This is a genomic window from Nocardia sp. NPDC088792 (genome assembly GCF_044750615.1).
Taxonomy (GTDB): Bacteria; Actinomycetota; Actinomycetes; order Mycobacteriales; family Mycobacteriaceae; genus Nocardia.
In genome coordinates this window covers 345,750-457,079 of sequence record NZ_JBIVKC010000008.1, presented here as the reverse complement: position 1 = coordinate 457,079, position 111,330 = coordinate 345,750, and the positions used below count along the sequence as shown (strand labels likewise).

Here is a 111,330-nt window from a genome sequence, read left to right as displayed (position 1 = left end):
ACGCACAGGATCGGCACCACGGGCATGACCCGCTCCGGCCACTGCGTACCGAATCCGGACCGCTTGGCGACCGGGGCCGGCTTCTCCGCCACCGGTTCCGGCAGATCCGTGAACACCTGCTCCAGGTCGCCGCGGGTCATCGCCGCCGCGACTACCCCACTGCGCTCATCGAATTCGGCCACACTCAGCCGGCCGGCGGCGAAGTGATCGGAGAGCCGCTTCATCGCGTCCTCGCGCTCCGCGGTGCCGATGCGGATCTCGGGTGGTTCAGCCATACAACGACCTTATCCGGAATGGCGAATGGGCCGCTCATCAGATGAGCGGCCCATTCAGCAGAGTTTCCCGAGAGTTCTTATCTCACTTGATCTCAGCGAGCGCTGTGCTCACTTGATTTCAGCGAGCACGGTGCCCTGGGTGATGGCCGCACCGGCCTCCACCGACAGGCCCGTGATGACGCCGGCCTTGTGCGCGGTGACCGGGTTCTCCATCTTCATGGCCTCCAGCACCACCACCAGGTCACCGGCCTCGACGGACTGGCCCTCTTCGACGGCGACCTTCACGACGGTGCCCTGCATGGGCGCGGTCACGGCATCACCGGACGCGGCGCCACCGGCACCGCCACCACGCTTGCGCGGCTTCGGCTTCTTGCGCACCACACCCGCGGCCGCGCCATTGGCGGAAGCGCCTGCGCCGACGGAGAACTGGCCCGGCAGCGAGACCTCGAGGCGGCGTCCGCCGACCTCGACGACCACCTTCTGGCGCGGCGCGTCGTCCTCGTCATCGATGGGCTGACCACCGGTGTAGGGCTCGATCGGGTTGTCCCACTCGTTCTCGATCCACTTGGTGTAGATGTCGAACTTGGTGCCGTCACCGATGAACGCCGGGTTCTCCACAATGTGGCGGTGGAACGGCAGCACCGTGGCCAGACCCTCGATCTGGTACTCGGCCAGCGCCCGCGCGGCCCGCTGCAGCGCCTGCTCCCGGTTCTCACCGGTCACGATCAGCTTGGCCAGCATCGAGTCGAACTGGCCACCGATGACACTGCCTTCGACCACACCGGAATCCACGCGCACACCGGGGCCCGCGGGCTCCTTGTACACGACGACCGGGCCGGGGGCGGGCAGGAAGCCACGGCCCGCGTCCTCACCGTTGATGCGGAACTCGAAGGAGTGCCCGCGAGGGGTCGGGTCCTCGGTGATGGAGAGCTCGTGGCCCTCGGCGATGCGGAACTGCTGACGCACCAGGTCGATTCCTGCGGTCTCCTCGGTGACCGGGTGCTCGACCTGCAGGCGCGTGTTGACCTCGAGGAACGAAACCGTCTCGCCCTGAACCAGATACTCGACCGTGCCGGCGCCGTAGTAACCGGCCTCGCGGCAGATCGCCTTGGCGGACTCGTGGATCTTGGCGCGCACCGCATCCGACAGGAACGGGGCGGGGGCCTCCTCGACCAGCTTCTGGAAACGCCGCTGCAGCGAGCAGTCGCGGGTACCGGCGACCACCACGTTGCCGTGCTTGTCGGCGATGACCTGTGCCTCGACGTGGCGGGCCTTGTCCAGGTACTGCTCCACGAAGCACTCACCACGACCGAAGGCCGCGATGGCCTCACGGGTAGCGGACTCGAACAGCTCCGGAATCTCCTCGATGGTGTGCGCGACCTTCATGCCGCGACCGCCACCACCGAAGGCGGCCTTGATGGCCACCGGCACGCCGTACTCCTCGGCGAACGCGACGACCTCGTCGGCGTTCTTGACCGGGTCCTTGGTGCCCGCGGCCATCGGCGCGTTCGCGCGCTGCGCGATGTGGCGGGCGGTGACCTTGTCACCCAGATCACGGATCGACTCCGGCGAGGGACCGATCCAGATCAGACCGGCATCGAGCACGGCCTGCGCGAAATCGGCGTTCTCCGACAGGAAGCCGTAACCGGGGTGGATCGCATCGGCGCCGGCCTTCGCGGCGGCATCGAGGATCTTGTCGAACACCAGGTACGACTCGGCCGAGGTCTGCCCACCGAGCGCGAACGCCTCATCGGCGAGCTTCACGAACGGCGCATCCGCATCCGGCTCCGCATACACGGCAACGCTGGCGATCCCGGCGTCCTTGGCAGCCCGGATCACGCGCACGGCGATCTCGCCTCGATTGGCTACGAGGACCTTCGTGATCTGCGCGTTGGCATGGTTGGGCACTGAGCCTCCTGTGCTCTGAAAACTTTCGTCTTGGGCGAGTGTAGGCAGTCTGCCAACAACCACCGAACCGGGATAGGGCTACCGAGCAGTAGGCGCGACACCAGCTTCGTCACCGACGACGATCGGGGCACCGACCGCATTAGCCCATTCGGTCCAGGAGCCGTCGTAGTTACGCACTCCGGGCACGCCCAGCAGATACGTGAGGACGTACCAGGTGAGCGCCGACCGCTCTCCGATACGCGAGTACACCAGGGGTGCATGCCCATCGGAGACTCCACCGTAGATCACGTCGAGTTCGGCGCGGGGGCGGAACCGTGAATCCGCGCCGACCGAGGCGGTCCACGGGATGTTCACCGCGGTCGGAATGTGCCCGGCGCGCAAGGCCTGTTCCTCGGGGCGGTCGAGCACGACGTGTTCGCCGGTGTACTCCTCGAGCACGCGCGCGTCGATCAGCGTTCCGCCGAGATGAGCGAGCACGTCCTCGCGGAAGGCACGGGCGGCCTTGTCGTCGCGATCGAGGACCGGGTATTCACCGAGGCCGGCATCGGGCACTTCGAAGGTGGTGTCGCGGGCTTCGGAGATCCAGGCGTCGCGGCCACCGTCCAGCAGGCGAACGTCGGTATGCCCGAAAAGGGTGAATACCCACAGGGTGGCGGCCGCGGTGCCATTGGCCTTGTCGCCGTAGATGACAACCGTATCGTCGCGTTCAATACCCTTGACACGCATGAGTCGAGAGAAAGCGGCACCATCGATGACATCCCGGGTCAGCGGGTCGATCAGCTCGGTTCGCCAATCGATCTTGATGGCACCCGGGACATGGCCGATGTCATATAGCAATATGTCCTCGTTGGACTCGATGATCTTGAGTCCCGACGCGCCGATGTTTGCCGACAGCCACTCTGTGGTTACTAGTCGGTGAGGATATGCGTAGGAGCCGAACGAGGGACGCGGATCCGGGGCGACGGGCACGTTGTTGGTCCTTCACACGTGGTGGGATGGGTGTAGGTAGATTTTGCGGTTCGAATCTCGACACCGATCGTAGGCATGTACTGGATACGAAACTCGGTTCAGATCACGAATCGGGTGATTGGGCGAATTAAGCGCAGCTTCATCCGATAAAGTCTCCCGAGAGGAGGGGTGAGCTATGTCCGATTCTTGGCCGCGACGACGACTGCTCGCGATCCTACGTGGCGCCAGCGAGCCTCTCGACGCGCAAGAACTGGCGCGCGTCACCGGCCAGCATGTGACTACGGTTCGTTTCCATTTGGATGTCCTCACCCGCGAATCCCTGGTCCGCCAATTCCAGCAGCCCCCGCGCGGCCGCGGCCGCCCGCGCATCGGCTACACCGCCGTACAGCGATCCGTCGGCTACCAGGAATTGGCCCAGGTATTGGCCGACCAGCTGGGCAGCGACCCCCGCCGCCGCTCCGATGCCGCCATCGCGGCCGGGCGCGCCTGGGGCGCGAAAATGGAATCGGTGGACCAGCCCGTCGAATCCCTCGACGACGCCAAGGATCTCACCGTCACGCTGATGTCCGAGCTCGGCTTCGCACCCGAACGCGACCACGCCACCGAGACCGACGAACAGGCCATGATCCGCATGACCGCCTGTCCGCTGCGCGAACTCGCCCGCACCCACTCCGAGGTGGTGTGCGGCGTGCATCTGGGACTCATGCGAGAGGTGCTGGACCGCAACGGCACCCGCGAGCACGTGAACGTGCGCCTGCACCCGTTCGTGGAGCCGGAACTGTGCGTGGCGCGGCTGGAGCTCATCGGCGGCGTCCGCCCGCCCGAAACGGCGTCCGGCAACAACGAGGAAGACGGCGCGGAGACCGGGGAACCCCGGCTGGCGCCGTCAACGAGCCGCGTCGCTCCGCAACTCCGCACCGCCGACCCACAACTCCGCAATGCCGACACCAACTTCGGCAAGCAGTCGACGAACCAGCGGTAGCCCGATCCCGATCACACTGGACGGATCACCGTCGATGCGATCCACGAACCAGCCGCCCATACCGTCCAGCGTGAACGAACCGGCCACCTGCAGCGGCTCGCCGGTCGCGATGTAGGCGTCGAGCTCCGCCGGGGCCGGCTCGGCGAAATGCACTGTGGTGGAACTGCAATCGGCGGCCTCGGCGGTGATCGCACCGTCCTGTACACGCAGCACGCAATGCCCGGTGAGCAGATCCGCACTGCGCCCGGCCATCTCGGCCCAGCGCGCCTTCGCCACCTCGGGCGTATGCGGCTTACCCTGCAGATTTCCGTCCACGAGCAGCATCGAATCGCAGCCGACCACAATGGAATCGGGGTACTCGGCGGCCAGTGCGGCAGCCACATCGTGCGCCTTCGCCCGCGCCAGTTCGGTGACCACGTGATCGGGTGTGGTGCCGGGCGGTAGCGCCGCGGCCACCGCGTCCTCGTCCACGTTCGAGACCCGGACGACGGGTTCGACACCCGCATTGCGGAGTACGCCCAATCGCGCCGGAGACGCGGAGGCCAGCACGAAGATCGTCACGGCGGGGAGTCTATCGACGTCCCCGGAGACCGCTGATACCGCCCGACTCCCGAGCGCACCCAGCCGGGCGCGCCGGTGCCATCGGATTCGCGAGAGCCGGGCCCTCGCCGCACCGGCGACTACGCGCGGACGGGGGCGAATCGCAGCGTGCCGCGGATACGTCGCCTCGCCGGGTCATCCACCCGGTGCGGGACTCGGTCCCCCCTGTGCGGCCCGGATCCTGCTGCTGCGGAGCAGGATTCGCGGGACGGCGGGCTCAGTCGCGCAGCTGCGACAGCGCCGGGAAGGCGTACGGGGAGAAGGGGGAGCTGCCCCGGTGCATCAGGGTGGGGCGGCCCCAGTTGTCGGCCGGGCCGTTGTCGGCGGTGCCGGCGGAACCGTTTGCCGAGGCGGCGGCGAACACGGCCACCAGGGCGGCCAGTTCGAGCTCCGTCGGGTTGCCCTTCAGGACCTGGATGACCGGCCCTGCGTTCGACGGTCCGGCGTCGGCTACGGCCGTTTCGACGGCTTCCGCCAACTCGGTGTCGACGGCTAGATCCAGTTCGGCGGCGCGCAGTACTTCTTCGTCGGCCATGGTCGTCACAGCGCCAGTCCTCCTGTCCAATCGCCGCGCCGGAGCGCGGCTGGGTTCGCGGTGGAAGGTTTTCCGGTCCGCAAACGGTATTCGTTGCGATCCCCGAAATCGAGGGTTTCGCTCTTACCATCTTTGCTCGGATGAGGCGTTCTTGCGCGGTATGAGTCACCGGTCCAGATAGTCAGTGTGCGCCCCATACCGCGCATATCGTCGAATCAGAGCGGAATGTTGCCGTGCTTCTTCGGCGGCAGGCTGACCATCTTGCGCTCCAGCAGGCGCAGCGCCGAGACGATCTGACCGCGGGTGTGCGACGGCGGAATGACCGCGTCCACGTAGCCGCGTTCGGCGGCCACGTAGGGGTTCACGAGCGTGTCCTCGTACTCGTTCTGCAGCTCGAGGCGCAGGGCGTCGACATCGGCGCCCTCGGCGGCGGCGTCCTTCAACTGCTTGCGGTAGACGAAGCCGACCGCACCGGATGCACCCATGACCGCGATCTGAGCGGTCGGCCACGCGAGGTTCACATCGGCGCCCATGTGCTTGGAGCCCATGACGTCGTAGGCGCCGCCGTAAGCCTTGCGAGTGATGATTGTGATCTTACCCACAGTGGCCTCACCGTAGGCGTAGAGCAACTTCGCGCCGCGGCGGATGATGCCGTTGTATTCCTGGCCGGTGCCCGGCAGGAAGCCCGGCACGTCGACCAGGGTGATGATCGGGACGTTGAAGGCGTCGCAGGTGCGCACGAAGCGCGCGGCCTTCTCCGAGGCGTCGATGTCCAGGCAGCCCGCGAACTGCGAGGGCTGGTTGGCCACGAAGCCGACGCTGCGGCCGTCGATGCGGGCGAAGCCCACGATGACGTTCATCGCGCGCTCGGCCTGGACCTCGAGGAACTCCTCGTCGTCCACCAGGCGCTTGATGACCTCGTGCATGTCGTACGGCTGGTTCGGCGAGTCCGGGACGATGTCGTCCAGTTCGAGGTCGGCCTCGGTGAGGTTCTCCTCGATGGCGCCCGCGGCGGCGGTGGCCGGGAAGCGGGGGGCCTCGGCGCGGTTGTTGCTGGGCAGGTAGCTCAGCAGGTCGCGGACGTAGTCGAGGGCGTCCTGCTCGCCCGAGGCGACGTAGTGGGCGACACCGGACTTCACCATGTGGGTGTGGGCGCCGCCCAGCTCCTCCATGGTGACTTCCTCACCGGTGACGGTCTTGATCACGTCGGGACCGGTGACGAACATCTGCGAGGTCTGGTCGACCATGACGACGAAGTCGGTCAGCGCCGGCGAGTAGACGTGGCCGCCGGCGGCCGGGCCCATGATGAGCGAGATCTGCGGGATCACGCCGGAGGCCTGGATATTGCGGTGGAAGATCTCGCCGTAAAGGCCCAGGGAGACAACGCCTTCCTGGATGCGCGCGCCGGCGCCCTCGTTGATGCCGACGAGCGGGCGGCCGGTCTTGAGCGCGAGATCCATGACCTTGACGATCTTCTCGCCGTAGACCTCGCCGAGCGAGCCGCCGAAGACGGTGACGTCCTGGGAGAAGATGCAGACATCGCGGCCGTCGATGGTGCCGTAGCCGGTCACCACGCCGTCGCCGAGCGGACGCTGGTTCTCCAGGCCGAAGTTCACACTGCGGTGCTTGGCGAGCGCGTCGAGTTCGACGAAGGAGCCCTCGTCCAGCAGGGCGAGGATGCGCTCGCGCGCGGTCATCTTGCCCTTGGCGTGCACCTTGTCGACAGCGGCCTCACCCATGGGGTGCTTGGCCTCTTCCAGCCGATTGCGCAGATCAGCCAGCTTGCCGGCGGTGGTGTGGATATCAGGGGCGCCCGCCGACCCCGGCGAAGGCTGCTGCTGGACACTCGTCATGACGGGGAGTGTAACCAGTACCAGAGCCCCTATGTAATCGAGTCCGGGCTACTCGCCAGTATCGTTATTGGCTACCCGCCAGTAGAAACCCGCAGGTAGAGCGTGCGATTCGGGTTTGCCGGCACCCGGCACCCGGGCCGTTTCAATAGTGGATCCGGACAGTCGATTCGATGCGGATTTGGATGTGATCCACAGTCGTTGATTCTCAACGCATTACGCCGGTGTGCCCGGTGGAGTAGCGGCCGGGCTGGGGCCAGATGGTGAGCCCGTGCGGTCCGCGGCCGACGGGGATGCGCGCCAGCAGTTTCCAGTCCACGATGTCGATGGCGTAGACCTCGGAGTTGTAGCGGCCCGAGACCCAGAACACCCGGCCGTCGGCGGAGAGATTGCCCATATCGGGGCTGCCGCCGCCGGGGATGGACCAGCTGTCGACGATCTTGTTCTCGGCGAAGTCCCAGACGGAGATGCTGCCGGCGTGCCGGTTGGTGATGAGCATCCGTTTCGAGTCACGTGTCACATAGAGGCCGTGCGTGCCGGCGCCGGTCGGGATGAAGCCGGTGTTGTCGAAGGTCCGGGCGTCGAAGCTGTACATGCCGCCGGCCATCATGTCGGCCACGTAGAAGGTCCGGCCATCCGGGCCGAGTTTCACGTCCTGCGGCATGCCGCTGCCGCCGCCGGGCAGGTCGATCATGCGGACCAGGGTGCGGCCGGCGATGTCGACGACGGCCATGCGGCCGCTGAATTCGCAGCTGACGAGGGCGGTGCGGCCGTCGGTGGTGAAGTCCATATGGTTGACGCCGGTGCAGTCGGGTACCTCGACGGAGTGCTGGAGTTGCCAGCTGTGCGGGTCGTAGAAGTCGAGGGACCGGTCGGCTTCGGCGACCACGAGCGCGTATTTGCCGTCGGGCGTGAAGTACATGTTGTACGGATCCCGCACCGGGATCGGGTCGCCCGGTTTCCCGGTGCGCGGATCGATGGGCAGCAGGGCGCCGCTGCCGATGGGCAGATCGTCGTTGACGTACAGCGTCTGCAGGTCGTAGCCGGGCACCACATGCTGCGGTTCCCGCCCGCCCGAGGGATAGGTGTCGATCACCTGGAAGGTGTCGGGATCGATGACGGTGACGGTGTCGGACTCACTGTTCGGCACGTACACCCGGGTCGGCTGGTCGGCCACCGCCGCGCTGAGTTTCCGGCCGCCCGCGTAGACGTCGCCCGGGGATAGTGGCGGCGGCATGCCCGGCAGCAGGTTTCCCATCCCCTGCTGAACATTTGCTGCCGGGCTGGACGGCACCGCGGATGTCTTATCCGCGGTGCCGGATCCGCCGCCGGAGCAACCGGCCAGCAGCACCACCGAAACGATCAGACCATGACGTGCACGAGGTGCGATCACGCGCAGCACCGTGCAACACCCGCAATACGGCTACCCGACATGCCGTCGAATATTAGGGGGCCGCTGCAGGTTTCGCTGAAAGTTAGCGGTGTGTCAGCCGACGTGTCAGCCCGGACCGCGTTTCAACCCAGGATCCGCTCCAGTGCGTCGATCGCCTCGTCCAGTTCCGCGACGGTGACGGTCAACGGCGGCCGGAATCGGATACTGCGGGCGCCGGTGCCGAGGATGAGCACGTGCTCCTCCTCCCGCAGCCGATTCACCACGGAGTCACGCAATTCGGACGATTCGAGCGTGATGGCGCACAGCAGTCCACGCCCGCGCGGATCGGTCACGACGGGGTGCGCCGCGGCCAGTTCGGTGAGCCGCCCGAGGAGATGCGGGCCGAGTTCGGCGGCCCGGTCGGCGAGTTCGCCGGCCTCGATCACCTCGAGAATGCGGCGCGCCCGCACCATATCGGTGAGGTTGCCGCCCCAGGTGGAGTTGATCCGGGAGCTGACGTGAAAGACGTTGTCCGGCACCTCATCCACGCGTCCGCCGGCCATGATCCCGCATACCTGGGTCTTCTTGCCGAAGGCCACCACATCGGGTTCCAGGCCGAGCTGCTGATAGGCCCACATGGAGCCGGTCATGCCGACACCGGTCTGCACCTCGTCGAGGATGAACAGGGCGTCGTGCTCGTGGCACAGTTCCTGCACGGCGCGCAGGAATTCCGGCCGTAGATGCCGATCCCCGCCTTCACCCTGGATGGGTTCGGCGATGAAACACGCTATGTCGTAAGGGTTTTCGTCGAACGCCTGCCGGGCCTGGTCGAGCGCACGGCGTTCGGCGGCCTCGATGTCCGGGTGATCCGGGCCGAGGTAGGGCGTATCGATGCGCGGCCAGCCGAATTTCGGGAAGCGCGCGGTCTTCACCGGGTCGGTGTTGGTGAGCGACATGGTGTATCCGGTGCGCCCGTGGAAGGCGCCGGTCAGATGCAGCACCTTGGTGCCGAGATCGGCCGGCCGCCCGTGCATTTCGTTGTGCCGGGACTTCCAGTCGAAGGCGACCTTGAGCGCGTTCTCGACGGCGAGGCCGCCGCCGTCGATGAAGAAGAGGTGCGGTAGTCGGGGATCGCCGAGGACACGCGCGAAGGTATCCACGAAGCGTGCCATCTCGACGGTGTAGATGTCGGAGTTGCTGGGTTTGTTGAGCGCGGCCGTGGTGAGGCTCGCGAGGAAGGGACGATCCTCGGTGAGAGCCGGATGGTTCATCCCCAGCGCCGAGGATGCGAAGAAACCGAACATGTCGAGATATTCGGTGCCGTCGCGTGCGTCGACCAGTCGCCGGCCCTGCGATTTACGCAGGTCGAGGACCAGTTCGAAGCCGTCGGCGAGAATGCTCTCGCTCAGGATCTCATGCACCCGGGCGGGGGTGACCAGCGTCGCATCGGCAACCGCCCCAAGCCGTTCCAGTTCGAGGGTCACACGCCCAGCGTAAACGAATATTTACGGTTTTGTCCGTAAACGACGAGATTAATTACAGCCCACAACTACTTGTCATAGAATGTCTGCAGAATGATGGTGCTGCGAGTCCGGACGTTGGCGGTCGCGCGGATCTCCTGCAGTAGCTGTTCCAGATGCCGCGGGGAGGCCACGCGCACCAGCAGCATGTAGCTCTCGTCACCGGCCACCGAATGGCAGGCCTCGATGCCGGGAATGTGCTGCAGCAACGCGGGCGCATCATCGGGCTGCGATGGATCGAGAGGAGTGATCGCGACAAATGCCGAAAGCATCTGTCCGAGCGCTTCGGGATCGACATTGGCCGTGTAACCACGGATCACGCCACGCGCCTCCAGCCGCCGCACTCGCGATTGCACCGCGGACACGGATAGATTCGCCTTCTCCGCGAGATTCGAGAGCGTGGCGCGTCCATCGGCAATCAGCTCACGGATCAGCAGACGATCGATGTCGTCGAGTTGTGGTTTCGCCGGTGTATCCGCCATCAGCGAAGGCTAACGCAGCGAACCGAACTCGTGGCCGGAACCCACACCGCTATCCCGTACGGAGGTGCCGATGACCCAGACAACCGCCGAGCGCAGCACACGTGAACTGCGCGAGCGCACCCAGACCCTGCTGCACAGGCTGGGCGCCGAGCTGCCCGCACCGGGCGAACTCCCCGCCCGGACCCCGATCACCGGTGGCGAGATCGCGAGCCTGACCGCGACCTCCACCGCGGCGGTGGACGCCGCCATCGGCCGGGCGGACAGCGCATTTCGCGCCTGGCGCACGGTGCCCGCCCCGCAACGGGCGGCCGTGGTGCGGCGACTGGCGGAGCTGCTGCGCAAATATCAGGACGAACTCGGCGAGCTGGTCACGCTGGAGGCGGGCAAGATCGGCCCCGAGGCGCGTGGCGAAGTGCAGGAGATGATCGATATCTGCGAGTTCGCCATCGGGCAGTCACGGCAGTTGTACGGCCGCACAATGCCTTCCGAACGCCCCGGGCACCGGCTCATGGAGACGTGGCATCCGCTGGGCGTGGTCGCGGTGATCTCGGCGTTCAACTTCCCGGTCGCGGTGTGGGCGTGGAATACCGCGCTGGCCCTCGTATGCGGGGACACGGTGGTGTGGAAGCCGTCGGAAACCACGCCGCTGACGGCGCTGGCCTGCCACTCGCTGCTGCGCCGGGCGGCCGTCGAGGTGGGCGCGGATCCCGAAGTGCACCAGCTGGTTCAGGGACCGGCGGCGGTCGGCGAACAACTGGTCGACGACGAGCGGGTGGCGCTGGTGAGCGCCACCGGATCGGTGCGTATGGGCCGGCTGGTCGCGCCGCGGGTGGCCGCGCGCTTCGGCCGCTGCCTGTTGGAACTCGGCGGCAACAATGCCGCCGTCGTCACCCCGACCGCGGACCTGGACCTGGCCGCGCGCGGCATCGTGTTCGCGGCGGCGGGCACGGCCGGGCAGCGCTGCACCACGCTGCGGCGGCTCATCGTGCACGCGGATGTGGCCGGGCCGCTGCTGGATCGCATCACCTCCGCGTATCGGCAACTGCGCGTGGGTAATCCGCTGGACGACGGCGTGCTGGTCGGGCCGCTGATCAATGCGCGCGCCTACGAGGGCATGCAGCAGGCGCTCGAACGGGCGCAGGCCGACGGCGGTGAACTGCTCTGCGGCGGTGAGCGTGTCGAAGGCTTCGGCGCGGACGCCTACTACGTCCGGCCGGCGGTGGTGCGGATGCCCGCGCAGACGGCCGTGGTGCGCGAGGAGACCTTCGCACCCATCCTCTACGTGCTCACCTACCACGATTTCGAGTCCGCGATCGAACTGCACAACGGTGTGCCGCAGGGGCTTTCGTCGGCGGTGTTCACGCAGAATCAGCGCGAGGCCGAACGCTTCCTGGCGGCCGACGGATCGGACTGCGGCATCGCGAACGTCAATATCGGCACCTCGGGTGCGGAGATCGGCGGTGCGTTCGGCGGCGAGAAGCAGACCGGCGGCGGGCGTGAGTCCGGGTCGGACTCGTGGAAGTCGTATATGCGGCGGGCCACCAACACCGTCAACTACTCCACCGAGCTGCCGCTGGCTCAGGGCATCCGATTCGAATAGCCCCGAGAACTCGGGTTCGGCCCGCCGGAAACCAAATCCCCGCCCACACCGATATGCAGGTGCGAAAGGAGACATCATGCGGGGCAGGGACCTTCGGGTAGTGGGTGTGATCGCGGCCGGACTGGTCGCGCTGGCCGGGTGCAGTTCGTCCTCGGTGTCGTCCGGGCCGACGGGTACGCCGGGTAGCACGGTGAATTCCGGCGGGCCGTCCGGCACCTCGGGGACGCCGAGCACCGGCGCGAACGACGGCGGTCAGCCGACGGCCACCACGGTGAACACCGGCGGTACGGGTGAATGCCGCACCGATCAGTTGAGCGCGAGCATCGATGATCGGGGCGGTGCGGCCATGGGCAGCATCTACTTCAAGATCATCTTCACCAATAACGGCTCGGCGCCCTGCACCATGCAGGGCTACCCGGGCGTCTCCTACACCGACGGACCCAACGGCGATCCCATCGGGAACCCGGCCCAGCGCGACGGGAGCGTCGCGGTGACGTCCGTCGTCCTGGCGCCGGGCGGACAGGCCTGGGCACAGGTGCGGTCGGCGAACGGGCAGAGCGGCTACTCGACCGCCGACTGCAAACCGGTACCGGTGCAAGGAGTCCGGATCTACCCGCCCGATAACAAGGCGTCCCTGTACGTCTCGCGGCCCGGCACCGAATGCAGCGGCACGACGATCAACATCCTCGACGTCCAGCCGGTACAGGCAGGCGCCCCGAACTAGCGTCGACGCCGCCCGCTGCCACCGGGAGCGGGCGGATCGCCCCGGCCGGGCTCAGTGCTCTTCGGAGCTGATGGCGCGCACCTGCTCCTCGTACTTCTTGCGGGTGGTCTCGTCGGTGGGGTGCAGGGCGCGGTCGCCGTCGAACATGCGGCGCACCAGGCGGACCGCGGGTTCGGGGGCGGCGGCCAGGGCGACGTCGATGGGGCCCAGGTAGTTCGGGACGGCGACCTCGGCGCGGCGGGTGCGGACGGTGCCGACGATGGCCTCGGCGACATCCTCCGGATCCACGGTGGGCATGCCGTGGCCGAGGGCCAGGCCCGAGGAGAGCCGGGTGCGCACGGCCGACGGCAGCACGCAGCTGACGCTCACGCCGTGCGGCTCGAACTCCAGTCGCGTTGCGGCGGAAAGCCCTACGGCCGCGAACTTGCTGGCGTTGTAGACGGCCAGACCCGCGATCGGGATCTTGCCGGCCAGTGAGGCGACATTCACGATATGGCCGTGCCCGCAGTCGATCATGGCGGGCGCGACGGCGCGCATACCGTGGATGAGACCCCACACATTGACGTCGATGGTGGTGTGCCCCACGGCATCCGGCTCGTCCAGGAAGGCGCCCGCGGGCATGACTCCGGCATTGTTGACCAGGATGTCGACACGGCCGAAGTCGGCGACCGCCTTGTCCCACTGGCCGCGGTCGCGCACATCGAGTTCGAAGGCCTTCGCGCCCAGGGCGGCCGCCGCGGCCTGGGCGGCGGCGATGTCCACATCGGCGATGGCGACCTCGGCGCCCTTGCGGGCGAACAGTTCCGCGGTGGACCGGCCGATGCCGCGGCCGGCGCCGGTGATCAGCACCCGGGCGCCGTTGAGATCGATGGCCGGATAGCGGCTTCCGAGAATGCTCATGCGAAGTCTCCTTGTTCCAGGGCCTTGCGAGTGCTCTGCAGGCTGTGTTCGAGGGTGGCGAGGCGGCGGCTGCCGTCCATGAAATTGGGGCCCATGACGGCGAGGTCCTCGGCGGTGGCGTCGAGGCGCAGCACCTTGGCGCCGCCGGCGCGCAACAGGGCGATCTCGGCATCGAGCTTCTCGCTCATGCGGTTTCGCAGCTGCCGTTCCAGGAAGTGACCCGCGCTGGTGGCGGGGATACGGCCGGTAGAAGCCATGGGCGCGAGCACCAGGACCTCATCGAGCTGGGCGGGAATGAGCAGGTCGGCCGAGGCGGTGGAGGCCGCGCCGCCGTCGATGAAGTCGCGGCCCGCGATGGTCACCGCGGGGAACCAGCCGGGGACGGCCCACGAGGCGCGCAGGGCCGCACCGATATTCGCGTCGGGTGCGGAGGGCGAGCCGAAGGCGACGCGTTCGCCGGTGGCGTCGTCCATGGCCACCAGCCAGGTGGCGGGGTGCGGGACCCAGGTGCGGCCGGGATTCAACCGTTCGGCGAGGCGTTGCAGCCAGGCCGGGTCGCCGCTGCCCTGCGGGAGCAGGCCGCTGCCCGCGGTGAGCAGGGCGTGACCGTTGCCGGGGCGGGCGAGCAGTTCGCGGACCGCGCGGCCGGGTGCGTTCAGCCTGGGCCGGGGCAGGGGCGGGAATCGTCCTGGCTCGCAGCGCATGTGGGCGGTGAGGATCGGGTTGCCGGAGGTGCCCCGTTGCATGGCGACCAGCTCGTCCACGCCGATGCCGCTGCCCAGCATGGTGATGGCTTCGGCGCCGGCGGAGGTGCCGATCATGACGTCCGCGGTGCGCGGATCCCAGTCGAGTACCTCCTGGGCCGCGGCCAGCGCGGCGACGATCCAGGCCATGCCGACGGTGCCGCCGCAACCTATCGCCAGGCCACGTCGATGTGGCCGGTTCCCGTTACTCATAGTCTCGAACACTAACAGCTTTCAGATACCGACGGTATCCCAAATCTGCGAGTACATAGAATTACCTCCATGCCACGAATGACCCGGACCGAAAGCCAGGCCCGTACCCGCGCGGATCTGCTCGCCACGGCTCGCGACATGTTCCTGGCCGACGGGTACGCCAAGACCAGCCTGGAACGGGTCGCCGAGGAAGCCGGGTATTCCAAAGGGGCCGTCTACTCCAACTTCCGGACCAAGTCGGCACTCTGCCTGGAAGTGCTGGCGCTCATTCACGAGACCAAGTTCACCGAGGTCACCGCGCTGCTCGACGGGGACGACACGCTGGAGGCCCGGCTCGAACGGTTCCAGGGCTGGGCCGAACGCACCCTCGGCGACGTGGGCTGGACCATGCTCGAATTCGAGTTCGCGATCGTGGCCCGCGACGATCCGGCGCTACAGGCCGAATTGGTCTCCAGCCTCGGGCTGATGCGCGGCACCGTCGCGGGGCAGTTGCAGATGCTGGCCGATTCCATGGAACTGAAGTTGCCGCTGCCCGCCGAGGACGCCGCCACCGCGGTCTTGAGTCTCGGCCTGGGACTGGGCATTCAGCGGGCCGTCGACCCCGCGCTGCCCGCACGGCTCATCACCGATGCGATCCGCGCCATGCTGCGCGGGGGATTCATGGCCTGAGCCGATTCACGAACGGAAGTGGACGGTCCATTCGCCGCGATAGTGCAGGCGGGTCACGCACACCGGGGGAACGTCTATGCGCCAGAACGACTTCGCCGGGGCATCCAGGGCGACCAGCAGGGCGGCGCGAATGACCGACGGGTGGGTGACGCCGATGGTGGGTTCGCCGTCGGCGGCGATATCGGCCAGCCACTCCCCCGTCCGCTCGATCACCTCGATGACGGATTCGCCGCCGTGACCGCGGTAGGTGGGGTCGGTGAGCCAGAGGTAGAGGTCCTCCTTCGGCACCGACAGCAGTTCGCCACCGCGCCAGGCTCCGGCATCGAGGTCACGTAATCGGTCGTCCTCGTCGCCCATGAGGCCGAGCAGGGCGGCGGTCTCGGTGGCGCGGCGTTCGGGGGCCGTGATCACGCGGGCGGCGTGCAGGCGGCCGCAGGCGGCGACGGCCCGGCGACCGGCCTCGGTCAGCGGTTCGTCCACCGGGAAACGTGCTTTGCGCATTGCCTCCGTCATGCCGTGACTGACCAGGTCGAGTCGGAGCACATTCTGCACGGACCGAAGCCTACGCGCGGCGTCCGCGCACGTACTTCGATTGCTCGTCCTTCGCTCGGGCGGCCGCCGATCGGTCGCTCGGGCACTGAACAGGGACGATCTCATCGCGGCCGGGGCGCCGGTGGCCCGGGAAAGTGTCGGTGGCCGGGTGCAGACTTGGGGGCATGGATCGGTTCTCCCCCGCTACCCGGCAGTGGTTCGACGGCGCCTTTCCCGCGCCCACCGCCGCCCAGCTGGGGGCGTGGGACGCCATCTCGCGGGGCGAGCACACGCTGGTGATCGCCCCGACCGGTTCGGGCAAGACGCTGTCGGCCTTCCTCTGGGCGATCGACCGGCTGGCCACCCGGGAGCCCACCGAGCGCCGCAAGACCTCGGTCCTCTACATCTCCCCGCTCAAGGCGCTGGCCGTGGACGTGGAGCGCAATCTGCGCGCCCCGCTGGTGGGCATCACACAGACCGCCAAGCGACTGGGGTTGCCGGCACCGGAGATCCGGGTGGGGGTGCGCTCCGGCGATACCGGCCCGGCCGAGCGCCGGAGCCTGCAGCGCACACCACCGGACATCCTCATCACCACCCCCGAATCCCTTTTCCTCATGCTCACCTCGGCGGCCCGCGAGACGCTCAGCGAGGTGGACACCGTCATCGTGGACGAGGTGCACGCCATCGCCGGCTCCAAACGCGGTGCGCACCTGGCCCTTTCGCTGGCCCGGCTGGATTTGCTGCGCGCCGAGGCCGAGAGGCAGCCGGCGCAGCGGATCGGGTTATCGGCTACGGTGCGGCCGCCGGCGGAGGTGGGGCGGTTCCTGGTGGGAAGTGCGCCCATCACGATCGTGGCGCCGCCCGCGCCGAAGACCTTCGATCTGTCGGTGCGGGTGCCGGTGGCGGATATGACCGAACCCGATGCGGGCCGCGAGGATTCGGATCAGCCGGGGTCGATCTGGCCGCATGTGGACGAGGCCATCGTGGATCTGGTGCTGGAGCATCGGTCCTCGATCGTGTTCGCGAATTCGCGGCGACTGGCGGAGCGGCTCACCGCACGCTTGAACGAGGCGTATGCGGCGCGGGTCGGGGAGCCGGTGGAGAGCGAGCATGCGCCGCCCGCGCAGCTCGGGGCCTCCACCGAGGTGATCCACGGTGCGGCACCGCTTTTGGCGCGCGCCCACCACGGGTCGGTGTCCAAGGAGCAGCGGGCCATCATCGAGGACGACCTCAAGAGCGGGCGGCTGCGGTGCGTGGTCGCCACCAGCAGTCTCGAGCTCGGCATCGATATGGGTGCGGTGGAGTTGGTGGTGCAGGTGGAGGCGCCGCCCTCGGTGGCGTCGGGGCTGCAGCGGGTGGGGCGTGCCGGGCATCAGGTCGGGGAGATCTCGCGCGGGGTGATCTTCCCCAAACACCGCACCGACGTGATCCATTGCGCGGTGGCGTCCATCCGCATGACGGGCGGCCAGATCGAGCAATTGCAGGTGCCCGCACACCCGCTGGACATTCTCGCCCAGCAGACGGTGGCGGCCTGCGCGCTGGAACCCATCGACGCCGACGCCTGGTTCGAGACCGTGCGCGCCACGGGAAGCTATGCGGCGCTGCCCCGTTCGGCCTACGAATCCGTGCTGGACCTGCTGGCCGGCCGCTACCCCTCCGACGAGTTCGCCGAACTGCGCCCCCGCATCGTCTGGGACCGCGACGCCGGCACCCTCACCGGCCGCCCCGGCGCCCAGCGCCTGGCCGTGACCTCCGGTGGCGCCATCCCCGACCGTGGCCTGTTCCCCGTCTTCATGGTCGGCGAGAAAGCCTCCCGCGTAGGCGAACTCGACGAGGAAATGGTCTACGAATCCCGGGTCGGCGACGTCTTCGCCCTCGGCGCGACCAGCTGGCGCATCGAAGAGATCACCTTCGACCGAGTCCTCGTCACCCCCGCCTTCGGCCTCCCGGGCCGCCTCCCCTTCTGGCACGGCGACTCCCTCGGCCGCCCCGCCGAATTGGGCGCGGCCCTGGGCGAATTCGTGCGCATCACGGGCCAGGCGATCGAGCAGAGCAACGGCAAGTCCACGAAGTCCGGCGGCGCACGCAAGAACGGCTCCACCCCGGTGCGACTGGACACGGCCCTCGACGACTTCGTGCGCGACGCGGCCGAAGTCCTGGAACGCGGCGGCCTCCCGCAAGGCCCGCCCACAACGGAGCCGGCCCCCCACGCCGATGCCGCCGCCGCGGCAGCAGGACTGGATCGGGTTGCCGCAGCGGCAGGGCTGGACGGGGTTGCCGCAGTAGCGGGGCTAGATCGGGTTGCCGCGGCAGCGGGGCTGGATCGGGTTGCCGCGGCGGCGGGGCTGGACGGGGTTGCTGCGGCGGCGGGGCTGGATGGGAACGCTACGGCGAATCTGGTTGCGCTGCTGGAGGAGCAGCGGGCGGCTACGGGGCAGTTGCCGACCGATCGGACGTTGCTGGTGGAGCGGTTCCGGGACGAGTTGGGGGACTGGCGGGTGGTGTTGCATTCGCCGTATGGGCTGGCGGTGCACGCGCCGTGGGCGCTGGCGGTGGCGGCGCGGCTGCGGGAGCGATTCGGGGTGGATGCGGCGCCGACACCGTCGGATGACGGGATCGTGGTGCGGTTACCGGATACGACCGATGAGCCGCCGGGGGCGGAGTTGTTCGTGTTCGAGGTGGATGAGATCGATGAGCTGGTGACCGAACAGGTCGGGGGGTCGGCGCTTTTCGCTTCGCGGTTCCGGGAGTGTGCGGCGCGGGCGCTGCTGCTGCCGCGGCGGGATCCGGGGCGGCGGGCGCCGCTGTGGCAGCAGCGGCAGCGGGCGGCGCAACTGCTGGATGTGGCGCGGAAGTTCCCGGAGTTTCCGATCCTGCTGGAGACGGTGCGGGAATGCTTGCAGGACGTTTATGACCTGCCGTCGCTGCGGGATCTGCTGGGGCGGGTGGCGCGGCGGCAATTGCGGCTGGTGGAGGTGGAGACGGCGGCGCCGTCGCCGTTCGCGAATTCGCTGCTGTTCGATTACATCGGGCAGTTCATGTACGAGGGTGACAGCCCGCTCGCCGAACGGCGGGCGGCGGCGCTGTCGCTGGATTCCAGCCTGCTCGCCGAGCTGCTCGGGCGCGTCGAACTGCGCGAACTGCTGGATGCGGCGGTGCTGGAGCAGACCGAGCGGGAACTGCAGCGGCTCACCCCGGAACGGCAAGCGCGAGATATGGAGGGGCTGGCGGATCTGCTGCGCCTGCTCGGACCCGTCACCGCCGCCGAGGCGAGCGAGCGGGCTACCGAGGATCCGCGCGAGTGGTTCGCCGAATTGGTGAAGAGCCATCGCGCCCTGGAGGTTTCGTTCGCGGGATCGCGGTGGTGGGTGGCCATCGAGGATGCCTCCCGGCTGCGCGATGCCCTCGGTGTGCCTCTTCCCATCGGCGTTCCGGCCGCGTTCATCGAGCCCGTGGCCGATCCCCTGGGCGACCTGGTGGGCCGGTATGCCCGCACGCACGGGCCGTTCACGCTGACGCAGGTCGCGCACCGCTTCGGTCTCGGGCCGGCGGTGGCCGCGACCGCCCTGCACCGCCTCGCCCTCGAAAAGCGGGTGGTGGAGGGCGAATTCACGCCGGGTTCGGCCGGTACGGAATGGTGCGACAACGAGGTGCTGCGCCGCTTGCGCCGCCGCTCCCTGGCAGCGGCCCGCAAGGAAGTCGAACCGGTCCCCACCGCCGCCCTGGCCCGTTTCCTCCCGGCCTGGCAGCACATCGGCACCGGCGAACTCCGCGGCGTCGACGGTGTGGCCGCCGTGGTGGAACAGCTTGCGGGCGTACCGATTCCGGCCTCCGCCTGGGAATCGCTCATCCTCCCCACCCGGGTCCGCGACTACTCCCCCGCCCTGCTCGACGAACTCATGGCCACCGGCGAGGTGCTCTGGTCGGGCCACGGCTCGATCACCGCCAAGGACGGCTGGATCGCCCTGCACCCCGCCGACCAGGCTCCCCTCACCCTCCCCCCACCCGACGACATCGACCTCACCGAAACCCACATCGGTCTGCTGATGGCCTTGGGCGCCACCGTCATCGGCAGCCCACCCACACCGGGGGAACAACCCGCCACCGCGGATATCAGCCGCCCGGTGGGCGGCGGAGCATTCTTCTTCCGGCAGCTGGCCGACGCGGCCGGGATCGAGGGTGAGTCCGCGGTGGTGTCCGCGCTGTGGGACCTGGTGTGGGCGGGGCAGGTCGGTGGGGATACGTTCGCGCCGGTGCGGGCCCTGCTGGGTGGGACCGCGCGGACCACGACGGCGCATCGCACGCCGCGGCGGTCCCCGCGCGGGCGGATGTATCTGCCGCGCACGGGGATTCCGGTCCGGACCAGTCCGCCGCAGGTGGCGGGGCGGTGGTCATTGCTACCGGAGCGGGTGGCGGACAATACCGTGCGTGCGCATGCCACGGCGGATGTGCTGCTGGAACGGTATGGGGTGCTGACCCGGGGCTCGGTGCAGAGTGAGGGGGTGCCGGGCGGGTTCGCGCTCATGTACCGGGTGCTGACCGAATTCGAGGATCGGGGTCGGTGCCGGCGCGGATACTTCGTGGATTCGCTCGGCGGGGCCCAGTTCTCGACCACGGATGTGGTGGACCGGCTACGCTCCTTCGACACCGACCGCCCCGATGACGCGGAGGTCGCGGGACCCGCGCTGGCACTGGCCGCCTGCGATCCGGCGAATCCCTATGGGGCGGCGCTACCTTGGCCCAAGGCGGCCGCCGAAGGAGCCGGGCATCGGCCCGGACGGAAGGCAGGGGCCCTGGTGGTACTGGTCGGCGGCGAACTCGCGCTCTACCTGGAGCGCGGCGGCAAGACGCTGCTGACCTTCACCGAGGATCCGGCGGTACGCACGGCGGCGGCCGCCGCACTGGCCGGGCTGGTGCGCGATCGGCGGGTGGACTCACTGGTGATCGACCGGGTGAACGGGGAATCGGTGCACGGCAATACCTTCGCGGGCTTCCTCACCGAAGCCGGATTCGCCGCGACCCCCAAGGGTTTCCGCCTCCGGAGCCACCCGTGAGCCCCCATGCCTGAGGGCGACAGCGTCTTCCTGACCGCCAAACGCCTGCGGAAAGCCCTGGCAGGCAAGATCCTCGACCGCAGTGACTTCCGTGTACCGAAATACGCGACCCTCGACCTGCGCGGCCAGGAAGTCGAGAGCGTCGGCACCTACGGCAAACACCTCTTCGTCCGCACCCCCTCGGTAAGCATCCACAGCCACCTCAAAATGGAAGGCGAATGGCGGGTCTACCAGCCCGGACAGCGCTGGACCAAGCCCGGATTCGCAGCTCGGCTGGTCCTGGCGAACACGGATGCCGAAGCCGTCGGGTTCTCCCTCGGCCTAGTCGAGGTATTGCGGCTGGAAGACGAGCACACCGCCGTCGAACACCTGGGCCCCGATCTGCTCGGACCGAATTGGGATGCGGCGGAGGCGGTCCGGCGCCTCCTGGAGCGCCCGGACCGCCCGATCGGCCTGGCCCTGCTGGATCAGCGAAACCTGGCCGGTATCGGCAATATCTACCGCAGCGAGATCTGCTACCTGCGTCGCGTCAATCCCGCCATGTCCGTCGAGGCCATCGAGGATCTGCCGGGCCTGGTCGACGAGGCGCATCGCGTACTGGTGAAGGCCGCCCACGAACCGCCCTGGCGGCACCTCGCCTACGGCCGGCAACACCGCCCCTGCAAGCGCTGCGGCACCAACCTGGTGGTCCACCTCCTGGGCGACGACGAGCCCACCCGCGCCGAACGCGGCATCTACTTCTGCCCGCGTTGTCAGCCGCCGGTCGACTGAGCCTGCCGCGCCCGAGCCGAGCCTTCGTCCGATAGCGAAACCCGTTCCCCCCGGCCGCGTGCGCTCCTATGGTGAGCTGCATGAGGATCGGAATCCTGGGGACCGGGGCGGTGGGGCGGACGCTGGCGGAGCGGCTGGTGGAGCTGGGACACGACGTGGTGATCGGGACGCGGGATGTGGCGGCGACCGAGGAGCGGGCGGATGAGCCGTTTCCGGTGGAGTTGCGGACCGCGCCGGAGGCGGCGGCGCACGGGGAGGTGGTCATCAATGCGACCGGTGGGCAGGTGAGTGTCGCCGCGTTGCAGGGGGCGGGGGCGGAGAACCTGGCGGGGAAGGTGATCGTCGATGTGTCCAATCCGCTGGACTTTTCGCAGGGGTTCCCGCCGCGGCTGACCGTCTGCAATGACGATTCGGTGGCCGAGCAGATTCAGCGGGCCTTTCCGGAGGCCAGGGTGGTGAAGACGCTCAATACGGTGACCGCCGATGTCATGGCGTACCCGGACAAGGTGGGGGACGGGGACCACACCATTTTCGTGTCCGGCAATGATCAGGACGCCAAATCGACCGTGGTGCAGCTGCTTCGCGAGTTCGGGTGGCGGGACGTCATCGACGTCGGCGACATCACGACGGCGCGGGGCACGGAAATGCTGCTGCCGCTGTGGGTCCGGCTGATGGGCACGCTCGGCACCACGCATTTCAACTACAAGCTGATTCGCTGAGCCGGGCCGGGTCCGAGGGCGGGAAACCCCCGGGCCCGGCGGCATTTCAGCGTTCGAGGACCGGGTCGAGCACCTTCGCGCGGGCTTCCGGCGCCTCCAGGCGGAGTTCGTCGGCGGTGGCGTCGTCGGGTGCGGTCTGGGATTCGATCTCCGCCTTGACGCGGGCCGTGTACAGCGTCACTTCACGAGTGATGTCGGCCTCGTCCCAGCCGAGGATCGGCGCCACCACGCGGGCCACCTGGTCGGCGCAGTCGACGCCGCGGTGCGCGTATTCGATGGAGATGCGGGTGCGGCGGGCCAGGATGTCGTCGAGGTGCAGGGCGCCTTCCGCGGCGGCCGCGTAGAGCGCCTCCACCTGCAGGTAGCCGGGTGCGGTCGTGATCGCCTGCAGCAGTTCGGGTTTGCCGTCGGCCAGGCCCAGGACCTCGTCGATGAGGGAACCGTAGCGGTTGAGCAGGTGCTGTACCCGGTATGGGTGGATGCCGTATTTCTCGGCGAGGTGCGGGGTCTGGTTCATGAGCGCGTGGTAGCCGTCGGCGCCGAGCAGCGGCACCTTCTCGGTGATGGTGGGCGGGACGCGACGCGGAATGTCCTGTGCCGCTTCGTTCACGGCGTCGTAGGCCATGACGCGGTAGGTGGTGTACTTGCCGCCGGCGATGGCGACCAGGCCGGGGGCGATGCGGGCGACGGCGTGTTCGCGGGACAGTTTCGAGGTCTGGTCGCTCTCGCCCGCCAGCAGCGGGCGGAGGCCGGCGTAGACGCCGGTGATGTCGGCGTGCGTGAGCGGGGTGACCAGCACCTTGTTGATGTGTTCGAGCAGGTAGTCGATATCGGATTTGGTGGCGGCCGGGTGCGCGAGGTCGAGATTCCAGTCCGTGTCGGTGGTGCCGATGATCCAGTGGTCGGTACTCCACGCGATGACGAACAGCACGCTCTTCTCGGTGCGCAGGATGATCGAGGTGTCGGAGGCAATGCGGTCGCGCGGGACCACGATATGGACACCCTTGGACGCTCGGACATGGAACCGCCCGCGTTGATTCGCGATCGACTGGATCTCGTCGGTCCAGACGCCGGTGGCATTGATGACGACACTGCCGCGGACCTCGGTGGTGCGGCCGTCCTCGCTGTCGTGCACCCGCACGCCGATCACCCGGTCCGCCTCCCGCAGGAAGCCGACGACCTGCGTGGAGGTGCGGATGACCGCGCCGTAGTGGGCGGCGGTGCGGGCCACCGTCATGGTGTGGCGGGCGTCGTCGACGACGGTGTCGTAGTAGGTGAGGCCGCCGGTCAGGACGCCGTCCTTGAGGCCGGGCGCCAGCCGCATTGCCGCCGACTTGGTCAGATGATGCTGTCCGGGAACGGATTTCGCGCCGCCCATGGTGTCGTACAGGAACAGGCCGGAGGCGACGTACGGGCGTTCCCAGCCGTAGTGCGAGAGCGGGTAGAGGAAGCGCAGCGGTTTCACCAGATGCGGGGCGAGCGTGGACAGTGCCAGTTCCCGCTCCTTGAGGGCCTCGCGGACCAGGCCGAACTCCATCATCTCCAGGTAGCGGAGGCCGCCGTGGAACATCTTCGATGAGCGGCTGGAGGTGCCGGCGGCCAGGTCACGGGCCTCGACGAGGGCGACCTCGAGACCGCGGGTGGCGGCGTCCAGGGCGATGCCCGCGCCGACCACGCCGCCGCCGATCACGATGACGTCGAAGTGATCCTTGCCGAGCCGGGCCCAGGCGGCTTCCCGCTGCTCGGGACCCAGAAACTGCGAATGCGGATTGGTCATTGCTCGACTCCTCAGCCTTCGCCGGGGTGCCGGCGCGGCGCTCGTCTCGTAAACGCTCCGTCTGGCTATCCGATAGCAACCGTAACCCACACTAATCGCCCATGGAACGACCCGCGTGCAGTAGCCTGCTGCAATGCGTCGCTTCGTGGCTGCCATCGATCAAGGTACGACATCCAGTCGGTGCATCGTCTTCGACCAGCAGGGACGAATAGCCGGGGTCGCGCAACGCGAGCACGAGCAGATCTTCCCACAGCCCGGCTGGGTCGAGCACGATGCCGAAACCATCTGGCGCAATACCGAATCCGTGATCGACGAGGCGCTGCGCAACTGCGGCATCGGGTCCGCGGACATCGTCGCGGTAGGCGTCACCAATCAGCGTGAGACCACCGTCGTATGGGAACGCGCCACCGGCAAGCCGATTCACCATGCCATCGTCTGGCAGGACACCCGCACTGCCGATCTCACCGTCGAACTGGCGGGCGACGAGGGGCCGAACCGGTATACGGCACGCACCGGACTGCCGCTGTCGACCTACTTCGCCGGGCCGAAGCTGCGCTGGATCCTGGATCGGGTGCCCGGTGCGCAGGCCCGCGCCGAGGCCGGTGAACTGTGCTTCGGCACCATCGACAGCTGGATCCTGTGGAACCTCACCGGGCAGCACCTCACCGATGTCACCAATGCCTCCCGCACCATGCTGATGGATCTGCGCACACTGCAATGGGATCCGGCGATCTGCGCGGAGTTCGGTGTGCCGGTGGCCATGCTGCCGGAGATCCGCAGTTCCTCGGAGGTGTACGGGGACATCACCTCCGGGCCGCTGCGGGGAGTGCCGGTCGCGGGCATCCTGGGCGATCAGCAGGCCGCCACCTTCGGGCAGGCGTGCCTGTCGCCGGGCGACACCAAGAACACTTACGGCACCGGCAATTTCATGCTCATGAACACCGGCACCACTCCCGTGTTCAGCGAGCACGGCCTGCTCACCACCGTCTGCTACCGGCTCGGCGACCAGCCCGCCGTGTACGCGCTGGAGGGCTCCATCGCGGTGACCGGTTCACTGGTGCAGTGGCTGCGTGACAACCTCGGCATGATCGCGAACGCCGACGAGATCGAACCGCTGGCCCGCACCGTCGACGACAATGGCGGCTGCTACATCGTCCCCGCCTTCTCCGGCCTGTTCGCGCCGCGCTGGCGCCCCGATGCCCGCGGCGTCTTCGCGGGCCTCACCCGCTTCGTCAACCGCGGTCACATCGCGCGAGCCGTGCTGGAGGCCACCGCATTCCAGACCCGCGAGGTCATCGACGCCATGCGCGCCGACTCCGCCGCCCAGCACCTGGATGTCGAGAAGGTGACGCTGAAGGTGGACGGCGGCATGGTCGTCAACGAACTGCTCATGCAGTTCCAGGCCGATATCCTCGATGCCCCGGTGGTCCGCCCGGTGGTCACCGAAACCACCGCTCTCGGTGCGGCTTACGCCGCCGGCCTGGCTGTGGGCTACTGGTCCGGCACCGACGACATCCGCGCGAACTGGGCGGAGGACAAGCGCTGGACCTCCACCATGTCCGCTCCCACCCGCGACGAACTCATGCGCGAATGGAACAAGGCGGTCGAGCGCACCTACGACTGGGTGTGAATAAACGGCCGGGTCGCGTCATTGCGACCCGGCCGTCCCCTCAACGCAGTCGTCCGGAAGTCAACGCAGGGGCGTGAAGTCGCGCGCCGCTATGTGGGCGGGGCGCGGTTCGGCTGCGGAGTACGGGGCGGTGAGGGAGTTCTCGACGCTGTTGAACACCAGGAAGATGTTCGAGCGCGGGAAGGGGGTGATGTTGTTGGACGAGCCGTGCATGATGTTCGAATCGAACAGCAGCGCCGAACCGGCGGGGCCGGTGAACTGGCTGATGCCGAAACGCTGTGCCAGCGTGCCGATGTCGGCCTGCGACGGGACGCCGATCTGCTGCTCGCGCAGGGACTCCCGGTAATGGTCGGGCGGGGTTTCGCCCGGGCAGGGGACGAACACGCGATGCGAGCCGGGCATCACCATCAGGCTGCCGTTGTGGGTGTAGTTGTCGGTCAAGGCGATCGACAGGCTCACCGCCCGCGGAGCGGGCATACCGTCCTCCGCATGCCAGGTCTCGAAGTCCGAATGCCAGTAGAAACCGGCGCCGGTGAAACCGGGCATGTAGTTGACGCGGCTCTGGTGGATGTAGACCTCCGAGCCGAGCAGCTGCCGGGCCAGGTCCACGATGCGCGGCTGCCGCACCAGCTCGGCGATCGCGCTACTGAGCTTGTGCACCTCGAAGATGGAGCGCACCCGGCGCGACGACTTCTCCACCACCAGCCGCTCGTCCAGCCACAGGTCCGGATCATCGGCGAGGCGCTGTGTCTCCGCGGCGAATTCGGCCATCTCGGCGGGGGTGAGCAGGCCGTCCAGCACGGTGTGACCGGCATGGTCGAAGGTCGCCAGCGCGGGCGTGTCCACGCGGCCCCACACCACCGGATCGACCCGCTCGATATGCCGCGCCGGCGCCGCGCTGCGGGTCGGGTAGTTGTCGATGAGGGTGTTGTCGGACAACGTCATTCACTTCACCTCGCTACTGTCCGGCGGCGGCCACCAGCGGGTAGACGCCGTTCTCGTCGTGTACTTCGCGGCCGGTGACCGGCGGATTGAAGACGCACATCATGCGCATGGTGGTGCGGGCCTCGACCTGATGCCGTTCGTGGCCGTCCAGCAGGTACATGGATCCGGGCGCCAGCTGATACGCCGTCTTGTTGTCCAGGTCTATGAGCGTGCCCTCGCCCTCGACCAGCCAGACCGCCTCGATGTGGTGGCGGTAGTGGAATTCGTGGACGGTGCCGGCCTCGATGGTGGTCTCGTGGAAGGAGAACCCGACGCCGTCACCACCCAGGACGATGCGTTTGCTGCGCCAGCCCGCGCCCGCGACATCGCGGGAGGTACCGGTGATTTCGGCGGTGGTGCGCACGATCATGGCAGTGTCACTTTCCCTCGCACACGACATCGACTGCCGCGGCGAGTATCTCGAGTCCGTGATCCAGTTCGTCGGCCGTGATGGTCAGCGGGGGCAGCAGTTTCACCACTTCGTCCTGCGGGCCGGAGGTCTCCACCAGCAGGCCGTGGTCGAAGGCGACGCGGGAGACCTTGCCGGCACTGGAGGCATCGTCGAAGACCAGGCCCTGCACCAGTCCGCGGCCACGGGTGGACAGGCCGGAGTGCACGGCGGACAGGCCGGAGAGGGCGCGCTGCACCTGCTCCCCCTTCACCAGGGTCGCGGTCTCCAGCCCGCTGTCGGACCAATAGTGCTGCAGCGCGGTGTTTGCCGTGACGAACGCCGGATTGTTGCCACGGAAGGTGCCGTTGTGCTCGCCGGGCGCCCACTGGTCGAGTTCGGGGCGCATGAGGACCAGCGCCATCGGCAGCCCGTAGCCGCCGATCGACTTCGACAGCGTGACGATATCGGGCGTGATGCCCGCGGATTCGAAGGAGAAGAACGGCCCGGTGCGGCCACAACCCATCTGCACATCGTCGACGATCAGCAGGATGCCGCGCGCCGCACACAGTTCCGACAGCCGGCGCAGCCATTCCGGCCGCGCCACATTGACGCCACCCTCACCTTGCACGGTCTCCACGATGACCGCGGCCGGCAGGTCGACACCGGAGGAGGTGTCGTCGAGTGCGCGCTCCATCCACTCCAGGCCGTCGGAGTCGTCGAGGTAGCCGTCGTAGGGCATGGCCGCCGAATGCGACAGCGGCACACCGGCGCCCGCGCGTTTGCCGGCATTGCCGGTCACCGCCAGCGCGCCCAGCGTCATGCCGTGGAAGGCATTGGTGAAGTTGAGGATGTCGGTGCGGCCGGTCACCTTGCGCGCCAGCTTGAGCGCGGCCTCCACGGCGTTCGCGCCTGTCGGGCCGGGGAACTGCACCTTGTAGTCGAGGCCGCGCGGCATCAGCACGGTGCGCTGCAGGGTTTCCAGCAGTTCACGCTTGGCCACCGTCGACATGTCCAGGCCGTGCGTGATGCCGTCACCGGAAAGGTATTCCAGCAGCGACCGTTTCAGCACCGGATTGTTGTGGCCGTAGTTGAGGGCGCCCGCGCCGGCGAAGAAGTCGAGGTAGTCGCGGCCGCTCTCATCGTGCAGCCAGGCGCCGCTCGCGGTGTCGAACACCGTCGGCCAGGAGCGGCAGTAGCCGCGCACATTCGATTCGACATGGTCGAAAATGGCCATATCCATGCTGGTCATCGCAGTTCCTCCGGGTCCATCGGGGTGATGCGGTACAGGCGTTCCGACTCGTGTGGGTCGGGGAAGGTGTGACTCTCGAACAGCGGGCGGTCGGTCATGACCGCGCCGCGGCGGCGGGCGAGCGCGGCGAACATGGCGATCGAGGCCGCATTGTCCGCGGAGATGGTGGTCTCCAGCGCCGAGATGCCCTGTCCGGCAAGGTTGTCCAGCAGGCGTTCCAGCATGCCCACGCCGAGGCCGAAGCCGCGGTAGGCGTGGTCGACCGCGACCTGCCAGACGAACAGCGTGCCCGGCTCCTGCGGTCGCCGGTATCCGATGACGAATCCGGCCACGGTGCGGCCGATTTCGGTGACCACGGACGTTGCGGCGAAGTCCCGGCACCACATCAGATAGGCATAGCTCGAATTCGCATCCAGCACACCGGAATCGCGCGCGATGTGCCAGATGTCGGCTCCGTCTTCGACCAGGGGCGGCCGGATGACGGGAGACGAATCGTTTGTCGAGGTCGACCACGTGCGTGGCCGGTCGGGGCGTATTTGCTCGATTGCTACGGGGAATTGGCTGAATTGTGTCTGCATGACCTATTCAGCCTGTCGGGACAATCTTGAGACCGACCGGTCGAGATCATTACCGTTGTGTTACGACCGGCAACCGAATCATGAAACGCGCACCACCACCCGGCCGGTCCCCGCACTCCACCCGCCCGCCGTGCGCCGACACCGTCTCGGCCACCAAGGCCAGCCCGATCCCGGTACCGCTCGCATTCCGCCGACCGGCCCGCACGGTCGCGAAACGCTCGAAAATGCGCTCCCGCTCCGCCACCGGCACCCCCGGCCCGGCATCGTCGATCATGATCAACGCCTCGCCCTCGGCCCGGCACACCGTCACCGCCACAATGCCGCCACCGTGCCGCACGGCATTGTCCAGCAGATTCGCCACCGCGCGTTCGAGTTCCAGCTTGCGACCGCTGACCACCGCCTCCTCGGTGACGGTCAGCAGTTCGAGGGCATGCTTGCGACCGGTCAGCGTATGCGTGAGCAGCTCACCCAGCGCCAGCGGCTCGGCGTCACCGGCGTGCACGCCCGCCTCCACCCGCGCCAGCGCCAGCATGTCGTCCAGGGTCCGCCGCAGATGCTCGAGCTCCTCGCCGACCAGCCCCAGCGCGCGGCGGGAACGCTCCGGCAATTCGTCTTCATGCCTTCGCAACACACCGACACTGGTGACCAGAGTGGTCAACGGGGTACGCAACTCGTGGCTCACATCACCGACCAGCCGCCGCTCCCGCTCGATCCTGCGATGCAGCGAATCGACCATGCTGTTGAAGGCGTCCACGGTCGGCGACAGGTCCCGATCCACCGGACGCGGCAACCGGGTGCCCAGCTCACCGGACGCGATCCGGGTCGCCGCGCCCGCCAGCCGGCCCAGCGGCTCCAGCACCCGGCGGCTGGCCCAGAACCCCAGTGCCGCACCGATACCGGTCGCGACGATCGCCCCGCAGATCAGCACGAAGACCAGCCCCGCGGTCGGACGGCCGTGCCGGTCACCCGCGTAGTCCACGCCCACCACGAACATGAACAGGGCCAGCACGAACGACACCAGGCCGGTGCTCAGCGCGAACGCGAAAACCACGCGGCCACGCAAGGTCTGGGGCGCCCGCGCGCGGAAACGCGCCGCGATCACCGTTGCGGGTCGAGCCGGTAACCGAGACCGCGCACGGTCACGACCAGATGCGGATCCGACGGGTCGCGCTCGATCTTGGTGCGCAGGCGGCGGATATGGACGTCCACAATGCGCTCGTCACCGAAAAACCCACGGTCCCAGACACGTTCGAGCAGACCCGCACGGCTCAGCACCCGGCCGGGCGATTCGGCCAGCTCGCAGAGCAACCGGTATTCGGTGAGGGTCAGATGGATCTCGTCGTCACCGCGGCGCACGGTGCCGCTGTCCGGGGACAGGACCAGGGAGGCGGCGCCGTCCGCATCGAGGACCACGGCGGTGATTTCGCGGTCCTCGGTCTCGTCGGCGGCGGCCTCGACGGCCAGCTGCATGCGGCGGCGGACCGCGCGCATGCGGGCGGTGATCTCCTTGACCTCGAAGGGCTTGGTGACGAAGTCGTCCGCCCCGGCCTCCAGCGCGGCCACCACATCGTGGGTGTCGTCACGCGCGCTGACCACGATGATGGGGACGTCGTGCTCCTTGCGGATCTCCCGGATACAGGTGAATCCGTCCATGTCACCGAGCATCAGGTCGATGATGACCACGTCCGGTGCGCCGTGCTCGCGCAGCTGCTCGAGCGCGACCTCCGCTTCCTCTGCCTCGGCGACGTCGTAGCCCTCGTCCTCCATGGCCAGCCGCAGGGCTGCCCGGACGCGGTCGTCGTCCTCCACGATCATCAGGTTCGCAGTCATAACCCAAACTGGTCTACCCGACTTCGCCGTTATAAAACCGTTATGTGACGGGGCTCACCCGCGCTGCGCGGCCACCGGCTACTGCGCGTGCGCCTTCGCCAGGCGATCCACGGCCTCTCCAAGAATTACCTGGTCAGAGGTGGTGAAGCAGAGCCGCATGGAGTGCGAATAGTCCGTCGACACGGCAAAGGCATTACCGGGCACGTAGGCGACACCCGCGTCCAGCGCCCGCGGCAGCATGGCCTGGGTATCGGTGCCGTCGGTGAAGTCGACCCACACGAACATGCCGCCGGCCGCATCCGTGCTCACCACACGATCACCGAACCGCTCACGCACCGCGCCGACCAGCGCCCGCGCCCGCTCGCCGTACACCGTGCGCACCGAATCGACCTGCGCGGCAAGCCAATCCGTATCCGAGAGCAGGTCCGCGGCGATCTGCTGGGTGAGCGCCGAACCACACAGGTCCGCACCCTGCTTCAGCAGTTCGACGGCTCGGCAGACCTCGGTCGGCGCGACCATCCAGCCCACGCGCAGGCTGGGGGCCAGGATCTTCGAGACGCTCGACAGGCGAATCACATTGCGCGAGTACGCCGCCACCGGCTCCGGCGACGGGCGATCGAACCAGAGCTCACCGTACGGATCGTCCTCGATCACCCAGAAGCCGTGCGTCTCGGCCAGTTCCGCGAGTTCACTGCGGCGCTCCGAGCTCAGCGTGACGCCGCCGGGATTGTGGAAGTTGCTGACGGTGTGGACGACCGCGGGCCGCTCCCCCGCCGCCAGCAGTTCGCGCAGCGCGTCGAGGCGCATGCCGTCGGCATCCAGGGGCACCGCCTCGATCCGCGCGCCCGCGGCCCGGAACACCTGCAGCGCACCGACATACGCGGGATCCTCACAGATGACCAGGGCGCCCGGGTCCAGCAACACCTCGGCCAGCAAGGACAGCGCCTGCTGCGAGCCGTGCGTCACGAACACCTCGTCGACCTCGACCGGGCGGCCGATGCGCGCCGATTCCCGCGCCGCCAGCACCTCGCGCAGCGGGCCCCAGCCCGGCGATTCGGTGTACTGCAGCCGGGACCGGTCCGCGAGCGCGGCCTGCGCGGCTACCGCGATCCGATCCCGCGGCATGAGTTCGGCGTCCGGCAGACCGCCGGCCAGGCCGATGATGTCGGCGCGCGAAGTCAGCTTGAGCAGATCGCGAATGGCCGAACTCTGCATGCCGTCGAGCCGCCGCGACAGCGGCGGGATGGTCGCGGACATGAAACACCTCCGAAGGAACGCCGGGGTATGCGAAATTCCACCCTGTCACATCCCGTTCAGAATATGAAATCAGAATCCCACATTCCGAGACGACAAGTCCACCGATCGGGAACTGGCCCGCGGCCGGGGCGAGGGTCAGCGCTCGTCGATGGAGAAGATGAGGTGCTTACCGTCGCGAGTCACCGTCGTGATGCGCTGCCGGTACACCGTGGTCGTACCGTCCGGGCGATGCTCGGTGAGATCCGCGTCGTAGGCCTCCGCACCCGTTTCGACGATCCGCAGGCAATAGCTGGTACCCGCCGGAATGACCGTGTCGATCGCCTGCTGAATGGTCTCCGCCGGCGACACCGTCGGCGAATCCGCCGCCACGAACGACCGCGCCTTCACACCGCTGCGATCACCGTAGAACGCGTGCTGGAAGCCGAGAATCGCATCCACCCCGCTACCGATCCCGCCCGGGCCGTTACCGATGGTCAGCGGACCGTCGTGCTTGGCCGGACAGCTCAGCTCGGCCGGGGTGGTCCCCGCCGAGGTACCGGTCACCGGCGGCTTGGCGGTGGCCACCGCGGTCGGCGGCAGCACGGGCTTGTCATTGTCACGAGTCAGCGCGAAACCCACGCCGCCGGCCACGGCCACCACGGCGACCACCGCACCCGCTATCGCCGCGATCTTCCCCTTCGACCTGCCGGGCTGCTGTTGCGGCGGAGGCGCTTTCGGCGTCAGCGCCTGCGCGATCGGATCATCGGCCCAGGACAGCGACTCCCGCGGATCACCGGATTCCGGCGGCGGCACGGGCGGAAAGCCCGACGGGGCCGACCGCCACCATGAGGCCGGCGCCTCCGCGGCGGACTCCTCCGGCTGCGAATTCCCCTGGGCGGCAATATGCTCCGTCACCCGATCACCGAACGGCGCGGCGGCCGCGGTGCCGAACTTCACCGTCTGCTCCGGATCCGCGACCGGCGGATACTGACCCGTCGCCGGGAACTGCCCGGTCGCCGGGAACGGTGAGTCCCCTTCGGCCGGACGCCACGCGAGCTCGGGGTTCGGCGCCGCGGGCGCCGGGGACCAAGCCACCTCGGGACCCGGCGCGGCGGGCGCCGGCGACCAGCCGACCTCGGGCGCTTGCCCGCCCGACGCCGGAGCCCAGGACAGGTCCGGATTGTGCGCCCCCGGAGCCGGCGTCCAGCCCGGCGCACCCGACTCCGGCGCGGGCCCGAAACCCTGCAGGGACGGCCCGAATTCGTTCATGGCGGGGCCGAAATCGTTCAGCGACGGACCGAACTCGGACTCCGGCTGCGCCGAGCCGGATGCGCCCGCCTCGGACCCGGAAACATGCTCCGGGCGATCCGCGGCGTCGTCCTTGCCGGAAACCATCACCCGTCCTTTCGCCACACACGTCGCCACACACGCGTGGGGCGGTCGTCGCTCACGACCGCCCCACGCGACTCTGCTTCCACCGGCACCCCGGGCCCGGTGTTCAGTTCTGGACCGAACCGCCCACCTGCGTGGTCAGGCCACCGACGTCGACGGTCTGTGCGGGGTACTCACCAGCCGGGAGCTTACCAATCTGGGCCGCGGCATCCAGGATGGTGGCGCCACCGGGCATCAGGCGGATCCAGTTCTCGGCATTCGCCTTGGCCGCGTTCGGCAGCGTGGTGTCGAGCACGAACTCCATCTTCTGGTCGTTGTCCGCACCGGTACCGGCGAAGGCCGTCACCTTGATGCGATTGACCGTGGTGAAGTCCAGCGAGACACCGGCTTCGTTCGAACCGCCCGGTGTGTTGTAGCCCACCGTGCCGACATAACCGTCCAGATTGCTGAAGTGGTGGGTGTTGGCCGCCCAGCCCGGCGCCAGCGCGCCACCGTCGATGTTCGCGCCCACCTCGGTGTGCGGGCCGTTCATCTGCACCACGGGCGCCGCCGGAGCGGTGTTCACCGCCGGGGCCTGCCACTTCGGGGTCTCCACGACCGCCGGGGCGACCACGGTGCTGTCCGGATCCTGGTGCGGCTTCTGGTTGTTCACCGCGGGCTCCGCCTGACCCGGCTGCTGCGGCTGCTGCTGGTTCGGCTGTTGCTGACCCGGCTGCTGGTTCGGCACCGTCTGGTTCGGCACCGTCTGCTGACCCGGCTGCTGCTGTACCTGCACCGGTACGGCCTGACCCGGCACCGGCAGCGGCGCCTCACGCGGCACGGTCACGCCCGGCTGCGACGGGTTCAGGGTCTTGGGCGGATTCGCCTGCTGCGGACCGACACCGGCCTGCTGCGGGGCGTTCGGATCCACCTTGGGCGCATTCGGATCCGTCGTCTTCGGCGCATTCGGGTTGGCCGGGTTCTCGGGCTGCGTCGCGCCCTGCGGCTGACCCGGATCCTGCTTGGGCGCATTGGGATCCGCCGACGGCCCGCCCGGGGTGGTCACACCCGGCTGCGAATTCACGGCCGGCTGCGACTTGTCCGGCTTCGGCGCCGGATTCACGCCCACGCTCGGATCCGGCGCCGGAACGGCGGGATCGGTGGTGGGGGGCTGATCCCCGGGCTGCTGCTGATCTGCCGGAACCACGCCGGGATCGGCGGGGGCGGCGTTCGCGGGCGCGGACAGCAGAGACACCACCGCTGCCGCACCGGCCAACGTCAGAGAGGTGCTCGCCTTGATCCGACTCGGCTTGCGGTGCTTCACGTTTCGCTTCTTCCTTCGTCCCTCGTCGGTGCGACCTGGACAAAGGCAGATTGGAGCCCCGAGACGGGGGTACGTAATCCCTTCCCCCGCTACGCCACTCGCGACCGCCCTGTCGATCGCTTCCGCGCGAAGTGAATCACAAGGGAGACAACAGAGCAACACGAACACGTCACAAAGCTCGCGAAAGCCCGCTCGGGACTAGTCCAGATCGTCGTGCCGCATGAGCTGACGAGCCGCCTCGGTCACCGAACCCGTCAGGGACGGATACACCGAGAACGTCTGCGCCAGATCGTTCACCGTGAGATTGTTCTGCACCGCCAGCGCGATCGGCAGGATCAACTCCGACGCGATCGGCGCCACCACCACGCCACCGATCACCACACCCGTCGCCGGGCGGCAGAAGATCTTCACGAAACCACGCCGCAGGCCCGACATCTTCGCCCGCGGATTGGTGTTCAACGGCAGCATCACCGTGCGCGCCGGCACCTCGCCATTGTCGATCGCCGTCTGCGAGACACCGACCGTCGCGATCTCCGGACGCGTGAACACCGCGGACGCAACGGTCTTCAGGCGAATCGGCTGCACACCCTCGCCCAGCGCGTGGTACATCGCGATCCGGCCCTGCATGGCCGCCACCGACGCCAGCGGCAACAGTCCCGTACAGTCACCGGCCGCGTACACGCCGGGCGCGCTCGTCCGCGAAACCCGGTCCACGCGCAGGTATCCGCCCTTGTCCAGCTCGATACCCAGCCGCGCCAGGCCCAGCCCCTCGGTGTTCGGCACCGAGCCGACCGTCATCAGCGCATGCGTGCCCGTCGCGGTGCGGCCGTCGGACAGCTTCACCACGATGCCGTCCGCGGTGCGCTCCACCGCATCCGCGCGCGCATGCTTCACCAGCTCCACACCGCGCTCGGCCAGCGCGTCCTCCAGCACCAGCGCGGCATCGGCGTCCTCGCCGGGCAGCACGCGGTCGCGGGAGGAGACCAGCTTCACCTTCACGCCCATCTCGGTATAGGCCGAGACGAATTCGGCGCCGGTCACACCGGAACCGACCACCACCAGGGTCTCCGGCAGCTCCTTGAGGTCATAGAGCTGACGCCAGTTGAGGATTCGCTCACCGTCCGGCTCCGCGCCCGGCAGCACGCGCGGGCTGGCGCCGGTCGCGAGCAGCACCACCTCGGCCTCGATGAGCCGCTCCTGACCGTCGGCGAGGGTGGCCTTCACCAAGTGGGTGGCCAGGCCCGGCGCCTGATCGATCAGCTCGCCCTTGCCCGAGAGCACGGTCACGCCCGCGGTCTGCAGCTTGGCCCGGATATCGGACGACTGCGCCTGCGCGAGCGCCTTCACACGCGAATTCACCTCGGCCAGCCGCACCTGCGCCTGCGACGGATGCACCGTGATGCCCAGATCCCGGGCCCGCCGCAGATCGGTGCGCACGCCGGTGGAGGCGATGAAAGTCTTCGACGGCACACAATCCCACAGCACACACGCGCCGCCGATGCCGTCACTGTCGATCAGCGTGACCGGCGCCCCGTGCTGTGCCGCTACCAGCGCCGCCTCGTAGCCGGCGGGGCCGCCTCCGATGATCGCAATGCGGGTCATTGTTCCTCCGCTTTCAAGTTCGGCCCCGGGATCTCCGGTTCCCGGCATACAACCCTATCCGCCCAGGTCCAAACACTCTCGACCGCATCAGCGGAGAGGTTGCCCACTGTGTCCCACGCCATTCGACACGGGTCCCGGGCCACTCGACACGGCCTGCCGCGCCATTCGCCACGCCCGGCGCCACAACAGGTCTGGCCATATCGACGCCGGACTATCCGGACGCACCGAGCCACCGAGCCGAGCCGGGCGATACCGCGGCAACTGCCACGAGGGCATCGAAAGTCCTGGACCAGGACCCATACCCCGCCTCATCGCCGGGGTCACGGCACCGGTTCGGCGATGCGACGGCAATCATTCATGCTCGGGCGAACCGCGTTGTGATCGGGATCGGGGATGGTGTTCGCCGATTGTTCGATAGGCTTCTATCGTGCCGATTTACGCCGCCTATGGGTCCAACATGGATCCCGAGCAGATGCTCAAGCGCTGTCCGCACTCCCCCGTGTACGGAACCGGTTGGCTGGAGGGGTGGCGCCTCACCTTCGCCGGGGACGACATCGGCTGGGAGGGACCGCTCGCAACGGTGGTCGAAGAGCCGGGCTCACGCGTGTTCGTGGTCCTCTACGACGTCCCCAGCGAGGACGAGCTCAGCCTCGACCGCTGGGAGGGCTCCGACTTCGGCATCCACAAGAAGATCCGCCTGCGCGTCACCACCAACCAGGGCGCCGCCGCCGAACCGGTGCTGGCCTGGCTCTACGTCCTCGACGCCTACGAGGGCGGCCTGCCCTCCGCCCGCTACCTCGGCGTCATCGCCGACGCCGCCGAGAAAGCGGGCGCGCCAAGCGATTACGCACACGCGCTACGCACCCGGAACTCGAAGAACGTGGGCCCCGGCACCTTCGGGCCGTAATCCCCGGAATGATCTCGGGCAGGGCGGGTGTTGTGCGCGGAGAACCGAACCCACTCCACGAGAGGATCGCGATGCCGACCACACCCCTGCCCGCCGAAGTAGCCGAGTTCCTGGCACAGCCCAATCCGGCCGTGTTCGCCTCCAACAAGCCCGACGGCCAGCCGGTCTCCGTGGCCACCTGGTACCTCTACGAGGACGGGCGAATCCTGGTGAACCTGGCCGACTTCCGCAAGCGACTGGACTGGCTGCGCGAGGACCCGCGGGTCACGCTCACCGTGCTGGGCTCCGACAGCTGGTACACCCACGTCAGCGTGCAGGGGCGCATCGTCTCGCTGGAGAACGATCCGGACTCCTCGGTCATCGACCGCATCGCGCAGCACTACCTCGGCACCCAGTACGGGGTGCGCGATCAGAAGCGGGTCAGCGCCTGGATCGAGATCGAATCCTGGCACGGCTGGGGCAAGTACGCGGACGCGAAGTAACCCCTCGGACAACGAAACAGCCGGGCCGCACCCCTCGGTGCGGCCCGGCTGTTCTTGTTCCCCCGGTCTCAGGCGTTCAGGACGATGTTCGTCAGGACGCGCACACCGGCGGCGAGGGCGCGCTCGTCGATGTCGAAAGTGGGCTGGTGCAGGTCGAGTTGTTCACCCTGCCCGGACCATACGCCCAGGCGGGCCATGGCGCCCGGCACCTCCTCGAGGTACCAGGAGAAGTCCTCACCGCCACCGGACTGCTGGGTGTCCGCGAGCGCGTCCGGGCCGATGCCGCGGATGGCCTCCTCGAACATGCGCACGGCCAGTTCGTCGTTCACCACCGGCGGCACGCCGCGCTTGTAGTTGAGCTGGTAGCGCACGCCCGTCGGAGCCAGCAGGCCCTCCACGATCTCGCGCACCATCGGCTCCAGCAGCGACCAGGTGGCGTGATCGCCGGTGCGGACGGTGCCGGTGAGCATGCCCGTCTGCGGAATCGCGTTGGGCGCCTTGCCCGCCGATACCGCACCCCACACCATGACCGTGCTGGTGCGCGGATCGATACGACGACTCAGCAGACCCGGCAGGCCGGTGATGACCGTGCCGATGGCGTACACCAGATCACTGGTCAAATGCGGGCGCGAGGTGTGCCCGCCGGGCGAATCCAGCACCAGTTCGACGGTGTCCGCGGCCGAGGTGATGGCGCCGACCCGGATACCGACCCGGCCCACCTCCAGGCGCGGATCGCAGTGCAGCGCGAACGCCCGCGACACATCCTCCATGGCGCCCGCGGCGACCATATCGATGGCGCCGCCGGGCATGACCTCCTCGGCGTGCTGGAACACCAGCCGCACACCGACCGGCAGCCTGTCCATCTCGGCCAGTGCGAGGGCCGTGCCGAGCAGGATGGTGGTGTGCGCGTCGTGCCCGCAGGCGTGCGAGACGCCGGGCACGGTGGAAGCGAACGGTAAGCCCGTGTACTCCTGCAGCGGCAGCGCGTCCATATCCGCGCGCAGGCCGATGCGCGGACCGTCCGACGGGCCGAGATCACAGATGATGCCGGTGCCGCTCGGTAGTTTGCGGGGTTCGAGACCGGCCTTGATGAGCCAGGACTCGACGAACTCGGTGGTACCGAACTCGGTGCGGGAGAGCTCCGGATTGGCATGAATATGCCGGCGCCATGAAATGAGGTCTTCCATGTGCTCCGCGAGCCATGCTTCGACCGCCTCGTGCCCGGTAGCCGGTTCCATCGCGACGCTCGCCGCCGGCTGCGTCGCCACGCAGCCCGCAGCCAGTGGTCCGTTATTGGTACGCGCCGCGGACCGGCCGGTTGTGCTCACCGAATGTCCTCCTGTCGCTGAAACTGCCGTTGAATGACTCGTTCCGACAACCTGTCCCTGTGTAATCGATCGCCTGCCAGTTGTATCGCGGTGCGGGCCAGAGCCGTTGCCCCGTCGATGACCGCCCGGTCGGCGGAGGCGTTCACGGCCGCCGCCGTGAATGCCGGCTGGTGCGTCACCGCACCCCCGGCGTCGATCCCGATGACGGGATGGATACCGGGTATCACCTTGGTGACATTGCCCATATCGGTGCTGCCCAGTGGCCGTTGCGCCTCGAGTTCCGGGGCCAGGGGCTCGCGTCCGAGTGCACGTATCTGCTCGCGGTAGATGCGCAGCAGTGCCGCATCGGGAACGAGCTCGGTGTACGTCGGCGCAAGCTTCCGGATTTCGTGTGTGCATCCGGTCGCCAGGGCACCTGCCTCGAAACATGCCGATGCGCGTTGCATCAGATCGTCGAGGGTCGCGGAGTCGACTGCCCGTAGGTAATACAGCAGTTCCGCGTGTCCGGGCACGATATTGGGGGCTACGCCGCCCGACCCGACTATACCGTGCAGTTGCTGTCCGGGCAGGAGATGTTGCCGGAGCAAACCTAAAGCAACTTGGGCGATGGTGACGGCATCTCCGGCATTTCGCCCGTATTGCGGCGCGGCGCTGGCATGCGATTCGCGGCCATGGAAAACAACGGACAAATCGGCGAGGGTCAGCGAATGCGCGCCGGCAATATCCTCCGGTCCCGGATGCACCATGAGCGCCATGGCCAGATCGTCGAAGGCGCCGCGCTCGAGCATGAGCACCTTGCCGCCGCCGGATTCCTCGGCGGGCGTGCCCAGCACTTTCACGGTGATATCGCAGGCATCGGCCACGGCGGCCAGGGCCAGGCCGGCGCCGACCGCGGAGGCGGCGATCATGTTGTGGCCGCAGGCGTGGCCGATTTCGGGCAGGGCGTCGTACTCGGCGAAAATACCGACCGTTAGGTCACCACTGCCGTACTCCGCCACGAAAGCGGTCGGCAGATCCGCGATCCCCATTTCGATCTTGAAACCGTTTTCCCGCAACGGCTCGACAGTCTTGGCGGCACTGCGGAATTCCTCGAACGCGAGTTCCGGCTCGGCGTGAATATCGTGCGACAACGCGATCAATTGCGTGCGACACGCGGCAATGGCGTGGTCGGCAGCGGCGAACAACGCCGCATCCCGGTCAAAGCCACTGCGTGGGGGAGACATAACGCCATCCTCGCACTCCCTACCCACAAAGACGCACCGGGTTACCGTGAAATCTGCGTTGCGGCGTGCCGATTACGCGATCCCCGCCGAAAAACCGAGAGCCGGGCCGCCCGTCACCGGAAAGGTTTCGGACGACCCGGCTCCCGGGACGTTGTGTGGGTCGGGTTCGATCGGCCCGCGACTCGGGCTCGGATCAGCCGGCTGTGAAGGCCAGGTTCTCCGGGGTGGTCTCCACGGCCAGGCCCGCGAGGGCGTGCTGGTGCAGGGCGCGCTTGATGACCGGGAGGTTCGGCTTGCGGTTGCCCTTCAGCATCTCGGCGCGCGCGATGGCCACGCTCAGCAACGACTCCGCATCCGCCTTGCCATCCACGATGCCCGCGGCGATGGCGTCATCGGCGCCGTAGCGGCGGCCGGTGGTCATGGCCTCCACCGCCACCTGATTGGTGAGGCGGTTGGTCACCAGGGCGTTCATTGCAACGGTGAACGGCATGCCCAGGTGCACCTCGGGCAGGCACCAGAAGCCGCGGTCGGCGCGCATGACGCGGAAATCGCAGGAGGTGGCGAGCATGGCGCCGGCGCCGAAAGCGTGCCCGTTCACCGCGGCCACGGTCGGCATCTGGAAGGCCAGCAGACGGCTGTACAGCGAGTGCACGCGGTCCAGGTACCAGCAGTTCTTGTCGAAATTGCCGAACAGCCAGTCGGTGTCGAGGCCGTTGGAGAAGAACTTGCCGTTGGCGGTGACCACCAGCGCGGCCGGGCCCTCGGACGCCTCGACCTCGTCGAGCAGCGCGTGGACCTCGGTGATCCAATCCGGGTGGAAACGGTTGTCGCTGTCGATGTTCTGACCCTCGGCGCCGAGGTACAGGACGAACACGTCCCCATCACGCTTCAAATACGGCATGTGTGCAGCGTAGCGGGGCCGCGACCCGTTCCCTACCCGCGGGTAGCCAATTCGTTGCACCGCCTGGAGTGCCCGAAACGGTGCGAAAACGGCAGGTCCGCGGCGTGGCCGCGCAGTAGTGATCGCGTGGTACTAAATTGGGCTACATGCCAGTCGATCAGGCCATCGTGACTGCCGCCGACGCGGCCGCCGCGGCCATTGCCGAACGAACGGGAGTGCAGCGCCACCGGGTCGCGGTGGTGCTCGGATCCGGCTGGCAGGAGGCCGCCGCCGAGATCGGGGAACCCGCCACCTCCATCCCCATGGCCGAAGTGCCGGGCTTCGAATCGCCCACGGCGCAAGGACATCAGGGCACCATCCACTCCGTGGTGGTCGGCTCGTCGCCGGTGCTGCTGCTCATGGGCCGCCAGCATCTGTACGAGGGCCACGAACCGGCGCAGGTCGTGCACAATGTGCGCACCGCCATCGCCGCCGGCGCGGACACCGTGCTGCTCACCAATGCCGCGGGCGGCATTCGCGAGGGCATGCGGGTGGGCGAGCCCGTCCTCATCAGCGACCACATCAACCTCACCGGGCGCACCCCGCTGGTCGGGGCCGACTTCGTGGACCTGGTGGACGCGTGGGATCCCGAATTGCGGGCCCTGGCAAAGGAAATCGACCCCACCCTCACCGAGGGCGTCTACGCGGGCCTCACCGGACCGCAGTACGAGACCCCCGCCGAGATCCGCATGCTCGCCACCATGGGCGCCGACCTGGTCGGCATGTCCACCGTGCTGGAGGCCATCGCCTGCCGTGGGGGCGGAGTGCGGGTGCTGGGCATCTCCCTGGTCACCAACCTGGCCGCCGGTGTCACCGGCGCGCACCTGTCACACGCCGAGGTACTGGCCGAAGGACATGCCGCCGCACCGCGATTGGGCAAACTGCTGCGCGGCGTGCTGGAACGGCTGTAGGCCGCCGCCGTGTTGCGCTTCGGCACCGCCGGGCTCCGCGGTCCCCTCCAGGACGGCCCGGACGGCATGAACGTGGACACCGTAAGCCGCGCCACCGCCGGGCTCGCCGCCTGGCTGCGCGACCGCTGCCTGGGCGGCGGGCTGGTGATCGTCGGGCGCGACGCACGGCACGGTTCCGCGGAATTCGCGGACGCCACCGCGGAAGTCCTTGCCGCCGCGGGGTTCTCCGTCCTCCCCCTCCCCCGCCCCCTCCCGACCCCCCTGGTCGCCTTCGCCGTCCGCGAACTCAATGCGGTGGCGGGCGTGCAGATCACGGCCTCCCACAACCCCGCCACCGACAATGGCTACAAGGTCTACCTCGACGGCGGCTCCCAGCTCATCCCGCCCGCGGACGCCGAAATCGAACGCGCCATCGACGCGGTCACCACCCCGATCCCCCGGACCGACCCGGCCTCTACGGCGCCCGACCCCTCCGTACTGTCGCTGCCCGAAGGCAAGACCGTCGACGAGATGGGCGAGGAGATCGTCCGCCGCTACCTGGCCCGCGTCGCCGCCCTCCCCCACCTGATCGGCGGCGAGAACGGCGATGACGGCGTGCGGCGTAGCGATATTCGGATTGCGCTGACGGCCATGCACGGGGTCGGCGGGGAACCGGCGACCGCCGCGCTGCGGGCCGCCGGGTTCACGGATGTGCTCGTGGTGACGGAGCAGTTCGCGCCGGATCCGGATTTTCCGACGGTGGCGTTTCCGAATCCGGAGGAGCCCGGGGCGTCGGATCTATTGCTGGCGTTGGCAGAGAAGGTGGGTGCCGACGTCGCCATCGCGCTGGATCCGGATGCGGATCGGTGTGCGGTGGGCGTGGCCGGGCCGGACGGGTGGCGGATGCTGCGCGGTGATGAGACCGGGGTGCTGCTGGGCGATTTCGTGCTGCGGACCGCGCCGGCGGATTCACTGGTCGCTACCACCATCGTGTCGTCGCGGCTGTTGAGCAAGCTGGCGGCGGCGCGGGGTGCGCGGTATGCGGAGACGCTGACCGGATTCAAATGGCTGGCTCGCGCGGGCGAGGGCCTGGTCTACGCGTACGAGGAAGCCATCGGGCACTGCGTGGATCCGGCCGCCGTGCGGGACAAGGACGGGATCTCCGCGGCGGTGGCCGCCGCGGATCTGGTGGCGCAGTTGAAGGCGGACGGTCGCACGCTGCTCGATGTGCTCGACGAGTACGCGGTCGAATTCGGTGTGCATGCCGGCGCGCAGGTGTCGCTGCGGCTGGCGGATGCGGACGAGGCCGCTGCCGTGGTGGCGCGGTTGCGGGAGACACCGCCCACCGAGATCGCGGGCGAGAAGGTCACCTGCACCGATATGGCGCAGCTGCGGGGCCGGATGCGTACCGATGCACTGGTTTTCGAGGGCGATTCGCTGCGCCTGGTAGTGCGGCCGTCCGGGACCGAACCGAAGCTCAAGTGCTACATCGAGGTCTTCGAACCGGTACCATCTGGAAGCGAACTGGGTGTGGCGAGAGCCACTGCCGGGCAACGGCTCTCGGATATCCGGGAATTCTGCGAGAAGCTCTGAGGGAGCGCCGCGCACGAAGGGGTCGATCCGCCATGCGTAAAACGCTGCTGCTCACCGGATTCGGATTCTCGTCCACCCTGACCCTGCTGACCGGCGCCGCACCCGCCGGCGCCGCCGGATCGGTCATGGACCACGACGGCACCTACCAGGTGAACGCCGACATCACCCCCGGTAACTACACCACGCACGCCGCCGACGGCCCCTGCACGTGGGCGCGGCTCAGTGCGACCGGCGCGGTGCTGTCCAGCGGGCAGGGTGGCAATCCCACACTGACGGTGCGGATTCCGGCCACCGATGCCCGGTTCACCACTTCCGGATGCGGGGTCTGGAGCATCGAGGGTGCGCAGCCCGTCCTGCCGGGCACAGGTTCCACCGGCAACTGAGACGGCCGGCGCCGTTCGGGCGGCACGCAACCAAGACGGCCGCTCGCCGTTCGGGCTGCGGGCCGCCGAGCAGTCCGCCCGCGACAGCCGATCGGAGTGCGTTCGGCGGCAACCGGCCGGAAGTCGTTCAGCGGGGGCCGAACTGGCGGTCGCCCGCATCGCCGAGGCCGGGGACGATGAAGGCGTCGGAGTTGAGGCCGCGGTCCACCGAGGCGGTGACCAGGGTGATCGGGTGGCCCGACTTCTCCAGGGCCGCAATGCCGTCCGGGGCGGCGACCACGCAGATGACGGTGATGTCGCGGGCGTTGCGGGTGGCCAGCAGGTCCAGGGTGTAGACCATGGAGCCGCCGGTGGCGAGCATGGGGTCGAGCACGATGACCGGGGTGTCGGAGAGGTCCTCGGGCAGCGATTCCATGTAGGGCGTGGGCTGGTGGGTGGTCTCGTCGCGGGCGAGGCCGACGAAGCCGATGCGGGCGTCCGGGACCAGATTCTCGGCGGTCTCCACCATGCCCAGGCCGGCGCGCAGCACCGGGACCAGCAGGGGCGGGGTGGCCAGGCGGGTGCCCTCGGCGGCGGCGACGGGGGTGGCGATGGGGAAGCGCTCGACGGGTGCGTCGCGCAGGGCCTCGTAGACGAGCAGGCCGGTGAGGTCGCGCAATGCCGCCCGGAATGTCGGGTTGGTGGTGCGGGCATCTCGCATGGTGGTCAGCAAAGCAGCAGCAAGCGGATGTTCCACGATGAGAGTGCGCATAGCAAAACGATAGGCCAGCCCCGCGATTCGATCTCCCCACCCGCCCGATTTGCCCGCTACCGCCCCCGACACACCCGCGACATGCCGTACCGCCGCCCCTCCGGAACCTTCCCCCGCCATCCCTCGTCCAACCCACACAAGACGCAATCAACCAGCATGAAGGGGGCTTTCATGCACCGCTTCACCCTCGACCCGACCGGCCTGGCCACCTACGCGACCACCGCAGCCCGCCACTCCGCCGCCCTCACCGCCGCGACCACCCAGGCGGCAGCCGCCGGCCCCCTCCTACTCGCCCCCGCCCTCGGCCTCATCGGCGCCGACTTCCTCACCACCTACGCGGCAGCCCACGCCACCCACCTCACCACCCTGGAATCCCTCGCGACCGTCCTCGCATCCCTAGGCCTGGCAACCACCACGGCAACCACCACCTGCACCTCCCACGACACCGCCTACGCCACGGCCCTCCAGGCCACCACCGAGGAGATCCCCGCATGACCCGCCATCGCTCCCACCGCGAACCCGCACTCCCCCACCGCAATACCCGCCGCTCACCGGCGCCTGCCCATCTGCGACACCCCGCAGGCGAAGACCGCATGAACGGATGCCGCTACGCGCCACACCACCGCCACACCGACTCACCCGACAGCATCCAATGACCGCGCACCACACGGTGTCCCGCCACGAGAGGGAACTCATGGTGGCGGCCACTCGCGAAATGCCGCAACCATTTCCCCCTCACCGCAAATGGGCGACGTTGTCGGGTGGGGTAGGTCGCGGTGAAGGCGGCGAGTGGGGGGAATCGTGAGCGGGGAGTTCGAGGGGGTGGGGCTGGCGGCGCCGATTGTGGAGTTGCTGGCCGGGTTCGGGGCGGGGTCGGGGGTGCGGGATGCGGCGGACGGGTTGCGGGCGGCCTCGGCGACGGTCGACGACGTGCATGCGGGCGGGCGCGGAAGTGTGGACGGGATGTATGAGGCGTGGCGGGGGCGGGGTGGGGATGCGGCCATGGGGAAGGCGTTGCAGGTACAGGACGGGGCGGCAATGGTTTCCGAGCGGGGGCGGGATATTGCCGCGGTGCTGGACCGGGTCGGGGACGAGGTGTCGGGTGGGCAGCGGGAGGTGCAGGAGATTCTGCGGTCGTTTCTCGAATCGGTGAAGGGGCTCGAGGCCGGTGGGGTGACGCCTGCGGCGGTGACCGCGATCGTCGGGTCGGCGATCGATCATGTCGGGCGAGCCGTGCGGGTGGTGGAGCGGGTGCGGGCCGAATTGGCGAGAGCGACAGCGGCGATGAGCGAACTGGTCGCGCCGCCGCCGATGCCGGAACCCGCGGCGCCCGCGGTCGTCCCGCCGGCGGGTGCCGCGGCGGTTTCGCCGGGAGCGTCCGGAGTGGTTCCCGCGGCGGTCGAATCCGGCGATCGCGTGCGGCAGGCCGCGACGGTGGCGTCGGACGGCGGGCGGGCGCTGGGGGCCGGAGTGCAGACAGCGGACAGGCTCGGCACCGCGCCGGCGTCCTATGACACGGTGCCGGCGTCGTATGGGGATTCGCATGGGCCGGATCATCGGCGGGATCCCCGGCCTGCGCGGCAGCAGTCGAAGGGGGTGCGGGTGACGCTGCCGGACGGCAGTACCGTGGAGGCGCCGAACCAGCAGGCCGCGGATGCGGTGCGGGCCGCGTTGAGTGCGGTCGGGACGCCGTATGTATGGGGCGGTACGACTCCGGGTGCGGGATTGGATTGCAGTGGGTTGACGCAGTGGGCTTATGCGCAGGCGGGGGTGCGGTTGCCGCGGCTGGCGCAGGAGCAGGGTTTCGGGCATGCGCAGGTGAGTCCAGGGGACTTGATGCCCGGTGATCTCGCGGTGTGGGACGGGCATGTGGCCATGGTGATCGGACATGGCGAAATCGTGGAAGCTGGTGATCCCGTCCAGGTCGGACCGATTCGAACGGAGAACATGGGTATGCGTTTCCTCGGCTTCTACCGGCCCACCGCATGACGGGCCCGGACATTCCGGCGGTGACCGTCGCCGCGAGCAGTAATCGCTCGGGGACGGTGACGGTGCGCGCCACCGATCAGGGCCTGCCGGTGGAGATCCGTTTCGAGCGCGGTGAATACCGTTACGGTGCACAGGCTCTCGCCGACGAGATCCTGCGCCTCACCCGGCGTTCGGCGATCGCCGCCAAGTCCCGCCGCCGCGAACTGCTCACCGAGGCCGGTATTCCGGACGAGGTTCTCGACCGTCTCGGTCTCCCCACCCGCCGCGCCGCCGTCGACGAACTGGACCGTATCGACGAGGCCGACACCGGCCGCACCACCTGGATGCGTGACGTATGAGCGGCGAGATGGATGCTCTGGTCGGCGGCGTGCACGCCCGCCTGGAAGCGCTGGAAGCAGCGCTGCACGGCCTTTCGCAGGTGCGCGCGAAGTTCACCACCGAGGACCGTTCGGTGACCGCGGAAGTGGATGCCGAGGGTGCGCTGACCGGGCTGTGGCTGGCCGAATCGGTGACCTCGCGACCGCCCGCGGAGGTGGCTCGCGCGATCCTCTGGGCGTGCGGGGAAGCGGCCGCCGCGGCGACCGCGCGACGGGCCGAGGTCGTTGCCCGATTGAACGAGTCGTTCGCTCCGGGAAATGTTGGGGGCGGCCCGGATAGTGCCTGAGGCGGGCACTAGATAGGCTTCCGGTCATGGCTTCTGGAGACATCGTCCCGATCGCGCTCGGCCTGACCAAAGGCGATCTCGTCACCCTGTGGGCACCGCGCTGGCGAGACGGTGACGATGAGTGGCAGGCATTCCTCGGTCACGAGGAGGACCTTTACGGATTCGACTCCGTGGCGGAGCTGGCCGCGTTCATCCGCACCGACTCCGACAACGATCTGGTCGACCATCCGGCCTGGAAGATCATTGCCGGGCTGTCGGCGGCCGAACTGGAGCCCGAGGAGCAGTTCGTCTTCGATCTCGTCGGCGTGCCGGAGCTGGCGGCCGACGATCCGGATCCCGAGGTGGTGGGCGAGCTCGAGGAGACCCTCGAGATGGTCCGCAATATCGGCGACGTCTGTGAACTCGACACCGTCACCAAGTTCTTCGGCTCGCATCCGGTGCTGGGTGCGCTGCCCGGCGGCATGAGCGCCTTCGCGGGCCGCGAGGGCGAGGAGCTGTGGGATCAGATCGGCGCGGCCATCGCCAAGGATTGGGAGGCCGTGCTCGACGCCATCGACTCGGTGGTGACCATCCCGGACGTGGACGCCGACGCGGTGGCCGTGGCCGAGGCGGAACTGCTTGCGGCGGAAGAGAACATCGTCGACGCGGAGGATGCCGCGGATACCGACGACGAGATCGAGACCGTCGACCTGAACGCGGAAGACGAAGAAGAGGAAGAAGAAGAGGAGCTCTCGTTCTGGCACGAGGTCGGCATCGACCCGGTCAAGATCATCACCTCCGAGGGCGAGCTGTACACGCTGCGCTGTTACGTGGACGATGAGCCGATCTTCCTCGGCAGCGAAGGCGTCATCACCGTCTTCGGCTCCGAGCGCGCGCTGGCCCGCTACCTGGCCGATGATCACGAGCACGATCTGGCCCGGGTGAGCACCTACGGTGAGGTGCAGACCGCGGCCGTGGACGGTTCGCTCGAGGTCGAGGTGGACGAGGAGAACGTCTACGTGCTGCCCGGCATCGCCGAGGATCTGACCGCCGGGCCGAAGTCGGTGGACACCGATCAGCTCGATCTGGCGGTCGAATTGTTCACCGACGCAGCGGATTACGCGGATGACGATACGGTCGAGAGCGCCCTCGCGGTCTCCACGCCGCTCGGCTGGTATGTCTCCTACCTGCTGAACCCGGACCCGAATCGGATGTCCCCGAACCCGCCGTTCACCGCGGAGGCGGAGCAGTGGCGGGCGCTCGAGGTGGCTTTCGAGGCGCGCCTGCAGAAGGGCTGAGCAGGGTTTCAGGGGTTCCCACCCCTGAAACCCCGATCGGGTCTGCCTCAGCCGATCAGTACCGCATAGCCCGGCTTGATGACTTCGTCGATGAGCCGCAAGCGATCCGGGAACGGGATGAAGGCGGACTTCATGGCGTTGATGGTGAAGCGTTCGAGGTCGCTCCAGCCGTAGCCGAAGGTCTGCACCAGTTTGAACATTTCCTCGCTCATGCTGGTGTCGCTCATCAGGCGATTGTCGGTGTTGACGGTGACCCGGAAACGCAGGCGGGCCAGCAGGTCGAAGGGGTGCTTGTCGAGTGACGGCACCGCACCGGTCTGCACATTGGAGCTCGGGCAGAGTTCCAGCGGGATCCGTTGGTCCCGAACGTAATTCGCGACCACGCCGAGTTGCGGTCCGGCGGCGGAGTCGGTGATGTCGTCGGTGATGCGCACGCCGTGCCCGAGCCGATCGCAGCCGCAGAAGGCGAGCGCCTCGTGGATGGACGGCAGCCCGAAGGCCTCGCCCGCGTGAATCGTGAAGTGCGCGTGGTTCGCCCGCATGTATTCGAAGGCGTCCAGGTGGCGGGTGGGCGGGAAGCCGGCCTCCGCGCCGGCGATGTCGAAGCCGCCGACGCCGCGGTCGCGCCAGCGGACGGTGAGTTCGGCGATCTCGCGGGAGCGGGCGGCGTGCCGCATGGCGGTGAGCAGGCAGACGACCCGGATGGGGTTGCCCGCGGCGGCCGCGTGCTGTTCGCCTTCGCGGAAGCCGGCGAGGGTGTGTTCCACCACCTCGTCGAGGCTGAGCCCGGCTTCCAGGTGCTGTTCGGGCGCGAATCGCACTTCGGCGTAGACGACGCCGTCGGTGGCGAGGTCCTCGGCGCATTCGCGGGCCACCCGCCGCAGGCCTTCGGGCGTCTGCATGACGGCGACGGTGTGCGCGAAGGTTTCCAGATAGCGTTCGAGGGAGCCGCTGTCGGCCGCGTCACGGAACCAGTTGCCCAGGGATTCGGCGTCACTTGCGGGTAGCTGGTCGTAGCCGGACGCGTGGGCGAGTTCGAGCACCGTCGCGGGTCGCAGGCCGCCGTCCAGGTGGTCGTGCAGGACCGCCTTGGGGGCCTGGCGGATCGAGGCGAGAGTGAGGGGCGTCGGTCCAGTCATGTAGCAACGTTAGCCGCATTCCCGTTCGGCGGCATGGCTGTTGACGTGTGTCTGCTCACTGTTGGGTGATTCGTTGCCCTCGCGTAGCTGGCCGCTGCGCAACCGTCACCGGCCATCCACGGGCAGGCAGCCACGTGCGCGGCGGCCGGCCACCGCGCGGGCAACCGGGGCCACCGCCACGGAGAGCCGCATCAGAGCCGATCCCGGACGGGACGCGGGAGGGAGAGCCGGCCGATCCACGGCGGACCCGGGTGCGGCGAGCCGTCGATCGCTACCCGCAGTCGACGCCGGTGTGGTTGGGGTCGAGCAGCGGGTTGTAGCCGGGCTGGCCGGCGTAGATCGGGCCCTTGCCCTGCGAGAGGATCTCGGTGCAGTTGGTGTAGTACGGCGGTGAGTCGGGCTGGCTCGGGCCGTTGCCGCCGCCCGCCCAGCCCTCACCGGTGCCGGTCGTCGCGGGGGCGTTGTTGCCGCCCGCATTGCCCTCGCCGGTGCCGGTGCTCGGCGCCGCCGAGGCCGTGCCGGGTGCGGACCACACGCTGAGGGGCATGGCGATGCTGAGCGGCATGGCGACGAAGAGCGCTGCCGCGCCCAGCCCCGCCGCGCACGATCGGATGGTTGCTCGCTGTTTCACGATTCCCAGGCTAGGCCGAATTGCCCGATTCGGAGACACGCGCAGGTCAATCACATCGACCTCACCGGACCGTTCCCCGCTGAGCAGGTGAAACGTCCCGCGCAGGCGAGGCACGATCGGCTGCCGGACCGGCGTGTGTCAGGCCGTGATCCGGCCGAGGATCAGGGGTTCCGGGTCGAAATCCGTTGGGCTGCCGATCGTGTACGCGCCGGCGAGGGCTTCGAGGGCCGCCGGGAAGGTCTCCGGGGTGTCGGTGTGCAGGGTGAAGAGCGGTTGACCCTGCTTGACGGAATCGCCCGGCTTGGCATGCATTTCGAGGCCCGCTCCCGCCTGCACGGGCGCTCCCTGCCGGGTGCGCCCGGCGCCGAGCCGCCACGCGGCCAGGCCGGCGCCCATGGCGTCGAGGCGAGTGAGCGTGCCGGAGTCGGTGGCGCGCACCGTCTCCGTGTGCCGCGCCTGCGGCAGCGGCGCGTCCGGATCGCCGCCCTGGGCGCGGATCATGGTTCGCCAGTGATCCATGGCACGCCCGTCGGCGAGGGCGTCGGCGGGATCGATGTCCTCGATTCCGGCCTGTGTCAGCATTTCCCGCGCCAGCGCGAGGGTGAGGTCCACGACATCGGCGGGTCCGCCGCCGGCGAGCACGTCGAGGGATTCGCGGACTTCGAGGGCATTGCCCGCGGTGAGGCCGAGCGGACTGTCCATGGCGGTGAGCAGCGCCACGGTGCGCACGCCGGAGTCGTTGCCGAGTTCGACCATGGCGGTGGCCAGTTCGCGGGCGTCCTCGAGCTTCTTCATGAAGGCGCCTTTGCCGACCTTCACGTCGAGGACGAGCGCGCCGGTGCCCTCGGCGATCTTCTTGCTCATGATGGAGCTGGCGATCAGGGGGATGGATTCGACGGTCCCGGTCACGTCACGCAGTGCGTAGAGGCGTTTGTCGGCGGGTGCGAGGTCGGCGCCGGCGGCGCACACCACGGCGCCGATGGCCGGATCGGCGAGGATCTCTCGCATGCGGCCGGCCGGAATGTCGGCCTGCCAGCCGGGTATCGACTCGAGCTTGTCGAGAGTGCCTCCGGTGTGGCCCAATCCGCGTCCGGAGAGCTGGGGTACCGCGGCGCCGCAGGCGGCGACGAGGGGTGCGAGCGGCAGGGTGATCTTGTCGCCGACGCCGCCGGTGGAGTGTTTGTCGACGGTGGGGCGGGGCAGGCCGGTGAAGTCCATGCGCTTGCCGGATTCGATCATGGCGTGCGTCCAGCGGGTGGTCTCGCGCCGGGTCATGCCGCGCCACACGATGGCCATGGCCAGTGCGGACATCTGTTCGTCGGCGACTTCGCCGCGGGTGAAGGCGTCCACCACCCAATCGATTTGCGCGTCGGTGAGCTCGCCGCCGTCGCGTTTGGCCGTGATTACGGATACCGCCGAATGGACCGTCACGGTTTCCACCCTGGCATGCCGGGGGTGGTCTCGTCATCCGGCGCGTCGAGTTACCGTCTGGCTATTGTTGTCCCGCAACGAGATCGTCGGGTCCGAAGGCGTCGGGCAGTAGCTCGCCCAGGGGCACAGGGCCCTTCGGGTGATCGATCAGCAAGGTCGCGCCGCCGTGTTCGTAGAGCACCTGACGGCAGCGTCCGCAGGGCATGAGGGTGACGCCGCGCGAGTCGCAGCAGGAAAGCGCGACGAGTCGCCCGCCGCCGCTCGCAATCAAGTTACCGACGAGTACACACTCGGCGCAGAGGCCCAAACCGTATGAGATATTTTCCACATTGCAGCCGCTCACAATTCGCCCGTCGGCGGTGCGGGCGGCGGCCCCGACGGGGAATCGGGAGTACGGCGCATAGGCATTCCGCATGATTTCGATTGCCTTGTCGCGCAAGACATTCCATTCAATTTCCGGCATATCGGACCATCCTCCTATGGACGTGACGGTACCCGTGTGATAGCCGTTCCGCACGGCTCCGAAAATCAGGAGAGGCAAACCTAACTCACAACAATTCGGACCAACGAGCGGCACGCCGAATTAGTTCCCCCAACACCCGGGGATTAGAGTTCAGCTCAGATCGGTTCAGGTTCCCGAAAGCGGGCCTGCAGCACTGCCACGGATCGTCGATTACGCGCGTGAGCAGGTGTTATCGACAGTCCAATGGCTCCGCGGCCGGATCTGACCGGGTCCATCAACGACGTTGGAGGCACCGCACTCTATGACCACGCTAGAAGCTCCGGCCAAGCCGAAGCGGACCCTGTACCGAGGCGACCCCGGCATGTGGTCCTGGGCTCTGCACCGAATCACCGGCGTGACGATCTTCTTCTTCCTGTTCGTCCACGTCCTCGACACCGCGCTGGTGCGGGTCAGCCCCGACACCTACGACCGCGCGATCGAGACCTACAAGAACCCGCTCGTCGCCCTCATGGAGATGGGACTCGTCGTCTGCGTGCTCTTCCACGCGTTCAACGGCATCCGCATCATCCTCGTCGACTTCTGGTCGAAGGGCCCGCGCTACCAGCGGCAGATGCTCTGGATCGTGCTCACGATCTGGGTCCTCGTCGCGGGCGCCGGCATCGGTCGCCAGTTCTTCTACCTGCTGACGAAGTGAGAGCCGACATGACCGCACCCGTTCTCGGCAAGTCCTACGACCGCCCCGCCTCCCTCGACGCCCCGCGCGCACCGCGCCGGCTCGGCGGCAACAACTTCGAGAAGTACGCGTGGCTGTTCATGCGCTTCTCCGGTCTGCTGCTGGTCGTCCTGGTCATCGGCCATATGACGATCATGCTGATGATCGACGGCGGTGTGCACCGCCTCAACTTCGCCTTCGTCGCCGGCCGCTGGGCCTCCCCGTTCTGGCAGATCTGGGACCTCAGCATGCTGTGGCTGGCCCAGCTACACGGCGGCAACGGCCTGCGGACCGTCATCGACGACTACGCGCGCAAGGACCAGACCCGCTTCTGGCTGAAGACGCTGCTGGCCGTCTCGATGATTCTGATCATGGTCACCGGCACGTACGTCATCTTCACCTTCGACCCCAACATCAGTTAGGAACAGGCCACCTCGCATGAGTGAGCGCAGCGAACGAATCAACGTCGCGGGTGAATCTCGTCGTATTCAGGAGCACCGCTACGACGTCGTCATCGTCGGCGCCGGTGGCGCGGGCATGCGCGCGGCGATCGAGGCCGGTCCCCGGGTCCGCACCGCGGTGCTGACCAAGCTCTACCCGACCCGCTCCCACACGGGTGCGGCGCAGGGCGGCATGTGCGCCGCCCTCGCGAACGTGGAAGAGGACAACTGGGAGTGGCACACCTTCGACACCGTCAAGGGTGGTGACTACCTGGTCGACCAGGACGCCGCGGAGATCATGGCCAAGGAAGCCATCGACGCCGTGCTCGACCTGGAGAAGATGGGCCTGCCGTTCAACCGCACGCCGGAAGGCAAGATCGACCAGCGGCGCTTCGGCGGGCACACCCGCGACCACGGCAAGGCGCCCGTGCGCCGCGCCTGCTACGCCGCCGACCGCACCGGTCACATGATCCTGCAGACGCTGTACCAGAACTGCGTCAAGCACGACGTGGAGTTCTACAACGAGTTCTACGTGCTGGACCTGATTCTCACCGATACCGAGCGCGGACCCGTCGCCACCGGCGTCGTCGCGTACGAGCTCGCCACCGGTGAACTGCACGTGTTCCACGCGAAGTCGATCATCTTCGCGACCGGCGGTTCGGGCCGCATGTACAAGACCACCTCCAATGCCCACACCCTCACCGGTGACGGCATGGCGATCGTGTTCCGCAAGGGACTTCCGCTGGAGGACATGGAGTTCCACCAGTTCCACCCGACAGGCCTTGCGGGCCTGGGCATTCTGATCTCGGAAGCCGTGCGTGGCGAGGGCGGCATCCTGCGTAATGCCTCCGGTGAGCGCTTCATGGAGCGCTACGCCCCCACCATCAAGGACCTGGCGCCGCGTGACATCGTCGCGCGTTCCATGGTGCTCGAGGTGCGTGAGGGCCGCGGCGCCGGCCCGAACAAGGACTACGTGCTCATCGACGTGACCCACCTCGGTGCGGACGTGCTCGAGGAGAAGCTGCCCGACATCACCGAGTTCTCCCGCACCTACCTGGGTGTGGACCCGGTCGTGGAGCCGGTGCCGGTCATGCCGACCTGCCACTACGTGATGGGCGGCATCCCGACCCGCATCCGCGGCGAGGTGCTGCGCAACAACACCGAGATCGTCCCGGGCCTGTACGCCGCCGGCGAATGCGCCTGCGTCTCCGTGCACGGCGCGAACCGGCTCGGCACCAACTCGCTGCTGGACATCAACGTGTTCGGCCGGCGCGCGGGCATCGCCGCCGCCGAGTACGCGGCCCGCGCCGAATTCGTGGAGCTGCCGGAGAACCCGACACAGATGGTGCAGGACTGGCTGACGCTGATCCTGTCCGAGCACGGCAACGAGCGCGTCGCGGACATCCGCGCCGAGCTGCAGGCGAACATGGACGACAAGGCCGGTGTGTACCGCACCGAGGAGTCGCTGAAGTCCATGCTCGAAGAGGTGCAGCTGCTCAAGGAGCGGTACTCGCGGATCACCGTGCACGACAAGGGCAAGCGCTACAACAGCGACCTGCTGGAGGCCATCGAACTGGGCTTCCTGCTGGAGCTGGCCGAGGTCACGGTCGCGGGTGCGTTGAACCGCAAGGAGTCTCGCGGCGGCCACGCGCGCGAGGACTACCCGGACCGCGACGACGTCAACTTCATGCGCCACACCATGGCGTACAAGACGAGCCCGGAGCTGGTCTCCGATATCCGGCTCGACTACAAGCCGGTCGTGCAGACCCGTTACGAGCCGATGGAGCGTAAGTACTGATGACTGCTGTCGCCGAGACTCCGCAGAAGCCCGCCCCGGTGCCGGACGGCTCGACCATCATCACGGTCAAGATCGCCCGGTTCAATCCGGAGGACGGCCAGGGCCAGCACTGGGATTCGTTCAAGGTGCCGGTGCTGCCGACCGACCGGTTCCTGAACGTGCTGATCTACATCAAGTCCTACCTGGACGGCACGCTCACCTTCCGGCGTTCCTGCGCGCACGGCGTGTGTGGTTCGGACGCCATGCGCATCAACGGCGTGAACCGGCTGGCCTGCAAGATCCTCATGAAGGACATGCTGCCCAAGGGCGACAAGGAACTGACGGTCACCGTCGAGCCGATCCGCGGCCTGCCCGTGGAGAAGGATCTCGTGGTGAACATGGATCCGTTCTTCGACGCGTTCAAGGCGGTCAAGCCGTACCTGATCACGCACGGCAACGAGCCGACCCGCGAGCGCATCCAGTCGCAGCACGACCGGGCGCGCTTCGATGACACCACCAAGTGCATCCTGTGCGCCTGCTGCACCACCTCCTGCCCCGTGTACTGGAGTGACGGCAGCTACTTCGGGCCGGCCGCGATCGTGAACGCGCACCGCTTCATCTTCGACAGCCGGGACGAAGCCGCGCGTGAGCGTCTGGACATCCTCAACGATGTCGAGGGTGTGTGGCGCTGCCGCACCACCTTCAACTGCACCGACGCGTGCCCGCGTGGCATCGAGGTCACCAAGGCCATCCAGGAAGTGAAGCGCGCCCTGCTCTTCGTCCGATAACGCGCTACCTGAACACGAACGCCGCCCGCATCTTTCGATGCGGGCGGCGTTTCGTCTGTGGCGAGGAACTCGGTGCCGGAACGGGAACCGAGCCCGGCTCCCCCGGCGTTCCCTCTTCGGAAGGCTCCGAGCCCGGCTCCCTATGGTTCCGGGCGCAGTAGAAGGAAAGTCCCGTGATCTGTTTCTTCGATCCGTCCCACGGCCCCGCCGCCGTCAATGCGATGTGGCAGCCGCAGTGGGGCGTACCTCGCCAGGTCGAGGTCTGCCAGTTCTGCGCGCAGCGCATCCAGACCACCCAGCCGCCCTTCTATCAGCCGATGCAGCAGGGTTACCCGCAGCCCGGTTATGCCCCGCAGCCCGGCTACCCGGCCCCCGGCTATCCGGCCCAGCCCGGTTACGCACCGCAGCCCGGCTACCCGCCCCAGCCGGGTTACGCTCCCCCGCCGCCCCGCCAGGGTCACAGCACCGGCGCCGTGATCGGCGCGGGCGCTGCGGGTCTGGTGGGCGGCATGCTGATCGGTGACATGCTCGCCGACGATGACAATCGTGACGAAGAGCGCGCCTACGAACGCGGTTACGAGAACGCCGAATACCGCGACGAGCAGAATTTCGACGGCGGCTACAACGACGGCGGCTACGACAACAACAACGACGACGGGTTCTTCTGACCCTGACTCGGCTCATCCGCAGCGGATTCCGTTGCGGTGGTGAGGGATTCGGCGAAGGCCCGGATGCGCGCGGTGGTCCGGTCACGGTGCCAGACCAGGGCCAGCGCCGAATCCCGCAGGCCGGTGACGGGGATGTAGGTGACGGCCGGGTGCTGGTGGTAGGTGCCGGTGGGGCGGCACAGCAGCATGGTGCCGCGGTCGGCGGCCACCAGGGCCAGGCCCTCCGCGAGGGTGCCCACGGTCGGGGGCGGCGGGGTGCCGGGGTCGGATGGAAGGCCGGCGCGGGATTGGGCCCGGGTCCAGTAATCCGGTGCGGGACCGCCCACTTCGATCAGGGGGCAGTCGGTGAGATCCTGCGCGGTGAGGGATGCGCGGCCCACGAGCGGATGCTTGCCGGAAACCGCCAGCATGGGCGGCTGACGCGAGAACACCGGGCCGACAATCAGATCCGGCTCGTGCACCGGTAGCAGGACCACCGCGGCGTCGACCTCGCGGCGATACAGCGCGCCGAACGGATCGGACAGCGGCACCTCCACCAGGTCCGTGACACAGTCCGGGAAACGGCGTTGGAAGGTGTCGAGGGCCGTCAGCAGGTAGTCGTTGGTCACGCCCTGAAAGCCCAGGCGCAGTCCGCCTTTCAGCTCGCGCGCCGCGTGGCGCGCATCGTCGAGGACGGTGTGCAGGGCGGTGTAGGCCGGCCGCAGACCGGTAAGGAATTGTTCGCCGAGCGGGGTGAGGCGGACGCTGCGGCTGGTGCGTTCCACCAGGCGGGCGCCGATGCGTTGTTCCAGCGCGCGCAGCAACTGACTGATCCGGCTCTGGGTGAGGTAGAGGCGTGCGGCGGCGCGCCCGAAGTGCAGTTCCTCGGCGAGCGCCAGAAAGGCCTCCAGCTCCCGTATCTCGACTCCGGTCATTTCCGCTCCCACCCCGATCTATGAGTACAGCTAATCGAACGATGAGCGTTCGGTCGTTGTTCCCGCAGCTCACCGCCGGTTTGCTGAAAACATGACAGCGACCGGCGAGATCGGCAATCCGGGTCCACAGCAGAATTCGACTCCACCACAGCGGGATTCGGCGACGGGCCCGCAGAGTTCGACCGTGCGCGGCTGGCTGGGTGTCGCCGCCGCGACGGGCGGCACCTTCGTGGTGGTGACCGCGGAGATGCTGCCGGTGGGTCTCCTCACGCCGATGAGCCGCGCCCTGCACGTCTCCGAGGGCGCGATCGGCCTGTCGCTCACGGTGACCGGCCTGATGGCGGCGATATCCGCGCCCTTGCTGACGGCTTGGCTGGCCCGTTTCGACCGCCGTTGGATCCTGACCACCCTGATGGCGCTGCTCTCCGCCGCGAATCTGCTTGCCGCCGTGACGCCTTCCTTCGCCGGTCTGCTCGCGGCCCGCGTGCTGATCGGCCTGACCATGGGCGGCGTCTGGTCGCTCGCCCCGGGTGTCGCGATGCGCGTCGCCCCGCCCGCCCGGACCGCCACGGCAATGTCATTGGTGTTCAGCGGCGTAGCGGCCGCCTCGGTGCTGGGCGTCCCCGCCGGCACCTATCTCGCGGTGGCCCTCGGCTGGCGCGCGGCCTTCACCGCCACCGCGGCCTGCGCCCTCCTCATCACCCTCGCCTTCGCCACCCTGCTCCCCCGTCTCCCCGCCGAACGCGTCACTCCCTTGCGCGGCATCCTCACCCTGGCCACCACCTCCGCGGTCCGCACCCCCTTACTGGTGATCGCTTTCCTGGTCACGGCCCATTTCGCCGCCTACACCTACATCCGCCCCGTCCTGGAATCCACCTCTCACGCCACCCCCACCACCATCGGCACCCTCCTCCTCATCTACGGAATCGCCGGCATAACAGGCAATTTCCTCTCCGGCGCCACCTCCGCCCACTCCCCCCGCCACACCCTCATAGTCATCACAACAGTCCTGGCCGCCACCGTCCTCTCCATCCCCACCCTCGCCACCACCCCCCTCCTGGCCGCAATCCTCCTGATCCTCTGGGGCCTCGCCTACGGCGGCGTCTCGGTAGCCACCCAAACCTGGCTCTTCGACGCCGCCCCCACCCACCGAGAATCCGTAGCCTCCCTCTTCACCGCAGTCTTCAACGCCGCCATAGCCTCCGGCGCCCTCCTCGGCGGCCTGGCCACCGACCACCTCACCCCCACCGCCCCGATGTGGCTGGCCCCCACCCTCACCCTCACAGCCCTCCTCACCGCAGCCCTGGCCCGCCCGGCCGCGCGGTGACAGAGTGGTAGTCGAAATGCCACCAAAACGCTGAGGACATTTCAGTCCCATTATTGGTGTTATTTCAGTAGCATTTGCGAAATGGCCCCCGACCTGCGTGACCTCGTCGAGAAACTGCGATCGTCCGGTGGTGACTACACGAATGTCGAGGTGAAGTCCGCCGCTGGAGGACTACCCAGCTCATTGACGAGCACGCTCTCCGCTCTGGCGAACCACCCCGGCGGCGGCATCATCATCTTGGGGCTCGACGAACGGAACGACTTCCGTCCGGTTGCTCTGACCGATCCACAGATCCTGAAGCAGAGCCTGGCGAAGAAGGCGCGGGCATTCACGCCACCCGTACAACTCACCATCGAAGACAGCACGGTCGATGGCGAGCCGGTAGTGGTCGCCACCGTCCACGAGTGCACACCATCCGCCAAGCCGTGTCGCGTAAATGCCACGGGCGCAGCCTATTTGCGCGGATACGACGGCGACTTCCAGATGTCGGAGCTCGAGGAGCAGGCATTTCTCGCATCACGTCAGCCGCCACATTTCGACCGCTTACCGGTCGTGGGAGCAACGAGGGACGACCTGGACAATGACCTGGTCGACGACTTCGCCCGCACCGTGCGACTGCGAGACCGGCGGGGGCTCGGCCGATTCGACGGAGATGAGCTGCTGCGTCGCGCGGGAGTGACCACTCCAGATGGGATTCCTACGGTTGCCGGGCTGCTCACGCTCGGCACGTACCCACAGCAGTGGTTCCCGCGCTTGGTCATTCAAGCTGCCGCCGAGCCGTCACCAGCCGACACGCCGGGCGCTCGCGCGCGCAACCAGGTAACCATCACAGGCCCGATCCCTCGCATGCTCGATGCGGCGTTGGAATGGGCCGAGCAGACATTCGACACCGCCATCGTGACCCGACCGGACGGCACCGTGGTGGACGTGCAGTCCTATCCACTCGTCGCGTTCCGCGAGTTGATTGCCAATGCCCTGCTGCACCGGGATCTCGACTGCTGGTCGCGGGGTATGGCCGTCGAGGTGCGGCTGCGCAAGGATCGACTGGTCGTTACCAATCCCGGTGGTCTGTACGGCATTACGGTCGATCGGCTGGGTCGGGAAGCGGTGACATCAGCGCGGAATATGTGGCTGGTCACCATATCCCAGTACCTTCGTTCGCCGGAGTCCGGTGGGCGAGTGATCGAAGCCCTCGCCACCGGGATCCCCACGATCACACAGGCGTTGATCGATTCCGGGTTGCCACCTGCCCAATATTCGGACGCCGGGATCCGGTTCACCGCCGTCCTGAAATCAGGCTCGGTTTCTTCTCGCGGTGGCGTTCACCGTGGTATCGAACAACAGACGCGGTCGACACCGCCCGAGCTATCCCGGCCCACACACCAGCGGCAGCCGACAGCCACACAGGAAAAGATCCTCCAGATCCTGAGCACGGGACCACATGGCGTTGGGGATCTTCAGCCGCTTCTCTCATTGTCGGCGTCCGGGATTCGCAAGGCGCTCGCCGAACTGCGGGATGCGGGGATGGTCGAGCAGATCGGTGGGCGTGGCCAGCGGACCGTGTACCGGCTCGCGAGTTAGGCGGTGGTTCGGTTCTGGAATTGGGCGAGGGATTGCCAGGACCAGGTGAGGGTGCCGGTGGTGAGGTCGGCGAGAACTGTTTCGAGCCAGTTCAATTCGGCGGTGACGACGGCCAATTGGTATTCGTCCTCGAGCATGGTGACTCGGGGGAGGTTGATCTGGTGGGCGCCGGCCAGGCCCTCCTCGAGTTCGGTGCGGTTGGCGCGGAGGGCGATTGCGCGGCGTTCCAGTTCGGCGCGGGCGGCGTCGGGGCCGAGGAGCATGAGGAATGAGAGGGCCGCGGGGAATTCGGGGAATTCGTTGCGGGGGGTGCTGATCATCTCGTTGATCCAGGTGAGGCAGGCGGTGCGGCCGGCGTCGGTGATCTCGTAGACGGTGCGTTCGGGGTATTGCTGGTCGCGGCCGGTTTCGCGGACGGTGACGAGGCCGGCTTCCTGGAGGCGGGTGATCGTCTTGTAGAGCTGGGCGCGCTGACCCACATTGACGACCTTGTCCTTGCCCCATTCCTTGATGCGGCGCTGGATGGCGTAGGGGTGCATCGGTTCCAGGTGCAGGATGCCGAGCACCGCCATGGCGAGTGGTGAGCGTTTGAAGGCGGTGGCCTGCGTCGATGCTGTCATGTCCGCAATCCTACTAGGTGTCCTGAAACTAGTTACACAGAACTAGTTGTGTGGAAACTAGTTCGTGTGCCACTATTGAGGAGCAGGCGAACTCGACCACACCGCCCCGAGAGGACCAGAACAATGACCACCACCACCGACACCGTTCGCATCCACGCCGACCACGGCACCACCAAGCGCCTCGGCGACTGGACCCACGAGAAGAACTTCGACGTCAAGGCCCGTTACGGCTCGGTCGTCATCGACCTGCGCTCGCCGTGGATCGAGGGCGCCGACGAGATCGTGGTGCACGCCGATCTCGACCACGCCATGGTCAAGCTGCTGGTCCCGGAGGACGCGGTCATCGATCAGACCGGGCTGCGGTGGACCGGCCGCGGCAAGGTCAAGGACATGTCCCGGCCGCAGGACGCCGCCGGCCGGGTCATCCGGCTCACGGGCGCCAGCGCCAAGAGCGAATTCCGCATCCACCGTGGCGGTATCGCCATCCTGTCGGCGCTGTTCTCCCGGGAATTCCTGGACGACGCCCGGGCCGCGCACCGAGCGGGCCGTACCCCGACGCTGCTGGATCCGGAGAACGCTCCGCGTTGAATCAAGGTCGAAAAGCCCGTCCAACTGGTCAATCTGATCAGCTGGACGGGCTTTTGTTGTCCAATTGTCCGTCTGGTGATTGCATCGAGGTATGTTCACCGAGGCTCAGTTGTATTCTCCAGTGACCAAGGGCGCCGACGGTGATGTGACCGTGCACCTGAGTGCCGAGCATCCCGGGGTGCACGATCCGGAATACCGCACGCGCCGCAACGCAATCGCCGCTCTCGCCTTGGATTTCCGGCCGGGCGGGCCGGTTCCGCAGATCGCCTATACCGCCGAGGAACAAGAGGTATGGCGGATCGTCTCGGTGGAACTGGCGCGCAAACGCGACAAGTACGCCTCCCGGGAAGTGATCGAGGCGGCCGACAGGCTGGACCTGCCTTCCGATCACATTCCGCAATTGGACGAGGTCACCTCGAAGCTGGTGCCGCTCACCGGATTCCAGTACGTCCCCGCGGCCGGCCTGGTGCCGCTCCGGGAATTCTTCGGCTCGTTCAAGGACCGAACCTTCCACTCCACCCAGTACATTCGCCATCATTCCGCGCCGCTGTACACGCCGGAACCGGATGCCGTGCACGAAATCCTCGGGCACGCCAATCAATTGGCGAGTCCGCGTTTCGCCGCCGTCTACGAGACGGTGGGGGCGGCGGTGGCCCGGATCGAGACCGAGCGGGCGCTGAAATTCCTGGCCGATGTGTTCTGGTTCTCGATGGAATTCGGTGTGCTGCGCGAGCAGGGCGAAGTGCGTTGTTACGGAGCGGGATTACTGTCCTCGTTCGGTGAGATCGAGGAGTTCCGCCAGGCCGAACTGCGCCCGCTCGACATTCACGATATGGGCACCATCGCCTACGACATCACGCATTACCAGCCGATCCTGTACTGCGCCGATTCGGTCGCGCAGATCGAGGATGTGGTGGGCGGCTTCTTCGACACCGTGACCGACGATACGGTCGCGAGCCTGCTTGCCGCGCAACACGCTTAGAGCTGCAGGCCGCCTTCCAGGAATTCCACGACTCGCATGATCTGCTCCGGGGAGAACGGGTAGCGGTCGACGAACGCGGACATCGCCCCGGTGAGCGCGCCGGCGAAACAGCGCACCTCGAAGTCGTCGGGTGACCGCCCGGTGCGCTGCGCGGCGAGCTGGGCGATCAGGTCGATGCCGCGTTCCATCTCCCGGGCCACCGCCCCGCGCAGTTCCGGCGCCGAGTAGATCAGTTCCACGCGCTGCTTCTCGAACGCCATCTCCTCGGGTGTGAGGAGGTCGAAGGACTCGAAGGTGGCCTGCCGGAAGGCCGCCAGCACGGACAGTTCCGGTGGCTGCCGTTCCAGCGCGGCGATCATGACGGGGTCGAGGTCGTCGGCGAGGGCGACCTGTTCCTTGGAGGGGAAGTAGCGGAAGAAGGTACTGGGCGAGACGTCGGCCGCCGCCGCGATCTGTTCCACCGTGGTCTCGCCGTACCCCTGTTCCCGGAACAGGCGGAACGCCTCGGTGCGGATCGTCTTGCGGGTGCGTTCCTTCTTGCGTTCACGCAGGCTCCCGGCCGGGGTGGGTTTCACCCCGGCCGGGAGCGTGGCGGACTCGGGTTCAGCCGACATGAACCGATTGTCCCGCATCGGGAACGGGGGTATCCGCGGGCCGGTCCGGGGTGTCGCTCGCGTGGCCGCCGCGGGTCATGGTCGCGGCCAGGACCGCCGCGGCGGCGGCGATGGCGGCGCACACCCACAGCATGAGGCTCATACCGTCGGTGAATGCGGACTGCACGTGGCCGAGCAGAGCCGGATCGCCGAGCTTGCGGGCCACGGCGACACCGGCGTTCACGCCGTCGGAGAGGGGCTCGTGATTCGCCGCGCCGAGGCTGGATCGGTACTGGGTGGCGAGCACGGTGCCGAGGATGGCGACGCCGATGGTGCCGGAGGCCTGCCGGAGTGCTTGCAGCAGCGCCGATCCCGAGCCGGCGCGTTCGGCGGCGAGGTCACCCATGGCCAGTCCCATGGCGGAGGGCATGACGAATCCCATGCCGAAGCCGAGCAGCACCAGGGCGGCGGCGGCCAGGCCGTAGGAGGTGTGGGCACCGATCAGCGCGCCCAGCACGAGTCCGGCTGCCAGCAAGGCGAATCCGGTGGTCAGCACGGTCCGGATGCCGGCTTTCGCCAGCAGTTTGTCGACCAGGCGAGTGCCGGCGGCGAGCCCGCCGATCATCGGGAGCAGCCGTAGCCCGCTACCGAGCGCATCGGTGCCGAGCACCGCCTGGAAGTACTGCGGCATGGTGAACAGCAGTCCGAACATCGCGAAGTTGACGATGATGGAATAGATGGTGCCCCAGCGGAATCCGGACGAGGCGAACAGTTTCAGGTCCACCAGCGGCTGGGTGTTGCGGCGCTGCCAGAGCACGAATGCCACGGCGGCGACGAGGCCGATCGCGATGGTCGCCCAGGCGGTGACGTCGCCCCAGTTCTTCTGGCCGATGCGGATGAAACCGTAAGTGATGCCGAGCATTCCGAGAATGGACAGGGCCACGCCGGGTAGGTCGATGCGGAAGGCGTGCTCGCTGCGGGATTCCGGTACCAGCGCGCCGACGGCGAGGGCGCCGACGATGACCAGTGGCACGTTGATCAGGAACACCGAGCCCCACCAGTAGTGCTGCAGCAGCCAGCCGCCCAGGATCGGGCCGAGGGGCATGCCGATGGCGGTGGAGGTGATCCAGATGGTGATGGCGCGCTGCCGTTCGGCGGGTTCGGGGAAGAGTGCGGGCAGCACCGCCATGGACAGCGGGATCATGACCGCGGCGGCGATGCCGAGCACCACACGCGCGGCGATCAGTTCCCCGGACGACCCGGCGAAGGCGCAGATCGCGGAGGCGACGCCGAACAGCAGCAGCGCGCCGAGCAGGAACTTCTTGCGTCCGTAGCGGTCGCCGAGGGCGCCGGCGGGCAGCATGACGGCGGCCAGCGCGAGGGTGTAGGCGCTGCTGAACCACTGCAGGTCGGAGGTGCCGGCGTGCAGGTCGACGGCGAGGGTGGGCAGGGCCACGGTGAGCACGGTGACGTCGAGGCCGATGGTGAGCATCGCCACCGCCAGGGCGCCGAGCGCCAGCCAGCGGCGCACTCCTGGAGCTTGCATGACAGATCCAATCATTTGGGATTGACTCGATAATGAGAGAGTCTCCCATTTTGGAGATCATGTCAACACTTGATGCGGCACCGGTAAGGATTCGCTGCTACCGTCGTGCGGTCCGTTTTCGAGATATAAGACCCCGCAACGGGTCTGGACGCATGAGGCATGAAATGACTACTGAAGCAGCAGAATCCGTCGATGCTCCGCTGCACCTGCAGGGCCGGGACGCCGTCATCGCCGCCGCCGCGGCCGAGGACTGGCGTGAAGGCGCCCCGGACTACCACCTCTCCAAAGTGGTAATGCCGGTGGAGCGCACCACGAATCACGCACCGGACTCGCTCGAGTTCATCGTCGAAGAGCTCGTGAAGGTCTTCGAGATGGAGGTCTCGCACAAGAAGGATCCGGCCAAGTGGGTCTCGCTCGTCGCCGAGCACTACCGCGGCCGGGTGAACGGCGGCCAGTGGCAGGACGCCGAGGAGTTCGCGCGCATCGGCTCCTACAACATCCTGATCGGTGAGAACCCGTTCTATGACGTGCAGGGCGAGACCTTCGAGTCCTCGCACAAGATCTTCCACACGGCGTTCCCGGGCGGCTTCTTCTGGGAGGTGCTCGAGGTGCTGTCCGGCCCGCCGACCGTCACCTTCAAGTGGCGGCACTGGGGCCGCTACACCGGTGAGTACAAGGGCCACCAGCCCACCGGCGAACTCATCGAGATGACCGGCATCACCATTGCCAAGGTCTCCGAGGACCTCCGCATCCTCGAGCTCGAGCACTTCTACGACAACAACAAGCTGCTCGGCCCGCTGGCGCACGGCTGCCCGGTGGCCCACACCGCGGAATAGCCCCGCCACCAGCCACTCTCGTGTCTCTCCCCCGGCCATCCAGCCCCCTTGCGGCCGGGGGATCCGGCACACCGATAGGGTGCAAATCGATGAGTATCCGCAGGTATTCGCACCGCGCAGGCCTTCTCGCCGCCACCGCCGTGGCGGCGGGGCTCACCGTGTGCACCGGGACCGCGTTCGCGCCGCTCCCGGCGGCGTCGGCGCAACCGTCCACCACGACAACGCCGTTCACCACCCCGGACACCGACAACTGCCCGGAGCGGGACAGTCCCCCGCCACCCATCGATGCCTCCGAGGTGCCGACGCCCGGTGAGACCGCACCGGCCGCCCTGCCGATTCCGGATCCGCCGATCGGCGGGAAGCAGATGCGCGGATGCGGATTGGTGCTGCCGCCGGGCGCTCCGCCGCTGCCGGCGGAGATTTCGGCCACGGCCTGGCAGCTGACGGATCTGGATACCGGAAAGGTGCTGGCCGCCAAGGATCCGCACGGGCGGTATCGTCCGGCGTCCTGCATCAAGATCCTGCTGGCCGCCACCGCCCTGCCGCAGCTGAACCCGGACACGGTGGTCACCGGCACCCAGGACGACGCGAACGCGGACGGCACCCGGGTAGGTATCGGGCCCGGCGGACGGTATTCGAACGATCAGCTGTTCCACGCGCTGCTCATGGCCTCGGGCAACGATGCGGCGCACGCCATCGCGACGCAACTGGGTGGTGACGAGGCCACCATCGGCAAGATGAACGACCTGGCCAAGAGCCTGCAGGCCCTCGACACCCGGGCCGCAACGCCGTCCGGACTGGATGGGCCCGGCATGAGCACCTCGGCCTACGACCTGTCGGTGTTCTTCCACAAGGCGCTGGCCATCCCGGAATTCGCCAAGATCGTTCACACCGAGCAGTTCGATTTCCCCGGCTACCCGGCGGACCCGAAGAACCCGGACGACAAGGATCACCCGGGCTTCGCGATCGCCAACGACAATCGCCTGCTCTACGACTACGACGGCGCCCTGGGCGGCAAGACCGGCTACACCGACGACGCCCGGCAGACCTTCGTGGCGGGCGCGGAACGCAATGGTCATCGGCTGTCGATCACGCTGTTGAAGGCCGATGTGCTGCCCATCCGCCCGCCGGAACAGGCGGCGCGCCTGCTGGACTGGGGTTTCGCACTGCCCGCCGGGGCGAGTGTCGGCACCCTGCCGGATGCGGCGCCGTCCGCGGACTCCGCGGATTCCTCGGTGGCACTGGCGAGTCCGCCGGTAGCCGCCCCCGGTGACGATGCCACGCACTCCGAGTCGGGTCACGATTCGCTGCGGCTCGTCCTCATTGCCGGTGGCGTGATCCTGGTGCTGGTCCTGCTGCTGGGCGCGCGACAGCTCAATCGCCGCCGCTGATATCCGCTAGGCGCGGCGGCGCAGCGAGTTCAGTAGTGCGACGGTCGCCGCGCCCGCACCGAACAGGGCCATACCCGCGCCGGCGGTGAGTCCCGGGCCTTGCATCCGGGGCTCGATCACGGCCGGGCCGGGCGGCGGAATGTCCTCGGGCACTTCGTTTTCCTTGGCGGTGGCCGCCCACGCCGTCGAGAACAGAATGATCCGCGCGGTGAAGTAGCTGAACACCATGAGGCCGAGGATGGGACCGAACACCACCCCGGCCGGACCGTTGATCACCGATTTCAACAGCAGCGACGCGAGCTGTTTGAACAGTTCGAAGACCACCGCCGCGATCAGCGCCGCGCGGGCCGCACTGCGCAGCGTCACCGGATGCCGCGGCATGCGCGCGATGATCCAGACGAAGACGGCCCAGTTGGCGAGGATCGCCAGCAGCAGCGAGGCGATCATGAGCAGCGGCTCCACCCACGAGGATTCGTGAATGTGCATACGCTGCAGCAGCGTGCTGATGATTCCGCTGGAGGCCAGCACCGACAGTCCGATCGAGATCAGGATGGCCAGGAACAGCCCGATCAGCGCCAGCAGGTCGGAGGCCTTGCTGACGAACCAGTTCCGCGGCTTGGGCGGCTGCGCCCACTGCTCGGTGAGCGCGGCGCGCAGGTTCGCGATCCAGCCGAGCCCGGCGTAGGCACCCGTCACCAGGCCGATGGTGCCCACGCCCGCACGGGATTCCACCGCCTTGTGGATCAGGTCGTTGATGGACCCGCCCGCGTCGCCGGGGATGTTCTTGACGATCTTGTCCTGGATCTCGGTGAGCAGGTGCGGATTCCGCGACAGTACGAAGCCCGCCACCGCGAAGCCCACCATCAGCAGCGGAAACAGTGACAGCACAGTGAAATACGTGATGCCCGCGGCGTAGTAGTCGCCGCGCTGCCGCTGGTACCGGCCGGCCGCGCGGACCACGTGGTCGAGCCAGGGCCGACGCTGGACCTGCCGTCGGAGCCACGACTTCGCCCGGTCGATCGTCCTGCCGAACACCGCCACCTCCGCACGCTCGGGCGCGCGGCGGCGGCCGGGTTCAGCGGGCCAGGAAGCCCACCCGGTCGTACACCTGCGCGAGAGTCTTCCCGGCGACCTCCCGTGCCCGCTCCGCGCCCGCGGCGAGGATGCGATCGAGTTCACCCTGGTCAGACATGTATTCTTGCACCTTCGCGCGCAGCGGTGTCACGAACTCGATGAGCGCGTCGGCGGTATCGGATTTCAGGTCACCGTAACCCTTACCGGCGTAATCCTGCTCCAGCGTGACGACCGGGGTGTCGGTGAGCGAGCTGAGGATGACCAGCAGGTTGCTGATGCCCGGTTTGGTCTCCGGGTCGTAGCGGATCTCGCGGTCGGTGTCGGTGACCGCGGAGCGGATCTTCTTGGCCGACACCTTGGGATCGTCGAGCAGGTTGAGCAGGCCCGCGTCGCTGGTGGCGGACTTGCTCATCTTGGCGGTCGGGTCCTGCAGGTCGTAGATCTTGGCGGTGCCGGTGACGATATGCGGTTCGGGCACCACGAAGGTCTTCTTGTAGCGAGTGTTGAAGCGCTGCGCCAGGTTTCGGGTGAGCTCGAGGTGCTGGCGCTGATCCTCGCCGACCGGCACCAGCTGGGCGCGGTAGAGCAGGATGTCGGCGGCCATGAGCACCGGGTAGGTGAACAGGCCGACGGTGGCATTGTCCTGGCCCTGTTTGACCGACTTGTCCTTGAACTGGGTCATGCGGCCGGCCTCGCCGAAGCCGGTGATGCAGTTCAGCACCCACGCGAGTTCGGCGTGCTCGGGCACCTGGCTCTGCACGAACAGCGTGGACTTCTTCGGGTCCAGGCCGAGCGCGAGCAGCTGGGCGGCCGAGACCTTGGTGCGCTTGCGCAGTTCCTTGGGGTCCTGCGGCACGGTGATGGCGTGCAGGTCGGGGATGAAGTAGAAGGCGTCGAAGTCGTCCTGCAGGCGCACCCAATACTGCAGTGCGCCAAGGTAGTTGCCGAGGTGGAAGGAATCGCTGGTGGGCTGGATTCCGGACAGGACCCGCTGCTTACGCTCAGCGGTCGGCTCAGGACTCGACATGCCCCGATCTTCGCATGCCGCTCAGGCCGTATTTCGAGCCACCCAGTTGCGCGGATCCACCCCGGGCATACTCGGCCGTCCGGCGTGGACCAGCTGTTGTTCGCGCCGGGTGAGCATGCGATAGAAGGGGTGGCTGGGGCCGGTCATGGGGCCGCGCAGCGGGTTGGGGATGAGGGGCGGGGCGAAGTGCGCGGTGCGGATGGCGCGGGTGAGGCCGCGGAAGGCGAGTTCCTCGCGGATTCCCCAATCCAGGCCGTACATATCGCGGATGCGGGGTGGGAGGCTGCCCTGGACGAGCAGGGAGAAGCTGCTCAGGGCCTGGTTGAGCGGGGCGGGCAGGGGGTTGGCGATGCGGGTGCCCATCAAATACGAGCCGACCAGTTCGGCTTCTTCGGTGAGGTACAGCTCGTCGGAGGCGAGGTAGCCGTCGAAGTACTCGCGGAATTCGCGGTAGGTGCCGGGCGCGGCGTCGCGCGGCATGCCGAACAGCTCACCCCAGCGCACATAGTCCTGGTACAGGCCCTCGCGCTCCTTGTCATTGAGCCTGCGGACCAGCAGATCGTGCATGACCTCGGCCGAATCGAAGGTGAAGGCCATGGTCATGAACATGAGCTGCGGATCGCGCGCGGAGTACCGGGTGCCGGCGGGGTGGTGTTCGCCCGCGTCCTCGGGCAGCACGCCGTTGACCTTCATATGCTTCTTGTGCGTGAAGGCCCGCGCCCGATCGGCTTCCGCCTTGCTGCCCAGGGAGACGGCTTCGAAGAGCCTGCCGGTGAGGGCGAGTCGCGTGTAGGGCGTGGTCCGATGCTCGGTGTTCTCGGCGGTGCCGACGTACAGCAGCGGATGGACGGCACCGATGACCAGCGCGCGCTGCCCGTAGGTGAGTCCGACCGCCCGTTTGCGCATGACGCGCCGGATCATCGAATCGTCGGAAAAGTAGCCGTCGGGTGCGGGCATCGTTGCCTCCTCATCACATCTGGAAACAGACTCCCCCAGATGTGCGAATCTGGCAAGGTGTGTCACCAGAATTGCGGCCGTGTCAGAATCGGACCGTGACCGGCCAACGGACCTACGGCGGCGTCTCCGCCGAAGAACGCCGCGCCCAGCGCCGCACCGCCCTGCTGGACGCCGCCCTCGACATCCTGGGCGACCAGGGCATCGACAAACTCACCGTCTCCGCCCTCTGCCAGGGCGCGGGCCTCAACGAGCGCTACTACTACGAGAACTTCGACAGTCGCGACGCCGTACTCACCGCCCTCTTCGACGCCATCGCCGAAGAACTCGCCACCGCCCTCCTCGCGGCGCTGCAGCAGGCCCCCGCCGACTCCCGCGGCAAGGCGCACGCCGCCATCACCGCCGGCATCCACGTCCTCACCGACGATCCCCGCAAGGCCCGCGTCGCCCTCCTGATCAGTTCCGCCACACCGGAACTCCGCGCCCGCACCACCCACACGATTCGCGCCTTCGCGAACCTGGTCGCCGCCGAGGGCGTCGACTTCTACCGGCCCGACACCGAGGCGGATCCGGTAATCCGTTTCCGCGCGACCTATCTCGTCGGCGGCCTGGTCCAGGCACTCGATTCCTGGTTGCAGGGCGTCCTCCCGATGACCCGCGACGAACTCATCGACCACACCACCGACGTCTTCGTCCTGCTCGCCGAGGACCTGGCAGAACAGCACCGCCCGGCCTCTTCGCAGTGAAAAGGCCGGGCGGTCAGGGGAATACGAGCTAGCTCGCCGCACCCGACTTCGGATCGAGCGTCAGCACCGGCTGGGCCTTGGCGTTGAAATCGAACATGGAGTCGATGGCGCCCGCCTTGGCGTCGAAGGAATCGTCACCGATGCGGCCGGTCTTCCAGTTGTCCTCGATGAAACGCAGGACGGAGGACTGGTCGGTCAGGGTGTGATCGACGTAGTTCGCCTTCGCGTACGGGGAGATGACCAGCAGCGGCAGGCGGGGGCCGTAGCCGCAGCGACCCTGGTACCGGGCGCTGCCGTTACCGCAGACACCGGGGCCGTTGAGGCTGTCGGTGTCCGATTTGGAGGACATGGCGTTCTGCGGCGACTTGTGGTCGTACCAGCCGTCGGAGTCGTCGTAGGCGATGACGACCGCGGTGTCCTTCCAATCCGGCAGCTTCTGCAGGTGATTGACGGTGTCCACCAGGAACTGCTGCTCGTCCAGCGGATCCGAGTAGGAGGCGTGCCCGTCCTGGAAGCCGGCCGCCTTCAGGTAGCTCACCGACAGCAGGTTGCCGGAGTCGGCGGCGGACCAGAAGTCGGACAGGTCGTACTGATGGTTGGCCTGATCGGTCTTACCGATCTTGTCGACCGCACTGGGCGGCAGGTGGTGCGGGTTCGCGGTGGACGGGTAGTACTGGAACGGCTCGTGATGCGGGATGTAGTCGTCCTTGGTGTCGAACGCCTTGTCGCCGGTCTTGCCGGTACCGCCCAGTGCCACACCCACATTGTGGTTGGCGCCGCAGATGGCCTGACCGCTCTTGGTGTCGGTCGGCTTGAAGCCGCCCTGGAAGAAGCCCCAGGTCACGTTCTTCTTGTTCAGCAGGTCACCGATATTGGTGCCGGAGAGCTGCACCTGATCGCGGTTGGAGCAGTCGTCGCCGAGCGGCTGCGCGTCGTCGACCAGGGTGGGCTGCCCACCCGGGTTGTCCACCACGTCGGACACCGGGAAAGGCTTGCCGCCCGGCATGAATTCCTTCGCGATGCCGTGCGTCTGGCCCGAGACCAGGTTGATCGCACCGGGCGCGGACGGGCCGAAGGTGGTGTTGTAGGAGTTGTCGCTCATCGCGAAGTGCTGCGCGTAATTCCACATCGCGGTCACCGAATTGCCGTCGTAGTAGCCCATGACCAGGCCCTTCGGCCCGTACAACGGCGACTTGCAGGACGAGCCGGCCGCGACCTCGGTCTTCTGGACGAACTGGTCCATCTTGCCGTTGTCGAACGCGGCCTGCTCATCCTTGTAGGTGTGGTCCTGATCGCAGGTGATCTGCTGATCCGGGCCACCCAGGCGGACGGGCTGGAACTGGTTGGGGTTCTTGGTCAGCAGGTCCGGAGTGAGACCGTCCACCTGCGGCGTGTTCGGCAGCGCCGTGAACGGGGTGCCGTCGGTGTTCGCGGCCTTCGGGTAGGTGCCGAAGTAGTGATCGAAGGAGACGTTCTCCTGGAAGATCACCACCACATGCTTGATCGGCGTGGCCGTATCGGTGTCCGGTCCGGCGGCCTTGTCCGACGAACACGAGGTGGCGCTCAGCGCGAGCAGCGCGGTGAACGCGGCGGCAGCGCGGCTTCGTTTCCCGAAGCGACTACGAGCCGAGGCAGGCATGGAACCTCCAGGATCGATCCGGATCGCCGAAAGCGGCGATCACATAAGCGAGACCTTGGCAGCGTGTACCGGACGGTTGGGGGTTCGCAGGTGAACGCGAGCGGAAACTCCGGTGAATCAAGCCTGCGGAGTTTCCGGATCCAGGACGAGCGATACCGCGTCGACCCCGGGCGGGGTGGCGTCCTGCAACACCACCCGGAACGGAATGCCGCGCTTCGCCCACGCGGCCGCGCAGTCCGCCATGGCCGCGGCGAACCAGTCGCGTTCGGCCGGCTGCTGATCCAGCAGTAGCGCCGCATTCCGCACCACCACCACGTATCCCGCCGCGAGGCCGATGAAATCGTCGAGGTCACGCAGGCATTCGTCGAAGGCGTCCTTGTTCTCGCCGAAATAGTAGGGAAATTGGAAGGCGGCCGCGAACTCGTCGAAAACCGCTGCGACCGTGCGCATCTTGCGGCCGCGCACCTCCCGCGCGAGGTAGTCGTCCGGAATCCGGTAGCGGACACCGGAGAACTCGGCCGCCCCGATCGGCAGCACGCCCAGCACCGGGGCCGACCCCGCCGCTGCCGATGCCGCCGCGACATCGGAAACGGCGGGGGCGGTGAGGAATTCCGACAGCGGCAGCGGCTCGGTCATCAGCGCATCCTCGTGAAGGTCTTGTAGTGGTCACCGGTGTAATAGGCGGAACCGTCACTGCCGGTGATGATGCGTTGGGCGTCTCGGGTCTGGCCGGGAATCTTCGGATTCACGTCCCACTCCTGATAATTGATGCGTTTCCCGGACGAATCCGTCCGCGGCAGCTGCCCGTCCCGATTGTTCCAGGTGTCGCCACCGTGCGTGCCGGGCGAATTGGCGGACCCCGGCCAGCGCCCGGCATCGATCTCCGTCAGCGTCCGGTATGCCTGATCAGGCACCCCGGGCACCTTGGCGAGCTGTTCACTCACCGGCGGTCTGGCGCCGGGCTTGGGCGCGGTCGTCTTGGCGACCGACGAGGTCGCCGCCGGCGAGCCAGTGGAACTCTTGTGCTCGTTGGCGCGCGTAGCGATGAAGGCAACCAGCACCAGAACGAGCGCGACGCCCAGCAGCAGCCAGGCGCGCGACTTACCCGAAACCTTCATCGGTACTGCACCGTCACCGGTGCGTGGTCCGACCACCGCTCGGCATAGGTGGCGGCCCGCTCGACCACGGCCTGCTTGGCGCGGGTGGCGATATCGCCGCGCGCCAACTGGTAGTCGATGCGCCAGCCCGCGTCATTGTCGAAGGCGCGGCCGCGGTAGGAGTGCCAGCTGTACGGGCCGGGCTCATCGGGATGCAGCTCCCGCACGACATCGTGGTACCCCGCCGCGAGCACGGACGACACCCACGCGCGTTCCTGCGGCAGGAATCCGGCGTTCTTGACGTTGCCCTTCCAGTTCTTGATGTCCAGTTCGGTGTGCCCGATATTCCAGTCACCCATGATCACGAAGTCCCGGGTGATGGCCGTCATGCGCGCACCGATGGCATCGAGGAAGCGGTACTTCTCGTCCTGCAACGGCGTATCCGCCTCGCCGGTATGGACATACACGCTCGCGACGGTCAGCTCACCGAAGTCCGCTTCGATATAGCGGCCCAGCTCCGCGAATTCCTCGACGGGAGACCAGGTTCCGGCCTGGTCGACGCCGACGCCGACGCGCACGGCATCGGGTTCGTGCCGGGACAGGATCGCCACGCCCGCACGCCCCTTCACCCCGGGTTCGGCGTGGCTCAGAAACCAGCCCGCGTCCAGTGCGGGTGCGAGCACAGCACGTGTTTGCTCATCGGTCGCCCGGGTCTCCTGCAGGGACACGATGTCGGCTTCGGTGTCCGCCAGCCACGCGAGCAGCCCCTTGCCCGCGGCCGCGCGCACGCCATTGACGTTTACCGTACTAATGATTTTGGGCACACTACGACCGTACAATGCGGCTTACACACTTCTCCGCGGACACCGAGGTCCAGGAAGGGGTGACGACGATGACGTCAGGCACCACCAGGCCCACACCCCCGCTCACGCCCATGAAGGCGATTCACACCGGCTCCGGAGACCCGCTGCTCCTGTTGCACGGGTTCATGATGTCCCCGCACTGCTGGGAGCAGGTCGCGCAGCGGATGGCCGGACATTGCGAGGTATTCGCTCCCGCCTTCGCGGGGCATTGGGGCGGGCCCGATTTCACCGGCTGGTACATCGATGTGAGCGCCCTGGCCGACCGGGTCGAGGATCAACTCGACGAATTGGGGTGGCGCACCTGCCATATCGCGGGCAATTCGCTCGGCGCCTGGGTCGGATTCGAACTGGCCCGGCGGGGACGCGCCCGCACCCTCACCGCCATCGCGCCCGCGGGCGGCTGGGAGACGCCCTCGACGCTGCAACTGCGGATCGGCCTGAAATTCCTGTCCATGGTGCCGTTCGTGGAGATCGGCAAGCGGTTGCCGCACGCCATCTCCTACAGCGCACCCGCGCGACAGGCCGTGGCGTTCCTGCTCAGCAAGAACACGTCGGCGGCCCCGCGGCGCGGGATCGAGGCGGCCATCACGTCCGCCATGAACTGCACGGCCATGCTGCCCATGCTGGTCAGCGGGCTGCGCTTCCCGGCATTGGCGGATCTGTCGACGCTGAGAACACCGGTGCGACTGCTCATGTGCGAGAACGACCGGGTCATTCCGAATCGGCTGTACGCCAAGCGGTTCCTGCAGGAACTCCCCGACTCCGCCGACCGCATCCTGGTCCACGATGTCGGCCACGTCCCGATGCTCGAGGCCCCGGACCGTATCGCGACCCTGATCGCGGAACACGTCTACGCCTCCCGCACGCGACTGCGCGCGGTTTGATTTCTCAGGGGCAAGGCCCCTGAGAAGCGCTGCTCAATCCAGTGGCGGCGGCGGTGCCGGAGCACCCTGCGGGATCGGGATGCGGGCATAGGTTTTCAGGCCCGACTGCGTCGTCACGGCGGAAACGGCCGGGGCGGCCTCGATTCCGAGCGCGGCATAACGGGCCGCGCCCGGATCCCAGCCCTTCGCGACCACAGTGACCTGCACGGCGATCGCACCGGAGGTGAGCACGGCCGCCGCCTCCCCGGCCTTGCCCTTGGCGGAGATGGTGTCGGTGGCCTCGACGGTGAGGTACGGCGGCCGTCATGCCCCGATCCTCGCACGCGCCCGGCTGATCACGGGTTACCGGGAACCGCGCGCCGGAACCTGCCCGCTTCCATAGGATTACTGGCACAACGGAGTCACTCGGACAGGGGTGAAGCAGTAATGACCGACCAACCGCAGGTTGATCAGACGAAGCCCAGCATTGCGCGCGTCTACGACTATCTCCTCGGCGGCAAGGACAACTACGCCGCCGACCGGGAGATCGGGGATTTCTTCATCAAGGACCTGCCCGGTTCGGTCGATATCGCGTACGCGAACCGGAACTGCCTGGTACGCGCCGTCGGCGAGATGGCGGCGGACGGGGTGTACCAGTTCATCGATATGGGCAGCGGCCTGCCCACCGTCGACAATGTGCATCAGGTCGCGCAGCGGCACAATGCGAATGCGCACGTCGTGTACGTGGACAATGACCCGATCGTGCTGGCGCACGGCCGCGCCCTGCTGGAAACCGATGACCGCACCACCGTCATCCACGCCGATATGCGCGAGGCCGCGGCCATCCGCCAGCATCCGGATGTGCAGCGGCTCATCGACTTCGACCAGCCGGTGGCGATCATCTTCAGCGCCATCCTGCATCACCTCAACGAGGACGAGAAACCGTCGGAGGTCGTGCGGTTCTGGACCGAGCAGATTCCTTCCGGCAGTCCCGTCTACATCTCGCACTTCCGCTCCGGCAGCACCGAGGAGACCCAGGCCGCCGAGGCGAAACTGCAGACCACCTTCGGCCGCGGCCGCTGGCGCACCGACGACGAGATCCTCGCCCTCTTCGGCGACCTCGAGATCCAGGATCCCGGCCTGGTGCCCTGCTCGGAGTGGCGGCCCGCCGCACAGCAGGACGATGAGGACGAGGACGAGGGCATCACCCGAATCGGCTCCGCCACACACGAATTGACGGTGTGGGAACAGCTCATCGCCGCCGCTCTGGCCCGCAAACCCTAGCCCCGCCCGCAAGCCCGCGTCCCCGGCCGGACCGCAAAGGTCCAGCCGGGGACGCTGTTCCACCGCCGCGATCGCCCGACGGAAACAGGTTCGCGCTCAGTCGTTTTCGCCGCGCGCCCGCCGCTCGTAGGCCTGCCGGGCCGCCTGATCGACATCGTCGAGGAACAGGTGCTCCTGCCCGAAGCGGCGGCCCAGGAATTCGGTCACCGCACGCGGCAGCACCTTCTGCAGTGCGATCAGCGCCCCGGCCGTCCGGGTGACCGATACCCGCGCCCGCGGCTTCTCCAGCAGGCCCGCCACGGCGGCCGCGATCTCCGCCGGCTCCGCATTCCGGAAACCCTTGACGCCCTTGGTCCCCGCCACCAGTTCGGTATTGGTGAAGGTGGGCAGCACCGCGGAGAACTCGACTCCGGTATCCCGGTGCTCGACCCGCAGCGCCTCGGTCAGCGACAGCACCGCCGCCTTACTGGCGCAGTAGGTGGCCAGCCCCGGAGTCGGCGTCTCCGCCGCCAGTGACGCGATGTTCACCACATGCCCGCGCCCACGCGGCACCATGCGCTGCGCCGCGAGCTTGCTGCCGAGCAGCACACCGTAGACATTGATATCGAGAATCCGCCGCGTCACCCGATCCGGCTCATCGACGAAGGCTCCGGCGGGCATGATCCCGGCATTGTTGATCAGCACATCGATCGGCCCGAGCTGCCGCTCCACCTCGTCCAGGAAGGCCGTGAAGGATTCCGGATCCGTCACATCCAGCCGCCCATAGACATCCAGCCCGAGCCCCGCCCCGGATTCCTTCACGGTCGGCTCGTCCACATCCCCGATGGCCACCCGCGCCCCCAGGTCCCGCAGCGCCCGCGCGGTCGCGAGGCCGATGCCCCGCGCCCCGCCCGTGATCACCACGACCTTGCCGGAAATTACTGCCGCTTCGGTCATTTCGCTTCCTCCTCGACGCCGGTCACTGCCCGAGCAGGCCCTTCGCCACGTGGGTCACCTGGATCTCGTTGGAGCCCGCGTAGATCATGAGGGACTTGGCGTCGCGGGCCAGTTGCTCGACGTGGTACTCGGACATGTAGCCGTTGCCGCCGAACAATTGGACCGCGTCCATGGCGACCTCGGTGGCCGTTTCGGAGCAGTACAGTTTCATGGCCGAGGCCTCGGCCAGCGTCGGCGGCTTACCGGCGCGGGAACGGTCCAGCGCCATGAACACCATGTTCTGGACATTGATGCGGGCGACCTCCATCTTGGCCAGCTTGAGCTGGATGAGCTGGAAACGCCCGATTTCCTGACCCCACAGCGTGCGCTGCTTGGCGTAATCCACACAGAGCCGGTGACATTCGTTCACGATGCCCAGCGCCATGAACGCCACGCCGATGCGCTCGGCGGTGAAACTCGAACGGGCGCTCTCGCGTCCGTCGCCGCCCTTGTGCTCCTCGGTCTCGCCGAGCAGCCGGTCCTTGGACAGCCGCACATTGTCGAAGAACAGTTCCCCGGTAGGTGAGGCGTGCAGGCCCATCTTCTTGAACGGCTTCCCCTGGGTGAAGCCCTCCATGCCCTTGTCCAGCACGAAGGTCAGCACCTTGCGATCCCGCTTGGCGACCTCGGCGCCCTCGTCGAGCTTGGCGTAGACGACGATGGTGTCCGCGTAGGGGCCGTTGGTGATGAAGGTCTTCTGCCCGTTGAGGATGTAGTCCTCACCGTCGCGGCGCACATAGGTTTTCATGCCGCCGAACGCGTCGGAACCGGAGTCCGGTTCCGTGATCGCCCACGCCGCAACCTTTTTCATGGTCACGATATCGGGCAGCCAGCGTTCCTTCTGCGCCAGCGTGCCCCGCGACAGAATGGTGGTGGCCCCGAGACCGATGCTCACGCCCATGGCGGTGACCAGGCCCATGCACACCCCGGACAGTTCGCTGACCAGCACCGCCATCAGCGATTCCTGCCCGGAGAACGGCCCGCCGTCCCCGTCCCCGGAGCGTTCCTTGCGCTCCGGCAACGGCTCCCCCGCCGCGAGCGCTTCCTCCCGCTTGCGCTGCCGCGCCAGCAGCTTGGTGATCGACTCCTCGCCGAGCGCGTCGATCCCGAACTCGCTGAACAGTTTCCGGATGATCGGATACGGCAGCAGTTCGCCGCTGTCCAGCTCGTCCAGGTGCGGGCGGATCTCCTTGTCGATGAAACCGCGGACAGCGCCACGGATCAGTTCATCGGTCTCGGACCATTCGAACATCGTTGTTCTCCCAGAGGATTCGGGGGTCAGGGCAGGCGCGCGCCGATATCGTCGATCAGCCACGGCCCTTCGGTCTCGATGGTCTTGACGTCGTGCCAGCCGGCCAGCTCGGAGATGGCCCCGCCCTGCACCGCGAACACCTTGCCGGTGATCGGGCACTTCTCGGTGGCCAGATACGCCACCAGCGGCGAGATGTTCGCCGGGCTGAAGGCGTCGAAATCATCGGCCTCCAGCACCGCCGCCTCGGCCGCCATCATGTCGCCCATACCCGGCGTGGCCAGGGTGAGGCGGGTGCGGGCGATCGGCGCGATGGCGTTCACCCGCACGCCGTAGCGGGCCAGCTCATCGGCCGCCACCAGGGTGAGCGCCGCGATACCGGCCTTGGCCGCACCGTAATTGGCCTGCCCGGCGTTCGGGACCGTGGTGCCCGACGCCGACGCGGTATTGATGACCGCCGCATTCGGCTGATTACCCGCCTTGGACCGGTCCTTCCAATACGCGGCGGCGTGATGCAGCACCGCCGCATGCCCCTTGAGGTGCACGGCGATCACCGCGTCCCACTGCTGTTCATCGATGCCCGCGAGGAAGGCATCCCGCAGGATGCCCGCATTGTTCACCACGACATCGAGCCGGCCGAACTCCGAAACCGCCTGATCCACCAGGCTCTTCGCGCCCTGCCAGTCCGCGACGCTGTCGGTGTTCGCGATCGCTCGCCCCCCTGCGGCGACGATCTCGTTCGCGACTTCCTGCGCCGGACCGGCATCCGCGCCCTCACCGGCATTACTGCCGCCGAGGTCGTTCACCACGACCGCCGCGCCCTCCCGGGCGAACAGCAGCGCGTGCTCCCGGCCGATGCCGCGCCCGGCACCGGTGATGATCGCAACCCGGCCGTCGAGTGCACCCATGAAATGTCTCCTCTACGAGTAAGAACCTCAGCCCTGCCCGCCTGCCACAGCAGGCGGGCAGGAAGTCGGAAGTTGTTCGCCGTCAATCGGCGATCTCGGCAAGACCGTCGCCGAGGACGACGTCATCACCACGGACGGTGCGGAAGGCATAGGTCGTGATCCCGTTCTCCGAGCCGACCTTCCAGATCTGCGTCTCCAGATCGTCATTGGGGAAGACCATCTTGGAGAAGCGCACGGCATAACGCCGCAGCTTGCTCACATCCGAATCCGCGACCTGCGACAGCACACCCCACGACGACATGGCCATGGTGCACAGGCCGTGCGCGATGATCCCGGGCAGACCGGCATCCTTCGCGACCTGGTCATCCAGGTGCAGCGGCACCGGATCACCCGAGGCCGGGGAGTAACGGTAGGTCTGGTCCGCGTCCACGTGCGCCGCCACCGTGGCCAGCGGCGACTGCTCCGCCAGCGCCGCATCGAACCGGTGCGCCGGAGCGTTCTCACCGACCTGCGGACCGGCATTCACATTCCGGAAGAACGCGGTCAGGTACTGCTCATTGACCAGTTCCCCGTCCTCGGCACGGGTTTCGATGAGGATGGTGATGGTGGACCCGTTGTCCTTGCCCTCGAACCCGATGGCCTTGGCGCGCGCTACGAGTTTGTCGCCGGGCCGGATCGGCCGGTGGAAGTGGAAGTCCTGCTCCCCGTGCACCACCCGGCCGAAGATGTCGATCGGGGCCACGTCGATGACCGGCATCATCATGGCCTCGAAGACCGGGACGATGGCGAAGACCGGCGGCGCCACATCACCTTTCAGATGCGCGGCAATGGGATCGTTGGTGGCGGCGGCGTATTCGGCGATCCGCTCCCGCGTGACCTCGAACTTCTCGTCGTCGGACCAGGTGTTCAGCCCCGACTGATCGAATTCGACTGCCGTCGAAGCCATATCAGGCCGCCGTGGCGAGAGCGTCGAGCGCGGCGAGAGTCTTGTCCAGCTGAGTGAGGCCATCCTTCTCGACCGCCTTGCCCAGCGCACCCTTGATCAGCGCGCCCTCGAAATCACCGGAGACGGAGAACTTGCTGCCATTGCCTTCGGGGGTGATGTCGAAGGCGAACTGCACCTTCACACCCGCCATACCGGTGCCGCTGAGCACCAGCTTGGTCGGGGTATCGACGGACTCGACCACCCACTCGATCTTGTTGGCCATGCCCAGCATCATGATCTTGGCGGTGAGCTTGGCGCCCGGAGCCAGCACGGCCGGCGGCTCCTCCATCCAGCGCTCGTGGATGGAGAACCACTTGTCCCAGGTCTGCGGGTCCGAGACGACGGCCCACAGCCCCTCGGGGGTCGCGTTCAGTTCTTTGCTGGCTTCGATGTGTCCCATGGTTTTTCGCTCCTCGTCGAGTGCTCAGCGCTCGGCGCGCTGGTAGGCGGTGACGACGGCCGCGCCGCCGAGTCCGATGTTGTGCTGCAGGGCGGCGGTCACGGTGCCGACCTGTCGTTTGTCGGCGGTGCCGCGCAGCTGCCAGGTGAGCTCGCTGCACTGCGCCAAACCTGTTGCGCCCAGCGGGTGTCCCTTGGAGATGAGCCCGCCGGACGGGTTCACGACCCACTTGCCGCCGTAGGTGGTCTGGTTCTCGTCGATGAGCCGCGCGGCCTCGCCCTCGGCGCAGAGTCCGAGCGCCTCGTAGGTCAGCAGCTCATTGGCGGAGAAGCAGTCGTGCAGTTCGATGACCTGGAAGTCCTCGGGCCCGAGCCCGGCCTGGTCATAAACCTTGCGTGCGGCGCGGACATTCATGTCGTAGCCGATGAGGTTCTTGGCCGACCCGTCGAAGGTGGAGCCGTAGTCGGTGGTCATGGCCTGCCCGACGATCTCCACCGCCTGCCGCGACAGGTCGTGGCGGTCCACGAAATCCTCGGAGGCCAGAATGACCGCGCCGGAGCCGTCGGAGGTGGGCGAGCACTGCAGCTTGGTGAGCGGGTCGTAGATCATCCGCGAGGCCAGGATGTCCTCGAGCGAGTACTCGTCCTGGAACTGGGAGTACGGGTTGTTCACCGAATGCTTGTGGTTCTTGTAGCCGATCTTGGCGAAATGCTCCGCGGTGGTGCCGTACTTCTTCATGTGCTCCCGGCCGGCCGCGCCGAACATCCACGGCGCCACCGGGAACAGCACCTCGGAGATCTCGGCGAGCGCCATGATGTGCCGCGCCATGGGCTGTTCACGGTCGTCCCAGGTGGAACCCAGCGAGCCCGGCTGCATCTTCTCGAACCCGAGGGCGAGGGTGCAGTCCGCGAGCCCGCCCCGGATCGCCTGCGCCGCAAGGTAGAGCGCGGTGGATCCGGTGGAGCAGTTGTTGTTGACATTGACGACGGGGAGACCGGTCATGCCCAGCTCGTACACGGCGCGCTGGCCGGAGGTGGATTCGCCGTAGACGTAGCCGACGTAGGCCTGCTCGACTTCGCGGTAATCGATCCCGGCATCGGCGAGGGCCTTGGTCCCCGACTCCCGGGCCATGTCCGGGTAGTCCCAGTCACTGCCGTCTTCGTTCTTGCGCCGCCCCGGCTTCTCGAACTTCGTCATGCCGACGCCGACGACGTAGACCTTGTTCGTCATCGAACTCCTCACATAAGGGAACGAAACAAACATACAAAGCTGTATGTTAATGAGCAAGGGGGTACCCCGAAGTGCTGCCGGATTGCACAAGATCAGCAGGTAGGAACAGTGCACGCGGACATACCGCCGTGCCGGCCGAAAACCCGCCCGGAAACGACGGAACGCCCGTTGCGAACAATTCGCAACGGGCGCTCCGGGGACCGGCTACCGGCCGGCTATATGCAGGTCGGGCATGACGGCCGCAGCCGCCAGGCGCAGCTGCGCGGAGGCTCGCAACCAGCGACGATGCCCCCGATCCGGATCGGGTGAAACGAAGTTGGTCACCAGGATCCCCCGCAGGGTATCCATGGCGGTATAGGCGAAATCGCGAACGTTCTTGCGGTGCATCTCATTCGGCACCAGCTGCGCCACCGCCAGCAGCACCGCATTGTTCACGTACGGCTCGACCTTCTCCACCTCGACCGCGAGCGCCGGATCGGTACGGGCCGCCACCCACAGTTCGATGGCGGCCACGAACAACGGCCCCTGGTGCAGCTCCCACAGGAATTCCAGCGCGGTGCCGAGCGGGTCGTCGCCCACCCGCATGCGCGAGATCTCCTTCATGGCGGCCTCGGTGCGGCGTTGCGCCAGATGACTGACCGCCGCCACGACCAGATCGGTCTTCGACCCGAAATGGTGCACCTGCGCACCCCGGGTCACTCCCGCGAGCTCCGCGACCCGCGGTGTGGTGGTTCCCGCATACCCGTACTCGACCAGGCACTCGATGGTCGCGTCCAGGAGCCGCACGCGCATTTCACTGCTGCGTTGTTCCTGGGTGCGCCGAGGCTGCTTCGGGGTAGCGGTCCGGGTCATTCCCGCATAGTACACTTACATACAGGAGTGTATGTAATCTACTACTGCTCGGAGTTGTCCTCGCATGCCGTGCAGTACCAGCCGTCGGCATTGCTCACGCAGTTCTCCAGCCGGACCGAAGGACTCCCGATCTGCTGCTGACACTGCGCGGCACAACCATTCATGTCACTACAGGAGATCGGGCCATTATTGTCGCCCGCCGACGCGACGGCGGGAACAGCGAGGCCGATCAGCAGGCCGGCGGCCAGAACGCCGAATCGAACAGCACGCATGACGGATTCCTTTCGTACACAACAGGTACTTTGCCGCCGTTTCTACGTGTCATTCCTCGCCCGAGAAAAGAACACGGTCATCGTGAACAATACCGTGCCGATCACCGCGAGACCCGCCCCGACAACCGCCGGCGCGGTGAATCCCAGCCCCCGGGCAATCACCAGCCCACCCAGGAAAGCGCCCCCCGCATTCGCGATATTCAGGGCCGCGTGATTGAGCGCCGCGGCCAGCGTCTGCGCATCGTGCGCCACATCCATCAGCCGCGTCTGCAGGGCCGGAGCCAGCGACGCACCCGATGCGCCCACCAGGAAGGCACCCAGCGCCGCGGTGTACGGATTGTGCGCGGCCGCAACGAAACAGGCGAGAATCACCACCATCGACACCATGGAAACGAAGATCGCGCGATCCACCCCACGGTCCGCCAGCACGCCGCCGGCGATATTCCCCGCCACCATTCCCAGGCCGAACAGCATCAGCACGATCGGCACCAGGCCGACCGGCAAACCCGCCACGTCGGTGAGTGTCGTAGTTATATATGTATAAACGGCGAACATGCCACCGAATCCGACCGCACCGACCAGCAGCGTGAGCACGACCTGCGGCCGGCGCAACGCACCCAATTCCGTACGGGGATCGGTAAGTCTGATGCCGTGCAATTCCGGCACGAAACGATATATGGCCGCCACCGTCGCGAATCCGATGATCGCCACCACGATGAAAGCGTCACGCCAGCCCAGATTCTGGCCCAGCCAGGTGGCTGCGGGAACGCCGACGACATTGGCGGCGCTCAAGCCCAGCATAACCGCGGCAACCGCTTTCGCCCGCTGACCCACCGGCGCCAGCGACGCCGCCGCCAATGAGGCCACCCCGAAATACGCGCCGTGCGGCAGACCCGACACGAATCGCGCGAGCGTCAAGGTCGCGAAGGTCGGCGCCACCACACTCGCGGCATTGCCCAGCGCGAACGCCGCCATGAGCACGAGCAGCAGCCGCTTGCGCGGCATCCGCGCGCACAGCGCCGAGATCACCGGCGCACCCACCACCACACCCAGCGCGTACGCGGAAACCGCATATCCCGCCGTAGGTTCCGACACTTTCATGGCCGACGCGATGTTCGGCAACAACCCCATGGTCACGAATTCCGTGGTCCCGATACCGAACCCGCCCAGCGCCAGCGCCAGCATGGCCGGCACATGCCAGGTCGTCCGCGGCTCGGCGGCGGCGGACGACGGAACGGGGGCGGGCGGGGTGGCTACGGACGGGGACTCGGCCACAACGGGCTGGGGAAAGGATTCGGCCACGGTCAATCGCAACACCGCAGCGAATGCTCCCGAAACCCTTTGCCGCGGTGATCTCACTCACCCCGCCCGGGGCCCAGCCCCGTGGAAATCCGAAGACCTTGCCGGGCAATGACTTCCGTCCCGCGGCCGCCCCGGTGATCTCACTCACCGCGGCATCCCGGAAACGCAATTCGGGCACCCGCTCGCCACTGATCACAGTGGTGGCAGGTGCCCGGAATGGTGGCGGCGGATGGTCTCGGCCGGGACGATCGGTCCCGGCCGCCCTCATCGCCGCATTCGCGTTGTGCGCTGATCCGGCGTCACGGTACGTGCCAACAGCCCGGGCACGTGCCGTTCGGCCGAGACTCAGCGCAGTTCGCGCGCCAGATTGGCGTCGAGCACGCCGAGGAACTCCTCGGTCGTCAGATAGCCCTGATCGCCGCCGACGAGCAGCGCCAGGTCCTTCGTCATCTGGCCGCTCTCGACGGTCTTGATGACCACATCCTCGAGGGTCTGCGCGAAGCCGATGACCTCGGGGGTGTTGTCCAGCTTGCCGCGGTGCGCGATGCCACGGGTCCACGCGAAGATCGAGGCGATCGGGTTCGTGGAGGTGGGCTTGCCCTGCTGATGCTGCCGGTAGTGCCGGGTCACCGTGCCGTGCGCGGCCTCGGCCTCACAGGTCCGGCCGTCCGGGGTCAGCAGCACGGAAGTCATCAGGCCCAGCGAGCCGAAGCCCTGCGCGACCGTGTCCGACTGCACGTCACCGTCGTAGTTCTTGCAGGCCCAGACGTAGCCGCCCTCCCACTTGAGCGCGGAGGCGACCATGTCGTCGATCAGCCGGTGCTCGTAGGTGAGACCCGCCGCGTCGAACTGGCCCTTGAACTCGGTCTCGTAGATCTCCTGGAACGTGTCCTTGAACATGCCGTCGTAGGCCTTCAGGATCGTGTTCTTGGTGGAGAGGTACACCGGGTAGTTCTGCTGCAGGCCGTAGTTCAACGAGGCCCGCGCGAAGTCCCGGATCGAGTCCTGGAAGTTGTACATACCCATGATCACGCCGCCGTCTTCCGGCATGCGGACGACCTCGTGCTGGATCGGCTCGGAGCCGTCCTCCGGCGTGAAGGTCAGGGTGACGGTACCCGCCTGATGCACCTTGAAATCGGTGGCGCGGTACTGATCGCCGAAGGCGTGCCGGCCGATGATGATCGGCTTGGTCCAACCCGGAACCAGACGCGGCACGTTCGAGATGATGATCGGCGCGCGGAAGATGGTGCCACCCAGAATGTTGCGGATGGTGCCGTTCGGCGACCGCCACATCTTCTTGAGACCGAATTCCTTGACTCGGGCCTCATCGGGGGTGATGGTGGCGCACTTGACGCCCACACCGTGCTTCTTGATCGCGTTCGCCGCATCGATCGTGACCTGGTCATCGGTCTTGTCGCGGTACTCGATGCCGAGGTCGTAATACTCGAGGTTCACATCGAGATACGGGTTGATCAGCTTGTCCTTGATGAACTGCCAGATGATCCGGGTCATCTCGTCGCCATCCAGTTCGACGACGGTCCCTTCAACCTTGATCTTGGACATGGATCTTCGTGTCCTCCTAGGAAGGTGGTGCTCCCATTGCACGGCCGGTGAGCACCGCTTGTAGCGGACCCCAGCTGTTCAACAGACAACGTATACGCATGGCGCTCGGCACGTACGCGGGCGTCAAGCAAGACAAGCGTACTGCTGCTCTCGATCTCACCGGATAGGTGGCCCCCGCTCTGCGGGACTTACGCCGATTACCGATCAGTAGCGTTTTGTGTGACCTTACGCACCCTCCAGCATGCGAAAACCCGGGCGAAGCAGCAAGTAGCTGTTTCGCCCGGGTTCGCTTCGGGGGTTCCTAGACCCCCACGTGCACGACCTCCGAACCTTCGAGCAGGTTCTGCGGCTTGTCCCTGATCATGAAGGCCACGATCGGGATGCAGAGCAGGAAGAAGCCCGCGCCGATCAGGAACGCGATGTCGTAGGAGTGGATGGCGGCCCGTTCCATCAAGTGGTCGACGGTCGCGTTGTTGCGGGCGTACCGGTCGGCCACCTGCACCGAGATGGTGGTCAGCAGCGCGGTACCGATGGAACCGCCGACCTGCTGCGCCGCGTTCAGCAGCGCACTGGCCACACCCGAATCCTCGGCCTCGACCTGATGCAGGGCCGTGGTCTGCATGGAGACGAACAGCCCGCCCATACCCAGCGCGATCAGCAGCATGGCCGGCAGCAGGCTGCTGGCGTAGCTGTCGCCGTACTCCAGCCGCGACAACCACAGCAGGCCCGCCGCACCCAGCACCGAACCCGCCAGCATCAGCGGCCGCGGCCCGATCCTCGGCAGCAGCGCCGAGGCGACACCGGCCGAGATCGCGATCCCCGCCGGGAAGGGCAGGAACGACACGCCCGCCTTCAGCGCCGAGTAGTGCTGCGTGATCTGCAGGTAGAAGCTCAGGTTCAGGAACATGGCGAACATGGCGATCGGCACCAGCAACGCCACCAGATACGACCCACCCCGGTTGATCTCACCCGGAATGCGCAGCGGCAGCAGCGGATTCGCCGACCGGCGTTCGATGGCCACGAACGCCACCAGCAGCGCGACACCCGCGATGAGCAGCCCCAGCGTGGTGGACGCGGTCCAGCCGTCGGAGGCCGCGCGGCTGAAGCCGTACACGATGGAGATCAGGCCCAGGGTCACGGTGACCGCACCTGGCAGGTCGTAGCCACCGGTCCGCGGCGCCGGCACATCCTTGATCACGAAGACGAAGGCGCCGATCAGCGCCAGCAGCGCGATGGGCGTATTCACCAGCAGCGACCAGCGCCAGTTCGCGAACTCGGTGAGCGCGCCGCCCGCGATCAGGCCGATGGCCGCGCCACCCGCCGACACACCGGCGAACACACCGAAGGCGCGGGCGCGTTCCTTGGCCTCGGTGAAGGTCACCGACACCAGGGACAGGGCGGCGGGGGCCAGCAGCGCGCCGAAGGCGCCCTGCAGTGCGCGGCCCGCGAACAGTTCGGTCGAGCTCTGGGCGAGCCCGGCCAGCGCCGACGCCCCGGCGAAGCCGACCAGGCCGATCATCAGGATGCGGCGCCGGCCCAGGTAGTCGGCCAGCCGGCCGCCGAGCAGCAGCAGACCGCCGAAGATCAGCGTGTAGGCGGTCAGCATCCACTGCTTGTCGCCGTCGCTGATGTGCAGGTCCTTCTGCGCGAAGGGCATGGCGATGGTGACGATCGTGGCGTCCAGCACCACCATGAGCTGCGCCATGGCGATGACGCCGAGCGCGAACCAGCGGCGCGAATCCGTTGCGCCACTTGATCTTTCTTCTAAATCGAGAGCGTCTTGCGAGGCTGTCATGTCGTCTCCTCACGAATGGGCCAGGGCGGTTGAGACCATACTGGCCCCCACCGACAATTGGCGTCAAGCGAAAAATGTCTGACTGCGACAGTTGTCATACGGCGACGCGATCCGCCCCGGTGGCGATACCATGGGAACCATGTCCGCCAATTTGTCAAGTGCCGGCTTGCTGCATCGCCGCAGCTCCGGGTTGCGCGAACGCAAGAAGCAGCAGACCCGGACACGGATCATCGACGTCGCGCTACAGCTCTGTGACGAGCAGGGTTTCGACGCCACCACGGTCGAGCAGATCGCCGACGCCGCCGATGTCTCCCCCCGCACCGTGAACCGGTACTTCGAGAGCAAGGAGGCGATCGTCATCGCCCCCATCGAAGGCTGGGGACAGGCACTTGCCGACGAACTGCGCGCCCAGCCCGACAGCGGCGACGAAATGGAGGCCCTGTTCGCCGCCTTCCTCGTCATCGTGGACCGCGTCATCGAGGCCGACGAGCCGGTGCCCTTCCGCTGGTTCCAGCAAATGCAGCGCATCAGCCGCGACAGCACCGCGGTCCGCGCCCTCAGCATGGAATCGGCCGACACCAAGACCCGCGCCATGACCGAGGTGCTCGCCGAACGCCTGCACCTGCCCCAGGACCACCTGACGGTCCGCATCATCGCCGCCACCTGGCACGGCATCGTGCGGGTCGGCATGGAGTGCGAATTCGACGCCGAGTCCGAGTTCCCGGACTGCACCACCGCCTCGACCGCGCGCATGCTGGCCGACAATGTTCGCGCCGCATACAACGAATTCCGACGTTGCTGCTGCAAATCGAATGTGGCAAGCCCCACTGCGGAAACAGGAGCGACCGCCCGCTAGAATCTCGCATCAGGTCAAGAGCATCAGCGCGTAGCCCCGGCTTGCTGATCGGCAACCCTCCAGCTGCGGTGGGGTGCTCCGGGTGAGGACCGGGCGCTCGAGGGCCGAGCGCAAGCGCACCTAGGAGGTTCCCGAAATGTGTTGTTGTCGAAGCCGATCCGTCTTCCGATAACGTCAGACTTCCGCCATTCGGCGACCTTGTTCTCCCGGAGTTGAACATGAGTGACTCGACCGCGCCCGCGAACCCCGCGTCCGAGGGCATCGACCCCTCGGAATGGTCCTTCGAGACCAAGCAGATTCATGTCGGCCAGGCCCCCGACGCCGCGACCGGCGCCCGCGCCCTGCCGATCTACCAGACCACCTCGTACGCCTTCCGCGATACCGACCACGCCGCAGCGCTGTTCGGGCTCGCCGAGCCGGGCAATATCTACACGCGCATCATGAATCCCACCCAGGATGTGGTGGAACAGCGCATCGCGGCCCTGGAAGGTGGTGTGGCAGCGCTGCTGCTGTCCTCCGGCCAGGCCGCGGAGACCTTCGCCATCCTGAACCTCGCCGGGGCGGGCGACCACATCGTCTCCAGCCCGCACCTGTACGGCGGCACCTACAACCTCTTCCACTACTCGCTGCCGAAGCTGGGCATCGAGGTCAGCTTCGTCGAGGATCCCGACGATCTGGCGCAGTGGAAGGCGGCGGTCCGCCCGAACACCAAGGCCTTCTACGGTGAGACGGTCGCCAACCCGAGCAGCTCGATCTTCGATCTGCCGGGCATCTCGGCGGTCGCGCACGCCGCGGGCGTGCCGCTGATCGTGGACAACACGGTCGCGACCCCCTACCTGCTGAACCCGCTGCAGCACGGCGCGGACATCGTCGTGCATTCGGCCACCAAGTACCTGGGCGGGCACGGTTCGGCCGTCGCGGGCGTGATCGTGGACGGCGGCACCTTCGACTGGACCGTGAAAGACGCTGCGGGCGAATCGAAGTACCCCGGCTTCACCACCCCGGACCCGAGCTACCACGGCGTGGTGTTCGCGGACCTGGGCGCACCCGCCTACGCACTCAAGGCGCGCGTGCAGTTGCTGCGCGATCTGGGTTCGGCCGTGGCGCCGTTCAACGCCTTCCTCATCGCGCAGGGTATCGAGACGCTGAGCCTGCGGGTCGAGCGGCACGTCGCCAATGCGCAGGCGGTCGCCGAATTCCTGACCGGGCAGCCGGGCGTGACCACGGTGTACTACGCGGGACTCCCGGACTCCCCCTGGTTCGAGCGCGGCAAACAACTGGCCCCCAAGGGTGTCGGCGCCATCGTGTCGTTCGAACTGGCCGGCGGCATCGATGCGGGCAAGAAGTTCGTGGACGCCCTGACCCTGCACAGCCACGTCGCTAACATCGGGGATGTGCGCTCGCTCGTGATCCACCCGGCCTCCACCACGCATTCCCAGCTGACCCCCGAGGAGCAGCTTGCTTCCGGTGTCACGCCTGGTCTGGTGCGTCTGGCCGTCGGTATCGAGGGCCTCGACGACATCCTGGCGGACCTGCGGGCCGGGCTGACGGCGGCGGCAAGTTGACCGTGAAAACCACCTCGAGCACCTCCCGGCATGCGGCGGAACTCCTGCTTCCGCCGCCCGATGGGACGCTCGGCAGCATTGCGATCGGGGATGTCCGGCTGGAGAACGGCGACGTCATCCCCGACGTGACGCTGGCCGTGCAGCGGTGGGGCGAACTCTCCGCGAACGCCGACAACGTGGTGCTCGTGGAGCATGCGCTGACCGGTGATTCGCATGTGGTCGGCCCCGCCGATGTACATCACGTCTCGCCGGGATGGTGGGACGGCATCGTCGGGCGGGAAGCGCCGGTGGACACCCGCGAATGGTGTGTCATCGCCACCAATGTGCTCGGCGGTTGCAAGGGTTCCACCGGGCCGGCATCGCTGGCGGCGGACGGAAAGCCCTGGGGCGCACGGTTTCCCGAGATCTCCATCCGTGACCAGGTGGCCGCCGAGGTGAAGCTGTTCGACCGGCTCGGCATCGACCGGCTGGCCGCGGTGGTCGGCGGGTCCATGGGCGGTATGCGGGTGCTGGAATGGATGGTCGGCAGCCCCGAAAGGGTCGGCGCCGCACTGGTGCTCGCGGTCGGCGCGCGCGCCACCGCGGATCAGATCGGCACCCAGACCACCCAGATCGCCGCCATCCAGGCGGATCCGGACTGGCAGGGCGGCAACTACCACGGCAGCGGCCGCACCCCGATCGCCGGCATGGGCATCGCGCGGCGCATCGCGCACCTGACCTACCGCACCGAGTTCGAGCTGGATCATCGTTTCGAGAATCATGCCCAGGGGGACGAGAACCCTTGGGCGGGTGGGCGTTACGCGGTGCAGTCGTACCTGGAGTATCAGGCCGACAAGCTGGTCGCACGGTTCGATCCGGCCACCTACGTGCTGCTCACCGAGGCCATGAACCGGCACGATGTGGGCCGTGGCCGGGGCGGTATCGAGGCGGCGCTGGGTGCGACGCCGGTGCCGTGTGTGATCGGCGGCGTGGATTCCGATCGGCTGTACCCGCTGCGCACGCAGCAGGAGCTGGCCGAGTTGCTGCCGGGCTGTAAGGGCCTGGAGATCGTGCGCTCGCGGGACGGGCACGACGGCTTCCTCACCGAGACCGAGGCGGTCGGCAAGCTCATGACCGAGGCCATGGACCTGGCGCGGGCGGCGCGTTCCGCACGCGAATGACACTGCGCGTGCGGCCGAACGGCACTGACGTGGGCCGAATGACATTGCCGCGAGTGAGCCGCATCACTGACATGTGCCGCGCGAATAATTAGGGTTTCCTTCGAATATGCGCGCACGTTCCCCCATAGAGGGTGCGCGCTAACGTCGCGTGTCGAGTCTGTTTCGTGCGAATTGTCGTGAAGCACTGCCGGTTTCGCGCGCATGAATCCGCCGTAACCGTCCCGTAGAGATCCTTCTGCGAAGCGCCGCGGACGATTACTGTGTCAGGCATGGCAGCCTTCGATGACCTGGATCTTCGCACTCTCGTCGACCTGCTCAACGACGAGGAACAACGCGAATTACGCCCGGCCGTACTCCGGGTACTGAACCGACTTCCCGACCAAGAGGTACTCCGCCGCGAGCTCTGCCGCCGCCTCACCTCGGTCTGACCGCCACCCGGCGGCCGGGCCACCCGACCACCCGCTGAATTCCGGCTGCGGTTCCGACCGCAGCCCCGAATCCCGCAGGGCTCCAGACATCCCGCAGGGCTCTAAGTGACACCCAGCGGACTGATGGTGGCCGCCAGCACGATGATCGCCACGCCCGTCACGGTCAGCCAGCCCACGTCGAAAGGCTTGCTCCGCACCGCCAGCAGACCCACCCGGTCGGCCGGCAGCAACAGCCGCAGGGCCGCGGCCACCAGTGCCGCACCGCCGAACACGTAGGTCCCGCGCCGCCACCGGTCCGCGGACAACAGCACCACGGCCACCACCAGCACCGCGGCGACCAGCAGCATGGGCAGGTTCTCGCGCACGGACGCCCAGAAACGACTACTGCGGCTCTCGGGCGCGGTATGGGCTCCAGTCACGGCCCCGAGCTTACGTTCTGGGATGCTGTAGCGCGTGTTCCATCTGGTGTTCTTCGAACCTCGTATCCCGCCCAACACCGGCAATGCCATTCGCCTGGCCGCCGGTACCGGCTGTGAGCTACACCTGATCGAGCCCCTCGGCTTCGACCTATCCGAGCCGAAGCTACGCCGGGCCGGGCTCGACTATCACGATCTGGCGGTGGTCACCGTGCATCGATCGCTCGCGGCCGCCTGGGAGGCCATCCAGCCCGAGCGGGTCTTCGCCTTCACCGCCGCCGCCACCACGCACAACACCGAGATCGCCTTCCGCAAGGGCGATGTCCTGCTCTTCGGCCCCGAACCCACCGGCCTCCCCGCCGAAGTACTGGACGATCCCCGCGTCACCGCGCAGCTGCGCATCCCCATGCTGCCGGGCCGCCGTTCCATGAACCTCTCCAATGCCGCCGCCGTAGCCGTCTACGAAGCCTGGCGGCAGTTGGGTTTCCCAGGCGCCGTGTAGTTTCCGGTCACTCAGTCGTCGATCTCGAAGCGTTTGAAGCGGGATGTGGCGCCGGCCGTCAGGCGCACCGAGGTTTTCGCCACGCCGTAATGGGCAGCCAGCAGTTCGATGGCGGCCTTGTTGGCCTTGCCCTCCACGGCGGGCGCACGCACATAGAGCTGCAGGGTGCCGTCGCCGAGGAGTTCGACGAGTGGCCCCTTCTTACTGTTCGGTTTGATGGTCGCCCGGACGACGGTGGGCACGTGTGCTCCCTTCTGCTCGTTCCAGCATCGTCCCGTACGCTCGGGCGAGCAGGCTGACCTGGAAGGAAAGACGGAGATGGTCAAGCGTTCTCTACTACTGCTGACGGCCGTGCTGGGGGTGATCCTGCTGGCGACGGGGACGGCTGCGGCCGGTCCGGTCACCATCAAGGACGACTCGCACGTGCTCGACCAGACCAAGGTCACCGATGCGGCGAACCAGCTGCCGGATCCGGTGCAGATCTTCACCACCGAGAAGTTCTCCGACAATCGGGCCAAGTTCGACGCGGAGGCCCAGAGCCATGTGAAGAGCACGACCGACGTGGTGCTGGCCATCAACACCAAGTCGCACTTCATCTCCATCCGGACCGGCACCGATTCGCACATCCGTGATGCGAACCCGGCCCTGACGGCCTTCAAGAACTCGTTCGGCAACAACGATTACACGGACGCGACCGTCGCCTCCCTGAACGCGTTGAAGACCGCCGCGGACCAGCCCGCGCCCAGCCGCGCCGGTGCGCCCGCGCCCGCGGCCGCACCCAAGAAGAACCACGGCGGCTTCGGCTGGCTGGGCCTGCTCTGCCCGATCATCGTGATCGCCGGCATCGTGGCCCTCGTGGTCTCCCTGATCCGCCGTCGCCGCGGCCCCCGCGGCCCGGGCGGTTTCGGCGGCCCCGGCGGCTACGGCCCCGGCCCCGGCGGTCCCGGCTACGGAGCCCCCGGCTACGACCCCAACTACGGTCCGGGCGGCTACGCTCCCCGCCCCGGCATGAGCCCCGGCGCCGCAGCCGGTCTCGGCGCGGTCGGCGGTGCCGTCGGCGGCGGCCTGCTCGGTTACGAGCTCGGCCGTATGGAAGGCGAACGCGAAGAACGCCGCGACGACACCAACTACGGCTACGACCCGAACCAGCAATGGGGCGGCGACCAGGGCCAGCAGCAGTGGGGCGGCGGAGGAGGCGACGGCGACTTCGGCAGCGGCGGTTCCGACTTCGGCGGTGGCGGCGACTTCGGCGGCGGTTCCGATTTCGGCGGCGGAGGCGACTCCGGCGGGGGCGGCGACGGCAGTTTCTAGCCCCGCAACAACATTCACGGCGGCGTCCCGCAAAAGCGGGGCGCCGCCGCTGTCTTCAGGCCACCGCCGCGACCGCCGCGATGCGGGCGGCACTGGGCCACAGCCAACAACCTCCGCTGATACTCACTGCGGCTCCCCGCATGTGCGGGGAGCCGCGGTCATTCGGTTGGAGGCCGCTTCGCTCGCTGCGGGTGGGTCAGCGGAAGTCGCGGGAGCGGGCGGTGATGCGGAGGTCCATGCGCTGGAGGTGTTCGGCGACGATTGTCACCGCGCCTTCGGCGTTCTGGATGCGGCCGCGGATGAGGAGGGCGGGGGCGGATTGGGCGAGGCGGCGGTAGCGGGCCCAGAGGCCGACCGAGCAGACGACGTTCACCATGCCGGTTTCGTCCTCGAGGTTGAGGAAGGTGACGCCGCCGGCGGTGGCGGGGCGCTGCCGGTGCGTGACCGCGCCGCCGACCAGCACCCTTGCGCCGTCGCGGATATCGAGCAGGCGGGCGGCGGGCACCACGCCGAGGGCGTCCAGGCGTTCGCGCAGGAATTCGGTGGGATAGCTGCCCGGGGAGACGCCGGTGGCCCACACGTCGGCGGCCGCCAGTTCCAGTTCGCTCATGCCGGGCAGGGTGGGTGCGGCGGTGGCCGCGCCGGTGCCGGGCAGCCGGTCCGGTCGCTCTCCCGCCGCCGCCCCGGCCGCCCACAGTGCCTGCCGCCGGGTGACGCCGAGACTGCCCAGCGCGCCCGCGGTGGCCAGCGATTCCGCCTGCGGCACCGTCAATTCCACGCGTCCGGTGAGATCCAGGAACGAGGTGTACGGTCCGGCCGCGCGAGCGGTCACGATCTGCTCGGCCAGTTCGGTGCCGATGTGCCGGACCGCGGCCAGCCCCAGCCGCACCTGCATGCCCGCACTCTCCAGGGTGGCCTCGGCCAGGCTGTGGTTGATATCGGGCCCGTGCACCGCCACCCCGTGCCGGCGCGCATCGGCGACCAGGGATTGCGGCGAGTAGAACCCCATGGGCTGGGCGCGCAGCAGTCCCGCGCAGAACGCCGCCGGATGATGCAGTTTGAACCACGCCGAATAGAACACGAGCGAGGCGAAACTCTGCGAATGGCTTTCCGGGAAGCCGAAATTCGCGAAGGCACACACCTTCTCGTAGATGCGGTCGGCCACTTCTCCGGTGATGCCGTGCAGGTCCTGCATGCCCTGGTAGAAGCGGGCGCGCAGCCGTTCCATCTTCTCCGGTGAGCGTTTGGAGCCCATGGCGCGGCGCAGTTGATCGGCTTCGGCGGCGGTGAAACCCGCGACATCCACGGCCATCTGCATGAGCTGCTCCTGGAACAGCGGGATACCGAGCGTGCGTGCGAGCGAATCCTTCAGCGCCGCATGGTCGTATTCGGCCTTCTCCTGTTTGTTGCGGCGCCGGATGTACGGATGCACCGACCCGCCCTGAATGGGTCCCGGCCGGATGAGCGCCACCTCCACGACCAGGTCGTAGAAATTGCGCGGTTTCAAGCGCGGCAGGGTCGCCATCTGCGCCCGCGATTCCACCTGGAACACGCCGACCGAGTCGGCGCGGCACAGCATGTCGTAGACGGCCTCCTCGGTGAGGTCCAGCCGATGCAGTTCGACCGTCGACCCCTTGTGCTCGCGCACCAGGTCGATCATGTAGTGCAGGGCGGACAGCATGCCGAGCCCGAGCAGGTCGAACTTCACCAATCCCGCTGTGGCACAGTCGTCCTTGTCCCACTGCAGCACACTGCGGTCGGCCATGCGCGCCCATTCGGTCGGGCATACGTCGGCGATGGGCCGGTCGCAGATCACCATGCCGCCGGAGTGAATGCCGAGATGCCTTGGCAGGCCCTCCAATTCGCCGGCCAGCGCGAGCACGTCCGCGGGGATCTCGGTGTGTTCTTCCTGCGCCACCCCGGTCCACCGGCTCACCTGTTTGCTCCACGCGTCCTGCTGCCCGACCGAGAAGCCCAGGGCGCGTGCGGCATCCCGTACGGCGGACCGGCCGCGGTAGGTGATCACATTGGCGACCTGCGCCGCGTATTCGCGCCCGTATTTGGCGTAGACGTGCTGAATGGCCTCCTCGCGGCGATCGGATTCGATGTCCACGTCGATATCGGGTGGCCCGTCCCGCTCCGGCGACAGGAAGCGTTCGAACAGCAGTTTGTTGGCGACGGGATCCACATTGGTGATGCCGATGGCGTAGCAGACCGCGGAATTGGCGGCGGAACCCCGGCCCTGGCAGAGGATGTCGTTGTCGTGGCAGAAGCTCACGATGTCGTGCACCACCAGGAAGTAGCCCGGGAACTTCAATTCCCGGATGACCCGCAGTTCGTGCTCCAACTGCTGGTACGCCTTCGGATTCCCGGCGCGCGCACCGTAGCGCAGGGCCGCGCCCTGCAGTGTGAGTTCCCGCAGCCAGCTGTTCTCGTCGTGGCCCTCCGGCACATCGTAGGGCGGGAGTTTCGGGGCGATCAGCCGCAGGTCGAAGGCGCATTCGCGGGCCAGCGCAAGGGCATTCGACACCGCTTCCGGGCAGGCCGCGAACAGGCGCGCCATCTCCGCACCGGAGCGCAGGTGCGCGCCGCCGGTGGGGGCGAGCCAGCCGGCCATGTCGTCGAGGCCGGTGCGGGCGCGAATGGCGGCCAGCGCCATGGCCCGGCGGCGTTGCGGTGGCGCGGCGAAATGCGCTCCGGTGGTGGCGAGTACGGGTAGCCCCATCAGCTCGGCGAGCTGGATGAGCCGCGCATTGCGTTCGTCGTCCTCGGGCACGCCGTGGTGGGTGAGTTCCACGCTCACATTGCCCCGGCCGAATCGTTCCACCAGTTCCCGCAATTCGGCCTCGGCCGCGGCGTCGCCCTGTTGCAGGGCTTGTCGCACGGTGCCTTTCCGGCAGCCGGTCAGGATGTGCCATTCCCCGCCCGCGGCTTCCGTGAGCCGGTCCAGGTCGTAGCGCAGGATGCCCTTCTCGCCCGCCGCCATGTGCGCGGCCGCCATCTCCCGGGACAGCCGGCGGTAGCCCTCCTGTCCGCGGGCGAGCACCAGCAGGTGTGGTCCCGCCGGGTCCGGTGCGCCGGTGCGGGGCGCGGAATCGCCTGGCTCACCGGCCTTTCCGCGCCGTACTCCGCGGGGTGCGAGGTGGGCGCCGGGGCGGGCGGCGGTGCCGAGGGAGAGTTCCGCGCCGAAGATGGTGGGCATGCCCCATTCGCGGGCGGCCTCGGAGAAGCGTACGACGCCGTAGAAGCCGTCGTGGTCGGTGAGGGCCAGGGCCTCGAGTCCGAGCCGGACGGCTTCCTCGACGAGTTCTTCGGGCTGGCTCGCGCCGTCGAGGAAGCTGTAGGCGGAGTGGGTGTGCAGTTCGGCGTACGGGACGACCGGTCCGTCGGGCCGGCGGAGTTCGCCCGCTTCGTATTTCTCGCGTTTGCGGGACCAGGCCGGGCCGTCGCCGCCGTCCGCGTCGATCTCGGGTCGCTGCCGGTCGGGGCGGCCGGACAGGACGCGTTCCATTTCCGCCCATGACGGGGGTCCGTTGTGCCAGCCCATGCCCACCTCCTCCGCCGACCGACCGGTTTCGGTATCGAACATACATTCGATACCGAGCAGTCTCTACAGCGGCGGGCGTGTCGCAGGGCACCCCTTCGTGGCGCTGGAACTTACTTTGGAGTAAGTTCGAGGCAATTCGATCTGCAAGGGAGCAGCAATGAACGCGGTATCGCGGAGCGATTCGACGGGGGGCGGCGGCCGGGCGGCGGGTGGGCCCGATAACTCCGTCGACAACGGTTACCTGGCCCGTCGGCGCGCCCGTCGCGACCTGACCGGCAAACACGTCCTCATCACCGGCGCTTCCTCCGGTATCGGCCGCGCCGCCGCCGTCGCCGCCGCCGAGAAGGGCGCGGTCCTGTTCCTGCTCGCCCGCCGCGGCGACGAACTGGCCGGCGTGGTCGACGAGATCCAGGCGGCGGGCGGCAGCGCCTTCGCCTACCAGTGCGATGTCACCGACGCCGAATCGGTCGACCACACCGTCAAGACCATCCTCGACACCCACGGGCATGTCGACATGCTGGTCAACAATGCCGGCCGTTCCATCCGCCGCGCCGTGCACCGGTCCACCGACCGCATGCACGACTTCGAGCGCACCATGGCCGTCAACTACTTCGGCGCCGTCCGCATGACCCTGGCGCTGCTGCCGCAGATGCGGGAACGCAAAGACGGTCACATCGTGAACATTTCGAGCGCCGGGGTGCAGGTGGCGACCCCGCGGTTCGCCGCCTACCTGGCCTCCAAGGCCGCCCTCGACAAGTTCGCCGAGGTCACCGCCGCCGAAATGCGCGCCGACAACATCACTTTCACCACCATCCACATGCCCCTGGTGAGCACCCCCATGATCACCCCGTCCGGCGACCAGGGCACCTCCGCCCAATCCCCCGAATGGGCGGCCGCCACCATCGTGCGCGCCCTCACCGAACGACCCCGCCGCATCGACGTCCCCCTCGGCACCCTCGCCGAATACGGCACCCTCTTCGCCCCCGGCGTGAAAGAGCGTGTCCTGCACCGCTATTACCGCGCCATCGGCGACTCCGCCGCCGCCAAGGGCGAAGCCCCCGCCGACGCGGACACCCCCGCCGCCGACGCGGAAACCCCTGCCCCGCAACGCCGTCGCCGCCCGGTCCCGCCCGCGGTCCGAGCCACGGGCACCGTCCTCCGCCGCGCCGCCCGCCTGGTTCCGGGCACCTACTGGTAAACCCGCGGGTCAGCCGCCTCGGTCCGCCCGGGTAGTCCTCCCGGCGAACCGGCGCCTCGTCGTTCACCCGTACTCGCCGCACTGTGACGGCCGATACCCTCCGGCGAGCCACTCCCAGGGATGAGGGCGGAATCATCCTCGGGCGGGAGGACGCGCGGGGCCTGCCCGGGGGAAACTCGAAGCGTTATGGGTACTTGCGCTGCCGCCCCGGGCTTTCACATCATCGAGGGGTTGCTGGGAAGGCTGCCGGAGCGGACGTGGAGACCACCGGCGTGGGTCAGCGACGCCGGCATAACAATCCTGGTCACCATCGCCACCGTCGGACCGGAACTCGCGGAACGACGGCCCTGGTGGGTGATCGGTCTGGCCCTGCTGGCCTCGGTCCCGCTGTTCTGGCGCCGGCGCGCCCCGCTGACCACGCTGTGGGCGGTCGGCTCCGGGATCATCGCGCTGGCCTGTACACACGCACTGCCGCCGCTGCCCTACGGAACGGTGGTGTGCGCGTACACGATCGCGGCCTACGGTGTTCCGGCCGTCCGGGTCGTCGCCATGATCGCCGGAGTGCTGGGCATTCTGGTGTCACTCGTGCTGCCGGGTGAACCACCGGAATCGTATGCCTATGCGGCACTGTCCTTCCTGACCGCGTGGACGCTCGGCACCGTCGTGCGTGCGCGGCGCACCCAGATCGACCTGCTGAGCGAACGCGCCCTGCGCCTCGACGAGGAACGGGTGGCCGCCGTGGCGCGTGAACGGGTGCGCATCGCCCGCGACGTGCACGACATCGTCACGCACTCACTGGGTTTGATCATCGTGCAGGCCGAAACCGGCCCCCTGCTCACCCGCACCGACCCGGACCGCGCCGACGCCACCTTCGCCGGCATCGCCGACACCGGCCGCAGCGCCGTCCACGAACTCCGCCTCAGCCTCGCCGCCATGCGCGACGGCCTGACCACCGGACCCGACGGTCTCGCCACCGCGCACGACAGCCTCGCCGCCACCTATGCGGGCGCCCCGCGCCATCAGCCCGGCCTCGACGCCATCCCGGACCTCGTGGATACCTGCGAGCGCGGCGGCCTCACCGCCACCCTCGACGAAAAAGGCGACCGCCGAACGGTATCCGGCGAAACCGGCGTCACCGCCTACCGCGTCGTCCAGCAGGCCCTCACCAACACCCTCGAACACGCGCGCGCCGACCGGGTGGCGGTCACCCTGCACTGGACCGAATCCCACCTGACCGTCCGGATCAGCGACAACGGCGCCACGGCGACGGGTACCGGGGACGGAAGTACCGCCCGCGACAACGGGATCGCCGCCGTGCGCCGCCGGCTCCGCACCCCGGAACCCGGCCGGCGCACCGGGTCGGGGCTGACGGGTATGCGGGAACGGGTCACGGCCTGCGGCGGCAGTCTGCACGCCGGGCGGACCGATACCGGGTTCACCGTCGCGGCCGAACTGCCGCTCGATCGGGAGCCGTGATGCGCGTACTCGTCGTCGACGATCAGGACCTGTTCCGGGCCGGTTTCGGCATGATCCTCTCCGCCCAGCCCGATATCACCGTGGTGGGTGAGGCCGCCGACGGGCTCGAGGCGGTCAGCCAGGCCGCGGCGCTGGCCCCCGACGTGGTGGTCATGGATATCCGCATGCCGCGCCTGGACGGGGTGGCGGCCACCGCCCGCATCTGCGCGGACACCGCCGCGAAAGTATTGGTCCTGACCATGTTCGACGCGGACGAATACGTGTATGCCGCGCTGCGGGCCGGGGCCAGCGGGTTCCTCCTCAAGGATGCTCGCCGCGAGGAACTCGTCACGGCCGTCCGCGTGGTCGCCGCCGGCGAAGCCTTGCTCGCGCCCGCCGTCACCCGGCGCGTCATCGCGCAGCTCTCGCAGCGTTCCAGCGCACGCCCGGAACTCTCGCGGCGGCTCACCGAATTGACTGACCGGGAACGCGTCACCCTCCGGGAACTGGCCCGCGGCCAATCCAATGCGGAGATCGCCGACGCTCTCACCGTCACCGAGCACACGGTGAAAACCCATGTCAGCTCGATACTTTCGAAACTCGCCCTGCGTGACCGGGTGCAGGCCGTGGTCTTCGCCTACGAATCCGGTCTGGTGGTGCCCGGCCGCGACGGCTGAGCGCGCTGCCGGATATCCGCCCGAAGTGACTCGCCCATAGGAGCGACCATCGGTTCACTCGTGTCGGCGATGTGCGCGGTAACCGCGGTGACCAGCATTGATGTGGTGAAACGACTTCTGTTTACGCTTGCCGCGGCGGGGATTTCGGCGGTGCTGTGGTGGCTCGGCACCGGATTGCATCCCGTGCCGGTGGTCGTCATGTTCGCGCCGCTGCCCGTGCTGCTCATCGCGCCGCGGGTGCCCGCATCGCTGGCCTTCGCGGCCGGATTCGGGTCCTGGCTGGCCGGGGCCTACGGCTATATCCCCTACTTCACCGGCACGCTGGAGCAGCCACCGCTCGCGACGGTCGTGCTGTTGGGGGTCACCGCCACGACGTATGCGGCGCTGATCGCGTTGACCCGCATACTGATCCGCCGCGGCCGGCTCGCCGCCGCGGTGCTCGCGCTACCGGCGGGGTGGGTGACGATGGAGTACCTGATCTCCCGGCAAGCCCCGTTCGGGGCGTGGTGGAGCCTGGCCTATACGCAGGTGCGGGTGCTGCCGCTGATCCAGGTCGCGTCGCTGACCGGATGGCTGGGCGTCTCGTTCCTCGTCATGCTGGTGCCGGCGGCAACGGCCGTACTGCTCGGCACCGATGCGCCTCGTATGCCGCGAATCCGTTGCGCCGCCGCCGCGTTCACTGTGCTGATCGTCGTGCTCGGGTTCGGGTTCTGGCGGCTGTCCGAACCCGCCGGGGACAACCCGGTGCCGGTGGCTGTACTCGCGGTCGCGCAACCCGACGACTATGTGCCGGTCGATTCGGCCGACGGCCGGGACATGATCACCCGCGTGGTGAGCGAGGTCGACAAACTCGCTGACCGTGGCGCACGCATCGTGGTGCTGCCGGAGAAATCCTGGCGGGCAACGGATTCCAGCCTGACTGCTCTCTCCGGTCCGCTCACCGAGGTCGCTACGCGGCGCGGCGTGCACGTGATCGCCGGGCTACTCCTCACCCGCGGCGACACCACCACCAATGTCGCCATCGACTACCCGACCGGCACCGTCTACGCCAAACACCACCTGGTCCCCGGCCTCGAAGCCGACCTGACCCCAGGCACCGGTGTAGCGAAGGTGCCCGGCACCTCCTGGGCCCTGGCCGTCTGCTTCGACCTCGACTTCCCGGACCTGCTGCGCGCCAACCGAACCGCCGGCGCAACCATGCTCCTGGTCCCCGCTCTCGACTTCGGCGACGACCATTGGCTGCACAGTCGCATGGCCGTCCTGCACGCGGTCGAATCCGGCCTGGCCCTGGCCCGCCCCGCCCAACTGGGCGACCTGGTCCTCAGCGACGCCCAAGGCCGAGTCCTGGCCTCCGTCAACACCAGCACCGCCGCCACCCATTCCGCCCTCGCCACCCTCCCCCAGCCCACCACCCCCACCCTCTACTCCCGCCTCGGTGACTGGACAGCCCGGCCCGCCGCCCTCCTCCTCGCCTTCACCATCCTCAGCGCCTTCCGCCGTCCCAGCCCGCGAATCAACATCCCTGAGCGCCAGTCGAATTCGGTAAGCGTCCACTGACGAGACCCTGGCAGCGCAATCTACGGCCGCACCGCACCGGCGGGATCACCGGAGGGCGCATCGCCGACGAGGCAGGACGCACTACCGGCCGGTGGACTCAGTCCAGCAGCCGAACCGAATCGGCGACAACCGCCGTAGCCGGTTTGGGCCCGGCCCCGCAACTCGCCTGCCGCGGCGCGTAGGCAACAGTGCGCGCGGTAACCAGCCACCGGCGGCCGTCCCGATGCGTCACGAGCGCCGCACCCGCGAAAGTCGCCGGATCACCGGAAACCGGCGTACCGGCCGGAGCCGCCGCCACCACGAGATCGCCGACGCAGACATGAGAGTCGGCATCACCGGCGCCGACTCCCGGATCGTCCGCACCGATGGCGGCAGACCGCCCCGCCCCGGTACCGGAATCGACAGCCGGTCGCGCCATAGCCGGACCGTCGACAGCCCACACAGGGACCGAACCGTCAGCTGCGCGCACAGGGACCGAACCGTCAGCTGCGCGCACAGGGACCGAACCGTCAGCTGCGCGCACGGGAGCCGGGTTGTCGGCGGTGAAGGATTCGTCTGCGATGCGCTGGCGGACGGCCACTTCCGCGACCTGTTCGACCGGTGTGTAGCAGCTGCGGCCGCGGAGGCCGGTGAGGGAGACCTCGCCGCGGCGGGCCGCGGCCAGCATGGTCAGGGCCGAATCCTGGTCCAGGCGGCCGTAGGTCAGGCCGGTGGGGAGGAGCACCACGGCGGGGGCGAAACGGTGGCCGCCGGTGTGGGAGCACTCCCACACGTCCGGGCAGGCGGCGGCCAGGCCCGCGGCGATGGGGCGGCCGAGCAGGGCGCAACACTGGTCGCGTCTGCCGTGCGCGCACACCAGGACCAGCGGATCCGTCACGGGCACACCGATGCCCGGGGCCGGGCCGTTCAGCAGGTGCAGGTCCAGGTCCAGGAGTTGTTTCAGGTCGGTGATCTCGAACCGCTCGCACCAGGAGCCCTCGGGCCGCGAACTCGCGATGAGAATCGTTCGCACGCCCTCGAATTCATTGCGCCCGGGCCGCCGGATGAGCATGGGCCGCACCTGCGCGGCCTTGGTGCGGGCGGCCAGTTCGACGGTGATCTCGGCGCCCAGCACCTCGTCACCGATCACATCCCGTCCCCACGCGCCGGGCTGTTCCACGCACAGCCAGCCGGTGATGCGGGTCGCGCTGCCGGGTAGCGGAATCTCCTGCGCGGCAGCCGAACACAGCATGCCCTCGAAACCCGTCACAGCGAAAACTCCCGTACCGCGGCCGATCTCATCGGCACTCCGAGCCTCGTCACAACGGCTGCCCGTCGATCAGCTTGCGAATGATCTGGTCCAGGCGCCGCGCCCGTGTCTCCGGGCGGGCCGCGCTGCCCAGGTGATACCCGACCGCGATGCGGGACTGCACGGGCAGCGTCTCGAAGAAGGCCGCCGCCTCCGGGTACCGGGTCAACGCGGCGAGAAAATCCTCCGGCAGGTCACCGCCCACGGCATTGTCCCAGCGCCCGTCCTGTCTGGCGTCGTCGATCTCAGCCTGCCCCGCCGGATGCATGAGCCCCTGCGCGATCAACTCCCCCGCGATCCCCACATTCCGCTGCGACCACTGACTGCGCCGCCGCCGCGGCGTGAAGCTCATGAGGAAGAAGTCGTCGTCGATGCGCCGGGACTGCCCGTCGATCCAGCCGAAGCACAGGGCCTGCCGCAGCGCCCCCTCGTAGTCCAGCGAAACCTGCCCCGAGCCTTTCTTGGCGAATTTCAGCCAGATCCCGTCCACCGCCGCATGGTTGGCGGCCAGCCATTCCCGGAACGACTGCTCGTCGGGAAACAACAGCGTGGGACGCTCGGATGCGGACACGAGTCAACTGTAGATTCCCGCCCGCAAACCCCCGCCACCTGCCGCGCGAACGCGTGAGTAGGCAGCGAGCGGGAACTGGTGGTGGCGGCCTCTCGGGCGATGCCGCAACCATTGCCCACTCGCGACTCGGTGGGCCCTCAGTGGCCGAGGAAGGGGAGGACTTCGGCTTCGAATTCGCGGTGGCGGTCGCGGTGGATGCTGTGGCCGCAGGTGAAGGTGCGGACCGTGCAGTCGGGGATGGTGGCGCGCATCTGCTCGAGTTTGTCCGGGTCGACCATGCCGCCGGGGCCGCCACGCAGGAACAGGGTGGGCGCGGTGATGTCGGACAGGCCCGCCCACCACTCCGGATACGGTTTGCGGAACTGTTCCAGCGCCGCACCCGTCATGGACCGGTCGAAGGCCAGCACCGCGCGCGGATGCCGGATCAGACTGCTGGTCGCGTGCCACAGTTCCGGGACCGAAGGCAGGCGGCGGGTGAATGTCATCTGCTCGTCGCCGGATCGCAGCGGCAGCGGCTGCTCCTCGATCACCAAGCGCCGCACCAGTTCCGGCCGTTCCATGGCGGTCCAGGAAATGGCGTAACCGCCCAGCGAATGCCCGACCAGATCGACCTGCTCCACCCCGAGCCGTTCACACAACCGCAGCGTATCCGCCCCGAATTCCGGGAAACGATATGAGCCGGTGTGCGCACTGCGGCCGTGCCCGCGCAGATCGGGAATGATCACCCGCCGCCCGTACTGCACCAGTCGCGCCGCCAGCCGATCCCAGGTGTGCCCGTCTCCGCCCATACCGTGCACCAGCACCACGGGGACATCGCTGAGCGGATGACCCGCCGCCGCCCCGGAATCCCGGTAGGCGATCAGCACGTCGTCCAACTCGACCCGGTTGACCGTCAACTCCACGATCAACCAGGGTACGGACCGCCGCCGGGCGCGCGCCGCACTTTGTGTGCACTGCCATAGCTCCGCAACCGGCCCGCACAGCACCCGTGACCAGCACGCTCTCACTCGTACAGCCCCTCCACATGCCAGGCGCGGTTGTAACCGAGCAGCAGCAAGGCCGGGAGGGTGCGCTGCTCGTCCGGCGGCAGCAGCACCTGCGCGCGAGCGGCATACCCGTGCTGAAGTTGGTGCGTCCACCATCGGTCATCCAGCGGCCAGGGCCCCGCCCACCCGACCAGATCCCAGCTGCGACTCCCCCAATGCAGCCGCGCCGGCTCAGCGGTGAACAACCCCCGATCCGTCACCCAGACCGGCTCCCCATCCTCCGCTTCCAGACGCACCTCCGGCCGATCGGCCAGAATCACGGTCGGCGCAGGCTCCGGCAACCGTCCCGGCCACGGCTGCGCCGGATCCGCCGCCGGCACCGGCTCATCCCCCAACGCCACCATGGTGACCCGTTCCGCCGGCCCCCGCCCGCCACTCAACACCCCCATCCGCACCGCACCCCCACCCAGCAACCCCTGCACCCGGGCCAGCGCCCGCCGCGCCCGCTCCTCGTCCTCCCCCACCCCACCCCACAGTCCGAGCTGCAACGCCCCCGCCGCAACCACTTCCACCGGCTCCAAGCGCAGCACGGTAATAGGCGAGCCGAGGCCGACCAGCGACTCACCCGCCGAATCCCATTCCCCGGCATCGCGATCCGTGTCCGCCACGGCACGGCCCGATCCGCGCCGAGAGCCGGACACGTACTCCTGTCCGCCGAAACCCGTGTCCGCCACGGCACGGCCCGATCCGCGCCGAGAGCCGGACATGAACTCCCGCCCGCCGCGGCCGGGCACGCCTTCCGGCCCGCCGGTGCGTCGTTTTCCGCTGCCGCGCTCGGACGCGCGAGGGCGGTGCGATCCCGGGCGTCCGCGCAGGCTGCGGCGGGTGAGCCAGCCGTCGAGTTGCCAGCGGATGCGGTCGGCGGTGCTGTCGGGGGTGAGGGGTTCGGCGCAGCGCCAGGTGCGGGAGAGATGTTCGCCCGCTTCGGTTTCCGCGTGGATGACGAGGCGGGTGCAGGCCACGGACGCGTTGGCGAGTTGCTCGTGCAGGCGGGCGGCGAGCATGCGGCCGGCGAAGGCGGCGGCGTCGACGCGGTCGATCGGTGGGTCGCAACGGTATTGGACGGTCAGGTCCGGGGGGATGGGGCGGGCCGAGGGCGGGCGTTCGGGGAGGGCGCGCGCACAGCGGTGCGCGGCAATGGCATCCGAGCCGAAACGGGACGACACCTCGGCGGGGGTGAGCGCCGCGAAATCGCCGATCCGCCGCAGGCCCAGCCGGTGCAGCAGATCGATCAGGTCACCGCGTTCCGGGGCCGCCAGCACCGGTTCGCCCGCGATTTCGGAGATCGGCAGCGGGGCAAGGAACTCCGCGCCTTTACCGGCGGGCACGAGGGTGGCGCGCCGCGCCGCCAGGACCGCGGTGGACAACTCGTCCGCGATCCCGATCTGGCATTCCACGCCGACCGCCGCGACCGCGTCCACCAGTCGTTCCGCCGCCGCCGCCTCGGAGCCGAAGAACCGCGCCGCACCGCGCGCGCCCAGCACCAGCAGTCCCGGCCGCAGCACCTCCACGCCCGGTACGGTCGCGTCCACCGCCGTCACCACGGGTTCGAACGAGCGCGCGTCCCGGTCCGTATCCTCCTGCGCCACCAGCAGTTCCGGGCACCGCGCCTGCGCTTCCCGCTTCTTCAGCCCACGCCGCACCCCTTCCGCGCGCGCCACCGCATTGCAGGCCACCACCTTGTTGTTCGCCAGCACCGCGACCGCCCGGGTCGCCGGCGCCCCCGCCTCGGCGGCCGCCGCCACCGCCGGCCAGTCCAGGCACCACACCGCCAGCACCCGCCGAGCCTTCACACCCATCTCTTCAGATGACCGACCGCACTCTTCCCATGATCGAACGCCCTCTCCGCGTGGCCGAACGCACTCTCCGCGTAGTAGAACGCGCTCTCCGCGTGGCCGGTAGCGCTGGGAATGACGGAAGGGTCAGGAAGCGGCATGGCGGTTGATAGGTAGCGGCTCTGCTGTAAGAGGTTGGACGACGGCGGGTTCCGTATCCACCCATTCGACCCTGCCGTTGCAGGGACTCATGGCCAGGTGCCCGGTGCGCGGTTGCGCGGAACGACCGTGCACAGAGACATTCAGGCGGACGCCGCGGAGCCGCCCGCAGCCGCGGCCGAGACCGCTGTACCCCGTGACCCGCGTGTCGATTCGCAGCACCGGCCCCGCCCAGGCCCCGCCGGTGACCACGAGCGTGGCGTTCTTGCTGCGCGCCTTGGCGGTGAGAATTCGAGTGCGGGACATGGGGATCGACGCGCCGCCCAGATCCAGCACCACCAGATCCAGCCCATCCAGCAAAACCGAGGCAATCTCCAGCGGGTCGTCGCCCGGCTCGGCGACCACGGCCAAACGGTCCAGCCGAGCACCCATTTCGGCAGCAGCCAGCAAGCCCAGCCGTGGCAGTCCCACCACCGCGGCATGACCGCCCGCGGCGGTGACCGAAGCCAGCAAACCGGCGAGCAGCGAACTCGCGCCCCGGTACGCCACCACCGAGCCCTTCGCCAATCCACCGTCCGGCAGCAGACCCTCCAGGGCGGGCGGCACCGGCAGCGCCTCGCGCCGTTTCTCCGCCGCGACCGGGGCCCGGTCGTGTGCGCCCGCGCCACGCGCCGGAACTGCGGCAATGCGCTTGCGCAGCTCGGCCAGCTGCCGTTGTCTCGCTTCCACCGCCGAACCCATCTATCGACCACCTCTCCCCATCGACGGAGGACCCGACTCCCGGGAGCGCATGACTCCACCCATTTGCTCCGGACCGCACACTACAAACAGCACCGATTCAGCTAACGATTCTGATCGAATGCATGTTCGATCAATGCACAGTAGAACTCGAGGCCGGGCGCGCGTCAAGAGGCAGTGGCGCAAACCTCGGGTTTCGAAGCAGGCCGGTTAGCACGGTTTTCCGCTACCCTGCACCCGTGACCGAACGCGCCCGTCCCATTCTCGGCCCCGATTCCCTGGTCGCCGGCCGTTACCGCCTGCAATCGAAACTCGGCGGTGGCGGCATGGGCGCCGTATGGCTGGCGCACGATCGCATGCTGAAGCGGGATGTCGCCATCAAGCAGGTGCTTTCCACGGCCGGCCTCAGCGAGCAGGAGGCCAATGCGGTCCGCAGCCGCATCATGCACGAGGGCCGGGTGGCCGCGAAGCTCTCACACGAGCACGCCATCGCCGTCTACGACGTGGTGCTGGAGGCGGGTGAACCCTGGCTCGTCATGGAGTACCTGCCCTCCCGCAGTGTCGCCAAGGCGCTCGCGCTGGTGGATCAGCTCTCCCCGATCGAGGTCGCGCAGATCGGCGCGCAGGTGGCGGACGCGCTCGCGGCCGCGCACTCCGCCGGCATCGTGCACCGCGATATCAAGCCCGGCAATATCCTGGTCGCCGACCGCGGCGACGAGGTCGGCATGGTGAAGCTCAGCGACTTCGGCATCTCCAGCGGCGCCAACGACACCAGCGAGGAGATCGGTGACGTCATCACCGGCACCCCCGCCTACCTGCCGCCGGAGGTGGCGCGCGGCGCCCGGCCCACCACCGCCAGCGACGTATTCTCGCTCGGCGCAACGCTGTACACGGCCATCGAAGGCCAGCCGCCCTACGGTTTCGACGACGACAGCGATGCGGTCGTGGAACGCGCGGCCATGGCGCAGATCATTCCGCCGCAACGCAGCGGACCGCTCACCGCGGCCCTGCTGCACATGATGGAACCGGCGCCGCAACGCCGCCCCACCATGACCGAGGCGCGCAACGAAATCCTCACCGCCGTCTTCGGTCCCGGCACCGCGCCCTACATTCTCGGCGCCCCGGTACGCACCGAGGACGGCACCATTCCGGCGTGGGCGGCCCGCAATTCCGCCGCCGGCCTGCGCAGCCCGCATTCCAGCCCGCTGCCCCGCCCGCCGCGGCAGCCCGCCGCGACTCCGGCTGCCCCGCAACCCAAGTCGAAGGGCTTCGACCTGAGCGCGCTGGGCCCCAATGCCGGTCCGCTGGCCGTGGCGATCGGACTGCTCATCGGCATCCTGATCATCATCGTGCTCGTCGTCGTGCTCTGACCGCCACTCCCCCGCCTCCCCGAGACTTTGGCGCGCGGCCAAGTGCCGTTGACTTACCTCAAAATCGGTTGGCGCGCCTTTGCTTACCTCAGTCGATGCGGCGGCGGTGTGCCCAGCGGGTGAGGGCGTTGCGGTTGGACTGCTGGGTTTTACGCAGCACGTTCGAGGCATGCGTTTCAACGGTTTTCACCGAGATGAAGAGGGTTTCCGCGATCTCGCGGTACGTGTAGCCGCGCGCCAGCAGGCGCAGTACCTCCAGCTCACGCGGGGTGAGCGAGTCGAGCTCCGGATCCAGCGGCGGTTCCGGCACGGGTGAGCGGCCGGTGAACGAGTCCAGCACGAAACCGGCCAGGCGCGGCGAGAATACGGCGTCCCCACCCGATACCCGCCGGATACCGTCCGCCAGTTCGGGACCGGAGATGGTCTTGGTGACGTACCCGCGCGCGCCCGCCCGGATCACCGCGATCACATCCTCGGCGGCGTCGGAGACGCTGAGCGCCAGGCACACCGGCCCCGGATCGATGCCCTGCAGCACGGCCACGCCGCCACCGTCGGGCATGTGCACGTCCAGCAGCACCACATCCGGTTTGGCCGTCTTGATTCCGGCGATGGCCTCGGCCACCCCGCCGGCCTCGCCGACCACTTCCATATCGGATTCCCGGCTCAGCTCCGCCCGCACCCCGGACCTGAACACGGCGTGATCGTCGACCAGAAACACCCGGACACTCACCTGCTACTCCTCACCTGACGCTCGCCGATCCAGCTTCCTGGGTCTCCCCCCACACAGCTTGCCTCATCGGGCTCACCGCTGCGCGGCGCCTTCCACAGTGTCCTGGGTGTCTCCGCTGTCCGCGGTCTCCGGCTGCACGACGAGCCGTTCATCGCCGCCGTCCTTGCGCGGCATGAAGATTCGCACCTCGGTGCCCCGGCCCGGCGCGGATTTGATCTCCGCGCGCCCGCCGCGCCGCTCGATCCGCGCGCGAATGGATTTCGCGAGCCCCTGCCGGTCGGAGGAGACCTGATCCATGTCGAAGCCCTTGCCGCGGTCGCGCACGAAGATGCTCACCTGATGCGGCTCCACCTCCGCGAACAGGTCGATGGACGGCACCTCGGCGTGCTTGGCCGCATTGACCAGCGCCTCCCGGGTGGCGCCCAGGACCGCGGTGAAATGCTCCTTGGGCAGCCCGATTCCGCTGTCGTCGAGATCCATCGACACATCGCCGACGGTCACCGGCGTCACCTTCACGCCGTGCTGGTCCTCTACCTCGCCCGCGATGGTCCGCAGCGCGGCCGCGAGACTGGACTGCGCCGGCGCGGTGTCGTCGAACAGCCACTTGCGTAGCTCGCGTTCCTGACTGCGCGCCAGCCGCACCACTTCCTGCGGATCCTC

107 protein-coding genes, 2 pseudogenes and 1 riboswitch (2 of these 110 running past the window's edge) are annotated in these 111,330 nt (G+C 68.0%); of the genes and pseudogenes, 44 read left to right on the top strand and 65 right to left on the bottom strand.

The genetic code is table 11. From position 1 onward, the window contains the following. The 3 genes from ACIP5Y_RS44395 to ACIP5Y_RS44385 form a co-directional block, all read right to left on the bottom strand. Window positions 1–275 carry the 5' portion of a DUF1707 domain-containing protein gene (locus ACIP5Y_RS44395; protein WP_400359625.1) on the bottom strand. 160 nt of this gene lie to the left of the window's left edge, so 275 of the gene's 435 nt are visible here — the first part of the coding sequence; its start codon is at window positions 273–275; the stop codon falls past the left edge of the window. A 108-nt stretch (window positions 276–383) separates the two neighbouring features. Then, window positions 384–2,183, bottom strand: coding sequence for an acetyl/propionyl/methylcrotonyl-CoA carboxylase subunit alpha (locus tag ACIP5Y_RS44390; protein ID WP_400359623.1), 1,800 nt, complete (start codon window positions 2,181–2,183; stop codon window positions 384–386). 78 nt (window positions 2,184–2,261) lie between these two features. Beyond that, window positions 2,262–3,152, bottom strand: coding sequence for a sulfurtransferase (locus ACIP5Y_RS44385; protein WP_400359621.1), 891 nt, complete (start codon window positions 3,150–3,152; stop codon window positions 2,262–2,264). Window positions 3,153–3,327: 175 nt separating this feature from the next. Here ACIP5Y_RS44385 and ACIP5Y_RS44380 point away from each other — a divergent pair, with 175 nt between their 5' ends. Then, window positions 3,328–4,134, top strand: a complete 807-nt coding sequence (locus ACIP5Y_RS44380; protein ID WP_400359620.1) for a helix-turn-helix transcriptional regulator — start codon at window positions 3,328–3,330, stop codon at window positions 4,132–4,134. Here the strand turns inward: ACIP5Y_RS44380 and ACIP5Y_RS44375 are convergent. The 6 genes from ACIP5Y_RS44375 to ACIP5Y_RS44350 form a co-directional block, all read right to left on the bottom strand. After that, window positions 4,039–4,695 carry a Maf family protein gene (locus ACIP5Y_RS44375; protein WP_400359618.1) on the bottom strand — a complete coding sequence of 219 codons (657 nt, stop codon included), beginning with the start codon at window positions 4,693–4,695 and terminating at the stop codon, window positions 4,039–4,041. The two genes, ACIP5Y_RS44380 and ACIP5Y_RS44375, sit on opposite strands and share 96 nt — an antisense overlap. Before the next feature lie 256 nt (window positions 4,696–4,951). Beyond that, window positions 4,952–5,269 (bottom strand): acyl-CoA carboxylase epsilon subunit, encoded by a 318-nt coding sequence (locus tag ACIP5Y_RS44370; protein ID WP_400359799.1) that lies wholly within the window; start codon window positions 5,267–5,269, stop codon window positions 4,952–4,954. A gap of 215 nt (window positions 5,270–5,484) precedes the next feature. Further along, window positions 5,485–7,122: an acyl-CoA carboxylase subunit beta gene (locus tag ACIP5Y_RS44365; RefSeq protein ID WP_400359616.1), complete on the bottom strand. Its 1,638-nt coding sequence runs from the start codon at window positions 7,120–7,122 to the stop codon at window positions 5,485–5,487. 205 nt (window positions 7,123–7,327) lie between these two features. Then, on the bottom strand, window positions 7,328–8,512 hold the full coding sequence (locus ACIP5Y_RS44360) for a beta-propeller fold lactonase family protein (protein WP_400359614.1): 1,185 nt from the start codon (window positions 8,510–8,512) through the stop codon (window positions 7,328–7,330). A gap of 122 nt (window positions 8,513–8,634) precedes the next feature. After that, complete coding sequence (lat, locus tag ACIP5Y_RS44355; protein WP_400359612.1) at window positions 8,635–9,975, bottom strand: L-lysine 6-transaminase; 1,341 nt, start codon at window positions 9,973–9,975, stop codon at window positions 8,635–8,637. 65 nt (window positions 9,976–10,040) lie between these two features. Next, entirely contained in the window at window positions 10,041–10,493 is a 453-nt protein-coding gene (locus tag ACIP5Y_RS44350; protein WP_067562135.1) for an Lrp/AsnC family transcriptional regulator, read from the bottom strand. Between the two features lie 70 nt (window positions 10,494–10,563). On the opposite strand from ACIP5Y_RS44350, the gene ACIP5Y_RS44345 reads away from it, so the two are divergent. Both ACIP5Y_RS44345 and ACIP5Y_RS44340 read left to right on the top strand, forming a co-directional pair. Further along, window positions 10,564–12,093 (top strand): aldehyde dehydrogenase family protein, encoded by a 1,530-nt coding sequence (locus tag ACIP5Y_RS44345; RefSeq protein WP_400359609.1) that lies wholly within the window; start codon window positions 10,564–10,566, stop codon window positions 12,091–12,093. Window positions 12,094–12,169: 76 nt separating this feature from the next. Beyond that, window positions 12,170–12,817, top strand: coding sequence for a DUF4232 domain-containing protein (locus tag ACIP5Y_RS44340; protein WP_400359608.1), 648 nt, complete (start codon window positions 12,170–12,172; stop codon window positions 12,815–12,817). Between the two features lie 51 nt (window positions 12,818–12,868). Here ACIP5Y_RS44340 and ACIP5Y_RS44335 read toward each other — a convergent pair whose 3' ends face one another. Both ACIP5Y_RS44335 and ACIP5Y_RS44330 read right to left on the bottom strand, forming a co-directional pair. Next, window positions 12,869–13,717 (bottom strand): SDR family oxidoreductase, encoded by an 849-nt coding sequence (locus tag ACIP5Y_RS44335; protein ID WP_400359607.1) that lies wholly within the window; start codon window positions 13,715–13,717, stop codon window positions 12,869–12,871. Next, complete coding sequence (locus tag ACIP5Y_RS44330; protein ID WP_400359605.1) at window positions 13,714–14,673, bottom strand: patatin-like phospholipase family protein; 960 nt, start codon at window positions 14,671–14,673, stop codon at window positions 13,714–13,716. The genes ACIP5Y_RS44335 and ACIP5Y_RS44330 overlap by 4 nt, the downstream gene beginning before the upstream one ends. Before the next feature lie 69 nt (window positions 14,674–14,742). Between ACIP5Y_RS44330 and ACIP5Y_RS44325 the strand changes: the two genes are divergently transcribed. Continuing rightward, the gene (locus tag ACIP5Y_RS44325; protein ID WP_400359603.1) at window positions 14,743–15,342 is read left to right on the top strand and encodes a TetR/AcrR family transcriptional regulator; all 600 of its coding nucleotides are present in this window, start codon (window positions 14,743–14,745) and stop codon (window positions 15,340–15,342) included. A gap of 6 nt (window positions 15,343–15,348) precedes the next feature. Here the strand turns inward: ACIP5Y_RS44325 and ACIP5Y_RS44320 are convergent, their stop codons facing one another. Next, the gene (locus tag ACIP5Y_RS44320) at window positions 15,349–15,894 is read right to left on the bottom strand and encodes a histidine phosphatase family protein (RefSeq protein WP_400359601.1); all 546 of its coding nucleotides are present in this window, start codon (window positions 15,892–15,894) and stop codon (window positions 15,349–15,351) included. A 164-nt stretch (window positions 15,895–16,058) separates the two neighbouring features. Here ACIP5Y_RS44320 and ACIP5Y_RS44315 point away from each other — a divergent pair, with 164 nt between their 5' ends. From ACIP5Y_RS44315 to ACIP5Y_RS44305, 3 genes are all read left to right on the top strand, one after another. After that, the gene (locus ACIP5Y_RS44315) at window positions 16,059–20,927 is read left to right on the top strand and encodes a DEAD/DEAH box helicase (RefSeq protein ID WP_400359600.1); all 4,869 of its coding nucleotides are present in this window, start codon (window positions 16,059–16,061) and stop codon (window positions 20,925–20,927) included. 6 nt (window positions 20,928–20,933) lie between these two features. Then, window positions 20,934–21,698 carry a DNA-formamidopyrimidine glycosylase family protein gene (locus ACIP5Y_RS44310; RefSeq protein ID WP_400359598.1) on the top strand — a complete coding sequence of 255 codons (765 nt, stop codon included), beginning with the start codon at window positions 20,934–20,936 and terminating at the stop codon, window positions 21,696–21,698. A gap of 80 nt (window positions 21,699–21,778) precedes the next feature. After that, a complete protein-coding gene (locus ACIP5Y_RS44305; protein WP_400359596.1) occupies window positions 21,779–22,417 on the top strand; it encodes an NADPH-dependent F420 reductase in 639 nt (212 codons plus the stop codon). Between the two features lie 46 nt (window positions 22,418–22,463). Here ACIP5Y_RS44305 and glpD read toward each other — a convergent pair whose 3' ends face one another. Next, window positions 22,464–24,194 carry a glycerol-3-phosphate dehydrogenase gene (gene glpD, locus ACIP5Y_RS44300; RefSeq protein WP_400359594.1) on the bottom strand — a complete coding sequence of 577 codons (1,731 nt, stop codon included), beginning with the start codon at window positions 24,192–24,194 and terminating at the stop codon, window positions 22,464–22,466. A gap of 133 nt (window positions 24,195–24,327) precedes the next feature. Here glpD and glpK point away from each other — a divergent pair, with 133 nt between their 5' ends. Next, complete coding sequence (glpK, locus tag ACIP5Y_RS44295; RefSeq protein ID WP_400359593.1) at window positions 24,328–25,824, top strand: glycerol kinase GlpK; 1,497 nt, start codon at window positions 24,328–24,330, stop codon at window positions 25,822–25,824. A gap of 60 nt (window positions 25,825–25,884) precedes the next feature. Here the strand turns inward: glpK and thpD are convergent, their stop codons facing one another. The 10 genes from thpD to ACIP5Y_RS44245 all read right to left on the bottom strand — a co-directional run bounded on the left by thpD (window position 25,885) and on the right by ACIP5Y_RS44245 (window position 36,389). Further along, window positions 25,885–26,769 (bottom strand): ectoine hydroxylase, encoded by an 885-nt coding sequence (gene thpD, locus ACIP5Y_RS44290; protein ID WP_400359591.1) that lies wholly within the window; start codon window positions 26,767–26,769, stop codon window positions 25,885–25,887. Window positions 26,770–26,782: 13 nt separating this feature from the next. Beyond that, entirely contained in the window at window positions 26,783–27,178 is a 396-nt protein-coding gene (locus ACIP5Y_RS44285) for an ectoine synthase (RefSeq protein WP_400359590.1), read from the bottom strand. A 7-nt stretch (window positions 27,179–27,185) separates the two neighbouring features. Then, entirely contained in the window at window positions 27,186–28,448 is a 1,263-nt protein-coding gene (gene ectB / locus ACIP5Y_RS44280; RefSeq protein WP_400359588.1) for a diaminobutyrate--2-oxoglutarate transaminase, read from the bottom strand. Continuing rightward, the gene (gene ectA, locus ACIP5Y_RS44275) at window positions 28,445–29,026 is read right to left on the bottom strand and encodes a diaminobutyrate acetyltransferase (RefSeq protein ID WP_400359586.1); all 582 of its coding nucleotides are present in this window, start codon (window positions 29,024–29,026) and stop codon (window positions 28,445–28,447) included. Before ectA ends, ectB begins: the two co-directional genes overlap by 4 nt. Window positions 29,027–29,075: 49 nt before the next feature. Beyond that, entirely contained in the window at window positions 29,076–30,077 is a 1,002-nt protein-coding gene (locus tag ACIP5Y_RS44270; protein WP_400359585.1) for a sensor histidine kinase, read from the bottom strand. A 47-nt stretch (window positions 30,078–30,124) separates the two neighbouring features. After that, window positions 30,125–30,856, bottom strand: coding sequence for a response regulator transcription factor (locus ACIP5Y_RS44265; RefSeq protein WP_400359583.1), 732 nt, complete (start codon window positions 30,854–30,856; stop codon window positions 30,125–30,127). A 78-nt stretch (window positions 30,857–30,934) separates the two neighbouring features. Continuing rightward, the gene (locus tag ACIP5Y_RS44260) at window positions 30,935–32,113 is read right to left on the bottom strand and encodes a PLP-dependent aminotransferase family protein (protein WP_400359581.1); all 1,179 of its coding nucleotides are present in this window, start codon (window positions 32,111–32,113) and stop codon (window positions 30,935–30,937) included. A 135-nt stretch (window positions 32,114–32,248) separates the two neighbouring features. After that, on the bottom strand, window positions 32,249–33,487 hold the full coding sequence (locus ACIP5Y_RS44255) for a hypothetical protein (protein ID WP_400359580.1): 1,239 nt from the start codon (window positions 33,485–33,487) through the stop codon (window positions 32,249–32,251). Between the two features lie 103 nt (window positions 33,488–33,590). Further along, window positions 33,591–34,787: a hypothetical protein gene (locus ACIP5Y_RS44250; RefSeq protein ID WP_400359579.1), complete on the bottom strand. Its 1,197-nt coding sequence runs from the start codon at window positions 34,785–34,787 to the stop codon at window positions 33,591–33,593. A gap of 198 nt (window positions 34,788–34,985) precedes the next feature. Next, window positions 34,986–36,389 carry an NAD(P)H-quinone dehydrogenase gene (locus ACIP5Y_RS44245; RefSeq protein ID WP_397006859.1) on the bottom strand — a complete coding sequence of 468 codons (1,404 nt, stop codon included), beginning with the start codon at window positions 36,387–36,389 and terminating at the stop codon, window positions 34,986–34,988. Window positions 36,390–36,816: 427 nt separating this feature from the next. Between ACIP5Y_RS44245 and ACIP5Y_RS44240 the strand changes: the two genes are divergently transcribed. Then, window positions 36,817–37,296 carry a gamma-glutamylcyclotransferase gene (locus tag ACIP5Y_RS44240; protein ID WP_397006857.1) on the top strand — a complete coding sequence of 160 codons (480 nt, stop codon included), beginning with the start codon at window positions 36,817–36,819 and terminating at the stop codon, window positions 37,294–37,296. Between the two features lie 71 nt (window positions 37,297–37,367). Beyond that, window positions 37,368–37,778 carry a TIGR03618 family F420-dependent PPOX class oxidoreductase gene (locus ACIP5Y_RS44235; protein WP_400359578.1) on the top strand — a complete coding sequence of 137 codons (411 nt, stop codon included), beginning with the start codon at window positions 37,368–37,370 and terminating at the stop codon, window positions 37,776–37,778. Window positions 37,779–37,846: 68 nt separating this feature from the next. Here ACIP5Y_RS44235 and ACIP5Y_RS44230 read toward each other — a convergent pair whose 3' ends face one another. The 3 genes from ACIP5Y_RS44230 to ACIP5Y_RS44220 all read right to left on the bottom strand — a co-directional run bounded on the left by ACIP5Y_RS44230 (window position 37,847) and on the right by ACIP5Y_RS44220 (window position 41,230). Next, a complete protein-coding gene (locus ACIP5Y_RS44230; RefSeq protein ID WP_400359797.1) occupies window positions 37,847–39,016 on the bottom strand; it encodes a M20 family metallopeptidase in 1,170 nt (389 codons plus the stop codon). An 86-nt stretch (window positions 39,017–39,102) separates the two neighbouring features. Then, window positions 39,103–40,329 carry a M20 family metallopeptidase gene (locus ACIP5Y_RS44225; RefSeq protein ID WP_400359576.1) on the bottom strand — a complete coding sequence of 409 codons (1,227 nt, stop codon included), beginning with the start codon at window positions 40,327–40,329 and terminating at the stop codon, window positions 39,103–39,105. Between the two features lie 193 nt (window positions 40,330–40,522). After that, complete coding sequence (locus ACIP5Y_RS44220; protein WP_400359575.1) at window positions 40,523–41,230, bottom strand: enoyl-CoA hydratase/isomerase family protein; 708 nt, start codon at window positions 41,228–41,230, stop codon at window positions 40,523–40,525. 146 nt (window positions 41,231–41,376) lie between these two features. Here ACIP5Y_RS44220 and ACIP5Y_RS44215 point away from each other — a divergent pair, with 146 nt between their 5' ends. From ACIP5Y_RS44215 to ACIP5Y_RS44205, 3 genes are read left to right on the top strand one after another with little or no spacing between them, the layout of a single operon-like run. Beyond that, window positions 41,377–42,180, top strand: coding sequence for a purine-nucleoside phosphorylase (locus ACIP5Y_RS44215; protein ID WP_400359573.1), 804 nt, complete (start codon window positions 41,377–41,379; stop codon window positions 42,178–42,180). A 9-nt stretch (window positions 42,181–42,189) separates the two neighbouring features. Further along, window positions 42,190–43,752, top strand: a complete 1,563-nt coding sequence (locus tag ACIP5Y_RS44210; protein ID WP_400359571.1) for a phospho-sugar mutase — start codon at window positions 42,190–42,192, stop codon at window positions 43,750–43,752. Window positions 43,753–43,784: 32 nt separating this feature from the next. Then, window positions 43,785–44,135 carry a hypothetical protein gene (locus tag ACIP5Y_RS44205; protein ID WP_400359570.1) on the top strand — a complete coding sequence of 117 codons (351 nt, stop codon included), beginning with the start codon at window positions 43,785–43,787 and terminating at the stop codon, window positions 44,133–44,135. Between the two features lie 127 nt (window positions 44,136–44,262). Here ACIP5Y_RS44205 and upp read toward each other — a convergent pair whose 3' ends face one another. After that, window positions 44,263–44,886, bottom strand: coding sequence for a uracil phosphoribosyltransferase (gene upp / locus ACIP5Y_RS44200; protein ID WP_397006841.1), 624 nt, complete (start codon window positions 44,884–44,886; stop codon window positions 44,263–44,265). Between the two features lie 171 nt (window positions 44,887–45,057). On the opposite strand from upp, the gene ACIP5Y_RS44195 reads away from it, so the two are divergent. The 6 genes from ACIP5Y_RS44195 (at window position 45,058) to ACIP5Y_RS44170 (ending at window position 48,816) form a co-directional block, all read left to right on the top strand. Next, a complete protein-coding gene (locus tag ACIP5Y_RS44195) occupies window positions 45,058–45,381 on the top strand; it encodes a hypothetical protein (RefSeq protein ID WP_400359568.1) in 324 nt (107 codons plus the stop codon). Further along, window positions 45,378–45,542, top strand: coding sequence for a hypothetical protein (locus ACIP5Y_RS44190; RefSeq protein WP_400359567.1), 165 nt, complete (start codon window positions 45,378–45,380; stop codon window positions 45,540–45,542). Before ACIP5Y_RS44195 ends, ACIP5Y_RS44190 begins: the two co-directional genes overlap by 4 nt. A 145-nt stretch (window positions 45,543–45,687) precedes the next feature. Beyond that, window positions 45,688–46,875 (top strand): C40 family peptidase, encoded by a 1,188-nt coding sequence (locus ACIP5Y_RS44185; RefSeq protein WP_400359565.1) that lies wholly within the window; start codon window positions 45,688–45,690, stop codon window positions 46,873–46,875. Then, window positions 46,872–47,213 (top strand): hypothetical protein, encoded by a 342-nt coding sequence (locus tag ACIP5Y_RS44180; protein WP_400359563.1) that lies wholly within the window; start codon window positions 46,872–46,874, stop codon window positions 47,211–47,213. Before ACIP5Y_RS44185 ends, ACIP5Y_RS44180 begins: the two co-directional genes overlap by 4 nt. Beyond that, complete coding sequence (locus ACIP5Y_RS44175; protein WP_397006831.1) at window positions 47,210–47,539, top strand: YbaB/EbfC family DNA-binding protein; 330 nt, start codon at window positions 47,210–47,212, stop codon at window positions 47,537–47,539. Before ACIP5Y_RS44180 ends, ACIP5Y_RS44175 begins: the two co-directional genes overlap by 4 nt. A 26-nt stretch (window positions 47,540–47,565) precedes the next feature. Further along, a complete protein-coding gene (locus tag ACIP5Y_RS44170) occupies window positions 47,566–48,816 on the top strand; it encodes a primosomal protein (RefSeq protein WP_400359561.1) in 1,251 nt (416 codons plus the stop codon). A 47-nt stretch (window positions 48,817–48,863) separates the two neighbouring features. Here the strand turns inward: ACIP5Y_RS44170 and ACIP5Y_RS44165 are convergent, their stop codons facing one another. The 4 genes from ACIP5Y_RS44165 to ACIP5Y_RS44150 form a co-directional block, all read right to left on the bottom strand. Then, window positions 48,864–49,955: an adenosine deaminase gene (locus ACIP5Y_RS44165; RefSeq protein ID WP_400359559.1), complete on the bottom strand. Its 1,092-nt coding sequence runs from the start codon at window positions 49,953–49,955 to the stop codon at window positions 48,864–48,866. Between the two features lie 271 nt (window positions 49,956–50,226). Continuing rightward, a complete protein-coding gene (locus ACIP5Y_RS44160; RefSeq protein ID WP_400359557.1) occupies window positions 50,227–50,586 on the bottom strand; it encodes an excalibur calcium-binding domain-containing protein in 360 nt (119 codons plus the stop codon). A gap of 138 nt (window positions 50,587–50,724) precedes the next feature. Then, window positions 50,725–52,017, bottom strand: coding sequence for a thymidine phosphorylase (locus ACIP5Y_RS44155; RefSeq protein ID WP_400359555.1), 1,293 nt, complete (start codon window positions 52,015–52,017; stop codon window positions 50,725–50,727). Between the two features lie 61 nt (window positions 52,018–52,078). Beyond that, window positions 52,079–52,480: a cytidine deaminase gene (locus tag ACIP5Y_RS44150; RefSeq protein ID WP_400359553.1), complete on the bottom strand. Its 402-nt coding sequence runs from the start codon at window positions 52,478–52,480 to the stop codon at window positions 52,079–52,081. A 301-nt stretch (window positions 52,481–52,781) separates the two neighbouring features. On the opposite strand from ACIP5Y_RS44150, the gene sdhC reads away from it, so the two are divergent. From sdhC to ACIP5Y_RS44125, 5 genes are all read left to right on the top strand, one after another. Next, window positions 52,782–53,174, top strand: coding sequence for a succinate dehydrogenase, cytochrome b556 subunit (sdhC, locus tag ACIP5Y_RS44145; RefSeq protein ID WP_400359550.1), 393 nt, complete (start codon window positions 52,782–52,784; stop codon window positions 53,172–53,174). 8 nt (window positions 53,175–53,182) lie between these two features. Next, entirely contained in the window at window positions 53,183–53,614 is a 432-nt protein-coding gene (locus ACIP5Y_RS44140; protein ID WP_400359548.1) for a succinate dehydrogenase hydrophobic membrane anchor subunit, read from the top strand. A 64-nt stretch (window positions 53,615–53,678) separates the two neighbouring features. Next, the gene (sdhA, locus tag ACIP5Y_RS44135; RefSeq protein WP_400359795.1) at window positions 53,679–55,430 is read left to right on the top strand and encodes a succinate dehydrogenase flavoprotein subunit; all 1,752 of its coding nucleotides are present in this window, start codon (window positions 53,679–53,681) and stop codon (window positions 55,428–55,430) included. Then, the gene (locus tag ACIP5Y_RS44130; protein WP_400359547.1) at window positions 55,430–56,197 is read left to right on the top strand and encodes a succinate dehydrogenase iron-sulfur subunit; all 768 of its coding nucleotides are present in this window, start codon (window positions 55,430–55,432) and stop codon (window positions 56,195–56,197) included. The genes sdhA and ACIP5Y_RS44130 overlap by 1 nt, the downstream gene beginning before the upstream one ends. Window positions 56,198–56,370: 173 nt before the next feature. Continuing rightward, complete coding sequence (locus ACIP5Y_RS44125; protein WP_400359545.1) at window positions 56,371–56,865, top strand: hypothetical protein; 495 nt, start codon at window positions 56,371–56,373, stop codon at window positions 56,863–56,865. Here the strand turns inward: ACIP5Y_RS44125 and ACIP5Y_RS44120 are convergent. After that, on the bottom strand, window positions 56,832–57,779 hold the full coding sequence (locus tag ACIP5Y_RS44120; RefSeq protein ID WP_400359543.1) for a LysR family transcriptional regulator: 948 nt from the start codon (window positions 57,777–57,779) through the stop codon (window positions 56,832–56,834). The two genes, ACIP5Y_RS44125 and ACIP5Y_RS44120, sit on opposite strands and share 34 nt — an antisense overlap. A 91-nt stretch (window positions 57,780–57,870) precedes the next feature. On the opposite strand from ACIP5Y_RS44120, the gene ACIP5Y_RS44115 reads away from it, so the two are divergent. Both ACIP5Y_RS44115 and ACIP5Y_RS44110 read left to right on the top strand, forming a co-directional pair. Continuing rightward, window positions 57,871–59,106 carry an MFS transporter gene (locus ACIP5Y_RS44115; protein WP_400359541.1) on the top strand — a complete coding sequence of 412 codons (1,236 nt, stop codon included), beginning with the start codon at window positions 57,871–57,873 and terminating at the stop codon, window positions 59,104–59,106. A gap of 81 nt (window positions 59,107–59,187) precedes the next feature. Next, entirely contained in the window at window positions 59,188–60,687 is a 1,500-nt protein-coding gene (locus ACIP5Y_RS44110) for an ATP-binding protein (RefSeq protein ID WP_400359539.1), read from the top strand. Here ACIP5Y_RS44110 and ACIP5Y_RS44105 read toward each other — a convergent pair. After that, window positions 60,684–61,307, bottom strand: coding sequence for a PadR family transcriptional regulator (locus ACIP5Y_RS44105; protein WP_400359537.1), 624 nt, complete (start codon window positions 61,305–61,307; stop codon window positions 60,684–60,686). The genes ACIP5Y_RS44110 and ACIP5Y_RS44105 overlap by 4 nt on opposite strands. A 123-nt stretch (window positions 61,308–61,430) precedes the next feature. Here ACIP5Y_RS44105 and ACIP5Y_RS44100 point away from each other — a divergent pair, with 123 nt between their 5' ends. Both ACIP5Y_RS44100 and ACIP5Y_RS44095 read left to right on the top strand, forming a co-directional pair. Continuing rightward, complete coding sequence (locus ACIP5Y_RS44100; RefSeq protein ID WP_400359536.1) at window positions 61,431–61,895, top strand: hypothetical protein; 465 nt, start codon at window positions 61,431–61,433, stop codon at window positions 61,893–61,895. A gap of 91 nt (window positions 61,896–61,986) precedes the next feature. Continuing rightward, the gene (locus ACIP5Y_RS44095; RefSeq protein WP_400359535.1) at window positions 61,987–62,877 is read left to right on the top strand and encodes a phenylalanine 4-monooxygenase; all 891 of its coding nucleotides are present in this window, start codon (window positions 61,987–61,989) and stop codon (window positions 62,875–62,877) included. On the opposite strand, the gene ACIP5Y_RS44090 is transcribed toward ACIP5Y_RS44095, so the two are convergent. Continuing rightward, on the bottom strand, window positions 62,874–63,491 hold the full coding sequence (locus ACIP5Y_RS44090; protein WP_400359533.1) for a TetR family transcriptional regulator: 618 nt from the start codon (window positions 63,489–63,491) through the stop codon (window positions 62,874–62,876). The genes ACIP5Y_RS44095 and ACIP5Y_RS44090 overlap by 4 nt on opposite strands. Then, window positions 63,481–65,016, bottom strand: a complete 1,536-nt coding sequence (locus ACIP5Y_RS44085; protein WP_400359532.1) for an MFS transporter — start codon at window positions 65,014–65,016, stop codon at window positions 63,481–63,483. The genes ACIP5Y_RS44090 and ACIP5Y_RS44085 overlap by 11 nt, the downstream gene beginning before the upstream one ends. A gap of 164 nt (window positions 65,017–65,180) precedes the next feature. On the opposite strand from ACIP5Y_RS44085, the gene ACIP5Y_RS44080 reads away from it, so the two are divergent. Then, on the top strand, window positions 65,181–65,852 hold the full coding sequence (locus ACIP5Y_RS44080) for a SnoaL-like polyketide cyclase (RefSeq protein ID WP_400359531.1): 672 nt from the start codon (window positions 65,181–65,183) through the stop codon (window positions 65,850–65,852). Between the two features lie 89 nt (window positions 65,853–65,941). Next, on the top strand, window positions 65,942–67,243 hold the full coding sequence (locus ACIP5Y_RS44075; RefSeq protein ID WP_400359530.1) for a D-alanyl-D-alanine carboxypeptidase family protein: 1,302 nt from the start codon (window positions 65,942–65,944) through the stop codon (window positions 67,241–67,243). 6 nt (window positions 67,244–67,249) lie between these two features. Here ACIP5Y_RS44075 and yhjD read toward each other — a convergent pair whose 3' ends face one another. Genes yhjD through ACIP5Y_RS44060 form a run of 3 tightly spaced genes read right to left on the bottom strand, consistent with a single transcriptional unit; the run spans window position 67,250 to window position 70,301 of the window. Continuing rightward, complete coding sequence (gene yhjD, locus ACIP5Y_RS44070; RefSeq protein WP_400359529.1) at window positions 67,250–68,278, bottom strand: inner membrane protein YhjD; 1,029 nt, start codon at window positions 68,276–68,278, stop codon at window positions 67,250–67,252. 40 nt (window positions 68,279–68,318) lie between these two features. Beyond that, the gene (gene trpS / locus ACIP5Y_RS44065) at window positions 68,319–69,344 is read right to left on the bottom strand and encodes a tryptophan--tRNA ligase (RefSeq protein ID WP_400359527.1); all 1,026 of its coding nucleotides are present in this window, start codon (window positions 69,342–69,344) and stop codon (window positions 68,319–68,321) included. A gap of 21 nt (window positions 69,345–69,365) precedes the next feature. After that, the gene (locus tag ACIP5Y_RS44060) at window positions 69,366–70,301 is read right to left on the bottom strand and encodes an oxygenase MpaB family protein (protein ID WP_400359525.1); all 936 of its coding nucleotides are present in this window, start codon (window positions 70,299–70,301) and stop codon (window positions 69,366–69,368) included. A 95-nt stretch (window positions 70,302–70,396) separates the two neighbouring features. On the opposite strand from ACIP5Y_RS44060, the gene ACIP5Y_RS44055 reads away from it, so the two are divergent. Beyond that, entirely contained in the window at window positions 70,397–71,044 is a 648-nt protein-coding gene (locus ACIP5Y_RS44055; RefSeq protein ID WP_400359524.1) for a TetR/AcrR family transcriptional regulator, read from the top strand. A 28-nt stretch (window positions 71,045–71,072) separates the two neighbouring features. Here ACIP5Y_RS44055 and ACIP5Y_RS44050 read toward each other — a convergent pair whose 3' ends face one another. From ACIP5Y_RS44050 to ACIP5Y_RS44035, 4 genes are all read right to left on the bottom strand, one after another. Continuing rightward, window positions 71,073–72,683 carry a phospholipase C gene (locus tag ACIP5Y_RS44050; protein ID WP_400359523.1) on the bottom strand — a complete coding sequence of 537 codons (1,611 nt, stop codon included), beginning with the start codon at window positions 72,681–72,683 and terminating at the stop codon, window positions 71,073–71,075. A 117-nt stretch (window positions 72,684–72,800) separates the two neighbouring features. Beyond that, window positions 72,801–73,319: a barstar family protein gene (locus ACIP5Y_RS44045; protein ID WP_400359521.1), complete on the bottom strand. Its 519-nt coding sequence runs from the start codon at window positions 73,317–73,319 to the stop codon at window positions 72,801–72,803. Beyond that, window positions 73,319–73,801 carry a ribonuclease domain-containing protein gene (locus ACIP5Y_RS44040; RefSeq protein ID WP_400359519.1) on the bottom strand — a complete coding sequence of 161 codons (483 nt, stop codon included), beginning with the start codon at window positions 73,799–73,801 and terminating at the stop codon, window positions 73,319–73,321. The genes ACIP5Y_RS44045 and ACIP5Y_RS44040 overlap by 1 nt, the downstream gene beginning before the upstream one ends. Further along, a complete protein-coding gene (locus ACIP5Y_RS44035) occupies window positions 73,798–74,604 on the bottom strand; it encodes an exodeoxyribonuclease III (protein WP_400359517.1) in 807 nt (268 codons plus the stop codon). Before ACIP5Y_RS44035 ends, ACIP5Y_RS44040 begins: the two co-directional genes overlap by 4 nt. Before the next feature lie 68 nt (window positions 74,605–74,672). Here ACIP5Y_RS44035 and ACIP5Y_RS44030 point away from each other — a divergent pair, with 68 nt between their 5' ends. Then, window positions 74,673–75,527, top strand: coding sequence for an alpha/beta fold hydrolase (locus ACIP5Y_RS44030; protein WP_400359515.1), 855 nt, complete (start codon window positions 74,673–74,675; stop codon window positions 75,525–75,527). Window positions 75,528–75,560: 33 nt separating this feature from the next. Here ACIP5Y_RS44030 and ACIP5Y_RS44025 read toward each other — a convergent pair whose 3' ends face one another. Further along, the gene (locus ACIP5Y_RS44025) at window positions 75,561–75,758 is read right to left on the bottom strand and encodes a hypothetical protein (protein WP_400359513.1); all 198 of its coding nucleotides are present in this window, start codon (window positions 75,756–75,758) and stop codon (window positions 75,561–75,563) included. Continuing rightward, window positions 75,735–75,824: pseudogene (locus ACIP5Y_RS44020) on the bottom strand (PTS sugar transporter); the annotation flags it as partial. The pseudogene ACIP5Y_RS44020 and the gene ACIP5Y_RS44025, both read right to left, overlap by 24 nt. Window positions 75,825–75,953: 129 nt before the next feature. Here ACIP5Y_RS44020 and ACIP5Y_RS44015 point away from each other — a divergent pair. Beyond that, a complete protein-coding gene (locus ACIP5Y_RS44015) occupies window positions 75,954–76,790 on the top strand; it encodes an SAM-dependent methyltransferase (protein WP_400359511.1) in 837 nt (278 codons plus the stop codon). A 96-nt stretch (window positions 76,791–76,886) separates the two neighbouring features. Here ACIP5Y_RS44015 and ACIP5Y_RS44010 read toward each other — a convergent pair whose 3' ends face one another. From ACIP5Y_RS44010 to ACIP5Y_RS43960, 11 genes are all read right to left on the bottom strand, one after another. Continuing rightward, entirely contained in the window at window positions 76,887–77,726 is an 840-nt protein-coding gene (locus ACIP5Y_RS44010) for an SDR family oxidoreductase (protein WP_400359509.1), read from the bottom strand. 22 nt (window positions 77,727–77,748) lie between these two features. Next, window positions 77,749–79,017, bottom strand: a complete 1,269-nt coding sequence (locus ACIP5Y_RS44005; protein ID WP_400359507.1) for an acyl-CoA dehydrogenase family protein — start codon at window positions 79,015–79,017, stop codon at window positions 77,749–77,751. Window positions 79,018–79,043: 26 nt separating this feature from the next. After that, window positions 79,044–79,922, bottom strand: a complete 879-nt coding sequence (locus ACIP5Y_RS44000; protein ID WP_400359505.1) for an SDR family oxidoreductase — start codon at window positions 79,920–79,922, stop codon at window positions 79,044–79,046. 82 nt (window positions 79,923–80,004) lie between these two features. After that, on the bottom strand, window positions 80,005–80,868 hold the full coding sequence (locus ACIP5Y_RS43995; protein WP_400359503.1) for a MaoC/PaaZ C-terminal domain-containing protein: 864 nt from the start codon (window positions 80,866–80,868) through the stop codon (window positions 80,005–80,007). 1 nt (window position 80,869) lies between these two features. Beyond that, on the bottom strand, window positions 80,870–81,307 hold the full coding sequence (locus ACIP5Y_RS43990; RefSeq protein ID WP_400359501.1) for an SRPBCC family protein: 438 nt from the start codon (window positions 81,305–81,307) through the stop codon (window positions 80,870–80,872). Window positions 81,308–81,331: 24 nt separating this feature from the next. Continuing rightward, entirely contained in the window at window positions 81,332–82,537 is a 1,206-nt protein-coding gene (locus tag ACIP5Y_RS43985) for a lipid-transfer protein (protein ID WP_400359499.1), read from the bottom strand. A 204-nt stretch (window positions 82,538–82,741) separates the two neighbouring features. Next, window positions 82,742–83,389, bottom strand: a complete 648-nt coding sequence (locus ACIP5Y_RS43980) for a TetR/AcrR family transcriptional regulator (protein WP_400359497.1) — start codon at window positions 83,387–83,389, stop codon at window positions 82,742–82,744. A gap of 41 nt (window positions 83,390–83,430) precedes the next feature. After that, window positions 83,431–83,661 (bottom strand): hypothetical protein, encoded by a 231-nt coding sequence (locus ACIP5Y_RS43975; protein WP_400359495.1) that lies wholly within the window; start codon window positions 83,659–83,661, stop codon window positions 83,431–83,433. Window positions 83,662–83,703: 42 nt separating this feature from the next. Beyond that, window positions 83,704–84,846: an MFS transporter gene (locus tag ACIP5Y_RS43970; RefSeq protein ID WP_400359793.1), complete on the bottom strand. Its 1,143-nt coding sequence runs from the start codon at window positions 84,844–84,846 to the stop codon at window positions 83,704–83,706. Between the two features lie 462 nt (window positions 84,847–85,308). Beyond that, window positions 85,309–86,526 carry an NADP-dependent isocitrate dehydrogenase gene (locus ACIP5Y_RS43965; protein WP_400359493.1) on the bottom strand — a complete coding sequence of 406 codons (1,218 nt, stop codon included), beginning with the start codon at window positions 86,524–86,526 and terminating at the stop codon, window positions 85,309–85,311. Window positions 86,527–86,827: 301 nt separating this feature from the next. Next, window positions 86,828–88,321: an MFS transporter gene (locus ACIP5Y_RS43960; RefSeq protein ID WP_400359491.1), complete on the bottom strand. Its 1,494-nt coding sequence runs from the start codon at window positions 88,319–88,321 to the stop codon at window positions 86,828–86,830. 139 nt (window positions 88,322–88,460) lie between these two features. Between ACIP5Y_RS43960 and ACIP5Y_RS43955 the strand changes: the two genes are divergently transcribed. The 4 genes from ACIP5Y_RS43955 (at window position 88,461) to ACIP5Y_RS43940 (ending at window position 92,330) form a co-directional block, all read left to right on the top strand. Then, window positions 88,461–89,177, top strand: a complete 717-nt coding sequence (locus tag ACIP5Y_RS43955) for a TetR/AcrR family transcriptional regulator (protein ID WP_400359490.1) — start codon at window positions 88,461–88,463, stop codon at window positions 89,175–89,177. A 12-nt stretch (window positions 89,178–89,189) separates the two neighbouring features. Further along, window positions 89,190–89,300: riboswitch (SAM riboswitch) on the top strand. A gap of 95 nt (window positions 89,301–89,395) precedes the next feature. After that, on the top strand, window positions 89,396–90,742 hold the full coding sequence (locus ACIP5Y_RS43950; protein ID WP_400359488.1) for a bifunctional o-acetylhomoserine/o-acetylserine sulfhydrylase: 1,347 nt from the start codon (window positions 89,396–89,398) through the stop codon (window positions 90,740–90,742). After that, complete coding sequence (locus tag ACIP5Y_RS43945) at window positions 90,739–91,902, top strand: homoserine O-acetyltransferase (RefSeq protein ID WP_400359487.1); 1,164 nt, start codon at window positions 90,739–90,741, stop codon at window positions 91,900–91,902. Before ACIP5Y_RS43950 ends, ACIP5Y_RS43945 begins: the two co-directional genes overlap by 4 nt. Window positions 91,903–92,171: 269 nt before the next feature. Next, on the top strand, window positions 92,172–92,330 hold the full coding sequence (locus ACIP5Y_RS43940; RefSeq protein ID WP_397006743.1) for a hypothetical protein: 159 nt from the start codon (window positions 92,172–92,174) through the stop codon (window positions 92,328–92,330). Window positions 92,331–92,431: 101 nt separating this feature from the next. Here the strand turns inward: ACIP5Y_RS43940 and ACIP5Y_RS43935 are convergent, their stop codons facing one another. After that, window positions 92,432–92,677, bottom strand: a complete 246-nt coding sequence (locus tag ACIP5Y_RS43935; RefSeq protein WP_400359791.1) for a DUF3017 domain-containing protein — start codon at window positions 92,675–92,677, stop codon at window positions 92,432–92,434. Between the two features lie 106 nt (window positions 92,678–92,783). On the opposite strand from ACIP5Y_RS43935, the gene ACIP5Y_RS43930 reads away from it, so the two are divergent. After that, entirely contained in the window at window positions 92,784–93,248 is a 465-nt protein-coding gene (locus tag ACIP5Y_RS43930) for a tRNA (cytidine(34)-2'-O)-methyltransferase (RefSeq protein WP_400359485.1), read from the top strand. Between the two features lie 11 nt (window positions 93,249–93,259). On the opposite strand, the gene ACIP5Y_RS43925 is transcribed toward ACIP5Y_RS43930, so the two are convergent. Beyond that, the gene (locus ACIP5Y_RS43925; protein WP_400359484.1) at window positions 93,260–93,490 is read right to left on the bottom strand and encodes a DUF167 domain-containing protein; all 231 of its coding nucleotides are present in this window, start codon (window positions 93,488–93,490) and stop codon (window positions 93,260–93,262) included. Between the two features lie 76 nt (window positions 93,491–93,566). Between ACIP5Y_RS43925 and ACIP5Y_RS43920 the strand changes: the two genes are divergently transcribed. Then, complete coding sequence (locus tag ACIP5Y_RS43920; RefSeq protein WP_400359482.1) at window positions 93,567–94,559, top strand: hypothetical protein; 993 nt, start codon at window positions 93,567–93,569, stop codon at window positions 94,557–94,559. 196 nt (window positions 94,560–94,755) lie between these two features. Here the strand turns inward: ACIP5Y_RS43920 and ACIP5Y_RS43915 are convergent, their stop codons facing one another. Then, window positions 94,756–98,106, bottom strand: coding sequence for an error-prone DNA polymerase (locus ACIP5Y_RS43915; RefSeq protein ID WP_400359480.1), 3,351 nt, complete (start codon window positions 98,104–98,106; stop codon window positions 94,756–94,758). Between the two features lie 157 nt (window positions 98,107–98,263). Here ACIP5Y_RS43915 and ACIP5Y_RS43910 point away from each other — a divergent pair, with 157 nt between their 5' ends. The 4 genes from ACIP5Y_RS43910 (at window position 98,264) to ACIP5Y_RS43895 (ending at window position 102,993) form a co-directional block, all read left to right on the top strand. Beyond that, a complete protein-coding gene (locus ACIP5Y_RS43910; protein ID WP_400359478.1) occupies window positions 98,264–99,304 on the top strand; it encodes an SDR family NAD(P)-dependent oxidoreductase in 1,041 nt (346 codons plus the stop codon). Between the two features lie 186 nt (window positions 99,305–99,490). Then, window positions 99,491–100,780 carry a sensor histidine kinase gene (locus ACIP5Y_RS43905; protein WP_400359476.1) on the top strand — a complete coding sequence of 430 codons (1,290 nt, stop codon included), beginning with the start codon at window positions 99,491–99,493 and terminating at the stop codon, window positions 100,778–100,780. Continuing rightward, the gene (locus tag ACIP5Y_RS43900; protein ID WP_400359475.1) at window positions 100,780–101,436 is read left to right on the top strand and encodes a response regulator; all 657 of its coding nucleotides are present in this window, start codon (window positions 100,780–100,782) and stop codon (window positions 101,434–101,436) included. The genes ACIP5Y_RS43905 and ACIP5Y_RS43900 overlap by 1 nt, the downstream gene beginning before the upstream one ends. A 105-nt stretch (window positions 101,437–101,541) precedes the next feature. Beyond that, complete coding sequence (locus tag ACIP5Y_RS43895; protein ID WP_400359473.1) at window positions 101,542–102,993, top strand: nitrilase-related carbon-nitrogen hydrolase; 1,452 nt, start codon at window positions 101,542–101,544, stop codon at window positions 102,991–102,993. Between the two features lie 568 nt (window positions 102,994–103,561). On the opposite strand, the pseudogene ACIP5Y_RS43890 reads toward ACIP5Y_RS43895, so the two are convergent. The 5 genes and pseudogenes from ACIP5Y_RS43890 to ACIP5Y_RS43870 all read right to left on the bottom strand — a co-directional run. Beyond that, window positions 103,562–104,224 (bottom strand): annotated as a pseudogene (locus ACIP5Y_RS43890) (sucrase ferredoxin); the annotation flags it as partial. A gap of 67 nt (window positions 104,225–104,291) precedes the next feature. Beyond that, entirely contained in the window at window positions 104,292–104,852 is a 561-nt protein-coding gene (locus ACIP5Y_RS43885; RefSeq protein ID WP_400359472.1) for a YdeI family protein, read from the bottom strand. Window positions 104,853–104,989: 137 nt separating this feature from the next. After that, complete coding sequence (locus tag ACIP5Y_RS43880) at window positions 104,990–105,754, bottom strand: alpha/beta fold hydrolase (protein ID WP_400359470.1); 765 nt, start codon at window positions 105,752–105,754, stop codon at window positions 104,990–104,992. A 101-nt stretch (window positions 105,755–105,855) separates the two neighbouring features. Then, window positions 105,856–107,697, bottom strand: a complete 1,842-nt coding sequence (locus tag ACIP5Y_RS43875; protein WP_400359468.1) for a DNA polymerase Y family protein — start codon at window positions 107,695–107,697, stop codon at window positions 105,856–105,858. A 123-nt stretch (window positions 107,698–107,820) separates the two neighbouring features. Next, window positions 107,821–108,573, bottom strand: coding sequence for a hypothetical protein (locus tag ACIP5Y_RS43870; RefSeq protein ID WP_400359466.1), 753 nt, complete (start codon window positions 108,571–108,573; stop codon window positions 107,821–107,823). 236 nt (window positions 108,574–108,809) lie between these two features. On the opposite strand from ACIP5Y_RS43870, the gene ACIP5Y_RS43865 reads away from it, so the two are divergent. Beyond that, entirely contained in the window at window positions 108,810–109,940 is a 1,131-nt protein-coding gene (locus ACIP5Y_RS43865) for a serine/threonine-protein kinase (protein WP_400359464.1), read from the top strand. Window positions 109,941–110,028: 88 nt separating this feature from the next. Here ACIP5Y_RS43865 and ACIP5Y_RS43860 read toward each other — a convergent pair whose 3' ends face one another. Together ACIP5Y_RS43860 and ACIP5Y_RS43855 are read right to left on the bottom strand one after the other, a co-directional pair. Then, window positions 110,029–110,670, bottom strand: a complete 642-nt coding sequence (locus ACIP5Y_RS43860; protein WP_397006714.1) for a response regulator — start codon at window positions 110,668–110,670, stop codon at window positions 110,029–110,031. Between the two features lie 72 nt (window positions 110,671–110,742). Next, a protein-coding gene (locus ACIP5Y_RS43855) for a PspC domain-containing protein (RefSeq protein WP_400359462.1) crosses the window boundary here: on the bottom strand, window positions 110,743–111,330 show its end. The gene runs 738 nt beyond the window's last position; the window shows 588 of its 1,326 coding nt (coding positions 739–1,326); its start codon lies off the right edge, out of view — the gene reads right to left on this strand; it ends in the stop codon at window positions 110,743–110,745.

What these genes read in the sequence shown, in the direction of transcription:
- ACIP5Y_RS44380 (WP_400359620.1), top strand. Translation starts at nt 3,328, where the DNA reads ATGTCCGATTCTTGGCCGCGACGACGACTGCTCGCGATCCTACGTGGC.
- ACIP5Y_RS44370 (WP_400359799.1), bottom strand. Translation starts at nt 5,269, where the DNA reads ATGGCCGACGAAGAAGTACTGCGCGCCGCCGAACTGGATCTAGCCGTC.
- ACIP5Y_RS44365 (WP_400359616.1), bottom strand. Translation starts at nt 7,122, where the DNA reads ATGACGAGTGTCCAGCAGCAGCCTTCGCCGGGGTCGGCGGGCGCCCCT.
- ACIP5Y_RS44350 (WP_067562135.1), bottom strand. Translation starts at nt 10,493, where the DNA reads ATGGCGGATACACCGGCGAAACCACAACTCGACGACATCGATCGTCTG.
- ACIP5Y_RS44345 (WP_400359609.1), top strand. Translation starts at nt 10,564, where the DNA reads ATGACCCAGACAACCGCCGAGCGCAGCACACGTGAACTGCGCGAGCGC.
- ACIP5Y_RS44340 (WP_400359608.1), top strand. Translation starts at nt 12,170, where the DNA reads ATGCGGGGCAGGGACCTTCGGGTAGTGGGTGTGATCGCGGCCGGACTG.
- ACIP5Y_RS44335 (WP_400359607.1), bottom strand. Translation starts at nt 13,717, where the DNA reads ATGAGCATTCTCGGAAGCCGCTATCCGGCCATCGATCTCAACGGCGCC.
- ACIP5Y_RS44330 (WP_400359605.1), bottom strand. Translation starts at nt 14,673, where the DNA reads ATGAGTAACGGGAACCGGCCACATCGACGTGGCCTGGCGATAGGTTGC.
- ACIP5Y_RS44325 (WP_400359603.1), top strand. Translation starts at nt 14,743, where the DNA reads ATGCCACGAATGACCCGGACCGAAAGCCAGGCCCGTACCCGCGCGGAT.
- ACIP5Y_RS44315 (WP_400359600.1), top strand. Translation starts at nt 16,059, where the DNA reads ATGGATCGGTTCTCCCCCGCTACCCGGCAGTGGTTCGACGGCGCCTTT.
- ACIP5Y_RS44310 (WP_400359598.1), top strand. Translation starts at nt 20,934, where the DNA reads ATGCCTGAGGGCGACAGCGTCTTCCTGACCGCCAAACGCCTGCGGAAA.
- ACIP5Y_RS44305 (WP_400359596.1), top strand. Translation starts at nt 21,779, where the DNA reads ATGAGGATCGGAATCCTGGGGACCGGGGCGGTGGGGCGGACGCTGGCG.
- glpD (WP_400359594.1), bottom strand. Translation starts at nt 24,194, where the DNA reads ATGACCAATCCGCATTCGCAGTTTCTGGGTCCCGAGCAGCGGGAAGCC.
- glpK (WP_400359593.1), top strand. Translation starts at nt 24,328, where the DNA reads ATGCGTCGCTTCGTGGCTGCCATCGATCAAGGTACGACATCCAGTCGG.
- thpD (WP_400359591.1), bottom strand. Translation starts at nt 26,769, where the DNA reads ATGACGTTGTCCGACAACACCCTCATCGACAACTACCCGACCCGCAGC.
- ACIP5Y_RS44285 (WP_400359590.1), bottom strand. Translation starts at nt 27,178, where the DNA reads ATGATCGTGCGCACCACCGCCGAAATCACCGGTACCTCCCGCGATGTC.
- ectB (WP_400359588.1), bottom strand. Translation starts at nt 28,448, where the DNA reads ATGACCAGCATGGATATGGCCATTTTCGACCATGTCGAATCGAATGTG.
- ectA (WP_400359586.1), bottom strand. Translation starts at nt 29,026, where the DNA reads ATGCAGACACAATTCAGCCAATTCCCCGTAGCAATCGAGCAAATACGC.
- ACIP5Y_RS44265 (WP_400359583.1), bottom strand. Translation starts at nt 30,856, where the DNA reads ATGACTGCGAACCTGATGATCGTGGAGGACGACGACCGCGTCCGGGCA.
- ACIP5Y_RS44260 (WP_400359581.1), bottom strand. Translation starts at nt 32,113, where the DNA reads ATGTCCGCGACCATCCCGCCGCTGTCGCGGCGGCTCGACGGCATGCAG.
- ACIP5Y_RS44255 (WP_400359580.1), bottom strand. Translation starts at nt 33,487, where the DNA reads ATGGTTTCCGGCAAGGACGACGCCGCGGATCGCCCGGAGCATGTTTCC.
- ACIP5Y_RS44245 (WP_397006859.1), bottom strand. Translation starts at nt 36,389, where the DNA reads ATGACCCGCATTGCGATCATCGGAGGCGGCCCCGCCGGCTACGAGGCG.
- ACIP5Y_RS44235 (WP_400359578.1), top strand. Translation starts at nt 37,368, where the DNA reads ATGCCGACCACACCCCTGCCCGCCGAAGTAGCCGAGTTCCTGGCACAG.
- ACIP5Y_RS44230 (WP_400359797.1), bottom strand. Translation starts at nt 39,016, where the DNA reads ATGGAACCGGCTACCGGGCACGAGGCGGTCGAAGCATGGCTCGCGGAG.
- ACIP5Y_RS44225 (WP_400359576.1), bottom strand. Translation starts at nt 40,329, where the DNA reads ATGTCTCCCCCACGCAGTGGCTTTGACCGGGATGCGGCGTTGTTCGCC.
- ACIP5Y_RS44220 (WP_400359575.1), bottom strand. Translation starts at nt 41,230, where the DNA reads ATGCCGTATTTGAAGCGTGATGGGGACGTGTTCGTCCTGTACCTCGGC.
- ACIP5Y_RS44215 (WP_400359573.1), top strand. Translation starts at nt 41,377, where the DNA reads ATGCCAGTCGATCAGGCCATCGTGACTGCCGCCGACGCGGCCGCCGCG.
- ACIP5Y_RS44205 (WP_400359570.1), top strand. Translation starts at nt 43,785, where the DNA reads ATGCGTAAAACGCTGCTGCTCACCGGATTCGGATTCTCGTCCACCCTG.
- upp (WP_397006841.1), bottom strand. Translation starts at nt 44,886, where the DNA reads ATGCGCACTCTCATCGTGGAACATCCGCTTGCTGCTGCTTTGCTGACC.
- ACIP5Y_RS44195 (WP_400359568.1), top strand. Translation starts at nt 45,058, where the DNA reads ATGCACCGCTTCACCCTCGACCCGACCGGCCTGGCCACCTACGCGACC.
- ACIP5Y_RS44190 (WP_400359567.1), top strand. Translation starts at nt 45,378, where the DNA reads ATGACCCGCCATCGCTCCCACCGCGAACCCGCACTCCCCCACCGCAAT.
- ACIP5Y_RS44180 (WP_400359563.1), top strand. Translation starts at nt 46,872, where the DNA reads ATGACGGGCCCGGACATTCCGGCGGTGACCGTCGCCGCGAGCAGTAAT.
- ACIP5Y_RS44175 (WP_397006831.1), top strand. Translation starts at nt 47,210, where the DNA reads ATGAGCGGCGAGATGGATGCTCTGGTCGGCGGCGTGCACGCCCGCCTG.
- ACIP5Y_RS44170 (WP_400359561.1), top strand. Translation starts at nt 47,566, where the DNA reads ATGGCTTCTGGAGACATCGTCCCGATCGCGCTCGGCCTGACCAAAGGC.
- ACIP5Y_RS44165 (WP_400359559.1), bottom strand. Translation starts at nt 49,955, where the DNA reads ATGACTGGACCGACGCCCCTCACTCTCGCCTCGATCCGCCAGGCCCCC.
- ACIP5Y_RS44150 (WP_400359553.1), bottom strand. Translation starts at nt 52,480, where the DNA reads ATGCCGGAAATTGAATGGAATGTCTTGCGCGACAAGGCAATCGAAATC.
- sdhC (WP_400359550.1), top strand. Translation starts at nt 52,782, where the DNA reads ATGACCACGCTAGAAGCTCCGGCCAAGCCGAAGCGGACCCTGTACCGA.
- ACIP5Y_RS44140 (WP_400359548.1), top strand. Translation starts at nt 53,183, where the DNA reads ATGACCGCACCCGTTCTCGGCAAGTCCTACGACCGCCCCGCCTCCCTC.
- ACIP5Y_RS44130 (WP_400359547.1), top strand. Translation starts at nt 55,430, where the DNA reads ATGACTGCTGTCGCCGAGACTCCGCAGAAGCCCGCCCCGGTGCCGGAC.
- ACIP5Y_RS44120 (WP_400359543.1), bottom strand. Translation starts at nt 57,779, where the DNA reads ATGACCGGAGTCGAGATACGGGAGCTGGAGGCCTTTCTGGCGCTCGCC.
- ACIP5Y_RS44115 (WP_400359541.1), top strand. Translation starts at nt 57,871, where the DNA reads ATGACAGCGACCGGCGAGATCGGCAATCCGGGTCCACAGCAGAATTCG.
- ACIP5Y_RS44110 (WP_400359539.1), top strand. Translation starts at nt 59,188, where the DNA reads ATGGCCCCCGACCTGCGTGACCTCGTCGAGAAACTGCGATCGTCCGGT.
- ACIP5Y_RS44105 (WP_400359537.1), bottom strand. Translation starts at nt 61,307, where the DNA reads ATGACAGCATCGACGCAGGCCACCGCCTTCAAACGCTCACCACTCGCC.
- ACIP5Y_RS44100 (WP_400359536.1), top strand. Translation starts at nt 61,431, where the DNA reads ATGACCACCACCACCGACACCGTTCGCATCCACGCCGACCACGGCACC.
- ACIP5Y_RS44095 (WP_400359535.1), top strand. Translation starts at nt 61,987, where the DNA reads ATGTTCACCGAGGCTCAGTTGTATTCTCCAGTGACCAAGGGCGCCGAC.
- ACIP5Y_RS44090 (WP_400359533.1), bottom strand. Translation starts at nt 63,491, where the DNA reads ATGTCGGCTGAACCCGAGTCCGCCACGCTCCCGGCCGGGGTGAAACCC.
- ACIP5Y_RS44085 (WP_400359532.1), bottom strand. Translation starts at nt 65,016, where the DNA reads ATGCAAGCTCCAGGAGTGCGCCGCTGGCTGGCGCTCGGCGCCCTGGCG.
- ACIP5Y_RS44080 (WP_400359531.1), top strand. Translation starts at nt 65,181, where the DNA reads ATGACTACTGAAGCAGCAGAATCCGTCGATGCTCCGCTGCACCTGCAG.
- ACIP5Y_RS44075 (WP_400359530.1), top strand. Translation starts at nt 65,942, where the DNA reads ATGAGTATCCGCAGGTATTCGCACCGCGCAGGCCTTCTCGCCGCCACC.
- trpS (WP_400359527.1), bottom strand. Translation starts at nt 69,344, where the DNA reads ATGTCGAGTCCTGAGCCGACCGCTGAGCGTAAGCAGCGGGTCCTGTCC.
- ACIP5Y_RS44060 (WP_400359525.1), bottom strand. Translation starts at nt 70,301, where the DNA reads ATGCCCGCACCCGACGGCTACTTTTCCGACGATTCGATGATCCGGCGC.
- ACIP5Y_RS44050 (WP_400359523.1), bottom strand. Translation starts at nt 72,683, where the DNA reads ATGCCTGCCTCGGCTCGTAGTCGCTTCGGGAAACGAAGCCGCGCTGCC.
- ACIP5Y_RS44045 (WP_400359521.1), bottom strand. Translation starts at nt 73,319, where the DNA reads ATGACCGAGCCGCTGCCGCTGTCGGAATTCCTCACCGCCCCCGCCGTT.
- ACIP5Y_RS44040 (WP_400359519.1), bottom strand. Translation starts at nt 73,801, where the DNA reads ATGAAGGTTTCGGGTAAGTCGCGCGCCTGGCTGCTGCTGGGCGTCGCG.
- ACIP5Y_RS44030 (WP_400359515.1), top strand. Translation starts at nt 74,673, where the DNA reads ATGACGTCAGGCACCACCAGGCCCACACCCCCGCTCACGCCCATGAAG.
- ACIP5Y_RS44015 (WP_400359511.1), top strand. Translation starts at nt 75,954, where the DNA reads ATGACCGACCAACCGCAGGTTGATCAGACGAAGCCCAGCATTGCGCGC.
- ACIP5Y_RS44010 (WP_400359509.1), bottom strand. Translation starts at nt 77,726, where the DNA reads ATGACCGAAGCGGCAGTAATTTCCGGCAAGGTCGTGGTGATCACGGGC.
- ACIP5Y_RS44005 (WP_400359507.1), bottom strand. Translation starts at nt 79,017, where the DNA reads ATGTTCGAATGGTCCGAGACCGATGAACTGATCCGTGGCGCTGTCCGC.
- ACIP5Y_RS44000 (WP_400359505.1), bottom strand. Translation starts at nt 79,922, where the DNA reads ATGGGTGCACTCGACGGCCGGGTTGCGATCATCACCGGTGCCGGGCGC.
- ACIP5Y_RS43995 (WP_400359503.1), bottom strand. Translation starts at nt 80,868, where the DNA reads ATGGCTTCGACGGCAGTCGAATTCGATCAGTCGGGGCTGAACACCTGG.
- ACIP5Y_RS43990 (WP_400359501.1), bottom strand. Translation starts at nt 81,307, where the DNA reads ATGGGACACATCGAAGCCAGCAAAGAACTGAACGCGACCCCCGAGGGG.
- ACIP5Y_RS43985 (WP_400359499.1), bottom strand. Translation starts at nt 82,537, where the DNA reads ATGACGAACAAGGTCTACGTCGTCGGCGTCGGCATGACGAAGTTCGAG.
- ACIP5Y_RS43980 (WP_400359497.1), bottom strand. Translation starts at nt 83,389, where the DNA reads ATGACCCGGACCGCTACCCCGAAGCAGCCTCGGCGCACCCAGGAACAA.
- ACIP5Y_RS43975 (WP_400359495.1), bottom strand. Translation starts at nt 83,661, where the DNA reads ATGCGTGCTGTTCGATTCGGCGTTCTGGCCGCCGGCCTGCTGATCGGC.
- ACIP5Y_RS43970 (WP_400359793.1), bottom strand. Translation starts at nt 84,846, where the DNA reads ATGCTGGCGCTGGCGCTGGGCGGGTTCGGTATCGGGACCACGGAATTC.
- ACIP5Y_RS43965 (WP_400359493.1), bottom strand. Translation starts at nt 86,526, where the DNA reads ATGTCCAAGATCAAGGTTGAAGGGACCGTCGTCGAACTGGATGGCGAC.
- ACIP5Y_RS43960 (WP_400359491.1), bottom strand. Translation starts at nt 88,321, where the DNA reads ATGACAGCCTCGCAAGACGCTCTCGATTTAGAAGAAAGATCAAGTGGC.
- ACIP5Y_RS43955 (WP_400359490.1), top strand. Translation starts at nt 88,461, where the DNA reads ATGTCCGCCAATTTGTCAAGTGCCGGCTTGCTGCATCGCCGCAGCTCC.
- ACIP5Y_RS43950 (WP_400359488.1), top strand. Translation starts at nt 89,396, where the DNA reads ATGAGTGACTCGACCGCGCCCGCGAACCCCGCGTCCGAGGGCATCGAC.
- ACIP5Y_RS43940 (WP_397006743.1), top strand. Translation starts at nt 92,172, where the DNA reads ATGGCAGCCTTCGATGACCTGGATCTTCGCACTCTCGTCGACCTGCTC.
- ACIP5Y_RS43935 (WP_400359791.1), bottom strand. Translation starts at nt 92,677, where the DNA reads ATGCTGCTGGTCGCCGCGGTGCTGGTGGTGGCCGTGGTGCTGTTGTCC.
- ACIP5Y_RS43920 (WP_400359482.1), top strand. Translation starts at nt 93,567, where the DNA reads ATGGTCAAGCGTTCTCTACTACTGCTGACGGCCGTGCTGGGGGTGATC.
- ACIP5Y_RS43915 (WP_400359480.1), bottom strand. Translation starts at nt 98,106, where the DNA reads ATGGGCTGGCACAACGGACCCCCGTCATGGGCGGAAATGGAACGCGTC.
- ACIP5Y_RS43910 (WP_400359478.1), top strand. Translation starts at nt 98,264, where the DNA reads ATGAACGCGGTATCGCGGAGCGATTCGACGGGGGGCGGCGGCCGGGCG.
- ACIP5Y_RS43905 (WP_400359476.1), top strand. Translation starts at nt 99,491, where the DNA reads ATGGGTACTTGCGCTGCCGCCCCGGGCTTTCACATCATCGAGGGGTTG.
- ACIP5Y_RS43900 (WP_400359475.1), top strand. Translation starts at nt 100,780, where the DNA reads ATGCGCGTACTCGTCGTCGACGATCAGGACCTGTTCCGGGCCGGTTTC.
- ACIP5Y_RS43875 (WP_400359468.1), bottom strand. Translation starts at nt 107,697, where the DNA reads ATGGGTGTGAAGGCTCGGCGGGTGCTGGCGGTGTGGTGCCTGGACTGG.
- ACIP5Y_RS43870 (WP_400359466.1), bottom strand. Translation starts at nt 108,573, where the DNA reads ATGGGTTCGGCGGTGGAAGCGAGACAACGGCAGCTGGCCGAGCTGCGC.